The organism is Cellulomonas humilata (genome assembly GCF_013359775.1).
GTDB classification, from domain to species: Bacteria; Actinomycetota; Actinomycetes; order Actinomycetales; family Cellulomonadaceae; genus Cellulomonas; species Cellulomonas humilata.
In genome coordinates this window covers 56,383-169,618 of record NZ_JABMCI010000060.1, presented here as the reverse complement: position 1 = coordinate 169,618, position 113,236 = coordinate 56,383, and the positions used below count along the sequence as shown (strand labels likewise).

Here is a 113,236-nt window from a genome sequence, read left to right as displayed (position 1 = left end):
CAGGGTCCACCAGCCGGACGTCCGGATCTCCGAGCGCGGCCGGAAGGACGTGATCAGCAGGCCGAACGTGGGCACCGTCCAGACGATCGCGATGAGGATGGCGATCAGCGACGTCCACGGGGAGCTGAGCTTGCCCTTGACGGCGGCGGCGCGCGCGTCGGCGCGGGACATCTTCGTGGACTTGCGGGTGGTGTCCACCTCCTCCGGCTCGACCAGCGAGGCGGGAGGCAGCGGGGCGGAGGCGGCGGTCATCGGATCTCCTCCGAGAGGCGGAGCTGCCGGACGTTGTAGACGATGATCGGGATCACCAGCACGAAGAGGATGACCGCGAGCGCGGCGCCCAGTCCGGCCTGCTGCGCGCGGAAGCTCTGCGTGTAGAACTCGTAGGCCACGACCGAGGTGTTGAAGTTGCCGCCGGTCATGGTCCGGACGATGTCGAAGACCTTGAGCGTGCCCATGGCGATCGTCGTGATCACGACCACCAGCGCGGGACGGATGCTCGGCACGGTGATGAACCGGAACATGCCGACCCCGTGCAGCCCGTCGAGCCGGGCCGCCTCGGTGATGTCGTCGGGGATCGCCTTGATGGCGGCCGACAGGACCGTCATCGCAAAGCCGGCCTGGATCCAGATCATCACCGCGATGAGGAAGAACGTGTTCCACGGTTGGTTGAGCAGGAACTGGTACGGCTCCAGCCCCAGCCACACCAGGATCTGGTTGGCCAGGCCGATCTGCTGGATGTTGCCCTGGTTCGGCTTGTACTCGTAGACGAACTTCCAGATGATGCTGGCGCCCACGAGCGAGATCGACATGGGCAGGAAGATCAGGGTCTTGGCCAGCGACTCGTAGCGCGTGCGGTCCACGAGCACGGCGTAGATCAGCCCGATCGCCGTCGCGAGGATCGGCACCAGGACCACCCACAGCATCGTGTTGCGGAGCACGGTCTGGAACTGGTCCTGCGTGAACGCGGTGACGTAGTTGTCGAGGCCGACGAAGTTCTTGCTCTTCGCGTCGTACAGCGACAGCTTGATCGTGTTGAGCCCGGGGTACACCAGGCCGAAGACCACGAAGATCAGGGTGGGGCCGAGGAAACCGGCGACGACCACCCAGATCGGGACCCTCTTGAGCTTGTCGATCCCGAAGAGGATCGCACCCATGATTCCGACGAACAGCAGGATCGCGACGAACATCAACGCGAACTTGTGTCCCACGGAGTCCGCTTCGATGAACCAGTCCATTCCTCACCCTTTCCCTCATCGTCGAGGTGGCGCCTTCCGGGACGATACGCCCAGAACGCCGAGGTGGGAGCCGCCGAGCCGACGACTCCCACCCCGTTCCGTCAGCCGGTCAGGACGAAGCCGGCCAGGCCGCCTCGATGTTGTCGAGGGTCTCGGCGTCGGACTGGTCCTCCGCGATCCACGCGGTCATCTGCTTCCAGAACGCGTCGGCGCCGACGGCACCGGGCATCTGGTCGGAGCCGTCGAACCGGAAGGTGTAGCTGTCGTCGGTCAGCAGGTCGAACGACAGCTTGTCGATCGGCGACTGGAGCAGCTCCGGGTCGAGGCCGCTGTTGGCGCTCAGCCAGCCCTGGCCGGTGGCCGCGGCCTTGGCGTTGGCCCACTCCGGGCTGGACAGGTACGCCTGGAACGCCTGGACCTCGGGACGGTCCGCGAAGGCCGTCACGAACTCGCCACCGCCGAGCAGCGGCTTGTCGTCGGCCGACTCACCGGGCAGGTAGAACGCGTAGACGTCGCCGTCCTCGGCGACCGTGAGGCCCTCGTCCCAGTTGGCCTGGTAGAAGTTGGCCGCGCGGTGCAGGAAGCACGTCTGGTCCGGGATGCCGTTCGCCGACTCGTTCCACGGGGCCGTGGCGATGGACTGGACGTCGCCCAGGCCGCCGTTCACGTAGTCCGCGTTCTTCAGGATGCCGCCGACGGCCTCGAGGGCGGTCAGGACCTGCGGGTCGTTGAAGGGGATCTCGTGGGTGACCCACTGGTCGTAGACCTCGGGGCCGGCCGTGCGCAGCAGCACGTCCTCTAGCCAGTCGGTGGCCGGCCAGCCGGTGGCGTCACCGGACTCGATGCCCGCGCACCACGGCTTGGCGTCGGGGAAGTCCGCCGCGATCGTGTCGGTGAGGGCGAGGAGGTCGTCCCACGTGGTGGGGATCTCGTAGCCGTTCTCCTCGAACGCGGCCGGCGAGTACCAGACGAACGACTTCACGTTGGCGCCCAGCGGCGTCGCGTAGAGCGTGCCGTCGACCGTGCCGTAGTTGACCCAGCCCTCGGTGTAGTACTCGTTGGCGTTGTCGATGACGGCCTGCGGGGCCGCGACGACGACGTCGGGGTAGTCGGCGACGATCGACGCGAGGAAGCCGGGCTGCGGGATGTACGCGATGTCCGGCGGGTTGCCGGCCTGCAGACGGACGGGCAGCTGCGCCTCGAACTCGCGCGACCCCTCGTACTCGATGGTCGCGCCCGTGCACTCCTCGAAGGGGATGTACGAGTCGGTCTGCTGGACCGACTCCGGGTCGACGATCGACGTGTACACGCTGATCGACTTGCCCTCGAGGTCGCCGTACTGCTCGAACGCCGCACAGTCGGTCGAGCTCGAGGCGTCGTCGCCCCCACCGCCGCCGTCGTCGTCGCTCGAGCACGCCGTGAGAACCAGCGCGAGACTTGCCCCCGCCGCTGCCGCTGCCACGTAGCTGCGGCGCCTGCGTGTGCCGTTCATGAGACCTCCACGTCGTCATGCTCCGGTGTGGTGCCGGCGGTTCCCCGGCACCCTTGCAAGCGATGCAAGCCTTTACGCAAAGCAGACGCAACCGTTGGGACCGGGCAATACGGTCACGATTGAGTCACAGGTCGACCTCGACGCAGGTGGACAACGGAAATCGTGGGGAAACACCCTCGGAGCGCACGAGATCGTCAGCAGCGTGGACGGTCCACGGCGACGTCAGACGAGCAGGCTGCGCAGGACGGCGAGCGCGCCGTCGTCGTCGATGGTGCCCGTGACCTCGTCGGCCGCGGCCCGGACCGCCTCGGGCGCGTGGCCCATGGCGACCCCGCGCGCAGCCCACCGGAGCATCTGCACGTCGTTGCCGCCGTCACCGATCGCGACGGTGGCGTGCGGCTGCACCCCGAGGTGCTGGCGGACCTCCTCGAGCGCGCTCGCCTTCGACACGCCGCCGGGCGTCAGGTCCAGCCACGCGGACCAGCCCACGGCGTACTCGACCTCGTGCAGGCCCACGCGCTCGACCAGCTCGTGGAACTCCTGCGGCGTGCTCTGCGGGCTGCGGATGACCACGCGGGTGGCCGGCGTCGCGGTCAGCTCCTCGAACGAGACCACCTCGAGGTCCCCCGACAGCTCGCCGTCGGGGAAGTCGGCGGACACGCGGAAGCCCAGGCCGAGGTCCTCGACCGCGTACAGGGCGTCGGGGAGCTCCAGCACGATCGTGCGCAGCGCGGGGCCGGGGTCGAACGTGACCACCCGGACGATCTCGTAGCCGTTCTCGGCCTCGGGGTCGAGGCGCGCGGTGACGGCCCCGTTCGAGCAGACGACCCAGCCCTCCGTCAGCCCGAGCTCCCGGGCCACGGGCGCCGCGGAGTGCACGCCGCGGCCGGTCGCCAGCACCACCTGCAGGCCGGCGTCGCGCACCTGGAGGACCGCCTCGCGCACGGCGTCGGAGATCGTGCCGTCGTAGGACATGAGCGTCCCGTCGACGTCGAGGGCCACGAGGCGGCAGCGGGTCATCGCACCGGCTCCAGCACCTCGAGGCCGCCCAGGTACGGACGCAGCCCCTCCGGGACGCGCACCGAGCCGTCGGCCTGCTGGTGGTTCTCCAGGAGCGCGACGATCCACCGGGTGGTCGCCAGGGTGCCGTTGAGCGTGGCCACCGGGCGCATCGAGCCGTCCGCCGTGCGCTCGCGGATGCCGAGGCGGCGGGCCTGGAACGTGGTGCAGTTCGACGTGGACGTGAGCTCGAGGTACCGCTGCTGGCTGGGCAGCCAGGCCTCGCAGTCGAACTTGCGGGAGGCGCTGGAGCCCAGGTCCCCGGCGGCCGTGTCGATCACGCGGTACGGCAGCTCGGCGAGGGCCAGCATCTCCTCCTCCCAGCCGAGGATGCGGCGGTGCTCGTCGGCGGCGTCCTCGACGGTCGTGTACGTGAACGCCTCGACCTTGTGGAACTGGTGGACGCGGATGATCCCGCGGGTGTCCTTGCCGTACGAGCCGGCCTCGCGCCGGTAGCACGCCGACCAGCCGGCGTACCGCTTGGGGCCGGCCGACAGGTCGAGGATCTCGCCCATGTGGTAGCCCGCGAGCGCGACCTCGCTGGTGCCCACCAGGTACAGGTCGTCGGCCGGCAGGTGGTAGATCTCGTCCGCGTGCGCGCCGAGGAAACCCGTGCCGGCCATGACCTCGGGCTTGACGAGCGTCGGCGTGATGACAGGCGTGAACCCCGCGCTCAGGGCCTTGTCCACGGCCGCGTTGAGCAGGGCCAGCTCCAGGCGCGCACCGATGCCGGTGAGGTAGTAGAAGCGCGCGCCGGACACCTTGGCGCCGCGCTCGGTGTCGATGGCCGCGAGGCCCTCGCCCAGCTCGAGATGGTCCTTGACGGGGAAGTCGAAGTCGCGCGTCTCCCCGACGTACTTGAGCACCACGTAGTCGTCCTCGCCGCCCGCGGGCACGCCCTCCTCGACGACGTTCGAGATCCGGCGGCTCAGCTCGGTGGCGCGCGTCTCGGCGGCGTCGGCGTCGGACTGCAGCCCCTTGACCTGCTCGGCCAGGTGCTTGGCGCGGGCCAGCAGGGCGTGCTTCTCCTCGCCCTGCGCCTGCGCCACCAGCTTGCCCAGGGACTTCTGCTCGGCCCGGAGCGTCTCGAACTCGGTCAGTGCGGAGCGCCGGCGCGCGTCGGCGTCGAGCACCTCGTCGACCAGGTGGGGGTCGTCGCCGCGCGCCACCTGGCTGGCGCGGACTAGGTCGGGATCCTCCCGCAGGAGCCGCAGATCGATCACCCAAGAACCCTACAGACCCGCACCGGACACCTCGCACCGGCTCCGCGCCGCGGCATCGCAGCCCCGAGTTCGTGAGTTGGCTCCGACTTCGTGAGCTGTATCTACCGAACTCGACGGGAACTCACGAACTCGGCGGCCAGCGGGGCTCGGGGGTCCCGGGTCGCGAGCCCCGTAGATTCTGCCCATGACGTGGGAGGCGTGGGTGGCCGTGTGTGCGGCCGTGGCCGCGGTCGCCGCGCTCCTGCTGGTCCTCGTCCTGTGGCTGCGGCAGCGCGAGCTGCGGCGGCGGATCGAGTCGCCGCGGTCCGGGACGAGCGAGCGGGCGCTCCGGCTGGCGCGGGACGTCGACGAGACGGGGCAGCAGGTCGCGTTCGTCGCCAACCCCTCCAAGCAGGACGTCCCGGCGCTGCGGGCAGCGGTGCTGCGGGCGTGCGCCGAGCAGGGGCTGCCCGTGCCGCTCTGGTTCGAGACGACGATCGCGGACCCCGGGGTCGGCCAGACCCGCAAGGCCGTCGCGGAGGGTGCGGACGTCGTGGTCGCGATGGGCGGGGACGGCACGGTGCGGGCGGTGGCCGAGGGCCTGGTGGGCACCGGGGTGCCCATGGGACTCATGCCGCTGGGCACCGGGAACCTGCTGGCCCGGAACCTGGACCTGCCCCTGAGCGACCCGCTCGCGGCCATGCTGGTCGCCCTCGAGGGCCGCGACCGCACGATCGACGTCGGCTGGCTGCGGGTGCACCGGTGGGAGGGGGAGGACGAGGATGCCGACGATCCCGCGGAGGACGTCGACCTCCCGCGGGACCACATCTTCCTGGTGATCGCGGGCCTCGGGTTCGACGCCGCGATGGTGGCCGACACCGACGAGCACCTCAAGGCGCGGGTCGGCTGGATCGCCTACTTCGTCTCGGGCATGCGGCACCTGCACGGCCGACGCACACGCGTGCACGTCCGGCTCGACGACCAGCCGATGACGTCCACCCGGCTGCGCAGCCTGCTCATCGGCAACTGCGGCAAGCTGCCCGGCGGGATCACGCTGCTGCCCGACGCGCTGGTGGACGACGGGTGGCTGGACGTCGCGGCGATCGACACGCGGGGCGGGATCGCCGGCTGGGCGCAGCTGTTCGGTGAGGTGGTGCTCCAGGGCGCGGGCGTGCGCAACGACCTGCCTGCCAAGATCGGCCGCATCGACCACACCCGCGCGCAGGAAGTCCGCGTGGTGGTGCAGGGCGGCGAGCACGTGCAGGTGGACGGCGACATCGTGGGCCGGGTGACCGAGCTGTCCGCGCGGGTGGACCACGCCGCCCTGGTGGTGCGGGTGGCCGCGACCTGAACGTCAGGTCGCGGTACCGCCCCTGACCTGCTGCAACCACGCGCGCGCGCCGACGAAGTCGGTGTCCGCGGTGCCCACGTGCACGGTCGGCTCGACGGCGTCGGCCCGCGGGTAGGAGCCGAGGAACCGCACGAACGGGCAGCGGCGGTGCAGGCCCATGACGGCCTCACCGACGCGCTCGTCGGTGATGTGCCCCTCGGCGTCGAGGGAGAACGAGTAGCGGCCGAGCGCGTCGCCGATGGGCCGCGACTCGATCCGGGACAGGTTCACGCCCCGGACCGCGAACTGCTCCAGCATGGCGAGCAGCGCGCCCGCCTCGTTGTCGGGCAGGTGCACGACGAGCGTCGTCTTGTCGGCGCCGGTGGCCGGCGGGACGTCGCCGGGGTGGCCCACCACCACGAACCGGGTCTGCGCGGAGACGTTGTCGGCGACGTTCTCGGCCAGCGGGACCAGGCCGTAGGACTCCACGGCGGCGGGCGGGACGAGGGCGGCGTCGAAGCCGAGCGCTGCGTCGGTGCCGGACCGTCCGGCGGCGATGAGCGCCGCAGGGGCCGTGTTCGACGTCGCCGGCACGTGCACCACGGACGGCAGGTGGTGGGCGAGCCAGCGCCGGCACTGCACCCACGCGTGCGGGTGGGCGGAGATGCGTCGCACGTCCTGGAGCCGCACCCCGGGCGCGGCGGCCAGCGTGAACTGCACCGGCACGAGCATCTCGCGCAGGATCACCAGGGGGTCGCCCGCGGCCAGGCTGTCCAGCGTGGCGGTGACCCCACCCTCGACCGTGCTCTCGATGGCCACCACGGCGAAGTCGGCGTCGCCCGTGCGGACGGCGTCGATGGCGGAGGCCACGTCGGCCACGGGGAGGTCGACGCACTCCCCGACGGCAGCGACCTGGCGGAGCGCGGCCTCGGTGAACGTGCCGGCCGGACCCAGGTAGGCGTACCGCGGTAGGCCCTCGGACATGGCGTCCCTCCCGTGCAGATGATGTGCACGCTGCACGGATACCCCGCAGCGCCGCCGGGGTCGAGGGTAGTGCGCCCGTACCCTGGAACGGTGCTGACCCCTGCCCACCCGCGCGCGTCCCGGCTCCGCGGCGTGGTGCTCGTCCTGCTGCTCGGCGTGGCGGGGATGCTGCTGGCGACGCCGGCGCAGGCGGCGGACGACCCCGCTCCCCCGCCGCCGGTGCTTCTCGTCGGCGTCACCGGGGTGCGCTGGGACGACGTCACCACGCTCACCACTCCCGCGCTGTGGAGCCTGTCCCGCGAGGGTGCGATCGGCCTGGTCGCCGCCCGGAGCGTCGCGTCCCGGTCCTGCCCCGCCGACGGCTGGCTGGCGGTCTCCACCGGCACCCGCGCCGCGGACGTGCGGGCCGACGACGGCACGTGCCGCACCCTGCGCGACCCGGGCGAGAGCGGCCAGGTGCCCGGCTGGGACGACTACGTGGCCGCGGCCGACGCCGAGTCGTACGGGGCCACCCCCGGGCTGTTCGGCGACATGCTGGCCGACGCCGGCTCCGCGGTCACCGGCATCGGACCGGGGGCGTCGATCGCGCTGGCCGACACGGACGGGATCCCCGTCGGCGCCCACCAGGTCCTCCCGACGAGCACCCTCGGGATCACCCGGGCGGTGCGCGACGCCCTCGACGCCTCGCAGCTGGTGGTCGTCGACGCCGGCTCGCTGCGCGACCCCGGGTACGCGACGACCGCGCGACCCAGCACGCCGCAGCCCACCGAGACCGCGCCCGGGGACGTGCTCGAGGAGCCGTCGCCCCCCGAGGTCTCGACGCCCGACGCGATCCTCGAGCCCTCGCGGGCGCTCCAGGCGCAGGCCATCGACGCCCGGATCGGCGCCGCGATCGCCGGCGCCCAGCGCTCCGGCGCGACCGTGCTGGTGGTGTCGCTCGCGGACTCCGGACGCACCGCGCTCCAGCTGGCCGCCGCCACCGGGCTCGCGCCGAACGGCGAGCAGTACGCCGACAGCCTGCTGACCTCCGGCTCCACCCGGCAGGCGGGCGTGATCCAGACCGTCGACGTGACACCGACCCTGCTGGACGGGATCGGGCTGGACAACAGCGCCGCGGCCCTGAGCGGCGCCGAGATCCTGCCCGGCCCGCCGACCTCCGCCGCGACCGCCCGCGTCGCGCACCTCCTCGACGTGCAGCGCCACGCCACCATGGTCACGCGGGTCAGCGGGGCGTACTCGACACGTCTGGTGCTCATCCAGGCCGTCCTGTTCATCGCCGCCGCGATCATCCTCACCCGCACCGGCCGCTCCGACCGCGCACCGCTGCGTCCCGCCCTGCGCGTGCTGAAGGTGGGCGCGCTGGCCCTCGCCGCCGCGCCGGTCGCGTCGTTCCTCACCAACACGGTCCCCTGGTGGCGCTCGGACATGCCGGTCACCACGTTCTGGTGGGTGCTGCTGGGCTGGATCGCGGTCATCACCGTCGTCGCACTGGTGGGTCCGTGGCGGCGCAACCTGCTCGGTCCGGCGGGGCTGGTGGCGGGGGTGACGGTCGCGGTGCTCGTCGTGGACGCCTGCACGGGCTCGACGCTCGTGATCGACTCCCCGATGGGCGCCCACCGGGTCCTGGCCGCGCGGTTCTACGGGATGAGCAACCAGGCGTTCGCCCTGCTGACGGCCGCCGGCCTGCTGCTCGCCGTCGCGATCGCGGACCCTCTCCTGCGGCGCGGACGACGCGCGCTCGCGACCGCGGTGGTCGCCGCTCTCGGTCTGATCCTCGTGGTCGTCGACGGCGCCCCGGGCCTGGGCAGCGACTTCGGTGGCCCGCCCGCCCTGATCCTCGCGTTCGCGATGCTGACCATCGTGGTGAGCGGGCGCAAGGTCAGCTGGAAGTGGATCGGGCTGATCGCGCTGGTCGGCGTCGTGGTGGTCGGTGGGTTCGCGGTCCTCGACTGGATGCGGCCGGCGGCCGACCGCACGCACCTCGGCCGGTTCTTCGCCACCGTGCTCGACGGCGGCCTGTGGGACGTCGTCGGCCGCAAGATCGCCGTGAACCTGCGGGTGCTGACGTCCTGGCGCTACCTGGTGACCGCCATCGGCGGAGTCGCGCTCACCTGGCTCGTCGTCGTCGGCGGCCGGCCGCGGCGCGGCGAGCTGATGGGCACCGGCAGCCCCCTGGCCGGCCTGACCCGCGCGGTCCCCCTGCTCCGGCCGGCGTTCGCGGCGATCGCGGCGGCCCTGACGGTCGGGTTCCTCATGAACGACTCCGGCATCGTCGTCCCCGCCACGGGGATCGCGGTCGCCGTGCCGTGCCTGGTCGCCGCGGCCGCGCAGTGGCGGCTGGGGGAACCGGACGGGGAGCTGTCCCCCGCCGAGCCGGCGAAGGAACCTGCGCGCGCGGACTAGCGGTGCGTCTGCGGCGGCTTCTGCGCGGGGGTCACGGTGCGCTTCACGGCCCCGGCGGCGCGACGCACTCGGCGCGCGTTGACCGCCAGCTGCACGTCGCGGTACTGCGCGGCACGGTGGAGCTGGCCCCGCAGGTCGGTGCCGGACGGCCGGTGCCGCAGGTCGCAGGGGACCTCGACGACGCGGAACCCGCGGCGCAGCAGGTCGATGGTCATGCCGGTCTCCACCCCCCACCCGTGGGCCAGCGGGGTGGCCGCCTCGAACGCGGCGCGGGTCAGGCAGCGCATGCCCGACAGCGGCTGGGTCGGGGTCCAGCCCGTCATCGACACGATCGCGCGGCGGGCCGCACCGACGACGATCCCGCGGCCACCGGCACCCGGCTGCGGCGGGATCAGCGCGATGGACAGGTCCGCGTGCCCCTCGAACACCGGAGGCACCAGCGGGGCGGTGTTGACCGCGGTCTCGCCCAGGTCGCCGTCGATGAACAGCAGGATGCGGGGCTGGCGGTCCGGGGCGTCGCGCATGGCGACGACGGCGGCTCCGGTCTCCATGGCCGCGGCCTTGCCGCGGTTGTGCGAGTGCCGGACCACCACCGCACCGGCCTCGCGGGCCACGTGCTGGGTGTCGTCCTCCGAGCCGTCGTCGACCACGAGCACCAGGTCGACGTGCGGGATCGCGCGCGCCGAGCGCACGGTGGCCGCGATGCGCCGGGACTCGTCCTTGGCGGGGATGATCACGGCCACGCGCTGGCGGGCCTTGTGCGCGGCCGCCTTCCGCTCGTCGACGGCCGCCTTGCGCGCTGCCGCAGGTGAGGTCGGGGGCGAGACCGTCGTCGCGTCGACCACCCCGTCGACGGCTGGGGTCGCAGGAGCCGTCGTCGCCTGGTCGTCGGCGGCCTTGCCGCCCGTGCGCGTCACGTCCGCCACCCTATCTATCCGAGCGGCCCGCGCTCGTCAGCGCAGGGTGACCTGACGGGCCACCAGCCCGGCGCGCGCGCGGCGCTCGTTGGCGTCCAGCGGCGAGGTGTCCGCGAGCGCTGCCTCGAACGCGGGACGGAACGCGGCCAGCGGCTTCTCGATGTCGTCGGCCTCCGAGCCCTTGGCCAGCTCCCACACGGGGACGACCAGCCCGGCGGAGCGGAAGTAGCCGACGAACTTGGCACCCTCGAAGCCGGACGCGCGCTTGGCGTGCAGACGGGCCAGGGCGTCGAGCACCACCTGCTCCTCGTGCGGCTGGGCCCAGCGCAGGAACTCGCGGGCGCCCATCCGGCACCAGTACGCGGCGTCGGCCCCGGGCAGCTTGATCGTGTCGATGATGCCGGCGTCGGCCTCCTCGATCGCCGCCTGGAGGTCCGCGGTCCGCTCGGTGTCGGGAGCCAGCCAGTAGGCGAACGAGTCCTGCACCGTGACCTCGAACGGCACGCTCAGGTCCAGCACGTCCTGGAGGCGCGGTCCCGGCTCGGGCAGCCCGATGGTCTCGACGGCGGTGCCGGCCTCGACCTCGATGGCCTCGAGCAGCGCGTGCGCCAGGTCGCGGCTGACGTCGTTGGAGCTGCTGGTGGTCTGGAGCGCCAGCAGGATCACGCCGTCCGAGCGGTGCAGCGCCGGCCAGCTGGTCGGGAGCACCGTGGTGACCAGCACGTCGTGGGAGCCGTGCTCCTCGGTGGTGCGCGCGGTCGCGGTCGCCGCCGGGACGAGCTCCTTGAGCGCCACCCAGTCGGGCTCACCGGGGAGCCCCTCGAACGGGCGCAGCACGAAGTCGGACGAGTTCTTGGCCATGGCGCAAAGGTTACCGGTCGGGGCAGGCCGGGGTGTGCGGGACCCGTGGGCGTAGGGGAGGATCAGGGCCATGGACCCGCGCGCCGGAACACCTGCCCAGCCGTCCGACCTCGTCGACCTCGACGCCCTCGCGGGTGCGTACTACGACCGCGAGCCCGACCTCGACGATCCCGCGCAGAGGGTGGTGTTCGGCACCAGCGGGCACCGGGGCTCCGCCCTCGACACGGCGTTCAACGAGGCGCACATCGTCGCGATCACGGCGGCGATCGTCGAGTACCGGCGCGACCAGGGCACCGACGGCCCGCTGTTCATCGGCCGCGACACGCACGCCCTGTCCGACCCCGCCTGGCGGTCCGCGCTCGAGGTCCTCGGTGCGGCCGGCGTCGAGGTCCACGTCGACGCCCGCGACTCGTGGACGCCCACCCCGGGCGTCTCGCACGCGATCCTGCGGCACAACGGCGCCGGCACGTCCGAGGGCGTCCGCACGGTCGGACCCGGCCTGGCCGACGGCATCGTCGTGACCCCGTCGCACAACCCGCCGCGCGACGGCGGCTTCAAGTACAACCCGCCGCACGGCGGGCCCGCGGGGTCGGACGCCACCGGGTGGATCGCCGACCGCGCCAACGCCATCCTGGCGTCCGGCTGGAAGTCGGTCCCGCGCATCAGCGCCGAGGCGGCCCTGGCGGCGGACACGACGCTCAAGCACGACTACCTGTCCTCCTACGTGGCGGACCTGGCCAACGTGATCGACATCGAGGCCATCCGCGCGGCCGGCGTCCGGATCGGCGCGGACCCCCTGGGCGGCGCCTCCGTGGAGTACTGGGGCGAGATCGGCGAGTACTACGGACTCGACCTCACGGTGGTGAACCCGTCGGTCGACCCGCAGTTCGGCTTCATGACGCTCGACTGGGACGGCAAGATCCGGATGGACTGCTCGTCGCCGTACGCGATGGCGTCGCTGGTCGGCCGCATGTCGGGCGACCCGGCCCCGTTCGACATCGCCACCGGGAACGACACCGACTCCGACCGGCACGGCATCGTCACGTCCGACGGGCTGATGAACCCGAACCACTACCTCGCGGTCGCCATCTCCTACCTCTACGGCGGTGCTCGCCAGGGCTGGGGGGACGGCACGGCCATCGGCAAGACCCTCGTGTCGTCGAGCCTGATCGACCGGGTCGCGGCCAAGCTCGGTCGGCGGCTGCTCGAGGTGCCGGTCGGGTTCAAGTGGTTCGTGCCCGGGCTGGTGGACGGGTCGGTCGGGTTCGGCGGCGAGGAGTCCGCGGGGGCGTCGTTCCTGCGCAAGGACGGCACCGTGTGGACCACCGACAAGGACGGCATCCTGCCGGCGCTGCTGGCCTCGGAGATCCTGGCGACCACCGGGAAGTCACCGTCGGTGCACCACCAGGAGCTCGTCGCGGAGTTCGGCGAGTCCTGGTACGCCCGGGTCGACGCCGCCGCCACCCGCGACGAGAAGGCGACACTGTCGAAGCTCACCCCCGACCAGGTCACCGCGACCACGCTGGCCGGCGAGGCGATCACCGCGCGGCTGACCAACGCACCCGGCAACGACGCGGCGATCGGCGGGCTCAAGGTGACGACCCAGAACGCGTGGTTCGCCGCCCGGCCGTCCGGCACGGAGGACGTCTACAAGATCTACGCCGAGTCGTTCGTGTCCGCCGAGCACCTGGCGCAGGTGCAGGCGGAGGCGAAGGACGTGGTGTCGGCGGCGCTCGGGGCGTAGCGCGTCAGCCCTGGGGCGCGCGCACGAGGTCCTGGTAGTCGGGGTGCCGGCCGAGCCACGCCTTCACGTACGGGCAGAACGCGACGACGTCCCGCCCGCTGGCGCGGACCGAGTCGAGGGCGGCCTGCACGAGCGTGGACGCGATGCCCTGACCCTCGAACGCCGGGTCCACCTCGGTGTGCGTGAACACCACGGTGGTCCCGATGGTGTCGTACACCGAGAACCCGAGCAGCTCGCCGTCGGGGTTGCGCGCCTCGAACCGGTGGTTGTCGGGGGCGTCGCTGACCTGCACGTCCGTCATGCCATGAATGGTGGGGCACGGCGCGCTCAGGCGGTAGCCCTGATGACACACTGACTGCATGCTCCAGCCGTACCGCGACGTGCTGACGCGTCCCGGGGCCCTCGCGTTCTCCGGTGCCGGTGTGCTCGCCCGGCTGCCCATGTCGATGGTCGGCATCGGCATCGTGCTCATGGTGTCCACCATCTACGGCTCCTACGGCCTGGCAGGTCGCGTCTCCGCGGTCTACGTCATCGCCCAGGCGATCTGCTCGCCGCAGCTGGCCCGGCTGGTGGACCGGCACGGGCAGTCCCGGGTCATGCGTCCCGCCGTGGCCCTCGCGGCGGTCGGGCTGGTCGGCGTCGTCGTCGCCGCGTCGCAGGAGGCGCACGAGGCGTGGCTGTACGCCGCCGCGGTGGTCACCGGCGCGGGGATCGGCTCGTTCGGGTCGCTGGTCCGGGCGCGCTGGGCCCGCGTGCTCGGGGCGGACCCGCACCGGATGCACACCGCCTACTCGCTGGAGTCGGCGCTCGACGAGCTCGTCTTCATCGTCGGGCCCGTGCTGGCCACCGTGCTCGCCACCAGCGTCGCCCCGTCGGCCGGGCTGGTCGTCCCCCTGGTCGCCATGCTGGTGGGCGGCTACTGGTTCCTCTCCCTGCGCAGCACCGAGCCGCCGCCCGCGCCGGTCGGCAGCCCGCGCCCCAAGGGGTCCGTGCTGCGCAGGCCGGGCATGGTCGTGCTGGCGATCGTGTTCGTCGCGATGGGCTCGATCTTCGGCGCCACCGACGTGGCCACGGTCGCGTTCGCGGAGGAGTCCGGCTCCAAGGGGGCCGCGGGGGTCATCCTGGCGATCTTCGCGCTCGGGTCGCTCATCTCCGGGCTGCTCTACGGCACGCGGGTGTGGAAGCGACCCCTGTACCTGCGGTTCGCCACCGGGATGGTCGCGCTGGCGATCGGCGTCTGCTTCTTCTTCCTCGTGCAGTCGCTCGTGGCGCTCGCCGCCGTCATGTTCGTCACCGGGTTCGCGATCGCGCCGACGCTCATCAACGGCAACGGTCTGGTGCAGGACCTGGTGCCCCGGGAGCGCCTGACGGAGGGGCTGACCTGGGTGGGCACGTCGCTCGGCGTCGGGGTGTCCATCGGGTCGTCGGTGGCCGGGGCACAGATCGACGTCAACGGGTCGCACGCCGGGTTCCTCGTCGTCGTCGTCTCCGCCGGGGCGGCCGTCGTCGCGACGCTCGCCGCGCTGCGGACCCTGCGCGGCGACGCCGGCGAGCACGTGCACGACTCGGTGGAGGCCGGGTCGCCGTCCGCGACCGGCGGCGCGGCCGTGGCGGCGTGCGAGGTCGCGGAGTCCGTCGAGCCGTCGCGCTCGGTCGGTACCCTCGACGCGTGATCGACGCCCTGACCTCGCTCGTCGCCCCGATCGGCCGGCTCGCCGACGCCGAGCTGCTCACGGGCGGGCAGTTCGCGACGACGTACCGGGTGACCCTGGCCGACGGCGAGCGCGTGGTGGTGAAGACCGCGCCCGTCGGCACGGACGGTCTGCTCACCTACGAGCACGACCTGCTGCGCGCCGAGGCGCTCGTCTACGGTCTCGCCGCGCAGCGGCCCGCGCTGCTCATGCCGCAGGTGCTGCACACCGACTTCTCCCGGACGCTGCTGCCGAGCGACGCGCTCGTGGTCAGCCACCTGCCGGGCGTGCCGTGGGTCGACGCGGGCTTCGGGCCGGCGTCGTCGGACCCCCGGACCGTGCGCGCGGAGCGGGAGACCGGAGCCGTGCTGGCGGCGCTGCACGCGATCGACGGACCGGCCTACGGCTACCCGTGCGGCCGGCAGGAGTCGTCGTGGGCGTCGTCGTTCGGCGCGATGATCGACGAGCTCCTCGACGACGCCGCGCGGTGGTCGGTGCCCGTGCCCGCCGACGAGGTCCGCGCGGCGCTCGAGACGCACCGGCACGTGCTCGACGACGTCGCCCGTCCCTCGCTGGTGCACACCGACCTCTGGGCCGGGAACGTGTTCGTCGACCCCGTCACCGGTGAGGTCGTCGGGATCATCGACCCGGAGCGCGCGTTCTGGGGCGACCCGCTGGCCGACCTCGTCGGCATCGACCCGATGGGCCGCGAGCCCGGGACGCCCGCAGTCCTCGAGGGCTACGGCCCGCTCGACGTCGACAGCCCGTCCGCCCGGGCCCGCCTGGAGCTGTACCGGATGCGGCTCTGCCTGGTGATGATGATCGAGATCACGCCCCGGAAGTTCGACGGCGACTGGGTGGAGCCGCACCGCGCGGCGGTGACGGCGAACCTGCACGCGGCGCTCGCGTCCCTCCACGGACGAGACGACGTGGGCGCGCCCGCAGGTAGGTGAGGATGGGCGGATGCATCCCGCCCGCCTTGCCGCCGCAGCCCTCGCGATCGTCGTCCTCGCCGGGTGCTCCGCGGACGGCGGCAGCGACCCGGCAGGGTCAGCGTCGGCCACCTCGACCCCGACGCGCGCGCCTCTGACATTCGAGGAGGCGACGGCCGCGCTCACCGGGACGCTCCTGCCCACCGCAGCCGTCACGCACTGCGACGAGTACGAGCCGGGCTCCCCCGAGGCGCAGGAGTACCTCGACAAGCTCGCCGAGGAGACCGCCGCCAGCCCGACCCTGCCCCAGTGCGGCAACCCCGCGCTCGGCGACCTGCGGGCCGCATCCCTGGCGGGCCACGCCTTCGCCCTGGGTGACCCGGTTGCGCTGCCCTTCGCCGGCGGCGCGAGCCGGGCGATCGAGGTCTACGAGCTGCGCGACGCGGACTCGGCGCAGACCGCCGTCGCGACGGAGGCCGCCGACCTCGAGGGCTGGGCCGCCGACAAGGAGACGCCCCGGGTGGACAACGCCGACGGCTCCTACATGCCGCGGACCGTCGTCTCCGAGGCCGGCGTGGCGGAGGTCGACCTGCCTGGCTGGACGGCGTGGGTGCTCTCGCGCGACGAGGCGTCGTTCCAGGACGACGGCAGCGTCGCCGCGGACCCCTACTCCACGGCGCTCCTCTGGGCCGCGCGCGACAGCCTCGTCATCCGCGTGCAGGTGGTCGGCGACACCCCCGGCCAGGCTGTCGCGACGGCCCTCGACACCGCCACCCGGTACGTCACGGCCCTCGACTGACACCACGCCCGGCCGTGCGAGGTCGGCGGCTCGGGCTGACCATGGGAGACCGCCCACCACCTCCGGAGGTCCCCGTGGCACGACGTCGCTCCATCGCCGACCTGCTCGTCGCCCAGCTGGTCGCCGCCGGTGCGCGGCACATCTACGGGATCGTCGGCGACAGCCTGAACCCGGTGGTCGACGCCGTCCGGCGGGCGCGCGAGGACGGCGTCGACATCGCGTGGGTGCACGTGCGGCACGAGGAGGCCGGGGCGTTCGCGGCCGCCGCGGAGGCCGAGCTCACGGGTCGGCTGGCCGTGTGCGCCGGCTCGTGCGGGCCGGGCAACCTGCACCTGATCAACGGGCTGTACGACGCCAACCGGTCCCGCGTCCCGGTCCTGGCCATCGCGTCGCACATCCCCAGCGCGCAGATCGGCACCCAGTTCTTCCAGGAGACCCACCCGGACCGGCTGTTCCTCGAGTGCTCGGTGTACTCCGAGATGATCTCGACGGCCGCCCAGGCGCCGCGGGTGATCCGCTCCGCCATCCACCACGCCTACGGCGCCCCCGGCGTCGCGGTGCTGACCCTGCCCGGTGACGTCGCGGACCTCGACGCGCCCGAGGCCGGCATCGACGTCCTCACTCCCCCACCGGCCCCGCGGGTGGTGCCCGACGAGGGCGCGGTGCGCGCGCTCGCCGACGCCATCGACGCCGCGGGGAAGGTGACGATCTTCGCCGGGGCAGGCGTGCGCGGCTCGCGCACCGAGGTGCTGGCCCTGGCGCGGGCGCTGAACGCGCCGGTCGGTCACAGCCTGCGCGGCAAGGAGGTCATCCAGGTCGACAACCCGTTCGACGTCGGCATGTCCGGGCTGCTCGGGTACGGCGCGTGCCAGTCGGCCATGGAGGGCGCCGACCTGCTGCTCCTGCTGGGCACCGACTTCCCGTACGACCAGTTCCTCCCGTCCGGCGTCCGCACCGCGCAGGTGGACATCGAGCCGACGCGACTCGGCCGGCGGACACGCAACGACGTGGTCGTCCTCGGCGACGTCGGCGAGACCGCCACCGCGCTGCTCGCCCTCGTGAAGCCGAAGAGGAGCCACCGGTTCCTCGACCAGATGCTCAAGAAGCACCACCGGGCCATGAGCGGCGTGATCGGCGCGTACACCAAGGACGTCGAGCACACCCAGCCGATCCACCCGGAGTTCGCCGCCGTGGTGCTGGACGAGGAGGCGCCCGAGGACGCCGTGTTCACGGTCGACACCGGCATGTGCAACGTGTGGGCCGCCCGGTACATCACGCCCAACGGTCGCCGGCGCGTGATCGGGTCGTTCCTGCACGGGTCGATGGCGAACGCCGTCCCGCACGCGATCGGCGCGGCCCTGTCCGGTGGCGGCAGGCACGTGGTCGCGATGGCCGGGGACGGCGGCCTGTCGATGCTCCTGGGCGAGCTCATCACCGTGAAGGCTCTGGACCTGCCCGTGAAGATCGTCCTGTTCGACAACGCGACGCTCGGCATGGTCCGGCTCGAGATGCTCGTCGACGGGCTGCCCTCCTACGCCACCGACAGCCCCCCGATCGACTACGCGGCGATCGGGTCGGCGATCGGCATCCCGTCGGTCCGCGTCGAGCAGCCCACGCAGATCCGGGCCGCGCTGCGCGAGGCGTTCTCGCACGACGGTCCCGCGCTGATCGACCTGGTCACCGACCCGCGCGCCCTGTCGCTGCCGCCGAAGATCACGCGCGCGCAGGTGTCGGGGTTCACCGCGGCCATGAGCAAGGAGGTGCTCGGCGGCGGGCTGGGCGAGGTCATGGCGATGGCCCGCTCGAACCTCCGCAACGTGCCGCGGCCCTGAACGCGGCACTCTGCGCCGGGCGCGGCAGTTCCGACTGCCGCGCTCGGGCGAACTGCCGCAGTCGCGGTCTCGTCAGGGCACCGGGTGCCGCGCGTCGTAGTCCCAGAACGAACGTTGCGTCCGCACCAGCACCCACAGGAGCACCACGCAGAGCAGCCCGCCGACCACCGCGGCCCAGCCCTCGCCGACCTTCGACGCCGCCCCGCCGAGCAGCGCCTCGCCCAGCCGGGGTCCGCCCGCGACGACGACGATGAACACGCCCTGGAGCCGCCCGCGCATGTCGTCGGGCGTCGCGGTCTGCAGGATGGTCTGCCGGAACACCGAGCTGATCGCGTCGGCCGCCCCAGCGACCACGAGCATGAACACCGCGATCGCGAGCGCCAGCCAGAGCACCTGGTCCGGGTGCGCCCGGCCGGCGAGGACGAGGACCAGCCCGAACCCGGCGATCGCGAGGCCCCAGACCGTGATGGCGACCGCGATGATCCGGCCCTGCCAGCGGATCCGGGTCAGCCCGCCGGAGAACAGCCCCGCCAGCCCGACGCCGACCGCCGCCGACGCGGCCATGACGCCGGTGGTCGTCGCGCCCCCACCCAGGTAGACCAGCCCGACCGCCGGGAACAGCACGCGCGGCGACGAGGTGATCATGGCGACCAGGTCCACCGCGAACGTCATCCGCACGTTCTTCTGCGTGCCCAGGTACCGGAACCCGTCGATGACCGACGCCAGCCCCGCGTGCTGGCGTCGCGTGTCCGAGGGCTCCGGCGGCTGGGCCGGCAGGCGGAAGAGCGCGACCAGCGCGGCGGTGAACAGCAGGGCGTCGAGCGTGTAGGCGACGCCGTAGTCGAACGCGGCCACCAGGAACGCACCCAGCAGCGGGCCGACGGTGAACGCGACACTGAACCCGAGCGTCTGGAGGGCGTTCGCGGCGGGCAGCAGCGTCGGGTCGAGCAGCCGCGGGATGATCGCCGACCGCGCCGGCTGGTTCACCGCGAACGCCCCCGACTGCACGGCGACCAGTGCGAACAGCACCCACACCTGCGAGTTGCCGAGCCACGCCTGCACGGCCAGCCCGATGGTCGCGGCCCACGCCACGACCGACGCGATCAGGGCGACCTTGCGGCGGTCGTAGTGGTCCGAGATCGCCCCGCCGTACAGCCCGAAGAACACCAGCGGCACCAGCGCGCACAGCCCGAGGATGCCGACCGACGCGGTCGACCCGGTGAGCGCGTACACCTGGAGCCCGACCGCGACGACCGTCAGCTGCGCCCCGAGGTTGGAGATCGACAGCCCCCACCACAGCCGCCGGAACGCCGGGCTGACACGCAGGGGTGTCGTGTCGACGACGAACGAGGGCATCGGGCGAGTTTAGTTGCCCGAGGAGACGCGCTCGTCCGTGGGAGGCTGTCGACCGTGACCAGCCAGCCCGAGCACCTTGTCGTCATGGGGGTGTCCGGTACCGGGAAGTCGACGACGGCGCTCCTGCTGGCCGAGCGCCTCGGGATCCCGCTGATCGAGGGCGACGACCTGCATCCCCCGGCCAACGTCGAGTCCATGCGGGCGGGCCGGGCGCTCACCGACGACGACCGCGGTCCGTGGCTGCGCGCCATCCGGGACGCGATGACGGCGGCCGGTGGATCCACCGTCGTGACGTGCTCGTCGCTGCGCCGGTCCTACCGCGACGTCCTGCGCACGGCCCAGGGCCGCGTGCGGTTCGTGCACCTGGTCGTCCCACCGGACGAGCTCGCCCGCCGCCTCGCGGAGCGCACCGGCCACTTCATGCCGGCGACCCTCCTGGCCAGCCAGCTGGCGGCGCTCGAGCCGCTGACTGCCGACGAGGACGGGGTGGACGTCCCGGTCACCGGCCCTCCGGCCGCGATCGCTGACGAGGCCCTCCGCCTGCTCGGCCGCCCGGCGAGTTCGTGAGTTTCCGTCGAGTTCGGCTGCTCTAGCAACCGAAGTCGGCGGGAACTCACGAACTCGCGGCCCCGGGCGCGACGACGGGCCGGCCGCCTGAGCGACCGGCCCGTGCGACAGCCCTCAGGCCTCCAGCGACGTGCCCGTCTCCAGGAGCGTCTTGAGGTCCGACAGGATCTGCGGCCAGCCGCCGCCGAACTGCGGCAGGTCGCCCGAGATGAGTGCCGCAGTGCGCGGAGCGTCGGTGACGTCGTGGACCAGGGTCAGCTGCGTGACGCCCTCGCCGCGGGGCTCGAGCTCGTAGGTGAGCCGCGTGAACCCCTCCGCACGGGCCTCGTCGTCCCACAGCGTGCGCCAGGTGAGCACGAGGCGGGAGTTCTCCACGACCTCGACCACCTCGCCGTCGAGGATCGGCTGGTCGGCGGGGGTGCCGTAGGCGACCATGTCTGCCGACGGGAGCGTGGTGAACGCGCCGCCGGGCGTGAGGTCGAACGTGGACGGGCTCTTGTAGCCGTAGCGGGCGTTCCACTCCGGCGAGGTGATGGCCTTCCACACGGTGGCGGCGTCGGCCTTGATCCAGATGCGGTTGACGAGAACGGTCGTGGTGGCCGTGTCGGTCTGGGTGGACATGGTGGTCTCCAGGGCTGTCTTGAGGTCGGTCAGCGCGTGCAGGCGCTCGGCGCCGAGCACGTCGTACTTGTCGATCCACCGCTCGTGGATCAGCTGGATCGGGACGGCGTTGAGGAAGTGGAGCTTCTCCCGCCCCGATCGGCGCGTGACGACGAGGCCCGCCTCCTCGAGCACCTTGAGGTGCTTCATGACCCCGAACCGGGTCATCTCGAGGTCCTGCTCCAGCTCCGTCAGCGTGCGGCCGTCACGCGTGTAGAGCTGGTCGAGCAGGTGGCGACGGGTGGCGTCCGCAAGTGCCTTGAACACCAGGTCCTCGTCCATGCCGACGACGATAGGTGACCAATTAGTCACATGTCAACGACTACCAGCCGAGCGTTCCCGGCGTTCCCTTGAACGGGCCGACGACCCGTGAGGTGATCCAGCCGCCGTAGAACCCGCCGGGCTGCGGCTCCACCACCTCGCCGTCGACCGTGCAGGACAGGTCGGTGGCGTAGAGCGCGACCCGGTCGGAAAGCACCTCGTACCCCGGCAGCGGCGCCGGGTAGGTCCAGCCGACGCGCGACAGGGTCCGCCCCCCGACGCGCACGGAGACGTACGACGCGACGCCCTTGAACTCGCACACCGACGAGCCCGCGGCGGGCTCCAGCACGCCCGGCTCGAAGGCGTCGAGCGGCAGGTAGTACACGGGCGGGTGGCTGGTCTCGAGCACCCGCACGGCCGAGGTGGTCGACGCGACCGGCACGCCACCGAGCGTCACGACAACCAGCTCGGACGTCGGCTCGACCGCGGGCGGCCGCGGGTAGTCCCAGACCGACTCCTGACCGGGAGCGGCCGGAAGCGGGGTGGGGGTCACCGCTGCCCGGGGTTGGCGTCGTCCGCGTCCAGCAACGGCTCGACGACCGTCGGGGACGAGTCGTCCGTCGGGTACTTGGTGGTCGACGACGACACGGCGCCCTTGGCGGTGTCGACGGCCTTCTCCCACACCGCGGCACCCTGCTTCTTGGCGAACGCGGTCGCCTGCGCCTCGTACTCCTGGACGTACCCCTGCACGCGCGGGTCCCGCCAGACGTCCCCGGCCCAGACCTTGATCTTCTCCAGCTGCCGACGCCCGGACGGGGTGCCCAACAGGTACCCCGCAGAGACACCGGCGACGAACACGGTTCGCTTGATCATGCGTAGTCCTCCCGAACTCGGCTGAGTGTCCGAGCGTAGGCAAGGTTCCCCGTCGACGCGCGCCGGGGAGCCCCGCGCAGAAGACTGGTTGTGGGAGGCGACGATGAGCGACCAGGCAGTCACGACGACACCCTTGAAGCGGACCATCGGGCGCAGGGTGCTCCTGCTGTTCGTGGTCGGCGACATCCTCGGTGCCGGCATCTACGCGTTGACGGGCAAGGTCGCCGCCGAGGTGGGCGGCGCCATCTGGCTCCCGTTCCTGTGCGCGTTCGTGCTGGCCGGGCTGACCGCGGCGTCCTACGCGGAGCTGGTGGGACGGTTCCCGCAGGCGGCCGGCGCCGCGCTCTACGCCAACCGTGCGTTCAGGCGCCCGTTCCTCACGTTCATGGTCGCGTTCGCCGTGATGATGTCCGGCATCACCAGCGCGTCCGCGGCGGCCCGGGCGTTCGGTGGCGACTACCTGGCGGAGTTCGTCACGGTCCCGACACTGGCCGCCGCGTGGTTCTTCCTGCTCGCGATCACGGCGGTCAACCTGATCGGCATCTCGGAGTCGGTGCGGGTGAACGTGGTGCTCACCCTCGTCGAGGCGACCGGCCTGCTGGTCATCCTCGCGATCGGCGCCTGGGCCCTGATCAGCGGCGACGGCCAGCCGGGCCGCACGATGGAGCTGGAGACCGACGGGACGCCGTGGATCGCGGTCCTCGGCGCGACCGCGTTGGCCTTCTACGCGCTGCTCGGCTTCGAGGACTCGGTCAACCTGGCGGAGGAGACGAAGAAGCCGCGCCGCGACTTCCCCCGCGCCCTGTTCGGCGGCCTCGCGATCGCCGGGCTCATCTACCTCGGGGTCGCGCTCACGACGTCGATGCTCGTGGACACCGAGACGCTCGCCGGGTCCACCGGCCCGTTGCTCGAGGTGGTCAAGGTGGCGGGCCTGACGTTCCCGCCCGGGCTGTTCGCGGTCATCGCGCTGCTGGCGGTCACCAACACCGCGCTCATCAACATGATCATGGCGTCGCGCCTGGTCTACGGGATGTCCAGCGAGGGCATCGTGCCCCGGGTCCTCGGCCGGGTGCACGAGAAGCGCCAGACGCCGTACGTGGCCATCGCGTTCACCGTGCTCATCGCGCTCACGCTGGTGAGCACCGGCGACCTGGCCGGCCTCGCCGACACCACCGTCCTGCTCCTGCTGCTGGTGTTCGTCGTGGTGAACATCTCCGTGCTGGTGCTGCGCAAGGAGCCGGACGACGAGCCCGCCGAGGGCGACGACGGCCCCTCGTTCCGCGCCCCCACGTGGATCCCCGTGCTCGGCGCCCTGGTGTCCCTGCTGCTCGCGTCACCGCTGACGGGCCGGGACGCGGACGTCTACCTGCGCGCCGGCCTCCTGCTGGCCATCGGCGTGGTGCTCTACGTGGTCAACCGGCTGGTGGTCGGCCGGACGGGTGACAGGACCCCGACAGGCACCTGACCACCCGTACGCTCTCCCCCGATCCGAGGGGGAACGTGTGCGCAGCTCGACCATCGGCCTCATCGTCACCGGCACGCTCGTCGTCGCCAGCGGCGCCACGGTGATCGCTCTCCTGGCCCGCGACGACCCGGGCACGAACCCGGCCCGGTGGAAGACCGAGACCCTGACCGCCGACGGGGCCTCCGCGCTGCCGAACCCGCTGCACGTGGCACTCGCGGACTGCCCCGGCTTCTCGCTCTCCTCCCCGGTCCCGCAGGACAGCCGAAACGCGCCCGGCGCGGGCACGTACATGGTCAGGCTCGCGCCCGAGCACACGGCGTTGTGGGTGTGCACCGGCACGGTCGAGGAGACGGGCGGAGCGCGCGCCGCCGTCGCGGTCCAGCTGGCTGACCGGGAGAGCATGACGAGCATGAACCCCGCCCTGGTGACCACACCGTTCGGCGAGGTGGTCCGCGTGGACCGCGCGTTCGGCCCGGATGCCGTACCCCGGCTCACGGACTGGCTGGTCGACCACGGCGGCTACACCTACGCGTTCGGCTACCTCCACCCGACGCAGGACGCGCGCTACTACGAGGACATGGAGGCCATGATCGCGTCGATCGTGTGGGACGAGTAGCCGGTCAACGGGTGCGCAGGCGCCGGGCCTCGTCCTCCAGGTCGAACGAGCCGGCGATGGCGGACTCCACCCGGCCGTCGTCCCACACCACGTCGGGATCCGGCTCGAGGTAGGACAGGACGGTGGCGACGACCGCGTACGACTCGGTGGTCCACAGCGACTCGGTGGTCGAGCCGAGCGCCCGCATGAGCCGCGGGGGTCGTGGCGGGACGATGGCGGCGCGGGCGACGAGACCACTCATGAGCGCACCGGTCGCCTCGGCCATGAGCGTGAACCCCGTGTCGGGGTCGAGCCAGGGGACCAGCCGGTAGCCCACGACGGCGGGCAGCCGGGCGTAGACGCGTGCGCGGCGGTCGGTGAAGGCCCGCTCGGAGCTGGCGAGCTCGGCGGCGACGGCATCCCGCAGGTCGCCGGGCGGCAGGCTCGAGCAGGTGGCTCGGAGCGCCAGGTGGTCGCGCCACGCGGTCGAGCCGGCGATGCGGCCGAAGTCGCTCTCGGTGGCCACCCGCAGGCTCTCGACCACGAGCGTCCGCCTGCCCTCGGGCGTGGCCAGGACGCCGCGGTGCTCGACGACGAGGTCGCGGACCGCCGCGATGTCCGCGTCGGACTCGGGTTCCAGCTCCGCGTTGCGGACCACGCGCAGGAGGACCTGCCGGAGGAAGTCGGCCTTCGTCGGCCAGTGCCGGTAGGCGGTCGCCCGCGACACGCCCGACGCCGCGATGGCCTCCTCGAGGCTGATGTGGTCGAGCCCGACGGTCAGCCCGCGCTGCCGGATCAGCTCGACCGCGGCGTCGATGACGCGGGAGCCCGCACTACCCGTCCGTTGACTCTGCTGAGACATGATGTCTATTCTGCATGAGACATCGTGTCTCATCGCGTCGGGAGCCCTCCGTGCCTGCTCATGCCGTCCTCGGCCTGCTCGCCCTGCTGCTGTCCGTGCTGGCCGCGCTGACCGCCCTCGTCTACGTCGGAGTCCCCCGCACCCGGCGCGCGCTGCGCTGGCCGGTCGTCGTGCTGGGCGTCCTGGCCATGACGACGATCGTGTTCGCCGGCGAGGCGGGCAAGACGCTGCTGACCGCCGTCGAGTCCCTGGGCTCGAGCGAGGAGGTGCTGGCCGCACAGGCGCACGGCCACGGCTCCGACGCCGTGACCACCTCGGTGTTCTTCCTGCTCGCCTCGACGCTGGCCACGGTGTGGGGACCGCTGCGCCCGACGCGGCCCGCCGGAGGCACCGCGGCACGCTGGTGGGCCGCGGTCGTCGGCGTGCTCGCCGTGACGACGCTGGTCTCGGCGGTGGTCGTGCTCGGGCACGCGCTGGAGGCCGTCACCGCCGGCAACCCGGCATGGCAGGTGGGCTGACGTGCGCGTCCTGGTGGTCGTCGAGTCCCTGTTCGGGAACACCCATGCCATCGCCCGCGCCGTCGCCGAGCGGCTGCGGGAGGACGGCGCCGAGGTGGAGGTGGTCGACGCGGCATCGGCCGGCCCGCGCCTCGACGGGGCCGACCTGGTCCTGGCGGGGGCGCCGACGCACAACCTCGGCCTGCCGACCGACAGGTCGCGCGCGTCGGCCGTCGACCGCGGGGCGCAGCCCGTGAGCTCCGGCCTGCGCGAGTGGATCGGGGCCCTGGAGGCGTCGAGCACGCCGGTCGTCACGTTCGCGACCAAGGTCGAGGGTCGGTTCTCGGGCTCCGCCAGCAAGGCGGCCGCCAAGCTGCTGCGGCGCCGCGGGCTCAGCGCGCAGCAGGGCACCGACTTCGTCGTCGCCGGCACCGCCGGGCCGCTGACCGAGGGCGAGACCGACCGCGCCCGCGAGTGGGCCACCACCCTGCACACCTGACGAGACCAGGACCTTGTGCCCTGCACGACGTGGGGCTGTGCGCGCTTGGATGGAGCCTGAATCGATTCACGGCGTCATCGACGACGCCACGAAGGAGGCTGCACGATGTCGCACCGCATGATCTGGAACCAGACGGCGTACTTCGGCCCGGGCTCGATCGAGGTCGTCCCCGACGAGCTCACCCGGCGCGGGTTCACCAAGGCGTTCGTCGTGTCCGACGCGGTCCTCGTCGCGACGGGCGTGACCGCGCGCGTCACCGACCTGCTCGACACCGCCGGCTTCCCGTACGAGGTCTACAGCGAGGTCCAGGCCAACCCCACGATCGAGAACGTGCAGGCGGGCGTGGCGGCCTTCGCCGCCGCGGGCGCGGACGTGCTCGTCGCGATCGGTGGCGGCTCGCCCCAGGACACGTGCAAGGCGGTCGGCATCATCGCGGCCAACCCCGAGTACGCCGACGTCCGCTCGCTCGAGGGCGTGGCGCCGACGAAGCACCCGTCCGTCCCGATCATCGCGATCCCCACGACGGCCGGCACCGCGTCCGAGACGACCATCAACTACGTCATCACCGACGTCGAGCGGCAGCGCAAGTTCGTCTGCGTCGACCCGCACGACATCCCGGTGCTCGCGGTCGTCGACCCGCAGATGATGGCCACCGCCCCCCGCTCGCTCAAGGTGGCCACCGGCCTGGACGCCCTCACGCACGCGATCGAGGGCTACATCACGCAGGGCGCGTGGGAGCTGTCGGACCTGTTCCACCTCAAGGCCATCCAGGTCATCGCCACGTCGCTCGCGGCTGCGGCGGACGGCGACGAGGCCGCGGCCGAGCGCATGGCCCTGGCCCAGTACGTCGCCGGGATGGGCTACTCGAACGTCGGCCTCGGCCTGGTGCACGCCATGGCGCACCCGCTCGGCGCGTTCTACTCCGCACCGCACGGCGTGGCCAACGGGATCCTGCTCGCGCCGGTCATGGCGTTCAACGCGTCGGCCAGCGGGGAGAAGTACCGCGACATCGCCGCGGCGTTCGGGGTCGCCGACGCCCGGACGATGCCCCTCGACGACGCCCGCTCCGCCGCGGTCGCTGCCGTCGCCGCCCTCACCCGGCAGCTGGGCAACCCGACCGCTCTGCGCGAGGTCGGCGCCACCGAGGCCGATGTCGCGGCACTGGCCAAGGCGGCCTTCGAGGACGTCTGCGCCGGGGGCAACCCGCGCGAGGCGTCGGTCGCCGACATCGAGGACCTCTACCGCTCGCTGCTGTGACGGGAGCGGCTGGCGGTCGTCGGGCCGTCAGCCGCAGTCGTCGCAGATGCCGGTCGCGGGGAGCACCATCGCGCACGTCGGGCAGATCGCGGCCACCCGCTCGGGGGCTGCGGTGGCGCGCCGGGTGGCCGGTGCGCGCCGCACCGGGGCGACGGGCGCGCGGCGGACGGACGGCGGCTCGGTCACGTCGAACCCGCGCTTGCGCAGGACCGCCGACCCGCCCGTGCCGACCTCGTCCGCGCTCGCGAGCCTGCCGGTCGCGTACCGGTGCGCGACCCCGAGGATCGCGGTCGAGTCGTAGCTGCGCCCCTCGTGCAGGAGCGGGTACCCGCCCGGGGCGAAGCCGTAGACGCCGAGGAAGTCGTCGCCGCCGCGCGAGTCGTACTCGGCGATGGCCTGGAGGATGTGCTGCCGGGTGACGGCGGAGAACGTGGCCACGAGAACGAGGGTACGTCAGCCCTCCGCGGTCAGCGGGAGGCGCCGGACGCTGCGGAACCGTCGCGGGGTGCCGTCGACCGGGTCGGTGAACGCGATCTCCCCGGCGAGCAGCTGGAGCGGACGGCTGAAGTCGTCGACCTCGACCTCCTGCACCACCGGGTACAGCGGGTCGTCGACGATCGGGACGCCGAGCCCGTGCAGGTGCACGCGGAGCTGGTGGGTGCGGCCCGTGCGCGGCGCGAGGCGGTAGACCCCGCGACCGTCCACCTCCGACTCGAGCTCGACCAGCGTCTCCGCGTTCACCGGGGCGCCCGGAACGACCTCTGCCTGCCAGGCGCCGCGCTCCTTGCGGAGGTGGTTGCGGACGACGACCGGGAGGACCAGGTCCTCGCGCAGCGGCGCCAACGCCCAGTACGTCTTGTCCACCGCCTTGTGCTCGAACAGGGACTGGTACGGCCCGCGCCACCGGGGTTCGGTCGCCAGCATCAGCAGGCCCGACGTCACCCGGTCCAGCCGGTGCAGCGGGGACAGGTCCGGCAGGTCCAGCTCGGCGCGCAACCGGACGACGACGCTCTGCATCACGTGCCGGCCGCGCGGGATCGAGGACAGGAACGGCGGCTTGTCGACGACCACCAGGCGCTCGTCGCGGTGGACCACGTGGATCGGCGCGGTCACCTCCGGCTCGTCGCGCAGGTCGCGGTGGAACCACACGAACCGGTGCGGGGCGTAGGGGTCGGTGGCGAGCACCGGGCGGCCGTCCTCGTCGACGAAGCGCTGCGCCTCCAGCATCTCCGCGACGTCGACGTACTCGGGCAGCCGGTGCCGTAGCCAGTCGCCCATGGTCGCCCACTCGTCCGCGCGGGAGCGGTCGCGATCGGGGGTCCGCAGCCAGGCGGCGCTGAGGCCGTGACGTGCCGGCAGCGGCGATCTGGGGGGCACCTGCCGATGCTACGGGCAGCCCGTCACTCGTTCGCCGCGCCGCTGGGTCCGCATCCGCCCTCATCCCCCAGCCGTCGCGCACCGATCAGAGAGGCGGGGGCGCGTCTCGCCGCGCGGCTACGGCGACCTCGACCGAACGGATCCGACCATGCACCACCTCGCGCACTGCTCCCTCTCCGCCGAGGGGCGCGTGCTCGACGGCTTCGTCATCTCGTGCGCCGACGGGACGCTGATGATGCGCACCGAGCCCGGAGCCGCGGGCGGGGCCTTCCGTGCCGGTGACGACGTCCAGGTCCTGGTCCTCGACGACGTGCGCGGCGAGGTCAGGTACACCGGCTGGGTGGCGAAGGTCCGCGCCACGTCGATGCAGATCGCGGACCTCGAGCTCACGTCCACCCTGCAGAAGCGGAAGGTCGCCCGGGTCAGGATCGCGCAGACCTGCACCGGCGTCGTGACCTCGCCCGAGGGCGACACCCGGTCCCTCACCTTCGTCGTGCTCGACATCAGTGCGCACGGCATGCGCGTCTCCACGACGGCGGAGCTCGCGGAACGCGATCGGATCGCGTTCCGGTTCCCGGCCCGCGACCGCGTCGTGGCACTCGACGCGGAAGTGCTGCGGTCACACCGGACCAACGGCCGGTCGACTCAGTGCGGCTGCCGCTTCGTCGGTCTCGTCGAGCGAGACCTGGACACCCTGTTCCGGTACGTGCTGCAGACGCAGGGCACGCAACGGCGCACCCGTCTGCGCGCCTGAGGTCGCGAGCGTCTCAGCTGGACTCGGAGCGCCCCGCGCGCCAGTACCCCATGAACGCCACGGCCTTGCGGTCCACGCCGCACTCGGCGACCAGGTGCCGGCGCAGGGTCTTGATGACGGCGGCCTCGCCCGCGAGCCAGGCGTACAGCGCGGCGTCGGCCCGCAGGGGCTGGCCCTGGGCGTCGACCGGGACCTCCCACAGGAGCCCCTCGTCGATGTCGACATCCTCCAGCTCGACGTCCGGCGCGGGCGCCTGGCCGGGCAGGAGTCGTGCGCACGCGGCCTGCACCGCGGGGATGAGCAGCTCGCCGTGGGCGCGGCCGTCGCGGCCGTACCAGCGGACCGTCACCCCGTCCGGCGCAGCGAGGTCGAGGCGGTCGCCGGACAGGGGCATCTCGATCAAGGCCTCGCCGCGGGCGTCGGCGGGCAGGCGCTCGAGGATCCCCGCGATGGCGGGCAGCGCGGTCTCGTCCCCGGCGATGAGCAGGCGGTCGGTGTGCGGCGGGGGCACGAAGTCGACGCCGCCGTGCGGGCCGTCGGCCTCGGCGTTGGGGCCGAGGATCACCAGGTCGTCGCCGGGGGCCGCGTTCAGGGCCCAGCGCGACGCCGGTCCCAGGTCGCCGTGCAGGACGATGTCGACGTCGACCTCCCTGCGGTCCTGGCGGACGCCGCGGGCGGTGTACGTGCGGATCGGGTGGCGCTTGTCGTCGGGCATCGCGCGCCAGCGGCCGTACCAGTCGGCGCTCGACTCGAGGCTGAGCAGCTCGTCGTACGGCGCGTTCTCGAGCGGGAGGAAGAACTTGATCCGCTGGTCGAACCCGTTGTCGGCGAAGCGGTCCAGGTCCTCGCCCGTGAACGTCACGCGCAGGACGCTCGGGCACATGGTCTGCACGGCAGCGACCTGCACGGCGAACATGCGGAAGGGCAGCGCGGGGGCTTCGACCGAGACGGGCACGTCGCCCAGGGTAGAGGAAGGTGAGGCTGTCCTCACTACCGGGTTCGTCACAGTCACAGTGCACTCCTTCGGGTCCGCCACAGCAGGGAGATGAAGTAGGGGGTGCCGATCATGGCCGTGAGCAGTCCGGCCGGGATCTGCGCCGGGGCGATGACCGTGCGGCCCAGCGTGTCGGCGACGCTCACCAGCAGAGCGCCGAGCAGCGCCGCGACGGGGAGCACCCGGGAGTGCGACGAGCCGACGAGCGAGCGGGCCAGGTGCGGCGCCAGGAGGCCGACGAACCCGACGACCCCGATCGCCGACACCGCGGCCGCGGTGAGCAACGCGGTGACGACCAGCAGGCCGAGCCGGGTGCGTTCCAGCGGGACGCCGAGCACGCGGGCCACGTCGTCGTCGACCGCCAGCACGTCGAGGTCCCGACGCCAGCGGACCACCATTGGGACGATGACCAGCAGCGCGACCGCGACCGGCCACACCTGCTCCGCCGTGCGCCCGTAGGTCGAGCCGGACAGCCACGTGAGCGCCATCGTCGTGTTCCACGGGTTGGTCAGGACCACGATCAGGGTGATCAGCGACGTGGCGACGGCCGAGACCCCGATGCCGACGAGCACGAGCCGGTCGGAGCTGAGCCCGCGCCGGTTGGCCAGCGTGTAGACGAGCGCGAACGTGGCCAGCGCCCCGACGCAGGCTGCGGCGGAGACGACCCAGAAGCTTCCGCCCGGGAACAGGACGATCGCGAGCACGGCACCGACGCCGGCACCGCCGGTGATGCCGAGCAGCGACGGCTCGGCGAGCGGGTTGCGCGCGACGGCCTGCACCGTGGTACCTGCGAGGCCCAGTGCGGCGCCGGCGAGCAGGGCGGCGAGCACGCGCGGGGTGCGCTGGTCGAGCACGAAGCTGACCTGCCGACCGCTGACGCCCGCGAACCAGTTGGCGACGTCGCCCATCAGCAGCAGGCGGTCGCCGAGCAGGAACCCGGCGACGAGCGCGGCGACGACGGCCAGCGCGAGCACGCCGACCACGAGCGCCACCCGGCCGCGTGTCGCGGGGTGGGCGCCGACCGACGCGGTGCTGCGGGCCGGACCGGAGTCGCGCAGGCGGCGGGCCAGCCAGACCATCACCGAGGCGCCGAACAGGGTGGTGACGATGCCGGTGGGGATGGCCACGCCGGCGACCCCGGGGACGGCCAGGCGCAGCAGGACGTCGGCGCCGAGCACGACGACGCACCCGGCCAGCGCGGCCAGCGGCAGGAGGAGCCGGTGCCGGGCGAGCCCCGGGACGCGTCCGGCGACGAGTCGCGCGATGACCGGCGCGGTCAGACCGACGAAACCGATGGGACCGGCGACGGTGACCGCGAGCGCGGCGAGCAGGACGGCCAGCAGGACGGTGACCACGCGGGTGCGCCGGACGTCGAGGCCGAGCACGGCGGCGGTGTCGTCGCCGAGCGCCAGCACGTCGAGGCGGCGCGCCCAGGCCACGAGGACGATCCCCGCGACGAGCACGACCGGCGCCGCCTGGGCCACCTTGGACGTGCCGGACTGGACGATCGAGCCCTCGCCCCACGCGAACATCCCGGCCGTCTCCTGCTCGAACAGGAGCATGAGCAGGATGGTCAGCGACGAGAGCGCCAGCATCGTGGCCGATCCCGCCAGCACCAGCCGGGTGGGTCCCTCCGCACCGCCGCGGGCGATGGCCAGCACCAGCGCGGCCGCCCCGAGGCCACCGACGAACGCGAGGGCGCCGTTCACCGCGAACGGCAGCGTGAGCCCGGTGACCGCGGCGAGCACCACGGTGAAGTAGGCGCCGGCGTTGACCGCCAGCGTGTCGGGCGAGGCCAGCGGGTTGCGCGCCACGGACTGCAGCGCGCTGCCGGACAGGCCCAGGGCGGCGCCGACGATCAGGGCCGCGAGCACGCGGGGGGCGCGCGACGCGACGAGCACCGCGAGGGCCTCGTCGTCACCCGAGCCCGAGAGCAGGCCCAGCAGGTCTCCCACGCCGATGCGAGAGGTGCCGAGCGTCAGGTCGACGAGCGCCAGGAGCACCACCGCGACCACCGCGGCGGCGAACACGGCGACGATCCGCCCCGGCTGCGCGCCGCGCGTGCGCGCGGGCACGGCGGCAGGATCCGCCACGCCCAGCGCGGCGGATCCTGCCTCCCTCGGTGCGTCGACGGTCACGGGTCTGGTGTCAGGCCGCGGTCAGGGCCGCGACGGCAGCGTCGATGAACGCCGACGCCGACTGCGGGCCGCCGAACATCCAGATGCCGTCGGGCAGACGGGCCGTGTTCCCGGCGACGACGAACGGCAGCTGCTCCCAGATCGCGTTCCCGGCGAGCCCGTCCTTGAACGCGTCGCCGCCGTCGGTGTCGTTGCCGACGTACAGGAAGTGGACGTCACCGAGGCCGGTCAGGCCCTCGACGTCGGTCTGCGCGAGGCCGTAGTCGGGGTCGCCCTCGCCGGTCCAGGCGTTGGTCAGGCCCAGCTCCGTCGCGACGCCGCCCAGGAACGACCCGGGCGTGTACATGCGGATGGAGACCGCCCCGTCGGACACCCAGCCGTCGGCCATGGTGAACTCGGCTCCGGCCAGGCCGGCGTCGTCGAGCTGCGTCTTGGCGTCCTCGACCTTGGCGTCGAAGTCCGCGAGCGCGGCCTCGGCCTCGTCGGACGTGCCGGTGGCCTCGCCCAGGATCTCCAGGGTGCTGCGCATCTTGCCGATCGGGTCGGACGCGTCCGAGCCACGCAGCGCGATCACCGGGTACTCGGCCTCGATCTGCTCGATGACCTCGGCCGGCAGGTCGGTGGTGGTGACCACCAGGTCCGGCTCCAGGGCGGCGATGGCGTCCAGCGACGGCTCGCCGCGGAAGCCGACGTCCGGCGTCGACCCGTCGAGCGGCACGACGGTGGCCCACGTGTTGTAGCCCGTCACGTCCGCCGCGCCGACCGGCGTGACGCCGAGCGTGAGCAGGTTCTCCGTCAGCCCCCACTCGAGCGAGACGACCTTGGTGGCGGGGCTGTCGAGCTCGACGGTGCCGCGGTCGTCCGTGATCGTGATCGGCCCACCGGCCGCGGACTCGGAGGCCGAGGCCTCCGGTGCGTCCGCTGCGTCCTCGGTGGTGCCGCAGGCGGCCAGGAGCAGGGCTGCTCCGGCGAGCAGGGCGGGAAAGGCTGTCTTGCGCACAGGGGTGTCCTCAGAGGTAGGCGAAACAGGGGGACTAGACGGTGGTCAGGTGCTGGCGGTGCGTGTGCTTGCCGACCGGCCGGGTGTGCACGCGGCCGGTGTGCTCGTCGCGCACCACGTCGATGCGGATGCCGTAGGTCTCGGTGAGCGCGTCGGCGGTGAGCACCTCGTGGGGCCGGCCGGAGCCGACGACCACGCCCTGGCGCAGGAGCACCACGTGGTCGGCCACGGCCGCGGCCTGGTCGAGGTCGTGCAGGACGACGCCGACCGCGACGCCGTGGTCGTCGGCCAGGTCCCGCACCAGGTCGAGGATCTCCACCTGGTAGCGCAGGTCGAGGTACGTGGTGGGCTCGTCGAGCAGCAGGACGCGCGTGTCCTGGGCCAGGCAGGTGGCCAGCCACACGCGCTGCAGCTCGCCGCCGGAGAGCTCGTCGACACCGCGGTCGGCCATCGGGCCGACGCCCGTGACCTCCATCGCCCAGGCGATCGCGCGGGGGCCGTCGGCGTCGTTCTGGCGCCAGCGGCCGCGGTACGGGTGCCGGCCGTAGCCGACGACGTCGCGGACGCTGACCCCCGAGGGCGTCGGCCGCGACTGCGACAGCAGCGTGACCCGGCGCGCGAAGTCCTTGGCGGACAGGGCGTGGGCGTCGGGGGCGTCCGGCAGGCTGACCGTGCCCTGCTGCGGGGCGTGCAGCCGGGCGAGCGCGCGCAGCAGCGTGGACTTGCCGGAGCCGTTGGGCCCGATGAGCGCGGTCACCTGACCGGGCTGGAGGCACAGGTCCGCGGCGGTCACCACGACGGTGCCGTGGTAGGCGAGGGTGAGGTGGTCGCCGCGGAGGGCGTCCTGCTCAGACGGGGTCACGAGGTGAGGTTAGCCTGCACTAAGTAAGGATGACCAAACCTTGCTCACATGATGGGCGTCACACCGTCGCGCCGAACGCCAGCCCGAGCAGGTAGGTCGCCGCTGCGGCGCCGTAGCCGATGGCCAGCTGACGGAGCGCTCGCTTGATCGGCGACGCACCCGAGAGCACCCCGACGGTCGCGCCCGTGGTCAGCAGCGCGAGCCCCACGAGCACCGACGCCCACACCACCGCGGTGAGGCCCTCGGCACCCAGCAGGTACGGCAGGACCGGGATCGCCGCGCCCGACGCGAAGAAGCAAAAGCTGGCCGCCGACGCGCCGAACGCGGTGCCGACGGCCTCGTGCTCGTCGACCTCCTCGGTGCCCGCCGGGGCGGTCGACGCCGGATCCCCCAGGGTCCGCAGCCGCTCGTCGGCCCGGGCCTGCGCCTGCACCGGATCCATGCCGCGGGCGCGGTAGACCAGGGCGAGCTCGTTGGCGTCGACGTCGAGGTACGGCAGCGCCGCGCGGGCCGCCTGCCCGGGTCGGGAGGCCTCGAGCAGCTCGCGCTGCGAACGCACCGACACGTACTCCCCCGCGGCCATCGACAGCGCGCCGGCCAGCAGACCCGCCAGGCCGGTCAGCAGCACGATCGACGTGGCCGCCCCGCTGGCCCCGATGCCGAGCACCAGGGCGAGGTTGCTCACCAGACCGTCGTTGGCACCGAACACGGCCGCGCGGAACGTGCCCGAGATCCGGTTGCGCCCCCGGGTGGCCAGGCCGCGGACGACCTCCTCGTGGATCGCCTCGTCGGCCGCCATGGTCGGTGTCGCGTCGGCGTCGCCGTCGTATCCCCCGCGCGCCTCCGCCCGCTGCGCCAGGGCGAGGACGAACACCGAACCGAACCGGCGGGCGAGCAGCCCGAGCACGCGGGTCCGGTAGTCCCCCCGGCGCGGCTTGCCGACGTCGTCACCGAGCAGGTCCAGCCAGTGCTGCTCGTGGCGGCCCTCGGCCTCGGCCAGCGCCAGCAGGATCTCCCGCTCCTCGCCCGTACGCCGCGACGCGATGTCCCGGTAGACCGCCGCCTCCGCGCGCTCGTCGGCCAGGTACTGCCGCCACCGCCGGATCTGGGAGCTCGAGGGCGCCTGACGTGCGGGAACGTCCGCGCCGGACGGGGTCGAAGAGGTCTGCACCCGCCCATCGTCCCAGCCGCGGGGGCGAGAAACCGGCGCGGGAGCGGTGTTCAGGTTGCCGAATCATCAGTTGTGCACAACCGTGGCCAGCACCGACGGGGGGCCGATGCGGCCCTTCCCCCACTCCCCGGGAGGCTCCCGATGTACGCCGAGACGGCCGTGTCGCCTTCGCTCTCCGCGATCGCGCCCGCACGTCACTGGGCACGGGACCGCCTGTCCGAGGCCGGCGTCGACGACGGGCGGCTCGAGCTGCTCGTCCTGCTGGTCAGCGAGCTGGTCACCAACGCCGTCGCGCACGCCGACCCGCCCGTGACCCTGCGCGTGCACGTCGACGACGAGCGCACGCGCGTCGAGGTCACCGACGGCGTCCGCGAGGTGCCGGTGGTGCGCAACCCGCCGCCGACCGCGTTCGGGGGCCGGGGCGTCATGTTCGTCGACCGGCTGTCGAGCAGCTGGGGGACGGTCGAGGAGGACGGCGACGCCGCGAAGGCGGTCTGGTTCGAGCTCCGCCACGACGACGTCAGCGAGCTCGGCGGGTTCTCTACCGAGCGCTGACGCTCTCGGGCCTGGCCCGCGACGACACCTCGGTCCAGACCGGCCCGAACACCAGCCACGCGACCAGGACGAGCGACGCACGCCCCGCCCAGCCCGCCAGCACCTCGCGCTGGTCGGGCGCGGTGGCGACGAGCATCAGCACCCCCAGGACTCCGCACGACACCAGCCATGCGACGACCACGCGGCCCCACATCCGCCACTCGTGGCTGCGCACCGCCGCACCCTCGCGCGGCCGGGGCACGGGCGGTGGACCTCCGGCGAACCGGTAGGCCACCCACGCGTCGACCGTGTGCACGGTCAGCGTGCCGAACCCGACGGTGAAGCCCAGGTAGAGGGCCGCGAGCCCGTGCGTCCAGGTGGGCTCGGCGCCGCGCAGCAGATCACCGACCGTGGCGACGAGGAGGACCACCTCCAGCAGCGGCTCGCACAGCAGCAGGACCGTGGACGTGCGGCGCCAGTGCAGGGCGTAGCGCGCGACGACGGCGGCGGCGAGGAACACCCAGAACGCGATCTCGCAGGCGACGACGAGGGCGGCGACCGGGTTCGCGGTGATGACGTCGATCATGCGCCCACGGTGTCCCCGGTCCCGGTGCGTCCGCGTCGGGCGTTGGCCGCACGTCCGCGTACATCCTTCGGACGACCTCCGCGGGGCGACGGTGTGCTGGGATGACCGGATGGGACGGGTCCTGCGCGCCAGGGTGCAGGACGACCGCGTGGTCGCGGCCGGCCTCGTCCTGCTCGGCGTCGTGCTGGCGATGCTCGGTCTGGCCGGACGCCCTCCCGACGCGCTCGACGGCACCGTGCTCGAGCGGTATGCCGTGTGGTGGCACCTGCTGATCCTCACGTGCGCGGCCGCCACGCTGCTGGCCAAGCGGCGGCACCCGGTGCTGACGCTCGTCGTGGTCGCTGCGCTCGCGGCGCTCGACGGCTACCTCGGCGGGGGCATCGCGATCTTCGTGGTGCTCTTCGACGCGATCTACACCGCGGCGCTGCTCACACCGCCGCGGGTGCGGCGCCGGATCGTCTGGTGCGTCGTCGTCGTGAGCGTCGCCGGCCCCGTCGCGATGCTCGCGACCGGCAGCACCCCGCGGGAGGCGGTGGTCGTGCTGCTCCAGGCGGTCGCGATCTACGGCACCCCGCTGTGGTGGGCGTCCGACGTGCGGCAGCGCACCGAGCTCGCGGAGCTGGAGAGCCGGCGGGCCGACCTGGAGCGTGAGCGCGCGGACCTTGCCCGGGAGGTCGCGGCCGACGCGCTCCGGATCGCGGACCTCGACCGCGAGTCGGCCGTGCGCGAGGAGCGGGCACGGATGGCCCGGGACCTGCACGACGTCGTCGCGGGTCACCTCTCGGCGGTCGCGATCCACACGGCGGCCACGCTGTCCGCACCGCCCGACGCCGAGCGCGACCGGGCGACGCTGCGGACCGTGCGCGCCGGTGCGCTCGACGCGCTGGCCGAGATGCGGTCGATGATCCTGGTCCTGCGCGGCCGGCCGGACCCCGTCGCCGCCCCGGCGGGCCTGGCCCGGCTCGACGCGCTCGTCGCGGCCGCACGGTCGACCGGGCAGGAGGTCGTCGTCGTCGGCGAGGCGCCCTCCCCGCTCCCTGCGGCGACCGACCAGGCGGCGTTCCGGATCGTGCAGGAGTCGCTGACCAACGCCGCCCGGCACGCGCCCGGATCGCCCGTCGAGGTCGCGGTCAGCGGACGGGACCCGGTGGAGGTCGTCGTGACGAACCCGCTGGGGCGCGCAGCCGCGCCTCCGCTCAGCACCGCCACCGGCCTGCTCACCATGCGGGAGCGTGCGGAGGCGCTGGGCGGCACGCTCGACGCCGGTCCGTCGGACGACCGGTGGGTCGTGCGCGCATCGCTGCCCAGGCGCGCGTCATGACCGACGTGCGCGTGCTGCTGGCCGACGACCACGGGGCGATCCGTGCGGGTCTGCGGCTCATGCTCGAGAACGCCGACGGCATCACGGTCGTGGGCGAGGCCGCCGACGGAGCCGCCGCCGTGGCGAACGCCCGCGCGCTGCGGCCCGACGTGGTGCTGATGGACATCCGGATGCCCGGGACGGACGGCATCGAGGCCACCCGCACGATCGTCTCCGAGGGCCTCGCGGACGTCCTCGCGCTCACCACGTTCGACCTCGACGAGTACGTCCGCGGGGTGCTCGCCGCGGGCGCGGTCGGCTTCCTGCTCAAGACCGTGGGCGCCGCCGAGCTGGTCGACGCCGTCCGCCGGGTCGCGGCCGGGGACGGGGTGCTCGCACCGGAGGTCACCCGACGCCTGCTTGCCGACCTGGTCGCCGCGCAGACTCCGCCGCCCGCCCCCGCGCGGGGTGTCGACGAGCTCACCCCCCGCGAGCGCGACGTGCTCGCGTGCCTCGGAGCGGGGATGTCGAACGCCGAGATAGGCCGCGCGCTCGACGTCACGGAGGCCACGACCAAGACGCACGTCACGCGAGTGCTGGCCAAGCTCGGGTGCACGTCCCGACTGCAGGCCGCGCTCGTGGCGGTGGAGGCCGGAGTCGTGTGGAGGTGAGTGCGCCGAACCCGACCGTCGGCCCGGTTTGGCCGACGGTCGGGCACCGGATCAGCAGGTGGAGTTCGTCTGCGTCAGCAGGCCGAGACGCCACGGCAGCGTGTTGTAGTCACCCGAGGCGTTGGGGTCGATCCCCTGGTACAGGTACCGGAGGTTGCACGGGCTGATCTCCATGCCCTGGTCGGTGCCGGCGCGCACCATCTCCCCGTGGCTGATGTCCCTGGTCCACGCGCCGGCCGGGAACGTCACGTTGGAGGCCCGGGCGAACGGGTTCGACTCCGTGTCCGCCAGCGCTGTCCACGAGCCCGTGATCGACGGAGCCGTCCACGACCGGAAGTACCGCCGGCCGTCGGTCCCGATGGCCTCGTGGACCATGAGCCAGCTGTTCTGACCGGCGATCTTGTAGATGTTCGCCGCCTCGAACAGCCGGTAGCGGTCGGAGTCCTGCATCGCGATCACCGTGTTGGTGAACCCGTTGGGGAAGCTGCCGAGGGAGGTCTCCGACCGGTACAGGTGGCCGTTGTCGTCGGAGGAGAACAGGTAGCACCTCGCCGTGTCGCACACGGTCCAGAAGTCGACCCAGTAGCCGTTGCCGATGTTGTCCCGGATGATCTGCGGCTGCGAGGAGTAGAAGTTCTTCGGCGCCGACCAGGACGACGGGTTCGAGATGTCGGACGTCGTCGAGTACGAGCCGCCCGCGCCGGTCTGGTAGACGAGGTACCAGAGGTTCTGCGGCGCGAAGAAGAACACCTGCGGAGCCGCCCGGTAGCCCGTGCCGATGCCGGACCGGTCCAGGTAGAACTGCGTCGCGGACGAGGCCTGGGACCAGTCGGAGAAGCTCGTGTAGACCATGGTGTAGCCGCCGTTCGCGAAGATCGACGCGAAGACGTGCCACTTTCCGTCGGCGTACACGACGCTCGGGTCCTTGACCGAGGCGGGGTTGTGCGTGCTGTCCGGCTTCGGGCCGATGATCGCCCCGGTGGAGGACCACCGGAAGGTCGACGGGAGGGTGCCCGTCGGGGTCGTGGCGGTCGGGGTCGGCGTCGGGGTCGGGTTGGTGGTCGGCGTGGGCGTGGGCGTCGGGCCGACGCTCCCGTTGCACAGGGTGCCGTTGAGCCGGAAGCTCGTCGGGGCCGGGTTGCTGCCGCTGTACGAGCCGTTGAACCCGAACTCGACGGTGGCGCCGGAGGCGATCTGCGCGTTGTAGTCGACGTTGCGGGCGGTCACCTGGGTGCCGCTCTGCGTGACGGCGGCGCTCCACGCCTGCGTCACGGTCTGGTTGCCGGGGAACGCCCAGGTCAGGGTCCAGCCGTTGAGCGCCGGGCCGAGGTTGGTGATGCGGACGCCGGCCGTGAAGCCGCTGCCCCACTGGCTCGGTGCGGCGTACGCGATCGAGCAGCCGGTGCCCGGTCCCGAGGTCGGTGTCGGCGTCGGAGTCGACGTGGTCGGTGTCGGGTTCGGCGTCGTCGGGTTCTGCGTCGGCGTCGCCGCGTTGAGGGCGTTCAGGACGGAGGTGTAGGCGACCTTCTTGTTGCCCGACGAGTCGAAGAGCAGCGGGTTGGCCCCGGTGCGCCAGGAGTCGTTGTCGCGCACGCCCCACACCGTGATGCCGGTGCAGCGGGCCACGGCCAGACACGCCCGGGTCACGGTCTGGTAGATGTTCGCCTGGTTGCCGCCCTGCTCGACGTCGAGCTCGGTGATCTGCACGTCCACGCCGAGGTCGGCGAACCGCTGGATGTTGGCCTGGTAGTCGCTCGGGATGGTGGTGCCGAGGTGGCTCTGGAGACCCACGCAGTCGATCGGGACGCCGCGGGACTTGAAGTCGCGGACCATGGCGTAGATGCCGGTCGACTTCGCGTTGATGCCGTCGGTGTTGTAGTCGTTGTAGCAGAGCTTGGCGTTGGGGTCTGCGGCGCGGGCGGCGCGGAAGGCCGCCTCGATCCAGTCGTTCCCCGTGCGCTGGAGGCTCGAGTCGCGCCGACCGCCCGACCCTCCGTCGGCGAACGCCTCGTTCACCACGTCCCAGGTGTGGATCTTGCCCCGGTAGTAGGTGGCGACCTTGGTGACGTGGTTGATCGCCGCGGTGCGCAGGGCGGTGCCCGACAGGTTCTGCGCCCATCCCGGCATCTGGGCGTGCCACAGGAGCGCGTGCCCGCGCACCTGCTTGCCGTTGTTCCGGGCCCACGTGGCGATCTGGTCGCCGCGCCCGTAGCTGAACGAGTTCTGCGACGGCTCCGTCGCGTCCCACTTCATCTCGTTCTCGGCCGTGATCATGGTGAACTCGCGGTTCGCGATCGTCGCGTAGGTGGAGTCGCTCAGCTTGTTGGCCGCGATCGCGGTGCCGAAGTAGCGACCGCTCTGGGCTGCTGCGGCACCGAGCGTGCTGGCCGCGGCCTGCGCGGGGAGGGCTGCAGACAGGGCGGCCAGAGCCGTGGCGACCGACAGCGTCGCGGCGACGAGTGCTCGTCGCGCTCGTCGGGGTGTGGTGGTCATGCGAGACCTCTCCTCGGGTGCGGGCGTGTGAGCGTTCACACTGGTCGCCCCGTGAGTCCGACAGCGAGACTGCGAATCGTTTTACACCGGTGTAAACGGCGAGCACGACCCAGCGTTCGCGGGCTCCGGTAGGTTGCGACCGCCCGCGTCGTGGAGGGCCCACGCTGCGGCGCGCAGGGTGAAGGAGGGGCTGTGGCGACGATGGCCGACGTCGCACGGCACGCCGACGTGTCCGTGAAGACGGTGTCGAACGTGCTCAGCGGACACCCCCACGTCCGGGACGCGACCCGGGACCGCGTGCTCGCCGCCGTCGCCGCTCTCGGCTACGAGATCAACGTGACGGCGAGGATCTTCCGCTCCGGCCGCAGCGGCGTGGTCGGCCTGGCGGTCCCCGAGCTCGGGCAGCCCTACTTCGGCGAGCTCGCCGACGAGATCCTCTCGGCAGCCCGCAGCCACGGCCTGCAGGTGCTCATCGAGCCGACGGGCTTCACGCGTGAGGGCGAGCTCGCCGCGCTGCGGGTGCCCCGCCGTGGCCTCGTCGACGGTCTGATCTTCAGCCCCGCGGCGCTCGTCCAGAGCGACTCCCACCTCCTCGACTCGCTCGACTACCCGCTCGTCCTGCTCGGCGAGCAGATGTTCTCGCCGAGCGTCGACCACGTCACCATGCGCAACATCGACGGAGCCAGGGCGGCGACCGACCTCCTCCTCGACGCCGGCCGCCGCCACATCGCGGTCATCGGCATGCTCCACGCGGAGACCGCCGGATCCGCCTCCCTGCGCTACACGGGGTACCAGCAGGCGCTCGAGGCGCGCGGGATCGAGGTCGACACCCGTCTGCTCGGCTGGTCGGACGAGGCCTGGCACCGGGCCAACGGCGCACGTGCGATGGCCGACGTGCTCGACTCCGGCGTCCCGGTCGACGGCGTGGTCGCGTTCAACGACGCGCTGGCCATCGGCGCGATGTACGAGCTGCAGTCGCGCGGCCTGGCGATCCCGCAGGACGTCGGCGTGGTCGGCTTCGACGACATCGAGGACTCGCGCTACTCCGTGCCGACCCTTACGACCGTCGACCCGGGCAGGCGGGAGATCGCGCACGTCGCCGTCGACATCCTCCGTCGCAGGATGCAGGAACGGCTCGACCCGGGCGCGACGGACCGCGCACCGGTTCTCTACCTCGCCGGCATGCGCATCGTGGAGCGAGAGAGCACGCCGCGCCGCACCGGCTGACCCTCGAGCACGCCCGATAGTTGCGCGCGCCGTCCAACTCGCGCGATCGAACAGCCGAGGAACTCATCCCTCATGGATCTCCATTCGGTGAGGTTTCCATCGGTGCAATTCACCCGTAAGAGTTAAGAAACGTTTCGTCGGAGTTATCGCAAGTACCGGAGCGCTCCCATCTCTTGACCGTGCGTCAGCGACCCCCGGAAGGTGAGGCGCCGGCGATCAGCCGACGAGCGCACCACCGAGGAGGATCAATGACGACCCCACGACAAGGACGCCTGACCGCGGCCATCGGCGGCCTCGCCGTCGCCGGACTGTCCGTGGCGCTGGCCCTGCCGGCGGCGGCAGCGGGCAGCACCCTGCAGGCGGCGGCCAGCGAGAGCGGGCGCTACTTCGGTACCGCCATCGCGGCGAACCGGCTGAGCGACTCGACGTACGCGACCATCGCGAACCGCGAGTTCACCATGATCACGGCCGAGAACGAGATGAAGATGGACGCGACGGAGCCGTCGCAGAACCAGTTCAGCTACGGCAACGCCGACCGGATCGTGAACTGGGCCCGCAGCAACGGCAAGCAGGTGCGCGGCCACGCGCTCGCGTGGCACTCCCAGCAGCCGGGCTGGATGCAGAACATGTCCGGCACCTCGCTGCGCAACGCGATGCTCAACCACGTCACGCAGGTGGCGACCTACTACCGCGGGAAGATCCACACCTGGGACGTCGTCAACGAGGCGTTCGCTGACGGCTCCTCGGGCGGGCGTCGCGACTCCAACCTGCAGCGCACCGGGAACGACTGGATCGAGGCCGCGTTCCGCGCCGCCCGCGCCGCGGACCCGGGCGCCAAGCTCTGCTACAACGACTACAACACCGACAACTGGTCGCACGCCAAGACCCAGGGCGTCTACTCCATGGTCCGCGACTTCAAGTCGCGCGGGGTGCCGATCGACTGCGTCGGCTTCCAGGCGCACTTCAACTCGGGCAACCCGGTGCCGTCCAACTACGACACCACCCTGCGCAACTTCGCCGCACTGGGCGTCGACGTGCAGATCACCGAGCTCGACATCGAGGGCTCGGGGAGCTCGCAGGCGCAGCAGTACCAGGGCGTCGTCCAGGCCTGCCTCTCGGTCGCGCGCTGCACCGGCATCACGGTGTGGGGCGTGCGGGACTCCGACTCGTGGCGCGCCTCGGGCACCCCGCTGCTCTTCGACGGGTCCGGCAACAAGAAGGCCGCCTACACGAGCGTGCTGAACCAGCTCAACGCGGGCGGGACCACCACCCCGAACCCGACGCCCACCACGCCGACGCCGACCCCGACGACCACCACTCCCCCGCCGACGGGCGGCGGCAGCTGCACGGCGACGTACTCGGAGGGGCAGAAGTGGAGTGATCGCTTCAACGGCACGGTGACCATCCGCGCGAACACGAACATCAGCAGCTGGCAGTCGACCGTCACGGTCAGGAACCCGCAGCGGATCATCGCCACGTGGAACGGGTCGCCGACGTGGGACTCCTCGGGGAACGTGATGACCATGCGTCCGAGCGGCAGCGGCGCGCTCTCCGCGGGTCAGACGACCTCGTTCGGGTTCACCGTCCAGCACGGCGGCAACTGGACGTGGCCGAGCCTCACGTGCACCGCCTTCTGACGATCTGAGGACGGTTCGCCGCGAGACGGGCGCGGCACCACCGGTGTCGCGCCCGTCTCTGTCGGCTCAGTCGTCCCAGGGCGGCGTCTCGTCGAGCTTCCTGTAGTACTTCGCCAGGTGGCTCTTGATGCGGTCGCGGTCCTTGTCCGGGACGTCGACACCGCCGCGCGAGCCCTGCATGACGGCCGCGGCCGCGAACACGCCCCGCGGCACGGCCCTCAGGCGTCCGTCGATCACGTCGGCGATCAACAGCTTGTACGCGGTGAAGTTCTCCTTGTTCTCCGCGTCGTACCAGACGTGCGCGTCCCGGTACTTCTCGTTCGGCTCGTCCTGCGCCTTGGCCCAGGCGCGGACGCGCTTCTCGGCGGCGTCGCCGTCCCAGGACCGGTCGCGGTCGGCCAGCGGGAGGTCGCCGAATGCGGTGACGGCCATGTGCGGACTCCTCTCAGTCGCTCTCGACTCACGACCGTGGCACTGCCGTCACCCGCTCGCATCCGCTAGGCGTCCGCCCAGGCCTCCCGGGCGGTCCGGACGGTCTCGCCGGTGCGCGCCGCCTCCTCGATGGCCAGACCGAGCAGGTGGTCCTGGCAGCCGTCGGCCAGCGGGTAGGGCGCCGGGCCGTCGCCGCGCACCCACGCGCCGGTCGCGTCCAGCAGCGCGGCCACGGCGATGTCGTCGTCGGCCAGGCGGGCCCCCTGGAACGCGTTCCGGTACAGGACCCGACCATCCAGGCTCAGGTGCTCCAGGTCGAACCCGTCGAGGTTCTGCTCCAGGCCGGTGACCCGCCGGACGATCGGCGCCGTGATGACCGTGCGCTCGTCGACCCACCGCGTGACCGCGTCGTCGACGATCTCCCCGTGCGAGCCGCGGACGACGATCCGGTTGGTGCGCAGCGGGTTGTGCCACTGGTTGTCGGTGAAGTCGTACAGGGCGCTGCGGCCGTCGCCGAAGTCCAGCGTGGCCAGGATGTTCCACGCGTCGGCCGGCTCCGTGGTGCCGGTCCAGCCGTCGCGGCCCAGCGGTCCGAGGAGGGGAGCGGTGAACGTCGAGGCGTGCACGGCGACCTCCCCGCGTCCGGCGTCGAGCAGGCGCCGGATCAGTCCGACCGCGTGGTACAGATGCGTGGAGCTGATCTGTACGCTCGTCGGCCGGCCGATTGTCCCTGCGTCGACCACCGCGATGCGGGCCGCGTGCGACGGCATCGACGGGCTGTGCTCGGCCACCTGGACGAGTCCCGACGAGCCGACCTCGGCCCAGAGCTCGCGCAGCCCGTCGGCGTCGGGCGCGGGCGGTGTCTCGGCGAGCACCGGGATGCCCAGCGACACGAGCTCCGCGGTCGCCGCCGGGGTCACGGGCCACGGGACCGAGACGACGACGAACTCCGGCCGGTCGGTCGTCGGTCCGACGGCGGTCACCAGCTCCTCGATGGTGCGCACCGTCGGCACACCCCACTCGCGCTCGACCTGCGCGCCGCGCTCCGCCGAGCGCGTCACCACGCCCACGCACTGGAACCGCCCGGGCATCACGCGCGCCATCCGGACGAAGAACTCCGCCCGCCAGCCGCTGCCGACCACGCCGAACTGGATGGGTGCCATCGAGTGAACCGTCCTCGTCGTCGGTCGCGCTGAACTCGGTGAGCGTATCCGCGTGACGACCTTGGTGCGCTCACCGGAACGAACTCTTCACGCGAGGGTTAGTCCGCGGTCACCTCGGTGACCTGGCCGTCCTCCACGTGCCAGCGGCGGGTCAGCCGGACCGTCTCCAGCATCCGCCGGTCGTGCGTGACCAGCAGGATCGTCCCCTCGAAGCTGTCGAGCGCCTGCTCCAGCTGCTCGATCGCGGGCAGGTCCAGGTGGTTGGTCGGCTCGTCGAGCACCAGCAGGTTCACGCCGCGGGCCTGCAGGAGCGCGAGCGCGGCGCGGGTGCGCTCCCCCGGTGACTGCGACGACGCGGGTCGGTGGATGTGGTGGCCGCCCAGGCCGAACTTGGCCAGCAGCGTGCGGACGTCGGCGGTCGGCCAGTCCGGCACCTCGCGGGAGAACGCGTCGACCACGGGCTCGTCGCCCTCGAACGCACGTCGCGCCTGGTCGACCTCGCCGACCAGCACGCCCGACCCGAGGTCGACCGCACCCGACGTCGGCTCCAGCCGGCCGAGCAGGAGGGCCAGGAGCGTCGACTTGCCCGCACCGTTCGGGCCTGTCACCGCGACGCGGTCCTTCCAGTCGAGCTGGAGGTCGACCGGCCCGAGCGTGAACGCCCCCCGGGTCAGCACGGCGTGCCGCGCGACCGCCACGACGGCCCCGGAGCGCCCGGCCGTCGCGATGCTCATCTGGAGCTGCCACTCCTTGCGCGGCTCCTCGATGACGTCGAGCCGGGCGATCATCTTGTCGGTCTGCCGGGCCTTCGCGGCCTGCTTCTCCGACGTCTCGCCGCGGTGGTGCTTGATGTGCTTGTCGTTGTCGGTCGCCTTCCGGCGCGCGTTGCGGACGCCCTTCTCCATCCACGCGCGCTGCATCCGGGCGCGGGCGTTGAGGGCGTCGAGCCGGGACGAGTACCCCTCGTACGCCTCGCGTGCGCGGCGGCGGGCGATCGAACGCTCGTCGAGGTAGGAGTCGTAGCTGCCGCCGTAGGTGGTGACGCGCTGCAGGCTGCGGTCGATCTCGACGACGGCCGTCACCGTGCGGCTGAGGAACTCGCGGTCGTGGCTGACGACGACGATCGCCGCCTCCGACCGGTCGACGAACTCCTCCAGCAGGTCTAGGCCGGCGGCGTCGAGGTCGTTGGTCGGCTCGTCGAGCAGGTAGAGGTCGTACCGCGAGAGCAGCAGCGCCGCGAGGCCGACCCGCGCGGCCTGGCCCCCGGACAGCGCGGTCATCGGGTGGTCGAGGTCGACGGTCAGGCCGAGGTCGTCGGCCACCGTGCCCAGCCGTGCCTCGAGGTCGGCACCGCCGAGGGCGAGCCAGCGCTCGAGGGCCTCGGCGTAGACGTCGTCGGCACCGTCCTGGCCGGCGCCGAACGCGTCCGCGGCATCGTCCAGGGCACGCTGCGCGTCCGCGACGCCCGTCCGCCGCTCCAGGTGGGCGCGCACGGACTCCCCGTCGAGTCGCTCGATCTCCTGCGCCAGGTAGCCCAGCTGCGCGTGCGACGGCGACACCGCGACGCTGCCGGATTCGGGCTGCCGACGACCGCCCAGGATCTGCAGGAGCGTGGACTTGCCGGCGCCGTTGGGGCCGACGAGGCCGACGACGTCACCCGGCGCGACGACGAGGTCGACCCCGGAGAAGAGCTCACGATCGCCGAAGCCGGCCCCGACACCCTTGGCCTGCACTGTTGCGGTCATGCGGTCATTCTCCTTCGCCCGAGCCCCGCCGACGGACGGCGGGACTCGGAGAAGGTACGCGGAGGTCCGACGGTCGTGCGCCCTGTTTAGGAGCTGAGCGCCGCGCGCAGCCCGTCGACGAGAGGCGTAGTCGGGCGACCGATGAGCGTGCGCAGGTCCGATGTCGCGTCGGCCAGGTCGCCGCGGCGGATGTCGGCGTCGAGCGTCGCCACGAAGTCCGCGGTGCCCTCGTCCAGACCGGCGTCGAGCAGGATCGCGCGGTGCTCGTCGAACGAGACCTGCTTGGCGACGACCGGGACGTCGAGCACCGTCGACGCCGCCTCCGCGAGGTCGTCGAAGGTCCAGGCGACGTCGCCGGAGAGCTCGTAGACGCGGCCGTCGTGGTCGACGCCCAGCAGGACCGCGGCCGCGCCGGCGGCGTAGTCGTCGCGCGTCGCACTGGCGACGCGGCCGTCGCCTGCGCCGGTCAGGATGACCCCGGTGGCGCGGGCCTGGTCGAGCGTGCCGACGTAGTTCTCCGTGTACCAGTTGTTGCGCAGGATGGTCCACGCAAGCCCGGACGCGCGCAGCAGCTCCTCGGTGGCCTTGTGCTCGGGCGCGAGGACGAGCTCGGTCGTGTCGGCGTGCGGCGCGCTCGTGTAGACGACGCGGCGGACCCCGGCGGCCTTCGCGGCGTCGATGACGCGGCCGTGCTGGGCGACCCGCTGGCCGACCTCGCTGCCCGAGACGAGCAGGACGGTCTCGGCGCCGGCGAACGCGGCCTCCAGCGAGGCGGCGTCGCCGTAGTCGACAGCGGCGGTGCGGACGCCCAGGTCCGCGAGCAGCTCGGGGCGGCGGGCGCCCGCGACGATCTGGTCGGCGGCGAGCCCACCGGCGAGGAGGTGCTGGACGACGAGCGGGCCGAGGTGGCCGGTGGCACCGGTGACGACGACGGACATGACGGAGTTCCTCTCGGTGGAGCGACTGGGTGTCGTCCGCCGCAACCGGCCGCATACCCGGAACCTTCCAGATGGCGGGTACCCACTTTGGAGTAAGGTACGCACGTGACGGTGAGCAACGAGGTCAGCGCCCTGGACCGCCTGATGACCGACGGAGTTCTCGCGGCTGCGTGCCCGTCACGGGTGGTGCTCGACCACGTGACCAGCAAGTGGGGCGTCCTGCTCCTGGTCGCCCTGTCCGAGCGCACGATGCGGTGGGGTGAGCTCCGCAGGATCGTCGAGGGCATCAGCGAGAAGATGCTGGCGCAGACCCTGCGCACCCTCGAGGCCGACGGGATCGTGCACCGCGAGGTGACCGCCAGCATCCCGCCGCGCGTCGACTACTCCCTCACCGAGCGCGGGTCCGAGCTCGTGGCCCGGCTGCTGCCCCTGATGGAGTGGATCGTGGACAACGCCGAGGAGATCGTCGCCGGCTGAGCGGCACCCGGCGTTCGGCATCGACAGGCTCTGCCCGCGCGACTTCTGATGGGTTCCGTCGGACGAGTGACCGTCCGAGACTGAACTCCGGGCCCCCGGATGCCGACTACTAGGCGTGGGCTCCGCGATCCGGGGCCCGCCTCGCAGATCGACGTCTTGGAGGGGGGCAGGCCGTGTCCACGCCGAACGACGCGCTGCACGCCGCCCTCATCGCGCGACCGCAGCAGTCCGCGCGGGAGCTGGCGCTGGGCCTCGCGGTCGCCGGGCACACCGGTCTGACGGAGGCGGAGGTCGAGCGGGTGCTGGAGCGCGACCCGCGACTCCGGTCCGACGGCAGCACGCCGCCGCGCTGGCGGGCGCTCGGAACCGGCCACCCGGCGACACAGCTGCACCTCCCCACCCCGCACCACCCCGCTCCGCACGTGCTCGCACCTGCCACCTCCTTCGGCCCGCGGGCCGTGCCCGGCGCCTCCGAGCAGCCCGTCACGCCCGGCGGGATCCTGCCCGCGGCCGCGTTCGGGCGCCGACCGTCGGTCCTGCTCCGACAGGACACCGAGCCCGCCCAGACGGTCACCGGGGCCCCTCCCGCGGCCGACGCACCGACGGTCCCCGTCCGGGTCCCCGTGATCGCCCGCCTGGCGGCCATCAACCCGCCGGCGGTCGCCCTGCCGGTCCCGCGACCTGCGGCGGCGCCGATGTCGCCGCTGCCGAGCCGCCCGACGGTCGAGGTCAGCGCCGCGATCACCGCACCGGATGCGCCGACCACTCGCCCGGTCGCGCAGGTCACCGCCCCGCCCGCGCCCCCCGCCGCGGCCGTCGCGCCGGTCGCGGCCATCGCACCCGTCGCACCGGTCGAGACCGCATCCATCGAGACCGCCGCGCCCATCGAGGCGCCGGTGCCCGCCGAGGTCCTCGCACCCGTCACCCCGCCTCGCACGCCGTCGGTCAGCGCGCTCTTCCAGAGCCACGCCGCGCCCGCGACCGCGGACCGGAGCCCCCTGCCGCCCGGCGGCGACGTCCGGTACGTCGGACCCCAGCTGCGTCGGTGGCAGAAGGACGTGCTCGACGCGTGGCTCGCCGCGGGCCGTCGCGGGATCGTCGAGGCGGTGAGCGCGCAGGGCCGAGGTGTCGTCGGGGTCCTGGCCACCTGGGACGCGCTGACCCGCGGCGAGAAGGTGCTCGTCCTGGTGCCGACGACCGACCTCCTCGAGCAGTGGCTGACCACGCTGACGGTCCAGCTGCCGGGCCTGTCGGTCGGCCGTCGCGACCTGACGACCGCCCACACGTTCGACGACTGCGACGTGCTGGTGTCGCTGGTCAGCAGTGCGTTCGGGCACGACCTCCTGGAAGGCCGGGCGGGTCTGCTCGTCGCGGACGAGGTGCACCGGTACGGCTCGGCGCGCCCCGCGGAGACGCTCCGCGACGGGTTCGGGGCACGCCTCGGGCTGACGTCGTCGATCGAGCGCCAGGACGCCGGGGTCGACGAGATCCTGCGGCCGTACTTCGGCACGGTGCTCGACGGGTGCGACCTGCGCCGCGGCCGCGCGGAGGGCGTGCTGGCACGGTTCCGGCTCGCGGTCGTGCCGGTGGACCTCGGCCCCGCCGAGCAGGCGGAGCACGACGCGCTCACCGCGCAGATCACGGAGCTCCAGGACCGCCTCGCCACGCACGGCTGCGCTCCGGCCACGTTCCTCGAGGACGCGATCCGGCTCCAGGGCGGGTGGCGCGAGAACGCGCGCGCCGCGGCCGACGCCAGCGGCTGGCTGCGCGCGGTGAGCACCCGGCGCGACCTGCTGGCGACCTCCGCGGCGAAGGTCGAGGCGGTCGCGCTGCTCGGTCCGACGCTGGCTCGGTCGGCCCGCGGGCTGGTCTTCACGCACGCGAAGGACGACGCGGACACCGCCGCGACGCATCTGCGGGCGGCGGGCGTCGCCACCTCGTGGTTCCACAACGGCCAGGAGCCGGAGGTCCGTCGGAACACCCTGCGCGACCTGCGACGCGGCCGCGTCACCGTCCTGTCCGCACCGAAGGCGCTCGACGAGGGCCTCGACCTGCCGACGATCGACGCGGTGGTGATCCTCTCCAGCAGCCGGTCGCGCCGTCAGCTGGTGCAGCGCGTGAGCCCGGTCCTTCGTCCGAGTCAGGCGGACCGGTTGCCCCTGGTGGTCGTCGTCCATGCCCGCGGGACGGTCGACGCGGACGACGGGTTCCTCGCGGACCTCGTCGAGGTCGCCACCGAGGTCCGCACCTTCGACGGGGACGCAGCCGAGATCACCGACTGGTTCGTCGGCGCCTAGCGCGGCTGCCGGAGGTCGGCCCGCGCCAGGCGCCTGCGCAGACCCTCGCCGCCGATCCGTTCGATCTCGCCGCGAGGTCCGGCTACCACCAGCAGCACCCGCGCGCGCGAGAGTCCGGTGTAGAGCAGGGTGCGGGCGCGCTGCGCCTCACGGAACCCGTTCACGGCCAGGATCACGACCGTCCGCTCCAGCCCCTTGAACCCGAGCACGTGGCCGTAGAACACCTCGTCCCCCGCGAAGAACCCGTCCCAGTAGCCGGCGTGCCCGGCGCCGCTGACCAGCTCGACCTGGAGCGGGTGCCGCGAGCCGGTGGCGAGCAGTGCCACCTGGCCGGGCAGCCAGCCCTCCTCGAGCAGCGCGTCCACCGTGTCGTCGGCCACCTCGATCGCCCGCTCGTACGGGACGTCCAGCAGCCGCACCGGCGCGCCGTCCATGCCGCGCGGGCGGGTCACGTCGTCCCGGAGCGAGCCGCACAGCTGCGCGATCTGCTTGGTGGAGCGCAGGTTCTCGTCGAGCCGGACGGGCGGGGTGGCGATGGGCGCGACGCCGTCCCGGCCGAACACGCGCTGGGCCTCGTCGAGGAACACGAACAGCCCACCGTTGTCGGGGTCCCGCAGGCACCGGACCAGCGACGGCCACCACTGCTCGCCGAAGTCCTGCGCCTCGTCGACGACGACGGTGTCGAACAGCTCGGTCCTCGGCCGGCTGTCCGCCAGCTCGCCGAGCCGGGCCGGGAGGATGCGCTCGAAGAAGTTCACGTCGTCGTCGGCCCCCTGCTGCGCGCCCCAGGCGATGGGCAGGTCGTGGAACAGCCCGACGAACGCCGGTCGCTCCTTCGCCTTCCACGTCTGCGTGATCCGCTGGAGGTACCGCCCGAGGCCGCGGGAGTAGCAGAGCAGCGCGACCCGCTCGCCGGACGCGGCCCGTCGCCGGGCCTGTTCCAGCGCGAGCCAGGTCTTGCCGGTTCCCGCGCCGCCCACCACCTGGAGCCGGTTGAACCAGGTGAAGTGGTCGAGCATCCGGGCCTGGTCGCGCGTGAGGTGGTCCAGGTGGTCCTCGAACTGCGCGGCGTGGGCGAGAACCTCCACCTGGGACGGAAAGCTGCCGGCCAGGTACTCGACGAGCTCCTCCAGAGCCGGCTCGTCGAGCGGCAGGTGCCCGGCGCCGTGCCCGTCGATCGCGTGCTTCACCAGACCCGCCGCGCTCGCCACGTCGTTGCGGTCCATGAGCATGGTCCGGGGCAGCTCGGGGGCCGACCAGTCCTGGGCCACGTAGACGTGCGGGAGCGCGACGACGTGGGCGGCGCGCGCCCGGGCCGCGCCGAGGCCGTACCGCGACAGCAGCTCGTGCAGCACGTGCCGTGCGTCCTGCACCTGGTGCACGGGGTCGATCGGGTGCCGCCGCTCGCCCGAGCCCTGCCACCACGTCCCGCCCTCGCGCGTGACGTGCCCGCCCTTGACCTCGATGACCGCCAGCCCGACCCCCGGCCACGCGACGAGCAGGTCGATCTCGCGCTCCGTGGCCCCGTCCTGGAGGCCGACCCCCGCGAACAGCGCGACGTCGTCGGGCAGCTGGTCGCGCAGCGCCTCCCACACGGTGCGCTCGGCACCGACGTCGTCCCGGAACACCGGGTCCTCGGGATAGAGGCGGGGCATGGGACGTGTCTAGCGCACCCGGGACGACCCTGTCGGAGGCGCGGCCCGGTCAGGCACCCAGCGAGCAGGCGCGGCGGACCGACGTGGTCGAGGCGACGACTCCCTCGGTGACGGTCACCGAGCTGAGCGCCCCCGCGAACGGTGCTGCCCCCCCGAACCCCTGACCGAGCCGGAACGGTCCCGGCGACGGCGGCACCGCGGCCACCGTGACTGGCCCGGCGGTCACGGGGATCAGGTTCCCGGGTGCGTCGGCGGTGCCGATCTCGCAGACGTAGAGGGCGATCGTGCCCCCGGCCGCGTCGTAGGTCCCCGTGAGGTGGACCCACGAGCCGAGGTTCGCAGCCCCGGCCGACCGCGTGACCGACGTGTCGTCGCCGCTCGTCGCGAACGTCCAGCAGGCCGGCACGCCCTCCGCGCACCCGGTGGTGTCGTAGCCGAGCGTGAACCCGCTGGCGGCCGACCCGTCCTGGCTCACCGCGGCGCCGCTGCTGCCGAGCGCATCGAGGCGCACGAACGCCGAGACGGTGAAGGGCTGCGTCGTGTCGACGGCCGGGCCTGCGGCTGCGGCGCCGTCGGCGGGGCCGTCGAAGAGCAGTGCGCGATCCGTGGGGCGACCGGCGAGCTCGGCCAGCGGGCCGGCCGTCCAGGTCGTGGTCGGGGTGAGCGTCAGAGGCGCGCCGGTGCCGGTGGCGACGTCGCCGGCACCCTCGTCGAGCAGCCACTTGCCGCCGCCGGTCACGACCGCGGCGACGGTGAAGCGGTAGAGCCGGGTCGGGCTCACGTTGCCCGCCCGGTCGACGGCATGCACCTGCAGCGTCTGCGGTCCGGACGTCGTCGGCGTGTAGGAGATCGTCGGGGCTGTGGCAGGGACCTCACCGGACGCACTGCCGCTGAACACGTACTGGTAGGACACCACGTCGGTCGACTCGTCGCTCAGCATGAACGAGCCGCGCTGGCTGACGCCGCCGGACGCCACGTCCTCCGCGTAGACGGCCGGCTCGCCGACCACGGGCGTGATGGTCGGGAGGGCAGGGGGTGCGGTGTCGACCGTGAGCTGGCAGAGCTTCGGCAGCCCCCAGCGACCGCCGTCGTCCCGCCCGGTGACCAGCCAGGTGTACGTGCCGCCGTCCGTGAGCTTGCCCTCGGGAACCGTCACGGCGTGCTCCAGGCCCGATGCCTGCTGGCCGGTCGCGGGAGGCGCCCAGACCACGCGGCCGCGCGAGTCGACCACCAGGAACGTCGCGCGGACCGCCTGCCCGTCGGGGTCGGTCAGCGTCGCGCGCAGCGTCGGGGTGGTGCTCCGGACCCAGGGCCGTGCGGAACCGGCGGCGCACGCGGACTGCGGGTCCGAGATGCCCGCCGACGACACCACCGGGGCGCTGCCGCGCGAGGGCTTCGCCGCCGAGGCGCCGGCGGCCGGGAGGACGACGGCCAACGCCGACACCACGGCGACGGCACAGAGACGGACACGCGCTGCACGCACAGAAGCCCCCTAGAACGGTGCCCAGGACGGGTACCCCAGGCTGCGCTCGTAACGTAGTGGCACACCGGCCGGCGGCGTGGGCGTTTCGGGACACTCCTCGTCGGGGCCGCTCTGTCCGGGGCGCGCTCTACCCTCGGGCCATGTTCCTTCTCGACGACGGTGGCCTCGTGCTCAGCCCGAGCGACCTGGCCAACGCCGCAGCCTGCGAGTTCGCCGTGCTGAGGAATCTCGACGGCCGGCTCGGGCTGGTGGAGCCCGCCCCGATCGCTGCGGACGCGATGCTCGCGCGCGTCTCCGCGCTGGGCACCGCGCACGAGAACCGGGTGCTGCAGGAGTACCTGGCGTCGCGCGAGGTCGTCACGATCGCCCGCCCCCGGTACGACGAGGCCGGCGAGCGGGCCGCCCTGGAGCGCGTGCACGCGGCGACGCTGGCCGCCCTGGGCTCCGACGCCGGCGTGATCTACCAGGCGGGGTTCTTCGACGGCCGGTTCACGGGGTGGGCCGACTTCGTGGTGCGCGAGGAGGGCGGTTGGGCCGTGCTCGACACCAAGCTGGCCCGGAGCGTGAAGGTCACCGCCCTGCTCCAGCTGGCGGCCTACGCGGACCAGCTGATCGGTGCGGGCATCCCGGTCACCGACGAGGTGCACCTGATCCTCGGCGACCGGACGCGGTCGAGCCACCGCCTGGCGGACCTGTTGCCGCTGTACCGCGAGCGCCGCGCTCGGCTGGAGGACGTGCTCGACGAGCACCGCGCCGCGCTGACCCCGGTCACCTGGAACGACCCCCGCTACCGGGCGTGCGGCCGGTGCGACGTGTGCGCCGCGCAGATCGCCGCGCACCGCGACGTCCTCCTGGTCGCGGGGCTGCGGTCGACGCAGCGCGCGCGGCTGGCGGCGGTCGGGATCGGCACCGTCGACCAGCTCGCCGCGAGCACGGACGCGGTCCCGGGGATCGGCGGCGCGACGCTCACCAACCTGCGCCGGCAGGCGGCGCTCCAGGTGCGGCAGGAGACGTCCACCGAGCCGCTCGTCTTCGAGGTCATCGACCCGGGTGCGGTGCAGGACCTGCCCGCACCCGACCCCGGCGACATCTTCTTCGACTTCGAGGGCGACCCGCTGTGGACCGACGACACGGTCCCCGCCGACGCACCCGCCGACTGGGGGCTGGAGTACCTGTTCGGCGTGGTCGAGGCCGACAGGACGTTCCGGCCGTTCTGGGCGCACGACCGCGCGCAGGAGAAGGGGGCGTTCGTCGACTTCCTCGCGTACGTGGCCGAGCGCCGCGCCGCGCACCCCGGCATGCACGTCTACCACTACGCCCCCTACGAGCGGACGGCCCTGCTGCGGCTGGCGGGGCGCCACGGCGTGCGCGAAGACGTCGTGGACCAGCTGCTGCGCGACGGCGTGCTCGTCGACCTGTACGCGACCGTGCGCCGCGGTCTGCGGGTGGGCAGCAGCTCATACTCGCTGAAGAAGCTGGAACCCCTCTACATGGGCGACGAGACGCGCGAGAGCGAGGTGACGACGGCCACCGACTCGATCACCGAGTACGCCGAGGCGTGCCACCTGCGCGACGCGGGGAACGCAACCGGGTGGCAGGCGAAGCTCGACGAGATCGCCGAGTACAACCGGTACGACTGCGTCTCCACGCTCCGGCTGCGCGACTGGCTGCTGGCGCACGGCCCGGCCCCGACGGGATCCGCGGCGGGCGAGCTGACGGAACCCGCCGACGAGGACCCGCTGGTGGCGAACGTCTTGGCCACGTCGGAGGTGCTGGACGACCCGCGCGACCAGCAGGCGGTCCGGATGCTCGCCGCGGCGGTCGGATACCACTCACGCGAGACGAAGCCGTTCTGGTGGGCGCACTACGACCGGTTGCAGTCCGACCCCGCCGAGTGGCTGGATCCCCGCGGCACCCTGCTCGTCGACGGGACCCCGGAGGTCGTCGAGGGCTGGAGCATCGGACCAGGCAAGCGCACGTTCGCCCGGACGCTGCGGCTGACCGGGCAGCTGGAGCCGGGCAGCGACCTGCGCGCGGGCGGCACCGCGTTCGCGCTCTACGACCCCCCGCCGGCCTACGCGCAGACGTCGAGCACCGGTCACCGCGGCTGGACCGCGGGCGTCGAGATCCTGGAGGTGACGGTCCGGGGCGCGACCGACTCGGCCTCGGGCACGCGCGACGTCCTGCTGGTCAGCGACCGACTGCCCACCGGCGCGACCCCGGGACCGGACCTGCCCATGGCGCTGGCCCCGGCCGCCGGCCCGGGCGTGAAGTCCATCGTCGAGGCCATCCGCGCGCTGGTCGGGCGCGTGGCCGACGGGCTCCCCGACCTCCCGCCGCTGCCCGCGGTCGACCTCCTGCGCCGCCTCCCGCCGCGCACCCGGACCCTGCCGCTCCCCCGGCCCGACGACGTCAGCGGGACCACCGAGGCGATCATCGACGCCGTCCTCGACCTCGACGGCTCCTACCTGGCCGTGCAGGGGCCGCCCGGCACGGGCAAGACGTACACCGGTGGCCACGTCGTGGCGGCGCTCGCGGCCCAGGGCTGGAGGGTGGGGGTCGTCGCGCAGTCCCACGCCGTCGTCGAGAACATGCTGCACGCGGTCAACGCCGCCGGGCTGCCGGCGGAGCAGATCGGCAAGAAGGCGCAGGACCAGCACCCCGCCGGTGCGGTCTGGCAGTCGCTGCCGAAGGGCAAGGACGCCGCCGCGTTCCACGCCCGGCAGCCGGGCGGCTTCGTCATCGGCGGCACCAAGTGGGACTTCACCAGCCGGGACCGGGTCCCCGACGGCGGCTTCGACCTGCTGGTGATCGACGAGGCCGGTCAGTTCTCCCTGGCCGACACGATCGCGGTGTCCACCGCGGCCCGGAACCTGCTGCTGCTCGGCGACCCGCAGCAGCTCCCCCAGGTGACCCAGGGCCGGCACCCGGAGCCGGTGGACCGGTCGGCGCTCGGGTGGCTGGTCGACGGTCACGACACCCTGCCCGACGAGCTCGGGTACTTCCTGGCGCGCACGTGGCGGATGCACCCGGCGCTCTGCGCGGCCGTCTCGCGCCTCTCCTACGAGGACCGCCTGACCGCGGTCCCGCACACCGCCGACCGCTCGCTCGAGGGCGTCGCGCCTGGGCTGCGGACGGTCGTGGTGGACCACGTCGGCAACGCGGTGTCCTCGCCCGAGGAGGCTGCGGCCGTCGTGCACCAGGTCCGGGACCTGCTCGGCCGTACCTGGACCGACGGGACCAGCAGACCGCTGACCGGGCACGACATCCTCGTCGTCGCGCCCTACAACGCCCAGGTGTGGACCGTCGCCCGCGCCCTGAAGGACGCCGGGATCGCCGACGTCCGCGTGGGCACCGTCGACAAGTTCCAGGGCCAGGAGGCCGCCGTGGTGCTGGTCACCACCTGTGCGTCCTCGGCCGACGACGTGCCGCGCGGGATGGAGTTCCTGCTCAATCGCAACCGGCTCAGCGTCGCGGTATCCCGCGCGCAGTGGTGCGCGATCATCGTCCGCTCCCGCCGCCTGACCGACTACCTCCCCGCACGCCCGGAGCAGCTGGCGGAGCTGGGCGCGTTCATCGGCCTCTGCGCGACGACAACAACCTGAGTGGCGTTCTGACCGTCCGGAAGATCACTCAGGTTGTTGTCGCTCGCCGCGCACATCCCGGACGAACCGGGTAGAACCGATCCCCATGACGGTCGTCGGATTCCACAACTCGCACGAGCAGGTGCACCCCGCCGCGCTCCTGGCAGCCACCCAGCGCGCCGAGGAGGCCGGGTTCGACGCCGCCATGTGCTCGGACCACTGGGCGCCCTGGTCGGTCCGGCAGGGGCACTCGGGGTTCGCCTGGACGTGGCTCGGCGCCGCGCTGGCGACGACCGGGCTTCCGCTCGGGGTCGTGAACGCCCCCGGACAGCGGTACCACCCGGCGATCATCGCGCAGGCGGCCGCGACGCTCGCCGCGATGTTCCCGGGCCGGTTCTGGGTAGCGCTGGGCTCCGGCGAGAACGTCAACGAGCACATCACCGGCGGGCGCTGGCCGGCCAAGGCGGAGCGGGACGCGCGCCTCCGCGAGTGCGTCGCGATCATCCGGGCGCTGCTGGACGGCGAGGAGGTGACGCACGAGGGGCTGGTCACGGTGGACCGCGCGAAGCTCTGGACGCTCCCCGACGAGAAGCCGCTGCTCATCGGCCCGGCGGTCACCCCGGCCACGGCCCGCGCGCACGCCGCCTGGGCGGACGGCCTGGTCACGGTGAACCAGTCGCCGGAGATCCTCAAGCAGGTCGTGCAGGAGTACCGCGACGCCGGTGGGCGCGGCTCCCTGAACCTGCAGGTGCACGTGTCGTGGGCGCCGTCCGCGGAGACCGCACTGGCCGTGGCCCGGGACCAGATGGCCGGCCAGGTGTTCGGGCCGCCGGTGGCGTGGGACCTGGACACACCCGAGGCGTTCGACTCCCTCGGCACCCACGTCGGCGACGAGGCCCTGCGTCGCAGCGTCCTGGTGGACCACGACCCGGCGCGGCTGGCCGATCGCGTCAGCGAGCTCGTGGCCATCGGCTTCGACGCCGTCTACCTGCACCAGGTGGCGACGGACCCCGCACCGAGCGACGAGAAGCACGACGACGCCGCCGCCACGAGCACTCCGCGCAGCGCCACCCTGGACGCGTTCGTCGACATGGCCGCCGAGCACCTCCTCCCCCAGCTGAAGCAGGTGACCGCATGAGGATCCACGACACCGGCGACCTCTGGTGGAAGAACGCCGTCATCTACTGCCTGGACGTCGAGACGTTCATGGACTGGAACGACGACGGCGTCGGCGACCTGCCCGGTCTGGTCCAGCGCCTCGACCACCTGGCCGACCTGGGCGTCACGTGCCTGTGGCTCATGCCCTTCTACCCGACCGCCGACTACGACGACGGCTACGACATCGCCGACTTCTACGGCGTCGACCCCCGGCTCGGGCACGCCGGCGACCTGGTCGAGGTGATCCGCACCGCCAAGGACCGCGGGATCCGGGTGATCGTCGACCTCGTGGTGAACCACACCTCCGAGAAGCACCCCTGGTTCCAGAGCGCCAGGAAGAGCAAGGACAGCCCGTACCGCGACTTCTACGTGTGGCGCTCGGACAAGCCGCCGTCCACCAAGGACAAGGTCGTCTTCCCCGACAAGGAGACGGGCATCTGGACCAAGGACGACGCCACCGGCGAGTGGTACCGGCACACGTTCTACCACCAGCAGCCGGACCTGAACACGGCGAACCCGCAGGTCAGGGACGCGATCGCCAAGGTCATCGGCTACTGGGCGGAGCTCGGGCTCAGCGGGTTCCGCGTGGACGCCGTGCCCTTCTTCCTGGCCGACGCCGCCAAGACCCCGGGCGACACGGTGGAGGACAAGCACGACTTCCTCAAGGAGCTGCGCTCGTTCCTCACGCGCCGGGTGGGCGACGCGATCCTCATGGGCGAGGTGAACCTCCCGTACGCCGAGCAGAAGCAGTACTTCGGCGGGGACGGGGCCGACAGCGACCAGCTGACCCTGCAGTTCGACTTCATCGGCATGCAGAACCTGTACCTGGCGCTCGCCCGGCAGGACGCGCGGCCCATCGCCAAGGCGCTCGACGACCGGCCGGAGATCCCGCACGACGCCCAGTGGGCCACCTTCGTGCGCAACCACGACGAGCTCACCCTGGACAAGCTGTCGAAGGACGAGAAGCAGGAGGTGTTCGACGCCTTCGGCCCGGACCCGGACATGCAGCTCTACGACCGGGGACTGCGGCGGCGCCTCCCGACGATGCTCGGCGGCGACCCGCGCCGCATCCGGATGGTCTACTCCCTGCTCTTCTCCCTGCCCGGCACCCCGGTGCTGTTCTACGGCGAGGAGATCGGCATGGGCGAGAACCTGGCCGCCGAGGGCCGGATGGCGGTCCGCACACCGATGCAGTGGACGTCGGGCGAGAACGGCGGCTTCTCGCGCGCCCCGAAGCGCAAGCTGGCCGGGCCGGTGACCGAGGGTGGGTTCTCTCCCGAGCACGTCAACGTCGCCGACCAGCGCCGCGACCCCGACTCGCTGCTGAGCTTCGTCCAGCTGCTCATCCGGCGCTACCGCGAGTGCCCCGAGCTCGGCTGGACGACGCGTGCGGAGATCCTCGACCAGCCGCACCCGGCCGTGCTCGCGCACCGCAGCACCTGGGACGACGGGTCGCTGGTCGCGCTGCACAACCTGGGCGCGGAGCCGGCGATGGTCCCGCTGCGGTTCCCCGACTACGACGACACGGTCGCCCTGGTCGACCTGCTCCAGGACGGCTCGTGCACGATCGACGCCCGCGGGGCCACCGAGGTCGAGCTCGACGGCTACGGCTACCGCTGGCTGCGCGTGGTCCGCGAGGGCGACCGTCGCCTGATCTGAAGCGATTCGCGCCGCCCAGCCACCGGCCCGCTCAGCGGGCTCCCAGCAATCTCGCGTACCGTGCCGAGGTCCGCCGCCTCCCCGGGCGGGACCCGAACCGACGGAGGACCCTCGTGCGCCGCACGACCACCGCGCGCCGCGGCCTTGCCGCCGCAGCTCTTGCTCTGACCCTCGGCCTCTCGCTGGCCGCCTGCTCCGGCGACCCGGCTGACGACCCGTCGCCCTCCGCGACCTCGACGTCGGCCGGCGACCCCGCCGACGTCGCCGCGCTGGCCAAGGTCGAGGTCGAGGGCGAGCCCGGCAGCAAGCCGACCATCACGCTCCCGAGCACGCCGTTCGAGGTCACCGCCCTGGTGGCGCGCGTGGTCGACGAGGGCACCGGCGCCGAGATCCTCGACGGCCAGACGCTGTCGATCCACACGGCCGCCGTCGCCGGCGCCGACGGCAGCGACCTCGGTGACTCGTACGCGGGCGACCCGGAGAAGATCGCCGCCGACGACCAGATGCCCCCCGAGCTCCACGACGCCCTGGTCGGCCAGAAGGTCGGCGTCCGCATCCTGTTCGCCGCGCTGGCCCAGGACGGCACGACGAACGTCGTCGTCGGCGAGGTCGTCGACGCCCAGGACACCGTGCCCCCGCTGGAGCGCGCCGAGGGCGAGGCCGTGACGCCCCCCGCCGGTCTGCCCACCGTGACGCTCGACGCCGACGGCAAGCCGTCGATCACGCCGATCGCCGACCCGCCCCCGACGACGCTCGTCGTGCAGCCGCTGATCAAGGGCACCGGCGACGTGGTGACCGCGGACCAGACGCTGACCGTGAACTACACGGGCTGGCTCTGGGACGGCACCCAGTTCGACTCCTCCTGGGACTCGGGCGATCCCGCGTCCTTCGCGCTCAGCGGGGTCATCGCCGGCTGGACGCAGGGACTGGCCGGCCAGACGGTCGGCAGCCAGGTGCTCCTGATCATCCCGCCGGACCTCGGTTACGGCGACCAGGCCAGCGAGACGATCCCCGCCGGATCGACGCTGATCTTCGTCGTCGACATCCTCGGGGCCGTCTGAGCGACCGAACGGAGGACGAGCCCGGGACGCACCTCGCGTCCCGGGCTCGTCCCGTCCTAGGGTGGCTCAGGAGCAACCTCGAACCAGGAGTGAGCCATGGACCAGGCAATGACGCCGAGGATCCGGACGGTGGCGCTCGTGGGCGCCGCCGGGTCCGGCAAGACGACTCTCACGGAGTCGCTGCTGCACCGGGCCGGAGTGCTCACCCGAGCGGGCCGCGTCGAGGACGGCTCGACGGTGACCGACCACGAGCCGGAGGAGATCGCCCGCGGCATCTCCCTGGGCCTCGGCGTCGCCCCCTTTCCGTGGACCGCGACCGACGGCAACGCCTACGACGTGACCCTGCTCGACACGCCCGGTTCCGCGGACTTCGCGGGTGCGGTCGACGCCGCGCTGACCGCCGCCGACCTCGCCCTGGTCGTGGTCAGCGCGGTCGACGGGGTGCAGGCGGGCACCCACGCGGCGTGGCGGCTGGCGGCCGAGGCCGGGGTGCCGCGGATGGTCGTCGTGACCAAGGAGGACAAGGCGCGCGCCGACTTCCGGCACGTGCTTGCGGACCTGCGCGCGGCGTTCGGCGACGGGCTCGTCCCGCTCGAGCTACCGCTGGGTGAGGAGACGTCGTTCACCGGCGTCGCCGACGTGCTCAGCGAGCAGGGTCTGGCCTACGACCGGGAGGGCCGGCACCGCACGGAGGCCCTGCCGGCCGGGATCGCCGACGAGGAGCACCGCCTGCACGACGAGGTGACCGAGGAGATCGTCGCGCACGACGACGACCAGCTGGAGCGCTACCTGTCCGGCGAGGTGCCGACCCCGGCCGAGCTGGAGAGCACGCTGGCGCAGGAGGTCCGGACGGGCGAGGCGTTCCCGGTGCTGCTGGCGTCCGGCGTGACCGGGGTGGGCGTCGACCGGCTGGCGGACCTGCTGTGCGAGCTCGGGCCGTCGCCGACCGACCGGACCGCACGCGTGCAGGCGGGCAAGACCGTCGTCGAGGTCGCCGCCGACCCCGCCGGGCCCACCCTGCTGTACGCGTTCCGCACGCTCGCAGACCCGTTCGTCGGCCAGGTGACCATGTTCAAGGTGCTGTCCGGCACCGTGCGCAACGGCGACCGCCTGCTCAACACCGCCACCCGGACGGAGGAGCGCATCCCCGGGCTGTTCCGGCTGCGCGGCAAGGAGCACCTGCCGGTCGACGCCGTCCCGGCGGGGCAGATCGGTGCCGTCGCCAAGCTCACCGGGACCCCGTCGGGGAGCCTGCTGGCGGAACGCACCGGGCCGGGCGCGTCGATGACCGCCCGGCCTCCGCGCGTCCGGGACACCGTCTACGCGCTGGCGCTCGAGCCGGTGACGCAGTCCGACGACGACCGGCTCTCGGCCGCGCTGGCCCGCCTGACCGCCGAGGACCCGACCCTGAGCATCGACCGCACCGGCGAGAGCACCGTGCTGCGCGGGCTCGGTGACACGCACCTGGCGGTCGCCCTCGAACGACTGGCGCGCGTGTTCGGGGTGCACGTGAGCACGTCGCCGGTGCCGGTCGGGTACCGGGAGACGATCCGTCGGCCGGTCGAGGCCGAGGGCAAGGTGAAGAAGCAGTCGGGCGGGCACGGCCAGTTCGCGGTGGTGCAGCTGCGTGTGTCGCCGCTGCCGCACGGCTCCGGGTTCGAGTTCGTCGACGCCATCGTCGGCGGCGCGATCCCGCGCACCTACGTCCAGGCGGTGCACAAGGGCGTCATCGAGGCGATGGCCTCGGGCGGACCGCACGGATACCCCGTGGTGGACCTGCGCGTCGAGGTCTACGACGGCAAGTCGCACTCGGTGGACTCCTCGGACATGGCGTTCCGGACCGCCGCGGGCAACGGGGTGCGCGAGGCCCTGCACTCCGCCGGGACCACCGTGCTGGAGCCCATCAGCCGCGTGTCCGTCACGGTGCCGATCTCCGCGCAGGGCGACGTGATGAGCGACCTGTCCGCACGCCGGGGGCACATCAACGCGACCACGTCGCTCGACGACGGCCTGGTGCAGATCGACGCGTCGGTGCCGGAGGCCGAGCTGGGCCGGTACGTGCTGGACCTGCGCTCGCTCACGGGCGGCCGCGCCGAGCTGACCATGGCACCCGGCACGTTCGAGGTGTGCCCCGACCACCTGGTCCCCGCGTGACGGCTGAGCGGGAGCTGGGCGAGCTGACACGCTTGGTCCGGGAGTTCAGCACCGAGCGCGACTGGCAGCAGTTCCACGATCCGAAGTCGGTGATCCTCGCGCTCGTCGGGGAGGTCGGGGAGCTGGCGGAGCTGTTCCAGTGGGTGCCCGCCGAGCAGGCCGTCGCGCAGTTCTCGGACCCGGCGCGCCAGGCCCGCGCCGCGGAGGAGATGGCCGACGTCCTCGTCTACCTGGTGTGCCTGGCGGACGTGCTCGGCGTAGACCTCGGCGAGGCGGCGCGCGCCAAGCTGGCGGCCTCGCACGTGCGATTCGCCGCCGACCAGGTCCGCGGCGTCGCCCCCCACAAGCCGTAGCCTCGACACCATGGCCCGGTACTTCGACGTCCACCCCGAGAACCCCCAGCCGCGGTCGATCGCGCAGGTGGTGGACCTGCTGCGCAACGACGCGGTGATCGCCTACCCCACCGACTCCTGCTACGCGCTGGGCTCCCGGATCGACAACCACGACGGCGCCGACCGCATCCGCAAGATCCGGCACCTCGACGACCGGCACCACTTCACGCTGGTCTGCGCCGACTTCGCGCAGCTGGGCCAGCTGGTGCACCTGGACAACAGCGCGTTCCGCGCCATCAAGGCGGCGACCCCCGGCCCGTACACGTTCATCCTGCTGGCCACCCCCGAGGTGCCCCGGCGGCTGGCGCACGCGAAGAAGCGGTCCGTCGGCGTGCGCATCCCGAACCACCCGGTGGCCCAGGCGATCCTGCGCGAGCTCGGCGAGCCCCTCCTGTCCAGCACCCTGCTGATGCCCGGCCACGAGTGGCCGATGGTCGAGGGCTGGCAGATCAAGGAGGAGCTCGACCTGGTGCTGGACGCGGTGGTCGACGCCGGCGACTGCGGCACGGAGCCGACCACGGTGGTCGACTGGACGGAGGGCGCCCCGGAGGTGGTCCGGGTGGGCGCAGGCGACCCGGACCGGTTCTGACCTGCTCGCACGCCGAGTTCGGCAGTCTCCGTCGAGTTCGGCAGCTGCAACCACCGAAGTCGACGGGAACTCACGAACTCGAGGGGCGGTGCGATGGCGTACGTGGGGGTGGTGGGGCCGTCCGACGCGTCCCATGACGAGCTCGGTGCCGCCCGGGAGCTCGGGGTCGGGCTCGGTCGGCGCGGGCACGTCGTCGTGTGCGGCGGGCTCGGCGGGGTGATGGCTGCGGTCTCGCGCGGGGCCGCAGCCGCCGGCGGAACCGTCGTCGGCCTGCTGCCCGGGACCGACCGAGCCGACGCCAACCCCGACGTCACCGTCGCGATCCCCACCGGGCTCGGGGAGCTGCGCAACGCGCTGCTGGTCCGGTCCAGCAACGTCGTCGTGAGCGTCGGCGGGTCGTGGGGCACCCTCAGCGAGGTCGCGCTGGCGGTGCGCACCGGGGTGCCGGTGATCGCGATCGGCGGCTGGCGGATGACGACGGCCGACGGCCGCACCCCCGCCGACGAGCCCCATCGGGTGGCGACCGCCGACGCCGCGCTGGTCGTGCTGGACCGGCTGCTCGGGTGACCGGCGTACCGACCACACCGGACGACGTCGCGCGCGCCGCGGCGGCTGCCCCTGACCTGGCGGCGCTCGACGCGGTGGTCCCCACGTGCCGGGCGTGCCCGCGGCTGGTCGCGTGGCGGGAGCTGGTCGGCGTCGAGAAGCGGGCGGCCTTCCGCGACGAGGAGTACTGGGCGCGGCCGGTCCCGGGGTTCGGCGACCCGTCCGCCGGGGTGCTCGTCGTCGGCCTGGCTCCCGCGGCGCACGGCGCCAACCGCACCGGGCGCATGTTCACCGGCGACCGGTCGGGCGACTTCCTGTTCGCCGCGATGCACCGCACGGGGTTCGCCAGCCAGGCCACCTCGACCGCGCGCGACGACGGCCTCACCCTGACGGACGTCCGCGTGACCGCCCCGGTCCGGTGCGCCCCGCCCGCCAACGCCCCCACCCCGCAGGAGCGCCGGACGTGCGGCCCGTACCTCTCGCGCGAGCTGGAGCTGGTGCGGCCGCGGGTGGTCGTCGTGCTCGGGGCGTTCGGGTGGCAGGCGCTGCTCAGCACGCTCGCCGAGCAGAGCTGGGTGGTCCCCCGTCCGCGGCCACGGTTCGGGCACGGCGTCGAGGTCGCGCTCGCCGGACCGGGCGGCGCCTCCGTGGTGCTCCTCGGCTGCTTCCACGTCAGCCAGCAGAACACCTTCACCGGCCGGCTGACCCCGGACATGCTCGACGCAGTGCTCCTGCGCGCCCGAGCCCTGCTCTCCGGCGATCAGGCCAGCGACGAGTCGAGGGCAAGGCAGAGGTAGAACCCGGTGCCGTCGGCCAGGTTCAGGACCGAGTCGGTCTGCGCAGGGCAGTCCGTCCCCGCGCTGTCCAGCGTCACGAGCGTGCCGATGTACTCGTGAGCGGTCGAGCACCGCACCTGGAGCACCTGGAGGACGTCGCCCGTGGTCCCGCCGGTCCAGCACGAGCCGGCGACCGCGGGACCGAGCGGGGGCAGTGACGACGCGCGTGCGACCTGCACGACGCCGACGACGCCCAGCAGCGCGGCCAGCCCCGCCGAACCGATCACGAACGCCTTGGCTGGGGTGCTCCACGGGGTGCCGCCCTGGTCGACCATGGAGCGGTAGGACTTCCCGGCGCGCACGAACGCGACCGTGCCGCTGATCAGCCCGCCGGTCGCGATGTAGTGGCCGCCGCTGCTCGAGACCCCGAGCTCCATGGCGCGTGCCCGGAGGATCGCGATCACCCCTCCGACCACCAGGGCGAACATCCCGCCCAGCAGCGCCCAGGTCATCGTGCGACGGGCCGAGCGCACGGCTGCCTCGTCGACCAGGCGACCGACCGGGAGGACCGTCCCGTAGGGCGCGCCCGACTGGAGCGGCGCGGCGAACCCCGTCCCGTAGGGCGCTGCCGCCTGACGCGCGGAGGTGAAGCCCGCGCCGAACGTCGACATCGCCGGGGCCACGCTCCCGAAGCCGACGGGCTGGCCGTAGGCCGCATCCTGCCCGTACGGGTTCACCGCGGCCGGCATCGCCACGACGGGCGGGGGAGCGAGCGGACGCGTGGTCTCGCTCCAGCCGACGCCGTCGAACCACCGCTGCACGCCCGGCGTCACGCCGTCGTCGTACCAACCCGCTGGATGTCCGCTTCCTCCGGTCACGTCACACCTTCGGCAGATCGGGCGGAGAACTTGATGGGACTCTTTGTTCACTCGTCGAAGAAAGTGGCTAGGCTGCCGTCGTGATCACCGGAGATGACATCGGGTACGTGGCGGGCATGACCTGGGGCTGGACCGGGGTGCGGGGCACGTGGGGCGGCCCCGAGGCCGAGCGGTCCATGGACCTGATGGTCGAGCGCCTCGGCGTGACGTGGACGGCCATCACGCTCAGCGCCCTCCAGGACACCCCGCAGTCGACGCAGATCCAGTTCCGCGACCGGCCGACCGTCACCGACGACGAGGTCCGGTGGGCCATCCGGGCGGCCAAGGAGCGAGGGCTCAAGGTCTGCCTGAAGCCCGTCGTGAACGTCCGGAACGGGACGTGGCGCGCGCACATCAACTTCTTCGACATCGACGTCCCGCCGGAGCCGACGTGGTCGCAGTGGTTCGCCAGCTACACCGAGTTCATCGTCCACCACGCGCGGATCGCGGCCGAGGAGGGCGCCGAGATGTTCTGCGTCGGCTGCGAGATGGTGCAGTCGGACCGCCGCGAGGCGCAGTGGCGCGCCCTGGTCGCCGACGTCCGCGCGGTCTACCCCGGCCTGGTCACCTACAACTGCGACAAGTACCAGGAGGACCACGTCGGCTGGTGGGACGCGGTCGACGTGATCTCCTCGTCGGGCTACTACCCGGTGGACGACTGGGAGAACCAGCTGGACCGCATCGAGAAGGTGGTCGCCGCGCACGGCACGCCGTTCTTCTTCATGGAGGCCGGCTGCCCCAGCCGGGTCGGCTCCCCCGCGCTGCCCAACGACTGGGCCCTGCACGGGGCTCCGTCCGAGCAGGCGCAGGTCGACTGGTACCGGGCGGCCTTCTCGGCGTGCGCGCGCCGCGACTGGGTGCGCGGCTTCATGCTCTGGGACTGGCCGGCGCGGCTGTACGACGAGGCCGACGCGGCGACGGACGGCGACTACTGCATGTTCGGCAAGGCCGCCGAGGCCGTCGTCCACGCCGAGTACACCCGCGCGAGGTAGGTCAGCGGACGACGACCGACTTGGTCAGCTTGTCCGAGAACGTCTGCCGCTGCGTGTCCCACAGCGGCCACAGGTACCCGAGGTAGAGCACCAGGCCGTCGACGTAGTGGGCGACGTCGCGCACGAACGCCATCCAGACGCCCAGCGGCGCGCCGGTCCCATCCTTCTGCAGCGTGATCCCCAGAGCCTTCTTGCCCCACGACTGTCCCGTCCGACCGCCACGGACCCACCGGTTCCACACCCACAGGCCGAGCGTCACGGCCGCGCCGACGGCGAACGTGACCAGACCGGTCGCCGTGGGCTGGTCCGCGGACGCTCCGTACGCGTCGTAGCCCGACTCGGAGGTCACCGTCATGACCATCAGACCCAGCAGGTACGGCACCCAGGCGAGCGAGTCGAGCAGGTAGGCACCCACACGCTGGAGCCACGACGCATAGCTGGGCGTGTAGCCGAAGCCGCCCGCCGGGTAGCCGTACCCGTAGGCGGGGGCACCGAACGCGGGGGTCGCACCGTAGGCGGGCACCGCACCGAAGGCGGGAGCGCCGTACGCGGGCGCGGGGTACGCGGGCCCGGGGTACGCGGGCGCGCCGTAGACAGGCGGAGGCGTGCCATACGTCGGCTCGCCGTACGGCTGGGCGGGCTGGCCGTACGGGGACGGGGCCGCGTACGGGTCGGGGACGGGCTGACCGTAGGTCGGTGCGGGCGGGTTCCACCCGGTGCTCGGGGGCTGGAACGGGTCCTGGGTGCTCACGTCTCTCCTGTTCGATGCGACGACGACGCTGCTCCCCCATCGACACGCGGGCCGCACCGGTTGAGCACCGGGCGCGGTGACCTGCGCGGACTCCTGGTCAGTCGAGGGAGATCCGCAGGCCGACGCCCGCGGCCGACGTGGCGATCGTGACGTCGAACAGGAGGGCGGGGTCGGCGGCGACGCGGTGCAGGTGGCCGAACAGCTCGGTGGAGATGGCGCCGACCAGCGACGTGAACAGCGTCGGGGAACGGGTGGCCACCCGGGCCACCTCGACGGGCACGGTGGCGGGGTCGGCCCAGCCGGCGAACGCGTAGACCTCGGGCGTCATGCGTCCCGTGGGGTCGAACGCGGGGCCCGTCGGGTCGAGGACGCCCTCCTGGAACGCCTCAAGGAGCAGGCCGACGATGACGCCCCACAGCCTCAGCGCCGCGGGCACGGTGTCCTGCGGGGCCTGGTAGCCGCGCACCGGTGTGCCGTAGATCAGCTCGAACGAGTACGGCTGGTCCAGCGCCCACCGGCGCACGGCTCGGGCGACGGCCAGCCAGGTCTGCGCGGGGCCGCTGTGACGGGCGTCGGCGGCCGCGTCCTCGGCGACCTGCCCGACGGCGTCGTACGCCTCGATGATCAGCAGCGTCAGCAGGGCGTCGCGGGACGGCACGTACCGGTAGACCGCCGACGACGCCATGCCGAGGTCCCGCGCGACGGCCCGCAGGCTCAGCGCCGCGGAGCCCTCGCTCTCCAGATGGGCACGTGCGGCGGCGAGCAGCTCCGACATGAGCTCGGCCCGCGCACGGTCGCGTGCGCGCAAGGGGGCGGTCGTCGGCTCGGTCACCCCGTCAGTGTGCCAGAACTGCGAGCACTGCTCTTGTTCTCGCCGAGACATTGTGCGAGCATTGCTCACAACGCAGAGCACTGCTCTCATCTCGACCGAGGAGACCTCGCCATGAGCCGCCACGTCATCGTCGGCAAGGGTGCCGTGGGCACCACGCTGGCCCACCTGCTCGCCGACCAGGGGGCCGACGTCCTCGTGCTCAGCCGGTCCGGCGGTACCCCCTCCGGCCGGATCACGCACGCGACCGTCGACGCCACCGACGCCGACGCCCTCGCCGCGGCGGTGCGGGGAGCGGACGTCCTCTACAACTGCGCCTCGCCGGCCTATCACCGCTGGCCCACCGACTGGCCCCCGCTGTGGGCCTCCCTGCTCGACGCGGCGTCGCGCACCGGGGCGGTGCTCGTGACTGCCGGCAACCTGTACGGCTACGCCACCCACGGCGCCGTGATGACCGAGGACTCGCCGCTCGACAGCACCGACACCAAGGGAGCGGTGCGGGCGCAGATGTGGCGTGACGCCGAGGCCCGCCACCGCGCCGGCGACGTGCGGGTCACCGAGGTGCGCGGGGCGGACTACGTCGGTCCGCTCGCGGACTCCCAGGCGCTCGCCGGCCCGCGGTTCCTCGATCCCCTCCTGGCCGGCAAGGTGGTGCGCCCGGTCGTCGCCGTCGACCAGCCGCACAGCTGGAGCTACCTGCCCGACTTCGCCCGCGCGCTCGTCGCAGCCGGCGCGACCCCCGCCGCCTGGGGGCACGGGTGGCACGTCCCCACCGCGGAGCCGTTGACGCTCCGCGAGCTCGGAGAACGGTTCGCGGTCGGCGGCCCGGCACCGCGGATCCGCCCGATCCCGGCGGCCGTGGTGCGCGCCCTGGGCCTGGTGTCGCCGCTCCTGCGGGAGGTCGCCGCCGTCTCCGACCACTTCACGCAGCCTTACGTCATGGACACCGCGGCGTCGTCACGCATGCTGGGCTTCGTCGCGACGCCGTGGGACGACGCCATCGCCGAGACGCTCGGCCGGACCGTTGTCGGAGGTCGGGCGTAGCGTCGGGTGCCATGAAGTTCGGTGTCACCGCCACGTGCGGAACTGCTGCCCAGAACATCGAGATGGCGGTCGCCGCCGAGGACGCCGGCTGGGACGGCTTCTTCGCGTGGGACGGCATCGCCATCGGCCCCATGGACACGTTCGACCCGTGGACCCTGCTCGGCGCGGCCGCGGTGCGCACCAGTCGCGTCACGCTCGGCGCCATGGTCTTCTCGCTGCCGCGCCGCAAGCCGTGGGAGGTGGCCCGGCAGGCGCTCACCGTCGACCAGCTCTCCGGCGGCCGCCTCGTCCTCCCGGTCGGCCTCGGCGCCATCGACGACGCCGCGTACAGCCGGGTGTCCGGCGAGCACGTGGACGTCAAGGAGCGGGCGGCGCTGCTCGACGAGTCCCTGGCGATCCTGGACCAGGCCTGGACCGGCGAGAAGTTCAGCCACGAGGGCGCCTACTACCAGTTCACCGACTTCCAGTTCCAGCCGCGGCCGGTGCGCGGGACCATCCCCGTCTGGGTGATCGGCGCGTGGTTCGCCCCGAGGTCGATGCGCCGGGCGGCCGGTCGGGACGGGGTGATGCCGGTCCGCCGGGAGAACTCCTTCGACCCGCTGGTCCCCGACCAGCTCCGGGAGATCTCGGCCTGGGTGACCGAGCAGCGCGGCGGCGAGCCGTTCGAGCTGGTGGTCGAGGGCGTGCTGCCGACCGACCCCACCGAGGCGAACGACAAGATCGCCGCGCTGGAGGACGCCGGGGTCACCTGGTGGATCGACTCCAACTGGGACTTCGACAACGTCACCCCGGACGGCTTGCTCGAGCGGATCCGACGAGGCCCTGTGTGACGGCGACCATCGCCGACTGCGAGCGCGTCCAGCTCAGCTGGTTCCAGCTGCGCGCCCAGGTGCTCGGCGCCGAGACGTGGGAGGACGACGGACTCACCTGGGTGGACGCGAACCTCATGTTCCCGCAGGTCATCGACCCCGCCGCGCTCGCTCGCGGCATCGAACGCGCACGCGCACTGCATCGACGGACCGTAGGCGCGTGGCTCGGAAAGGATGTCGACCCCGCTCCGCTGGCCGCCGCCGGGTTCGAGGAGGGCTGGGAGCCGTGGTGGATGGCGGGTCCGGCGGACCTCGGCGGGATCCCGGCGGACGCCCGGGTGGAGCTCCAGGAGACGACCAGCGACTACCGCGGGATGCACGCCGGCTACGCGGCCGAGCTGGCGATGGCGCGCCTGCGGCCCGCGCGGGCCTGGTACGCCGCCGCCTACGACGAGGGCCGGTTCGCCGGCCGGGCGTGGTCGCACCAGGTCGATGACCTCGCGGGGGTGTTCGACGTCGACGTTTGGCAGCCGTTCCAGCGGCGCGGCCTGGGCTCCGGGCTGATGCAGGCGGTGTGCTCCGCGGCGGCCCGTTCCGGGGCGCGGACGGTGGTGCTCAACTCCACGCCGGCAGGGGTACGGCTCTACGAGAAGTGCGGTCTGGAACGCATCGGGACGGGCATCACGTGGTGGTTGCACCTGCCGATCGGCGCCGGAGGTCCGCTGGGTGCGTCACACTCTCTATAGAGACGAAGGAGCACCATGCTGACATGCCCGGTCTGTACGTCCGGAGAGCTCGAACTCGTCGAACGGTTGGCGGACGATCGCCGCATCATCCGATGCACCGCGTGCGCGCACCAGTGGACCCGTGGGGAGTCGAAGGCGCAGGCCGCCTTGCCGGCCTCGTCGGCCGACCTCCAGGCCCGTTTCCCGGACCGCTCGGCGGTGGACCCGGCCCGGCTGGAGCAGGTGGCGGCGCTCGCCAAGGCTGCCGCACCCACCGAGCCCGGGTTCGACTGGTCGCACTACCAGCAGGTCTTCAGCCGCGACGAGGTGGCCGACGCCGAGCCGCGCGACCTCCTGTCGTTCGTGAACGAGACCCCCGGCGCCACCAACGCGACGACCGCGTCGTTCAACCGGGCGTGGAAGACGATGGGCGAGCGTGAGGCGTCGGCCCGCACCCGCAACACCATCCGCTACCTGCTCTACGGGCCCGCGACGGTGCCGCTCCCCGACCGGCTCACGCGGCTGATCCTCGGCCAGGGCGGGCTCGGGATGACCGGCTTCAAGGAGCCGGCGCTGACCAGGCTGCTCGTCGCCATGTCGCCCGACGCCTACCTGCCGATCTCCACGTACGGCGGCGCGCGCGGCGGCAAGCGGGAGATCGCGCAGCGCGTCTACGGGCTGACGCTCCCCGAGGTGGCCAAGGAGCAGTTCACCCTCGGGCGGCTGATCCTGTGGAGCAACGACCTGCTGGTGGACCTGGTCGAGGACGAGTTCGACGACCTCACGCAGGCGGCCGCGTTCCTCACCAGCGTGAAGGTGCCCGTCCCCGCCTGATCACTCGTCGTGCGGCCGCGCCAGCTCGTCGCGCAGCTGCGCGACGACGTCCGGCCCCAGCTCGAACCCCTGCGAGCTGCCCGGGTTGATCACGATGCCGACGTCCGCAGGCATGCGCAGCAGCACCTCGCGGACCGGCATCGCCACGGCGTCACCACCGAGGCGGCCCTCGTCGCGGAACCGCTGCTCGGACGAGAACGCCACCAGGTGGTGCGCGCCGTCGCGGTGCACAATCGCCGGGATGAACCCCTCCAGGTGCTCCCCGACCGGTCCCCCGCTCGGCACGGCCAGCTTCTCGTAGGCGAACCGGGTCAGCAGCTTGGCGCCGTCGATCGTGCCGGGCGCCGCGGTGCGCAGGGCCTGGTCGAAGTCCTTCATCGTGGTGCTCCCTCGTCGTTGCGGGCGAGGGTCACGCTACCTGCGGATCAGCCGGTTGCGAGCCGGAACAGGCTGGGTGTGACCACCTCGAGGCGCAGCACCTCGAACCCCGTGTGGTGTCGCCGGCCGACGACGTGCCGCGCCCACGCGTGCTCCCGGCAGAGCTCCGGCGTCGACCAGACCTGCCCGTTCGGCCAGCCCGGCGTGTCCAGCCGCACCCCCATCACCTCGCCCATCACCAGCACCCAGCGGGTATCCGGGCCGTCCGGCGCCTCCCCGATCGGGTGCGCCACCGCCCACACGGTGCTGCCGGTCTCCGGCTGGTGGTCGTCGGTCGCGGAGTAGAGGCGGGGCACGTCCAGCGCGATGGCCATGGCACCCAGTGCACTCCGGCGACGTGGCCGCCAGGTGGCGTCCCGTCGACGGTTCGGCGACGACTCACTCCGCGGGCGGCGGCCCGCCGTGCGCGTCGACCTTGCGGGGAAGCACGAACACCAGCGCGAAGGCGACGACGGCCAGCGCGGCGCTCACCGCCATGGCGTGCGCGGCGCTGTCGGTGAACGCCTGCGCGATCTGCGCGGGGTCGTTGCTGGTGATGACGAGCGTGCCGAACAGGACGCTGCCGATGACGGCGATGCCGATGGCCGACCCGACGCGCTGCATCACCCCGATCACCCCGCTGGCCGCACCGGCCTCCGAGCGGTCGACGGTGGCGACGATGAACTGCGCGTTCGGCGCGATGAACAGCCCGCTGCCGATGCCCCCGATGAGCAGGGGCACCAGGAGCTGCCAGTGGGTGAGGTCGGCGGCGGTCACCTGGCGGAAGACCAGCCACACCCAGACCAGTCCGACCGCGACCATGGCGGTGCCGACGACGAGCACGGTGCGGCCCATCCGCTGCGACAGCCGGTTGCTCTGCGACGCCCCGATGATCGACCCGATCGCGAACGGCACGGCCACGAGCCCGGACTCCAGCGCGGTGTGCCCCAGCCCGGCCTGCCAGAGCAGCGAGATGGTGAAGAAGATCGACGTGAACGCCGCGAAGTAGACCAGCGCCAGGATCGTCCCGCCGGTGAACGCCGGGTGCGAGAACAGGTGCGGCGGCACCATCGGGTTGTCGTCCTCGATGTGCTTCTCCCAGAGCGCGAACGCCACGATCAGCAGCACGCCCACGGCCAGCGTCACGAACGTCCAGGTCGGCCAGCCCTTGTCCTGCCCTTCGATCAGCGGCACCAGCAGTGCGATCAGTCCCGCGGTGACCAGCGCCAGACCGACGAAGTCGTACCCCGGCTTCTGCTTGCCCTCCGCACCCGCCGGCAGGATCTTCGCGGCGGCGATCAGGGCGATGACACCGATCGGCAGGTTGACCCAGAACACGAGCCGCCAGCCGTTCTCGTCGCCGAACGCCTCGATGATCAACCCACCGAGGATCGGCCCCAACGCCGTCGACACCCCGATGACCGACCCCATGATCGCGAACGCCTTGCCGCGCACCTGCGGGGGGAACAGCAGCTGGATCATCGCCGTGACACCCGGCACGAAGATGCCCCCGGCGAGCCCCTGCACCGCCCGCGCGACGATCAGCTGAAGGCTGTCCTGCGCCAGCCCGCAGAACGCGCTCGCCACCGTGAAGAGCAGCAGCCCCGTGAAGAACACCCACTTGTGCCCGACCCGGTCACCGATCCGCCCCGCCGGGATCAGCGCGATGCCGAACGCGAGCGCGTAGCCGCTGATGATCCAGCTGAGCGTGGCCTCCGACGCATCCAGGCTGAGCCGGATGGTGGGGAGCGCCACGTTGACGATCGTCGTGTCCAGCAGGGCCATGAACATGCCGGCCATGAGGACGATGAGCGCGTTCCACGCGGAGCGCGGGACGGCAGGGGGCTGGTAGGCACGGGTGGTCGCCGCGTCGGTCATGGTCGGGTCCTCCGGTGGTGACGACGCGGCCCGTGCTCACGCCATCGCCCACCGTGCCCCGGCCGACTCATCCCCGCAAACTCAGCGGGCCGACGGGTGCATGGCGCTGCCGAGTGTCACCCGGAAGCTCAAGGTGCTTCCGGCAACTGTCGATGGCCCCGTCTGGAGGCGATCGTGGGCGAAGCTGGGTTCGGGGCCGAGGAACAGGCCGGAAGGCGCGCGCGACGCGTTGCCCAGCTGCGCGCCGAGCAGTCGAGGGGCGCGGCCGTCGACGCTGAAGTCCAGGCCAAGCTCGCACGAGCCCAACGTGATCAGCGTGCGTGGGCTGCGGGCGCCGAGGGCGAGCGACAGGTAGCCGCGGCGATCGAGTCCGTCGGCCGGTATGGCTGGACGTCTCTGCACGACCTCCATTGGCCGGGGCGTCCTCAGGCGAATCTCGACCACGTGGCTCTCGGGCCGGGCGGCGTCATCCTCGTCGACGCGAAGAACTGGTCGGGGAACGTCGTCGTGAGCGATGGCCGGCTGCGACAGAACGGGTACGACCGCACCAGCCAGGTCGAGTCGGTTGCACGCGCAACAGCGGATCTGGTGGCCGAGCTCGCTCCGCAGCACAGGTCGGCCGTTCGTGGCGTCGTGTGCCTGGCAGGTCAGGACGTCGAGCCCACTGAGCTCCCATGGGGCGTCGTGGTGGTTGGCCGAGCGCAGCTACCCGCCTACCTGGTGTCTCTCGCACCGAGACTCTCGCCCTACGACGTCGCGGACGCGGGGAGATTCCTGCTCTCGCACCTCGGAGGACCGGTCAGTCCCGGGGTCGTCCGGTCCGCACCTCGTCCTCGGCTCCAGAAGCGGGTGACCACGAAGCAGCGGTCCTCCGCGCCACGGTCACGGACGAGGCAGCGAGCAGCGTCGCGACGACATCCGTCGAAGAGATCGATCCTCGGCGAGGCGGCCCTGAAGCTGCTCCTCCTCGGCGGCGCGCTCATGATGCTCGTCAACATCCTGCCTCGCCTGATGGGCGGCTGAGCTCCGCGCGAGCCCGTCACGAAACCCCCCCGCAACACTCCGCACGTACGGTCCCCCCAGGACCAGGCATGGACGCAGGCGTCTCCCGCACGCGACCCTGTCGTCACCGGACGAGCGCGAGGAGCGGGAGATGTTCGAACGCGTCGACCCCTTCATCGGCACCGAGGCCACGGCCCTTCCGCCGCAGCAGGGCATCGCGGCGAGCTGGTGGTGGCCCAAGCCGCAGGTCGGCAACACGCACCCGGGCGCCACCTACCCGCTCGGCATGGTCAGCGCGTGCGCGTACAGCGGGGCGTACCCGACGGGCTACGGCCGCTACGACCTCGGCACCGAGGGCCTCCCCACGGAGATGCACGAGCGCCAGGTGGCCAGCGGGTTCACGCACTTCCAGCAGTCCGGCACGGGCGCCATCCGCAAGTACTACAACTACTTCCGCGTCACGCCGATGCTCCAGCCGCTGGACGACCTGGGTGACGTGTGGGAGATCGTCGACGAGGCCGCGGAGCCGGGCTACTACGCGGCGACGCTCGAGTCGGGCATCCGTGCGGAGATCACCGTCGGCCCCAAGTCGGCCGTGCACCGGTACACGTTCCCCGCGCACCGCGACGCGCGGCTGGTCATCGACTTCTCGCTCGGCGGCCTGACCATCCCGTACGGGCGGACCGTGCCGCTGCGGGCGCACCTGCACTCGATCAGCCCGGGCATCGCGCAGGGCGAGATCGTCGTCGAGGGTGCTCCGCTGGCCATCCACGTGGAGTGCGACGACCCGCGCTGGCGGCAGATGCTCTGGTACGACCGTCGGCTGATGCCGGGCGGCACGCGGCTCGACTTCGACCGGATCAGGCCCACGACCCTGCGGCCGTTCGGGCTCATGTGGGCGGGGCCGTCGGAGCCGGGTCAGGTGGTGGAGCTGCGGTTCGGGTTCTCGCTGCGGGGTGTCGACCAGGCCCGCGAGAATCTCGAGCGGGAGTGCGGCCCGGGTCCGTCCAGCTTTGCAACGAGGCGAGCGGCGACCGCGGCGGTGTGGCAGGAGGGCCTCAACAAGATCCGCGTGGACACCCCGTCGAAGGACAAGCAGACCGTTTTCTCGACGGCTCTCTACCACTCGCTGATCAAGCCCTGCCTGGCGCCCGACGAGTCCCCGTTCTGGCCGGCCGACGGCCCGTTCGCGTTCGACCTCGCGACCATGTGGGACATCTACCGGACGCAGCTGCCGCTGCTGACCACCCTGATGCCGGAGCGTGCTGTCGAGCTGGCGAACGCGCTGCTGTACATCTCCGAGGAGGAGGGGAACCTCCCGATCGGGTACCGGATGGCGCGTGGTGCCGACCAGTTCAGCCGCCAGGCGAGCGCGCTCGCGCACACGTTCCTGTCCGACCTGTGCCAGCTGGGCCTGCCGGGCATGGACTGGGACTGGGCGCTGGTGCACATGCACAACGACCTGCGCCGGACGTACGGCGAGGACTTCCTGCTGCGCGGCAAGGTGCACCCGATCAGCCACACGCTGGACCTGGCGTTCGGGTACTGGTGCACGTCGCAGATCGCGGCGCACGTGGGCGACCCGATGCTCGTCGAGCAGTTCACCCCGCTGGCCGCGCGCTGGGTCAACGCGTTCGACGAGGAGACCGGCCTGCTCCAGGACTCCACGTACTACGAGGGCGGCCGGTGGAACTACTCGTTCCGGCTGCTGCACGACATGGCGGCGCGCATCAAGCTCTCGGGTGGCGACGACGCCTTCGTCGCGCAGCTCGACCACTTCTTCGGGTTCGACGCCCCACCCGTGGTGCAGCCGGGACTTCGGCCTGATCTGGCGGAGATGGCCGCGGGGTACGCGCTCAACCGGTTCGAGGGCCTGAACAACGAGCCCGACATGGAGGCGCCCTGGTCCTACCACTACGCCGGCCGGCCCGACCGGACCGCGGAGGTGGTGCAGGCCATCGTGCAGAACCAGTTCGGCACCGGCCGCGGCGGGCTGCCCGGGAACGACGACTCCGGCGGCCTGAGCTCGTGGTTCGTCTGGGCGTCGCTGGGGCTCTTCCCGGTGGCCGGCCAGAACCTGTTCCTCATCAGCGCGCCCGCCTGGCGGGAGTCGAGCATCGAGGTCGGCGACCGCTTCCTCACCATCGAGACCTCAGGATTCACCGAACCGACACCCGGCGGCCCTGTCCAGTATGTACAGTCCGTGCACCTCGACGGTGAGCGGCTCGACCGCACCTGGCTGACCGGCACCGAGGTCCATCGAGGCGGCCGCCTCCATCTGGAGCTCGGTCCGACGCCCAGCGCCTGGGGCACCACGGTCCGGCCCCCGTCAGTCAGCACCACCCCACCGACCACCGCGCTGCGGCGCTGACCTTAGGAGCCGACGTGAACCCGAACCGCCGTCTCGTCATCGTCGTCCGCGCCGACCCGGTCATCTGCGGGCACTCGGGCGAGGCCCGCAACCTCGCGGAGGCCGCCCTCCAGCGGGGTTTCGACGACGTCCGCATCGTCACGTGGCCCATCGACCGGCTCCAGGCGACCGGCCTGCCGCTGAAGCCGCTCGACGGGGTGCTGCCGTACTCGCCGGGCATCACGGTCGAGCGCCCGGAGCCCGTCGGCGACTACAAGGTGCCCGACGGCCGCTGGCTCGCGGGAATCGTCGGCCGCCTGGTGGAGCTGTTCACCGACGGCGTCCCGACGGTCGCCATGTCCCTGTACCTGAGCCCGCACTCGCTCGCGGTGGCCGACGCCGTGCACGTCGCCCGCCGCACCGGCCTGCCCGTGAACGTCACGACCGTGGCCGAGGCGGTCGGGTCCGACGTCACCAACGTGGTGCGCGCCTGCGTCGAGAACGACCAGTTCGGTGCCGCCGCGCACGTGCTGTCCAGCTACCTCGAGCACGACGTCTGCCTGGCGGTCAGCGACTACACGCGCGAGCTGATCATCGCCGAGGCCGCCGCGATCGACGCCAAGCACGGCACCACGTTCGCAGCCCAGTGCCGCGAGCGCGTGACGGTCTCCTACCCGGCCATCGACGTGGGCTCGTACCTGGACCTGGACCCGGCGGAGACCTCGCGCGTGCTCGACGCCCGTGGCCTGACAGCCGACGGCTACGTCCTGTTCCTGTCCCGGCTCGCGCACGCCAAGGGGGTAGACGACCTCATCGCCGGCTTCGCGGCCAGCCGCGCTGCCGACTCGCTCCGGCTGGTCATCGCGGGGAGCGGCCCCGACGCCGACCGGCTCCAGGAGCTCGCCGCGGCATCGAGCGCCGCCGACCGCATCGTGTTCTTCGACGACGTCGACGACGACGAGAAGGCCCACCTCATGGCCGCGTCCGCGTCGTACGTCCTGCCGAGCAAGCCACGCCCGGAGTTCGTCGAGACGTTCGGCATCGCCCTCGCCGAGAAGATGCTCGCCGGCGGCGGACCCGTCATCACCACGGACACCGGGGGCATCGGCGAGGCCGTCGGCGACACCGCGATCATCGTGCCGGTGGAGTCGCCGTCGTCCATCGCCTCCGCGCTGGACCGGGTCCTGACCATGTCCCCCGACGAGCGCGCCGGCTGGGAGACCCGAGCCCGCCTGCACGCGATGCAGTTCGACCGCGGTGCGGTGCTGGACGCGATCCTCGACCGCGTGGCCCGGGTGGAGCGCGTGGCGGCGGCGGTCGGCTAGTCCGCCGCGCGCTCGTCGGCAAGCGAACGTACGGTCGAGGCTCCGCCTGTCTCCGTCGTGAGGACCCCGCCCGATGGCGCCCACCGAGCCCCTGATCGTCGTCCTGCACGGTGCCCGCGGGGACCTCGCGAAGCGCATGGTGCTGCCCGCCCTGGCCACCCTCCAGCGCCGCGGTCTGCTGCCCGAGCGGTGGGCGCTGCTCGGCACCGGGCGGACGGCGATCACCTCAAAGGAGTTCGATGAGCTGCTGACGGGCGCGGTCGCGGAGTTCGGCGACGACGAGGCCGCCGAGGGAGTTCCGGAGCTCACCAGGCACACCGCGTACTGCGGGGACGTGAGCGAGGACGGCAACGCCGGGGAGCTGCCGGGTGAGCTGGAACGCCTGCGCGGGGTGCTCGGCGGCGACCCCACGCTCATCCACTACCTCGCGGTCCCGCCCTCGTCGTTCGCGCCGATCACGCGGGCGCTGGCCAAGGCCGGCCTCACCGACGGGGTCCGCGTGGTGTACGAGAAGCCGTACGGCACGTCGCTGGAGACGTTCCGGGACCTCGACGCCACCGTGCACGCGGCGTTCGACGAGGAGCAGGTGTTCCGGATCGACCACTTCCTGGGCAAGGAGGCGACGCAGAACCTGCACGTCCTGCGGTTCGCCAACGAGCTGTTCGGCGGCGTGTGGAACCGGCGGCACGTGGAGCAGGTGCAGATCGACGTGCCCGAGACGCTGGATGTCGCGCAGCGCGCGGAGTTCTACGACGCCACCGGCGCCGCGCTCGACATGCTGGTCACCCACCTGTTCCAGGTGGCCGCGGAGGTCGCGATGGAGCCGCCGCGTCGGCTCGACGCCGCCAACCTGGCCAAGGCGCGCGAGGACGTCATCGCGCACTTCCGCCCGCTGGACCCCGTGCACGACGTGGTGCTCGGGCAGTTCGAGGGCTACCGCGACATCGAGGGCGTGCCCGACGACTCCGCCACCGACACGTTCGTCGCCGCGCGCCTCTGGGTGGACACCGACCGGTGGAAGGACGTGCCGTTCCTGCTGCGGACCGGCAAGCGGATGGGCGGCTCGGCGCAGCAGGTGACGCTCGTGCTGCGGACGCCGGACGAGCTGTTCGGTTCCCCCGTCGGCCCCAACCGCGTGGTCGTCTCGCTGGCCGGCTCGGGTGAGCTGAAGGTGACGACGACCGTCAAGAAGCCCGGCGCGTTCCTCGAGCTCGGGACCGGGACGGCCAACCTGGAGCTGGCCGACGTCGAGCCCGGTTCGTCGTTGCCGCCGTACGCGGGGCTGCTGGAGGACGTGCTGGTCGGCGACCGCACCCTGTTCACGACTCCCGGCGGCCTGGAGTCGGCGTGGGTCGCGTTCGCTCCCCTGCTGGGCGCCGACCGTCCGACGCCCGAGCCGTACGCGATCGGGTCGTGGGGACCGGAGTCCGCCGACCGGTTGGCCGAGCCGCACGGCTGGGTGCTCGGCGACTGAGACGTGGGATGCAGCAGGCGTCCGCGTCCTCACGGGCCTCGTACGATGCGCGCGTGACCGCCCCCCGCCTGGAGCTCAGCTTCCTCACGTTCGTCCCGTACGACGACCCCGCCGACGCCGGGCAGTCCCTGCGCGACGCGATCGACCTGTTCCAGTACGCCGAGGAGCTCGGCTACGACATCGGCTGGGTCCGGGTCCGTCACCTGGAGCAGTTCCTCTCCTCGCCGTTCCCGCTGTTCGCGGCCATCGGCCAGGCGACCACGCGCATCCGGTTCGGCACCGCCGTCCTGCCGATGCGGTACGCCGACCCGATCGCGGTCGCGGAAGACGCCGCCACGGTCGACCTGCTGTCCGGCGGTCGGCTCGAGCTGGGGGTCGCCGGCGGGATCAAGCCGTCGGCCGCGCTGCTCGACGGTGTCTACGGAACCAGTGAGCTCTCGTTCGACGACGAGTCCCAGCACCGGATCGCCCGCCTGCGCGCGGCCCTGGCCGGGGAGCCCGTCGCAATCGCTCCGGAGGGTGGCTTCCCGATCGCGCCCCCCGGCACCCCGCTGACCGTCACGCCGCACAGCCCTGGCCTGGCCGATCGCGTCTGGTACGGCCCGGGATCGAAGGCGACCGCCGTGCGGACCGCCGAGCAGGGGATGGACCTGCTGGTCTCGACGCTCAACGGGGAGGACGACGGCCGGTCCTTCGAGGAGACGCAGCGCGACCAGATCCGCGCGTACAAGGAGACGTTCGACGTCCCCGGCCGCACCCCGCGCGCGGTCGCCGGCCGGATCGTCCTGCCGAGCGTCACGCCCGAGGACGACGAGCTGTTCGCCGAGTACATCGCCTGGTACGCCGGCCGCTTCGACGCCACGGGCCGCCCGCCCGCCGGAACCGGGTTCGGGGTGTTCAGCCCGACGCACCACGGGTCACCCGACCAGGTCGTCGCCAGCCTGCAGGCGGACGTCGCGCTCCAGGAGGCCACCGGGCTCGACATCGTCCTCCCGGCGAATGCCACGCACGCCATGAGCCGCCGCATCCTGGAGAACGTGGCGACGAGCATCGCGCCGCGGCTGGGGTGGACGCCGGCCTGACCCGTCCGCGCAGGTCAGAAGGGTGGGTCGCCCCAGCCGCGTGGTGGTGGTGGGAGTGCGGCGTGGTCAGCGGCGGTCGGCGTGCTGTGGACCCGGACGGGGTGGCGGGCGTAGGTCAGGCCGTGGCGGTCGGTCCAGGTGGAGATCCCGGTGGTGGCGTCGTGGGTGACCTGCCACCAGCTCTTGGTCTTGGCCTGGTGGTGGTGCTTGCACAGGGCGTGCAGGTTCGCCTCGCAGGTCTGCGGGTTCAGGACGGAGCCTGGTGAGCGGGCGTGGTCGTACGGGACGCGGTGGTCGATCTCGCACCGGTCGGCGGGCTTTCGACAGCCGGGGAACGTACACGTCACGTCCCGTGCGATGACTGTGCGCGTGAGGTCGGCACCGGGCCGGTAGGTGTCGGTGCCGACGGCGCAGACCTGCCCGGTCGGGTCGGTCAGGATGCGCCGCCAGGTGGCGTCCTGGGCGAGCTCGCGGGCGACCTGAGCCGGGATGGGCCCGTACGACTCGAGCACCGCAGGGTGCTCGTCCAGGCCCGCCAGGGTGCTGGCCGCGACGGTGACCTGCAGGGCGACCCGGCGCCCGTGCCGGGTGGGTAGCGGGGTCCCGTCGGGAGTGGTCCGCCGGTCCAGGATGCCCGTGAACACATCCGCGAACGCGTCGGCGCGGCGCTGGTCGATGCTGCGGTCGTCGCCGTCGACGCTGGCGTGCCCGGCCAAGGCATCGATCGCGGTGAACGCCGCCGTCGCGTCCGCCGCGGGCAGGTAGGCGATGAGCCGGGCCATCGCGTCCGGGGCCAGCTCCAGGAACACTCCACGCCGTTCCCGCTCCACCAGTCGGCGCTGCTCAGCGACCGCGGGGTTGGCAGCGAGCAAGGCGGCCCGCACGTGCCGGGTCAGCTGCGGCCCGGTCAGCTCCGCGGCGCGGTCCACCGCATCGCACACCACCGCGTCGACCTCGCACGCGGACAGAGCCGTCCCGGCCCGGTGGACCTCGGCCAAGATCACGTCGATCTTGCGGGCGTCCATCGCACCGGCCGCCCACGCATCGCCCAGCGCCGGGTGCTGGGCCGTGCCCCACGCCCGCAGAAGCAGGTCCTGCGCGGAGCGCCTGGTGCACACCAGCGCGCACGCGAGCTCATCGGGCACACGCGCGAGCGCGTCGACGGTCCGGGCTTCGATCTCGCGGATCACGGCCGCCTGAGCGGCCTGGGCCATGTTGACCACCTGCTGCCACGCGCTCACCGCGTTGACGAGCGTCACGTCCGCGGCGTCCGCGACCGACACCGCCTCGAGCCGACCGGCGAGCTCAGCAAGCGTCACACCGGAGATCGGGTAGGCGTTGAGCTCTGGCAGCATGTCCCAGGCCGGAGCGACACCAGGCGGGGCGTCGACAAGCGCCGTCATCTCCACCTCCAGTCGATCGCGTCGATTCGAACAAGTGTACGATCGACCACCGACACTCGGCGCGCCATGCTGGCCCACATGGCCCTCCTCACCAGCGCGATCACCTCGCTCGACGGCTACGTCGCCGACGCGGACGGGAGGTTCGACTGGGCCATGCCCCCGGCGGACCTGCACGAGTACATGAACGAGCTGAACCGCGACATCAGCACGCACCTGCTCGGCCGCCGCATGTACGAGGTGATGCAGTACTGGGAGACGGCGGGCCAGGACGCCGACGACTCGCCGATCGAGCGCGACTACGCGGAGGTGTGGCGGGCCGCCGAGAAGGTCGTGTACTCGCGCACCCTCGACGCGGTGACCACGCGCCGCACGCGGCTCGAGCGGTCGTTCGAGCCCGAGGCGGTGCGCGCGCTGGTGGCCGACGCCGACCGGGACGTCTCGGTGAGCGGTCCCGGTCTGGCGTCGGCGGCGTTCCGCGCAGGACTCGTCGACGAGGTCCTGCTCTTCGTGCACCCCGTGCTGGTCGGCAGTGGGACGCGGGCGCTGCCCAACGGCGTGCGCCTCGAGCTCGAGCTCGTCGACCAGCGGCAGTTCTCGGGCGGCGTGCAGCACACCCGGTACCGCGTCAGGCGCTGATCACATCACCGGTGCGGCCGTCACCTGGTCGGCCGGCGGGGCCTCGATCGTCACGGGACCGCCCCAGTTGCTGAGCGTCATCTCCATGTGCGAGCCCATCATGTCCATCACGAGCTTGCGGGGCAGCTTGTCGGCCCCGACCCAGTACGTGTAGGTGAGCTCCTTCGGCACCTCGACCCCCGCGGCGGCGGCGGACGCGAACTGCTCGGCCGAGACTCCGGCCATCTTGCTCGTGTCGACCACCACGTCGTACGGCTGCGCGCTGACGCCGTCGATCTGCTCGGGTGCGCCGGACTTCGTGACGCTGACCAGGGCCGGGAGGATCTCCGCGAAGCTGTCGGTCGCGGTGGCGCCGGTGGTCTGCGAGAGCGACGCCGCCAGGGGGTTGCTGGTGTCCGTCGGGTCCAGCTGCCAGAACAGCCCGCCGGTCAGCTCGCCCATGTTGATGTACATCTGACCGCCGACGATGCGCATCTCCATGGGTGCGGCCATCTGCGCGCTGCTCATGGTCATGGTCAGCTCGTTGCCGGCGTCGGTGACGCGCGCCTGGCCCTGGGCGGTCATGGAGGCGCCGCCGACGTCGGTGACCATCGTGGTGTCGTACGTCTTCGCAGCCAGCATCGCGGTGGCGATGTCGCCCAGGTTCTCCGTGGTGAGCTCGAAACCGGCGGGCTCGGCGACGGTCTCCTCCTGCTCGACCGACGCGCTCTCGGACGTGGTCGGTGCGGCCGCCGGGGCGGAACCTCCGCACGCGGCCAGCGACCAGGCGAGGACGGCGGCGGCCGGGACGGCGAGCAGATGACGGGACACGCGCACGGGGGAACTCCCAGGGTGGGGGGTGGTGGGGGAACGAGGGGAAACCCTTCCATATCGGCCGCGGACGTTCGGCCGGTCGCCGGGTGATCTGTGCACGATGCACGCCTGCGCCTCAGGCCCCGCACAGCAACGGCACAGGCGCGCTCGGCTGAATGGAACCCGTCCCACTAGGAGGGTTCCCATGACTCAGTACGCGCTCCTCGCGCTCGATCTCGTCGCCATCAGCGTCCTCGCGTTCGGCGTCTACTTCCCCCGGCACCGTCGGCGTGACCTCGTCGTCGCGTACCTCGGCGTCAACGTCGGCGTGCTGGCGGTGGCGGCCGCCCTGGCGAGCAGCGCGGTCGGTGCGGGCCTCGGGCTCGGGCTGTTCGGCGTGCTGTCGATCATCCGGCTGCGGTCCACGGAGCTGACCCAGCACGAGGTCGCCTACTACTTCTCCGCACTGGCGCTCGGTCTGCTCGGCGGGCTGGCGGTCACGCCGTCGGTGCTCAACGCCGCCCTCATGGTCCTGGTCGTCGTCGTGATGGCCGTGGTGGACCACCCGCGGATGCTCCGGCAGTACCGGCAGCAGACGATGATCCTGGACTCGGCGATCACCGACGAGACCGCGCTGGTCGCGCACCTGGAACGCCTGCTCGGCGCCACGGTGCACACGGCCATCGTGCAGCGCGTCGACCTCGTGAACGACACCACCTGCGTCGACGTCCGGTACGAGCTGAGCCCCGCGCGGACGCTGGTGTCGGCATGATCCTCGACACCCTGGACCCCATCGACCTCGTCGAGCTCACCGAGCGGGCGAGCCTCCAGACCCGGATGGACCGCAAGTACGTGGTCCCGGCCGACGCGGTCCCCGTGCTCCTGCGCGGCATCGAGCCCGGCGCACGCATCCTCCAGATCGGCGACGAGCGCGACTTCGCCTACGAGTCCGTGTACTTCGACACCCCCGACCTGACCAGCTACCTGGGCGCGGCGCACCGACGTCGGCGGCGGTTCAAGATCCGCACCCGCACGTACGTGGACTCCGAGCTCTGCTGGGTCGAGGTGAAGACCCGCGGTCCGCGCGGCAGCACCGTCAAGACGCGTCTGCCGTACGACCCCGACGACCGCGACACGCTGACCGACGAGGGTCGCCGGTTCGCCGACGACGTCCTCGACAGCGACGCGGCCTTCCAGAAGACCCTGGTCAGCACCTACCGGCGCACCACCCTCTACCTCCCCCGGACGGACAGCCGCACGACGATCGACACCGGCCTGGTGTGGACGTCGGCGCTCACGGGGGCGAGCCGCCGCCTGGACGACCGCGTGGTGATCGAGACCAAGACGGGCTCGACGCCCTCCTCCACCGACCGCCTCCTGTGGCGGCACGGCCACCGCCCTGTGCGCATCTCCAAGTACGGCACCGGCATGGCCGCCCTGCACACCGACCTCCCCCACCACCCGTGGCGCCGCGTCCTCGACCGGCACGTCACCCGTTAGGAGCACACCCTCATGCGACGCCTCACCCCGAAGTTCCTCGCCCCCGCCGCGCTGGTCGCGGTCCTCCTGGCCGGCTGCACGGCGACCGCCGACGCCGCGTCCACCACGGACGACACCGCGACCGTCACGACGACGACGGACGCGAACGTCACCGTCGAGCAGGCGATGGCCGCCAACACCGCGCCCGACGACGTCGACCTGGAGGCCTCGTCGGACGAGGTCGCGATCGATCTCGACACCCCGACCGCGACCGACGCCGTGACCGTCGACGGCAGCAGCATCACGATCACCGCGGCCGGCACGTACCGGCTGAGCGGCACCCTGGCCGACGGCTCGGTGGTCGTGAACACCACCGACGACGGCGTCGTCCACCTGATCCTCGACGACGCCTCCCTGACCAGCTCGACGACCTCGCCGCTCCAGGTGCTCGACGCCGACCAGGTGGTCGTCCACCTGGAGGGCGACAGCACCCTGTCCGACACCACCGCGTACGCGGACACCGACGAGGCCAGCGCGGCCCTGTACAGCAGCGCGGACCTCACGATCACCGGTGACGGCTCGCTGACCGTGGCCGGCAACGCGAACGACGGGATCGCCGCCAAGGACGGCCTCGTCATCGCGGGCGGCACGATCACGGTCGACGCGGTCGACGACGGCATCCGTGGCAAGGACTACCTCGTGGTCTCCGGCGGCACGCTGGACGTCACGGCGGGCGGCGACGGCCTGAAGTCCGACAACGACGAGGACGAGACCCTCGGCTACGTGGAGATCACCGGCGGCGACGTGACGGTCGCGGCGGGTGACGACGGCATCGCTGCGCAGACCGACGCGATCGTCGCGGACGGCACGCTGGCGATCGTCTCCGGCGGCGGCAGCGGGACCGCGGTCGTGGAGGACGCCTCCCCCAAGGGGATCTCCGGCACCGTATCCGTGGTGGTCGGCGGCGGGCAGCTGCTGATCGACGCGGCCGACGACGGCATCGGCTCCGACGGCGTCGTCAGCATCGCGGGCGGCTCGGTGACCATCGACGCGGGTGACGACGGCGTGCACGGCGACCAGGCGCTCCAGATCAGCGACGGCGCCGTCGACATCACGGGGTCGAACGAGGGCCTCGAGGCCGGCCTCATCACGATCGCCGGCGGCGACATCAGCGTCGTGGCCAGCGACGACGGCGTGAACGCCTCCGACCCGAGCGCCACGGGCGAGCAGGCCGCGGGCGGGACCGCCAGCGCCGACGTCGGCCTGACGATCACGGGCGGCACCATCGTCGTCGACTCCGACGGCGACGGCCTCGACGCCAACGGGTTCTTCACCATGACCGGCGGGACGGCCGTCGTCAGCGGACCGACGAACGACGGCAACGGCGCACTGGACGTGGACGGCACGTTCGACGTCTCCGGCGGCACGATCCTCGCGGCCGGCGCGTCGGGCATGGCCATGACCCCGGCAGCGACGAGCGCCCAGTCGTTCGTGGCCTTCACGTTCTCCTCGACGCAGGCCGCCGGCACGGTGGTCCACCTCCTCGACGCCGACGGGACCGAGATCGCCGCGTTCGAGTCGTCGAAGGACTTCTCGTCGCTGGTCTACGCGTCCGCGGACGTCGTCTCCGGCGAGACCTACTCGGCGGCGACCGGCGGCTCGGTCACGGGCGAGACCGTCGGCGGGCTGGCGGAGGCCGGCGACAGCAGCGGCTCGACCGTCGCCGCCACCGGCACGGCCGGCGAGGCGATCGCGGGGATGGGCGGCGGCATGGGCGGTGGCGGCGGCCAGGGCGGCCCGCCGGCCGACGGTCAGGGTCGGCCCGCACGCCCCTGACCTGGTCCTCTGAATCGGCCACCGGACGTCGCGTCCGCCCGTACCCTGGGCGGGCGCGACGACCCGCGCCGACGAGAGGGCCCACGTGCACCCCAGGGTTGACGACCATCGCCACCCACCCCGACCGCCCACCACCCGGCTCCGCACCCGGTCGGCCAACCGACCGGACGCCGGAGCCGGCACCCTCGAGTACATCGGCATCGTGGCGGCGGCCGCGCTCCTGGTCGTGGCGCTCGTCCTCGGACTCACCCGCTTCTCCCTCGGCGACAAGGTCACGGCGGCTCTGTGCGAGCTCACCTCGGGCCTCGGCCAGGGCGGCGAGTGCACGAGCGGGCCGGCGCGCGCCGCTGACGACTACGTCCCCCCGCCGCCCTGCGTCGTCTCGGGCAACGGCGGGGCGTGGCAGGGGTCGGCGGCGTTCGGTGTCCAGCTCGAGGGCGGCAAGACGTGGTTCGTCGAGTCGCTGGGCGACGGCCGGTACCGCCTCACGCGCACCGGGTCCCTCGGTGCGGGCGTCGAGGGCGGCCTCGGCTTCGACGCCTCGGCGGTCGTCAACGACAACCGGTACGGCGTGGCGATCGGGATCGGCGGCTCGGTGACCGACCAGCTCAAGTTCGGCGACGTCTACTACGCGTCGAGCGACGGCGAGGCGTGGGACATCCTGCACGCAGCCGACAGCGACGACGTGAAGGACGGCATGGTCGGCGACGACTGGTTCGGCCGCGACTTCGCGGACTGGGTCACGGGCGCGTCCGACCTGGAACAGCTCGATGCCGAGTCCACGTTCGTCAAGGTCGGCGTCAGCGCGTCCGGGGAGGCGTTCGCCACGCTCATCGACTGGGACGCCAGCGGCGTCGTCGAGGCGGGGACCTACGAGGGCCAGACGCAGTACAGCGACGGCCGCACGACCGACGTGTTCACGGCCAGCTCCAGCGGCGTCACGCGCGCGTCGGGGACCGTCGGCGACGAGTGGACCGAGTTCGCGGCCGCGGTCGCGTCGTACGGCGGCGCGGTCACCGTCGAGGTCGACCGTGACGCGGACGGCGTCGCGACGGCCATGCGCCTCGTCACCCTCGGCTCGGCCTACGCCGACACGTCGTCGACGAACGCCGGGGCGAACGACCCGCTGGACTACGTGGACTACAGCCAGACCACCTGGCAGGTCCCGCTCGGCACGACGGACCAGCGCGTCACCGCCGCGAAGCTCGCGCTCGGGCTGGGGATCGAGGTGCCCGGCGTCACGCAGGAGGTCGGCGCTCTGGACTTCAGCACCCTGAACTACGGCGAGACGTGGTCCGACTTCCAGGAGACCGCGAAGACCGACGGGTACACGTGGGTGCAGGACTACGCGATCGACGCCTCGACCAACGGCGGGAACCTCGACGTCGAGGCGCTGATCAAGGTCGGCATCTCCGGCGACTACACGTCGACCACCCGGCACGCCACGGGATACTCCTACTGGGATGGCGCCGACTTCGTCGAGCGCGCCGGCTGCCTGGAGCAGTGACACCGCACGAGAGAGGCAACACATGTTCTCCACCCGATGGGGTGCGCTCGTGGCCGCCGCCGCCGCGCTCGGCCTGAGCGCGTGCTCGGCCGACGCACCGGCAGCTGCACCGAGCATCGACCCGTCGTGGCAGCCGGTCGCGGTCGGTCCGGCGACCCTGCACGTCCCGGAGCAGTGGGAGCAGGCGGCCGGCGCCGACCTGTACCCGGGGTCGGACACGGACGAGACCGTGGCGCTCACGGCACCCGAGAACGACGAGCGTGTGCGCGCCGGGGTCCTGGTGACCGTGCAGACCGCGCCGACCCGCGACGCGACGGCGGAAGCCGCCGCGCTGGTGCTCGGCGAGAAGGCGACCACCGGCGCCGACGAGGTGGAGACCGGCGAGGGTGAGCTCGCCGGGGCGTCCTCCGTCGCCACCGTGACGTTCGTGAGCGACGTCCGGCGCAGCGACGGCACCACGGCCGAGCTCCGGTCGCGGTGGCTCGTGGCGGACCTCGAGTCCGGCGAGCAGATCGTCGTCAAGGCCATCGGCCCGCGCGACACGTTCGACGACACCCCGCTGGACGCGATCCTGTCGTCCGTCGAGATCACGTCGTGAGCGAGCTCGGCACCCTCGTCCGCGGGGTGGCCCGCGCGTCCGGGTTCCTCGCCCTGTTCGGCGTCGTGCTCTTCGCAGTCGTCGGACTGGTCATGCTCCGCAGCGCGAGCGCTCCCCCGAGCCCCACCCTGACCGCACCCGTCGTGGCCGGCGCGGCCGGACAGGCGGGCGAGCGGACCCTAGCGGTCTGGGGTGCGGACGTCACCGACCCCGACGCGGTCACCTGCACCTGGCTCACGCCCGAGCAGGTCCCCGCGACGCTCGACCTGGCGGACGAGCACCTCACGGCCGACGACTCCACGCTCGGGGTCGTGACGCTGGTCGGGACGATCTACGCGCCGACCACCCGGGACGTCACGTGCACCGGCGGCGGGATGACGTCGTTCGCGTTCGCCAACCACCAGAGCGGTCCCCCGTCGAGCGCCGTCGGCGTCGGGTTCCTCGTCGGTGCAGGGGTCGCGGCCCTGTGGGCCACGCTCATGCTCACGGTGACCCGTCCGCGCCGCGACGGGCACCTCGTCACGTGAGCGGTCGGCGCCCCTCGATCCACGCCTGCACGACCGTCGAGTCCTCGTCGCCCCACCCGGCAGCGGTCAGCTCGGAGAAGGTGTCGTGCAGCCGGTCCGCCAGGACGGTGCGCGTCCCCGTGATCTCGGCCTCCTCGCGATAGGCGGCGAGGTCCTTGATCCAGAACTTCGCCGCGCCGGAGACCGCGTAGTCCTTTCGCGCGTACCGGTCAGCCTTGTCCGCCAGGATCGTGGACGCCGCGTAGCCGCCCTGAAGCAGGTCGAGGAGCTGCGCGACGTCGAGCCCCGCCCGCTCGGCGACGACCGCGGCCTCGAGCGGACCCAGGTGCACCGGGCGCCCGGCCGCGGAGAGCACGGACACCGGCCGGTCGACCAGCTCGGGTGGGCCGCCGACCATGATCGACAGGGTCCCCGCGACCGCGCCCTGCTGGCCGCCGGAGACGGGCGCGTCGACCACCCGCACCGCGCCCGCACTGGCCGCCGAGAGCTCCGCGTCCAGGTCACGCACGTCCTGCGGGGAGACCGTCGAGCAGACCACGACGGTCAACCGCCCGACGGCCCCGGCGAGCAGCCCCTGCGCCACCTCACGCACCTGGGGCATGTCCCGCACCATGACGACCACGACGTCGCAGCGCGCCGCGACCTCGCCCGCACCGTCGGCCCACACGGCGCCGCGCTCCACCAGTCCCTGCGCCTTCGCGGCGGTCGTGGAGCAGACGACCAGCGCCGACCCCGAGCCCTGGAGCCCGTCCAGGATGTGTCCCGCCATCGGCAGGCCCATGATCCCCAGCCCGATGAACCCGACGTCCGGCATCTCCCGCACCTCTCCGTCGCGACCACCCTGGCTAACCCTGTTCATCAGAGTGCACCACATTGCGACGCTGTTCGCTCCTTTGAACTTCGGTCAGCCGGTTGATACGCTCGTGCCACCACCCGGCGACGCGGCTACGGCGCACGCCACAGCGACCCACGACTGGAGACCCGTCGATGAGCAGTTCCTTCTCCGACCTCCAGGTGCGCTGATGCGCCTGGCACGCATCGCGACGGACGCCGGTCCCGTGCCCGCGGTCGCCGACGGTGACGACTGGGCCGTCGTCGTCGACCTCTTCGCCCGGCCGCTCGTGCGGACCGGCGTGCGCGTCCCGCAGGACGGCGCCCGGCTGCTCGCGCCCGTCGAGCCGGCCGTCGTGCTGGGCATGGCGCACAACTCGGGACCCGCCGACCGCGGGGTGCCCCCGCAGGCCTTCATGAAGTCGGCACGCACCGTCGTCGGTCCGGGCGACCCGATCTGGCTCGACGAGCGAGCGGGCGCGGTCAAGGCGGAGGGCGAGCTGACCCTCGTCGTCCGCACCACCTGCCGTCACGTCACACCGGACCAGTTCGCCGACGTGGTGCTCGGCTGGACCATCGGCAACGACGTCACGGCCGTGGACCAGGTGCCCCTGGACTCGCTGTTCACGCAGGCGAAGAACGGCGACGGGTTCACGCCCGTCGGACCGTGGATCGAGACCGACCTGTCGACCCTCACCGACGTCCGCATCGAGGTGGACGTCGACGGCGCGCGGGTCGCCACGTCGTCGACCGCCGGGCTCGCCTGGGACCCGGTCGAGGCGTTCTGCTACGTGACCGCGCACGTCACCCTCGGGCCGGGCGACCTGCTCCTGACCGGGGCGCCCGCCACGTCGGCCATCGTCGTGGCCGGGTCGACGACCGCCATCACCCTCGACGGGCTCGGCACCCTGCGCAACGTCGTCGTGGCCGCCGACCGCACCGGGAAGGGAGCTCCATGAGCACCCCCTCGCATCGCCTCCGGGTGGTCGTCGCCACCCCGCTGACCGACGAGCACTGCGCGCTGCTCAGCCGGCTCGAGCCGCGGATCGACGTCGTGTGCGAGCAGGGGCTGCTCCCGCCCATGCGCTGGCCCGGCGACCACGAGGGCGACCCTGCCTTCCGTCGCTCCGCCGACGACCAGGCCCGGTTCGACGCCCTCGTCGACACGGCGGACGCGCTGTACGGGCTGCCGGACACCGACCCGGAGTCTCTGGCGCGGACCATCCGCGCCAACCCGGGGCTGCGCTGGGTGCACACCATGGCCGCCGGGGGTGGCGGTCAGGTCAAGGCCGCCGATCTCACGGCCGACGAGCTGGCACGCATCGCGTTCTCCACCTCCGCAGGTCCCCACAGCACCCCGCTCGCCGAGTTCGCCCTGTTCGTCGTGCTCGCTGGCGCCAAGTCGCTCCCGCGACTGCGGGCTCAGCAGGCCGCGCGCGAGTGGAGCGAACGGTGGGCCATGCAGCAGGTCAGCGAGATGACCGTGCTGGTCGTCGGCATGGGCAACATCGGGCGAGGCGTCGCCACCCTGTTCGCCGCCCTCGGCGCGCGGGTCATCGGGGTCAACCGCACCCCTCTCGAGCTCGGCCCGGCGGCGCAGGTCGTCCCGCCCGAGGAGCTGCTCGCCGTGGTCGGTCAGGCGGACGCGATCGTCAACACGCTGCCGGGCACCGCGAGCACCCACCACATGATCGGGCGGGACGTCTTCGCCGCGGTCAAGCCCGGGGTGATCGTGGCCAGCGTCGGCCGGGGCAACGTCATCGACCAGGGCGCGCTCGTCGAGGCGCTCCAGGACGGCCGGGTCGGGTTCGCCGGGCTCGACGTGTTCAGCACCGAGCCGCTGCCGCACGACGACCCGCTCTGGGCGATGGACAACGTGCTGGTCTCCCCGCACACCGCGGCGCTGAACGAGAACGAGGACCGGTTGATCGCCGAGCTGTTCGCCGCGAACGCCACCCGCCTGCTCGACGCCCAGCCGCTGGTCAACCGCGTGGACACCGTCCACTTCTACTGACCGGCCGCGCCCGCCGAGCCTACGATGACCGCAGCCCCGATCCCCTCGACCCACTCTCCAGGACGTGCACCGGTGCCACCGATCGAGGACGACGACAAGAGCCCAGCCCCTGCCGTCACCCGCGCGGCCGCGATCCTCACCCTGCTCGCCGAGCAGGGTCGACCGCTCGGGCTGACGGACATCGCGAGGACCCTCGGACTGGCGAAGTCCTCGACGCTCAACCTCTGCATCGCCCTCGAGCAGGCGCACCTGGTCTCCAAGAACGAGCTCGGGTACGCCCTCGGCCGCAAGACCGTGGAGCTCGGCGGCGCCTACGTGCGCGGCTTCGACCTGATCCGCGAGTTCTACCGCGTGTGCGCCGAGTCGGTCGTCCTGCAGCACGAGCTGCTCCAGATCGCGATGCTCGACGGCACGTCGGTGCTCTACCTCGCGCGCCACGAGGGTCGCGCGCCGCTGCGGCTGTCGGCGACGGTGGGTGACCGCTTCCCCGCGACCGTCACCGCGGTCGGCTCCGTGCTGCTCGCGGAGCTGGACCCGGCCGCCGTGCGCGACCGGTTCCAGGCGGCCGGGTCGCTGCCCGCGTGGACCGAGAACTCGGTGACGACGGTCGACGGCCTGCTGGCCAAGCTCGAGGCCACCCGCGAGCGCGGCTACGCCGTCGACGACGGGGAGACGAACGCCGGCGTGTACGGCCTGGCCGTCCTGCTCCCCCCGAAGCGTCCGGGGTCGGAACCGCTCGCGCTCGGCGCCTCGCTCATGAAGGCGTCGCTGAGCCCGGGACGCGAGGAGCTCATCGTCTCCGAGCTCCTCGCCGCCCGCGACCACCTGTCCAGCCCGGGCCTCATCCGTCCGTGAGCACGGCGCCCAGCACCACCGGCGTGCGCAGCGCCTCGGCCGGCACCTGACCCGGCTGGCCGACGCCGGTGGTGATCCGGCGCTTGAGGCTGACGTTGATGTACCAGCTCCACGCGTCGTGGCAGATCTCGTAGCACTCGTGCGCCGGCACCAGCCCGACGTGCGTGAACGTGAGGCGGGTACCGGAGTCGGTCGGGGTGATGTCGAACCGGATCCGCGTGCCCACCCACTCGGCCGTGTCCTCGACGAAGTTCAGCTCCGCCTCGAGGACCAGCCACTCGACGCGCTCCCCCGGCACCACCGCGGTCAGCCGCTGGACGGACCGGTGGATGGGCTCGTTGTGGAAGGTGAACTCGTCGCCCAGCTCGGCTGTCCCGCCCTCGATCGCGTCGACCCACCAGCCGCGCACGTCGGTGACGGCCGCGAACACCTCGGCGGGTGTCTGGTCGACCGTGTAGGTCGTCGTGAAGTCCTGGCTCATGGTCTGCTCCTCGCATCTGCAATGGTTTGGTTGCAGATCGACGATAAGCGCGGTCGCGTCGAATAGCAACCATCTGATTGCACATTGGTCCGACGAGCGCGATCGGGTGCGCGCGGCCACGATCGACACATGGCCGACGAGCGCGACGACGCCCACCGCGAGCCTCCGGGCACCCCGGAGGAGGTCGTCGACGCGGTCGGCGCCCTGACCGCCGCGTTCGAGGTGGTCGAGCACGCCCGCGGCATGCTCTACGCGTTCCACCGGCTCACGGGCCGCGCGGACAACGAGCTGGCCGAGGCCCTGGACCAGCTGGCGGACGCGGGGCACCAAGAGCTGGCCGACGAGCTCCGCGCCGAGCTCGTCGGCCGCAACGTGCTGCCGGGCCGGTGGACGTTCCAGGTGGTCGAGGAGTACGACGAGCAGTACTACCGGGTGTTCGAGGCGGCGGAGAAGCGCGTCCGCGACGAGCTCATGGCCGGTCGTCGGCACGTGTACGAGGCGCGGCTCAAGGAGGAGAACCGCACCCACGGCCGCCCGGGCCACGAGGCACGTCCGGACGCCTAGCGCCCCGTGACGTGCGCCTTGCCCGCCGCGAGGTCGAACAGCCGCGGCAGGATCGTGTCGCCGGCCACGCGGAGCCCGTCGTGCAGGTGCTCGTTGGTGATCCAGACGTCCAGGTGGCCGACGTCCGTGGCCAGCGCGAGGTCCAGGTCCACGTACGGGTCGTCGTAGTACTGCACGGACGCCACCGGCACCTCGTTCGACGCCAGCCGGTCCAGGTCGTAGAGCGCCGGCCACGACGTGCGCGCAGCGAGCTCGTCGGCGGCACCGCGGAACGGCCGCAGCACGGCGTGCTGGTCGTACATCCAGGGGAAGATCACCTCGCCCGTGAGCAGCAGCGGGCGGGCGTCGGCCGCGAACGGCGGGCACCGGTCGTGCTCGGCCTGCGCGGCCCAGCCCGGCTCGCGGTCGCCCTGGTGGTAGATGACCTCCTGGAGCACCGCGTACAGCGGGTTCGCGTCGAACCCGGTCCGGTCGGCGACCGCCGCGAGGAACCCGTGGGAGGGCGACCCGTCGGAGCCCAGCGCGGTGTCCAGCAGCCAGTGCACCTCGTCGACCCCGGTGCTCATGCCGAGCGGCATGCCCAGCTGCTGGAGGCGTTCCGGCGTGAACGGGTCGCCGTTGGGCAGGGCCACCCCGTCCAGACGGTCCGCGATCCGTCCCAGCAGCGGCACGTCCGCCGGGTGCAGCCGGGCGAGCTCGCGGTTGCGCGCCGCCTGACGTCGGTACGTGTGCGCGTACACCTCCTCGGCCGTGGCCGTCGCCGGCGGCAGCCCGCCGGTGACGAAGCACCGGGTCAGCGCGCCGGGGTGCCGCGACAGGTAGGTGAGCGTGACGAACCCGCCGTACGACTGCCCCAGGGTTGCCCACTGCCGACCCCCGTACACGGTCCGCCGCAGGTGCTCGGCGTCCTCGACGATCGCGTCCGCGCGGAAGCACGCGAGGTAGTCGGCGGCCCGAGCGGCGTCGTCGAACCCGCTGATCACGCGACCGTCCACGGGCGACGAGCGCCCGGTCCCCCGCTGGTCCAGCAGGATCACGCGGTACGTCTCCAGGGCCTTCGCGATCCAGCCGCCGCCCAACGGTCGCGGACCCTGACCGCCCGGTCCACCCTGGAGGAAGAGCAGCAGGGGCAGGTCGTCGGACGCCTGCTCGGGGTCCACCAGCTCGCGCGCGAACACCTCGAGGGACCCGAACCGATCCGGCGCGGACCAGTCGACGGGCACCTCCACCCGGTGCTCGCGCACGGTGAACCCCGTCATCGCATACTCGTGCGTCACACCGCCAGCCTAGGGTCGAGCACGATCCACCACCGGAGGAGATCCCCCTGAGCAGCACCGGCGTCGGATTCCGTTCCGACCGCGGCCCGATCCTGGTCGCCATCATGGTCACCACCGGCCTGGTCGCCATCGACGCCACCATCCTGGCCACCGCGGTGCCCACGATCGTCGCGGACCTCGGCGGCTTCACCAGCTTCCCGTGGCTGTTCTCCGTCTACCTGCTCACCCAGGCGGTGAGCGTCCCGATCTACTCCAAGCTGGCGGACACCATCGGCCGCAAGCCGGTCGTGCTCCTCGGCATCGGCCTGTTCCTGCTCGGCTCGATCCTCTGCGGGTTCGCGTGGAGCATGCCCGCGCTCATCGCCTTCCGCGCGATCCAGGGCCTCGGCGCCGGCGCCGTGCAGCCGATGGCCATCACCATCGCGGGGGACATCTACACGGTCGCCGAGCGCGCCAAGGCGCAGGGGTACATCGCGAGCGTCTGGGGCGTCTCGTCGGTGGTCGGGCCCACCCTCGGCGGGCTGTTCTCCGAGTTCCTCTCCTGGAACTGGATCTTCTTCGTCAACATCCCGCTGTGCCTGGCCGCGGCCTGGCTGCTGGTCCGCTACCTCCACGAGACCGTCGAACGCACCAGCCACCGGATCGACTGGGCCGGCGGTGTGCTGCTCACCACCGGGATGAGCCTGCTGATCCTGGCGCTGCTCGAGGGCGGGAACGCGTGGGAGTGGCTCTCCGTGCCGAGCGTCGGGGCGTTCGTCGTCGGCAGCGTGCTGCTGGTCGCGTTCGTCCGCGTGGAGCTGCGCGCCGAGGAGCCCGTGCTGCCCTTGTGGGTGTTCTCGCGGCGGCTGCTGCGGGCGTCGGCGTTGGTGGGCGTGGGTGTCGGGATCATCCTCATCGGACTCACGTCGTACGTGCCGACGTTCCTGGAGGCGCTGCTCGACGTCTCGCCGCTGACGTCCGGCCTCACGCTCGCGGCGCTCACCATCGGCTGGCCGATCGCCGCGTCGCAGTCGGGGCGCCTGTTCCTGCGACTGGGCTTCCGCACCACCATGCTCATCGGTTCCGGCGTCGTGGTGCTGGGTACCGCCGGGCTCGCGGTCGCCTCGACCCACCCGTCGATCTGGGCCGTCGGCCTCGCGTGCTTCGTCTCGGGCATCGGGCTCGGGCTCGTCGCGTCCCCGAGCCTCATCGCCGCCCAGTCGAGCGTCGGCTGGGGCGACCGCGGGGTGGTCACGGGCGCCAACCTGTTCGCGCGGTCCATGGGCAGCGCGGTCGGCGTCGCGGCGCTCGGCGCCCTGGTCAACGCGCTCATGGGCGGCCAGACCCCCACGCAGAACCCGGAGCAGTTCGGCGACGCCGTCACCCTCGCGTTCGGCGCCGTGACCCTGGTCGCGCTGGCCACCGTCGCCGCCGCTGCCTCCATGCCCCGCACCACGGTCGAGCACGGCTCGGTGGGCGAGCCCGCGGCGGCGGGGTCAGACTGAGGCGTCTCCGAGAGAAGGGCACGTCCCATGGGTATCGAGGATCTGGTCGGCAAGGCGAAGGACGCCCTGAGCGGGCACGAGGAGCAGGCGAAGGACGCGCTCGACAAGGCCGGCGAGGCCGTCAAGTCGCGGACCAACGACACCCAGGACAGCCAGGTCGACAGCGTCGTCGAGAAGGCCAAGGAGTACCTGGACGAGCAGAAGAAGTAGCGGCGACGGCCCGGCGGGGAATGCTCGCCGGGCCTCCCCCGTTCCGACCGACATGCCCCTGACTGGTGAGTACCTCCCGAGCACGTCCGACTGGGCCCGCAAGCAGGCCGAGACCTTCGAGCGCACCGACGGCCAGCAGGCCAACACGTTGCAGGGCAAGCCCGTCATCGTGCTCACCTCGGTGGGCGCCGCCAGCGGCAAGCTGCGCAAGACCGCCCTCATGCGCGTGGAGCACGACGGCCGCTACGCGGTGGTCGCCTCGAAGGGCGGGACCCCCGAGAACCCCGCCTGGTACCGCAACCTGGTCGAGCACCCGCACGTCGAGCTCCAGGACGGCGCGGTGAAGAAGGACTACCTCGCGCGGGAGACCAGCGGCACCGAGCGCGACGAGTGGTGGGTGCGCGCCACCGCGGTCTGGCCCGCGTACGACAGCTACCAGGCGAAGACGGACCGGCTCATCCCGCTGTTCGTGCTGGAGCCGATCGCGTCCTAGAGCCTCGCGCCCGTGCGCGAGTCGAAGTGCGGGTTCGCAGCGATCGAGTGCCGGTACGAGTACGCGAAGTAGATGACGACGCCGGCCACCAACCAGGCGAGGAACCGCAACCAGGTCAGGGTGGTCAGGTTGACCATCAGCCACAGGCACGCCACCCCGGCGATGATCGGCAGCGCCGGCGACCAGGGCACCCGGAACCCGCGCTGGAGGTCCGGCCGCCGCTTGCGCAGGATCGGGATGCCGAAGCTGACCAGCACGAACGCGGAGAGCGTCCCGATGTTGATCATCTCCTCCAGCAGCTCCACCTCGGACAGCCCCGCGATGATCGCGACGACGATGCCGACCCCGATCTGCAGGCGGACCGGCGTGCCGTACTTGGCGGAGGTCCGCGAGGCCCCGCGGGGCAGCAGCCCGTCGCGGCTCATGGCGAACACGATCCGCGTGAGCCCCAGCAGGAGCACCATGAGCACCGACGTGAGGCCCACGAGGACCCCGACGGAGATGACGCGGCCCGCCCAGTCAGCACCGACCAGGACGAACGCCGTGGTCAGCGATGGGGTGTCCTCCGCCGCCAGCTCGGTGTAGGACACCATCCCCGTGACCACCACCGTCACCAGGATGTAGAGCACGGTGACGATCGCCAGGCCGCCGAGGATGCCGCGCGGGACCGTCCGCTGCGGGTCCTTGGTCTCCTCTGCGGTGGTCGCGACGACGTCGAACCCGATGAACGCGAAGAACACCAGCGCCGCCCCGGCCAGGATGCCGATCACGCCGTACGACGTGGGCTCGAGACCGAACAGGAACGCGAACACCGGCTGCTCGAGCGAGGTGCGCTCCGGGGCCGGCTGAGACGGCGGCACGAACGGCGAGTAGTTGGCCTTGTCCACGTAGAAGAAGCCGACGACGATGACGAAGATCGTGATCGCGACCTTGATGACGGTGAAGATGCTGTTCACGCGCGTGCTGAGCTTGGTGCCGAGGACCAGCAGCGTGGTGAAGACCCCGACGATGACCACCGGACCCCAGTCCACGTCGACCGGTCCGATCGCGATCGTCGTCGGCACCTCGAAGCCGAACAGCCCGAGGGCGTCCGCCAGGTACACGCCCCAGAACTTCGCGATGACGGCCGACCCCAGCAGCATCTCGAGGATGAGGTCCCACCCGATGATCCAGGCGACGAACTCGCCCATCGTCGCGTAGGAGAACGTGTAGGCGGAGCCGGCGACCGGCAGCGTCGAGGCGAACTCGGCGTAGCACATGATCGCCAGGCCGCACACGATCGAGGCGATGATGAAGGACACGATGACGGCCGGTCCGGCGTAGTTCGCCGCCGCGGTGGCGCCCACGGAGAAGATGCCCGCGCCGACGGCGACCGCGACACCCAGGACGATGAGGTCCCAGGTGGTCAGCGTCCGGCGCAGCGCCCGCTCGGGATCGAGCGACTCCTCCATGGAGTCCTCGGCCGACTTGCGTCGGAAGATGCTGGTGTCTGCGGCCATGTCCGATCACCCCCGGGGTTGAGCATGCCGGTTGGCACGCGGTTTCGTCTTGCTGGACGTCAACCGAGCAGCAGGTACCAGCCGCCGACGCCGATGAGGCCGCCCAGCAGCGGGGCCGCCACGGGCACCCAGGAGTACCCCCAGTCCGACGAGCCCTTGTGCTTCAGCGGCAGGAACGCGTGCACGAGGCGCGGCCCGAGGTCACGCGCGGGGTTGAGGGCCGGACCGGTCGGACCGCCGAGGCCGGCGACGAGTCCCCACACCAGGAACCCGAGCGCGAGGTGCGCGACGGCGGGCTCGGTCACGGTCAGCGGCGAGTTCACGATCGCCAGCGCGCAGGAGAAGAGCACCACGGAGCCGAGCAGCTCGGACAGGAACCCGTTCAGCCGCGAGTGGGCCGCGTTGACGGTCGAGAAGGTGGCGAGGATGTCGTCCGGGTCGGTCGTCAGGTCGTAGTACGGCTTGTGCGTCACGACGATGGCGATCTGGCCGGCCATCGCGCCCAGCAGCTGCGCCACGATGTACGGCGCCACCTCGCTCCACGGGAACAGCCCCCACGCCGCGAGGCCCAGCGTGAACGCGGGGTTGATGTGGTTGCCGCTGATCCCGCCGAACATGAGCGCCGGGATCATCACGCCGAACCCGTAGCCCATCGCGATCAGCGACCACCCGCCGCGGTATCCCTTGGAGCCCTTGAGGTGCACGTTCGCGACCGTGCCGTTGCCCAGGATGATGAGGATCGCGGTGCCGATGAACTCGCAGGCCAGCCGGACGGCCAGGCTGTACGACGGATCCATCGGCGCTCCACTGTTCGATCCGGCTCAGGCTGGGTCAGCCTGGCACAGCCGACCGCCGCCGCACGAACGCCGCGAGCGCGGCGCCCACCGCGTACGCGACGAGGTCGAGCGCGGCGAACGTCGTCCCCAGCACGTACCGCGCGGCAGGCACCGCGTCGACGACCGCGGCGGGGATCCCGGTGAGCTGCGCGAGCTCCACCAGCGCGCACCACCCGAACGCGACGGCAGCCACCGTCCACGGGCGGGCGCGCGGAGCGACCACGACGAGCAGGGCGTAGACGAGCGCCGCGTACAGGACGTCACCGGCCTTGTCGGCGAGCAGCCCGTCCGAGCGGGAGATCGCGAGCCCGACGACGACGAGCCCGACGGCCGCGAGCGCGGCGAGCATGCGCTGCCGCGGCCCCTCCTCGCGTGAAGGGTTCGTTCCCCTGAACGGTACGAAGTCTTCACGCGAGCGGTGGTCGGGCACGTGAGCGACCGTACGTGCCGGATCGCGGAGGTCCTGTCAGGCGTTCGTGCAGGTCCTGCGCTCGTACAGGTCGATCTTGAGCTCGATCGCGTCCAGGTGCGTGGCCACCTCGGGCAGCTGCTGCCGGACGCGGTCGCGGTGCGCCACCAGCAGCTGGAGCCGCTCGGCCTCGTTGCCGTCGCCGGCCCGGACCAGGTCGGCGTACTGGCGGACCTCCCGGATGGGCATGCCGGTCGAGCGCAGGCGCGTGACCATGCGGATCCAGCCGAGGTCGTCCTCGGAGTAGCGGCGGTGGCCCGAGGACGCCCGGTCGACCGCGTCGAGCAGCAGCCCGTCGCGCTCGTAGTAGCGCAGGGCGTGGGTGGTCAGGCCGGTGGCCTCGGCCGCCTCGGCGATGCTCAGGGTCACCCGGTCCGTCACGACGCTCATGGTTGATGGTGCGCCTTCGAGCGCACTCGAAGTCAACCGGGCCGCCCACAGCCCCGCGCGATCCCCAGGGGAGCGCACACGTGCCGCGTGCCACCTCGACCCTGGACGGGTGACCTCCTGGCAGCGCCCCGGCCCGTGGCTGGTCGGCCTCGTCGCGTGCGTCGCGATCGGTGCGGGAGCACCCGCCTGGTCCCAGGCCCGCGTCGCCGCCCGGTACGCGGTGACGGCCGACGACCTCGCGGCCGGACGCGTCGCGCTCGACGCGCTGCCGGTCCGCGGCCGGGCGCCGAGCACCGGGTACGCGCGCGAGCGGTTCGGGCAGGCGTGGGCCGACGTGGACCGCAACGGCTGCGACACCCGGAACGACATCCTCCGGCGCGACCTCACCGACACGGTCGTCGAGAACTGCGCGGTGCTCAGCGGCACGCTCGACGACCCCTACACGGGCGTGCCGGTCCCATTCGCGCGCGGACCCGACTCGGCCGCCGTCCAGATCGATCACGTCGTCGCGCTCTCCCACGCTTGGCAGACCGGTGCGCAGCAGTGGTCCGCGGTGGAGCGCGAGGCGTTCGCCAACGACCCCGCCAACCTGCTCGCCGTCGACGGCCCCGCCAACCAGGAGAAGGGTGCAGGCGACGCGGCCACCTGGCTGCCGCCCAACCGCGGGTACCGCTGCGTCTACGCGCTGCGGCAGGTGCGCGTGAAGGCGGCGTACGGGTTGTGGGTCACCGCGCCGGAGCGCGACGCGCTGGACCGGGAGCTGGGTCGGTGCGTCGTCGGCACCACGATCCATCGGGATTGACGATGGATTGCCTCCGGAGCACCGTGGCTGTCATGACCGCATCGAGCCCCGCCGACGACCCCGAGGCCTTCGCGCGCGCGTTCGAGGCGGCGTTCCAGCAGGCCTACCTGCGGTTCCACCGCCGCGACGGCAAGCGGTCGCAGATGTCCGGAGCGTCGCGGGCCGTGCTGCTGCACCTCGCGCACACGGGCCCGTTGACCGTCGGCGAGGCCGCCAAGCACCTCGACCGCGCGCAGTCCGTGGTCAGCGACATCGTCACCCAGCTCGAGGCCAAGGACCTGCTGGCACGCGAGCCCGATCCCGACGACCGGCGCCGCACGCTCGTCTGGCTGACGCCGGCCGGGTTCGACGCCCTGGACCGCGAGCGCCAGGTCCTGTCCACCGAGCTGGTCGCGCGCGCGGCAGCCACCCTGTCCGCCGAGGACCGTGCGGCCCTCGTCGGCACCCTGGAAGCACTCAACCAAGGAGCACGACCGTGACGACCCACGACCTGCACTGCGACAGCTGCGGCATGCCGATCGAGTCGGGGCAGTACTGCGCGTACTGCACCGACGCGGACGGGAACCTGCAGGCGTTCGACGAGCGCTTCGACCGGATGGTCAGCTGGCAGTCACGCCAGCACCCGTCGGCGCCGCGCGAGCAGCTGGAGAGCGAGACGCTGGCCTACATGGCGACGATGCCCGCGTGGAGGGACCACCCTCGCGTCGCCGGCCGCACGGCGTGACTCTCAGCCGGTGCCGGCGACCGGCGGGTGAGATCCGGTGACCGAGGCACGGACAGTGCGCGGATTGACGACCACTGCGGCTCGGGGCAGCGTCGGGGCCGTGACCGTCGTCGCGCCCCTCACCCCCGACCTGTGGCCGGCGCTCGAGGAGCTGCTGGACCACGGCGGTCCCGCCGCGCGGTGCTGGTGCATGGCGTGGCGCATCGGCCCCGAGTACCGGCGCCGGCCCGCCGAGCAGAACCGCGCCGACCTGCACGAGGTCGTGACCGCCGGCCCCCCGCCGGGCGTGCTGGCGTTCCGGGACGGCGTGGCGGTCGGCTGGTGCCAGATCACCCCGCGCGAGGCCGTCCCGGCGATCGACCGGCAGTGGCGGCTGCGCCGGGTCGACGAGGTGCCCGTCTGGGCGGTCACGTGCTTCTACGTCCGCAAGGGTCAGCGACGCGCCGGGGTGATGGCTGAGCTGGTCGCCGGGGCGGTCGACCTCGCGCGTACGGCCGGCGCACCCGCGGTCGAGGCCTACCCGCTCGACGGCGCGGTCTCCCCCAGCGCGACGAGCACCGGCTACGCGACGACGTTCGCCGCCGCGGGGTTCGTCGAGGTGGCGCGCCGCTCCCCCGAGCGCCCGGTCATGCGGCTCCTGTTCTAGAGCTGCAGCCCGATCAGCCAGACGGCACCGAGCGCCAGGGCGGCGAGGCACACGAGCAGCAGGATGCCCACCCAGAGCGCACCGGGCGTGTGCGTCAGCCGCCCCAGCATGCCCGCGTCCGAGGTGTCAGGCACCCCGCGCCGGCGCCCCCGTCGACGCTCCGACTGCATCTCCAGGACTGCGCGCGGCGCACCGAGCAGCAGGAACCAGGTCATCGCGTAGGCGGCGATGCTCTGCACGGTCGCCGACCCCCACACGGTGACCCCGACCAGCAGCGCACCGGTGACCAGCACCGCCCACAGGCCGTACCAGTTGCGGATCTGCACCAGCACGAGGACCAGCACCACCAGCAGGATCCAGAGCAGCGCGACCGCGTACCCGCGGGACAGGAGCCACGCCGCGCCGACGCCCAGCACGGCGGGGCCGAGGTACCCCGCGGCCACCGTGGCCACCATGCCCGGACCCCGCGGCTTGCCCACGGAGACGGTCAGGCCCGAGGTGTCGGAGTGCACCCGGATGCCGGACAGCCGTCGGCCGACGAGGACAGCGACGCCGGCGTGCGCGGCCTCGTGCACGATCGTCAGTCCGTGCCGGGCGACGTGCCACGCGGTCGGCAGGAGCAGGACGAGCAGCACCCCCGCCGCGGTGAGGAGCACCACGGTGCTCGGCGGCACGGGTTGAGGGGTCGTGATGTCCTGCCACGCGTCGCCGAGCCAGTCCACAGGGGTCCTTCGTCCGTCGTCGACCACCCGGGCGGGCAGGCAGGACGGACCCTACCGAGCGGGGGGCGCCTCGGCGGGCAGGACGACGTCCGTGCCGGTCGCGGTGACGCGGACACCGTCGGCGACCACCGTCGCGTCGGAGAGCACCAGGCCCTCGGGCAGCCCACTCACGGGGATCTCGATGTCGGTCAGGCGGGCGCCGATGGCGCGCGGCAGGTCGGCGACCGAGACCGTCAGCCCGGCGAACTGGACGTTGTCCACCGTCGCCAGCAACCGACCGTCCTCGACCCGGGGCACCAGGTCCGCCGCCAGCTCCAGGCCGAGCACCGTGCCCGTGGCGGTCAGGGTGCCGCCGTCGACCGCGACCGTGATGTCCAGCTGCGACCGGTCCGCGACGATCTGGTCGATCGACGCCGTCGGCAGCGTCGCGGAGATCGTCACCGTGCCCAGCGTGTACGGCTCGGACGTGCTCACGTCCTGCGCGTCGATCGTCACGTCCGTCGCGTCGATGCCCTCGAGCGTGACCCCGTCGACCGCGCCCGTGACGTCGTCCACCGAGCCGGCCAGCAGCTGCGTGAGGAACGGGAACCCGCCGATCTCGACCGTGGGGGTGCCGACGACCTCGAGGTTCTGCTCGATCGCCTCCGCCACCCGGCGCTCCGCGGTCGAGTGGGTCACCCGGTCGGCCACCAGCACCCCGCCGGCAAGCACGACGACCACCACGATCGCCCCGACCACACCGCGTCCGCTCACGCGCTCACGGTAGGGGCACGTGCGACCGCGCGCCCGGTCAGGACGGGAGCTGCTCGTCCGGGCACGTCGACAGCACGCGGACCATCGCGTCCTGCTCCGCCTGCGTCACCCACAGCCGGTACGCCTGCTTCACGCCGACCTGCCGCGCCACGTACGCGCACCGGAACGCCGTGTTCGGCGGCAACCAGGTCGCCGTGTCCCCGTCGCCCTTCTGCTGGTTCAGCGGACCGTCCACCGCCAACAGGTTCAGCGGGTCGTTGGCGAAGGCCTCGCGCGTGGCGGTGTCCCACTGCTGGGCGCCCTTCTGCCACGAGTCCGACAGGGCGACCACGTGATCGATCTGCACCGCAGCGGACGTCCCCTGCCCGCGCACGAACAGGATCGTCTCGCCCGAGTACGGGTCCTGGAGCGTGCCCGACGCGACGACGCACCCGTGGGTTGCGTCCTTGAGCACCTGGGCGTCGAGGTCACGGCGCAGGATGTCGTTGCGGGTGTCGCAGCCGTTGCGGTCGACGTCCTTCCACCTCTGGCCGTACAGCTCCCGGTCGTAGCCGGTCCTGGGTGCGCGACCCTTGACCGGCAGCAGGACCGCGGCCGCGAGGGCCGACCGCGCCTCCGGCGTGCGCGCGGACGTGGGCGTCGGAGCGGCCGCGGACGGCGACGGGTCCGTCGCGGTCGGGGCGCCATCCGGGCCCTGGCCCGCGAACAGCACGGCGAGCACCAGCGCGACCAGCAGCGTCGCGCTCGCACGGGTTCTCACCGCCGAAGTATCGGCGTCGCACGGCCCCGCCTCGACGCGACCCTCCGGAACCGATCCCACAGGGTGGACAGGCCGGGAAGATGATTGCGCCCCGCAACCTTGGGTCTGTCATGGCCCGGATCCCCGCGACGCGCATCAGTGTCGGCTTCGTCCTTCTGCTGTCGGCGCTCACCGCCATCGGCCCCCTCACCTTCGACACGTACCTCGCCGCGTTCCCCCAGATCGCCGACGACCTCGACGCGACCGCTGCGGCCGTCCAGCTGACGATCGCCGCCTCGCTGGCCGGCCTCGCCCTCGGGCAGCTGCTGTTCGGGTCTATCTCGGACGCGTTCGGTCGCCGCCGGCCCCTGCTCGGCGCGCTCGTGGTCTACGTGCTGACGTCCGTCGGCCTCGCCCTCGTGGAGAACATCACCGCGTTCACCGCGCTGCGGTTCGTGCAGGGGTTCACCGCCGCCGCCGGCATGGTCCTGTCGCTCGCGATCGTCCGCGACCGGTACGAGGGGCTCGCGGTGTCGAAGGTCATGGCGCGTCTCATGCTCGTCGTCGGCGTCGCCCCGATCCTGGCCCCCACCATCGGCGCCCAGCTGCTGCTGTTCGGGTCGTGGCGGCTGATCTTCGTGTTCCTCGCGTCCGCGGGCGCGCTCCTGCTGGTCACGGCGTGGTTCACGCTCCGCGAGTCGCTGCCGGCCGAGCTGCGCCGCACCGGGGGCACGGGGGCGGCGCTGCGCACGTACCGCGACCTGCTCACCGACCTGCCGTTCCTCGGGCTGGCGCTCATGTCCGCGTTCTACCTGTCGGCCATGTTCACCTACGTCGCGTCGTCGACGTTCGTGTTCCAGCAGGGCTACGGCCTCTCGCCGCAGGAGTTCGGCTGGGTGTTCGCCGCCGGTGCGGTCGCGATCACCGCCGGGTCGCAGATCAACGGTGCGCTCGTCGGCCGGTTCCGTCCGGAGCAGATCCTGTCCGGGGCCGTGGCCGCCGGCGTGGTGCTCAGCCTCTCGCTCTTCGCGACGACCCTCCTCGGTGCACCCTTCTGGCCGGTGACCGTCCTGCTCGTGCTCACCCTCGGCACCGCCGGCTTCGTCCTGCCGTCCGCGCCGGCCATCGCGCTCGCGTCGAACCCGCACCGCGCCGGGTCGGCAGCGGCGCTGCTCGGTGCCCTCCAGTTCGGGCTCGGCGCGCTCATCGCCCCGGTCACGAGCTTCGGCGGGGAGCCGACCGCGGTGACGATGGGCGCCGTGATGGCGGGCGTCATCCTCGTCGCGGCCGTCCTGCTGGTCGCCGTGCGCCGCTCCTGGTCCCGCGGGCCGGTCGCGGAGGCCGAGGACGTCGTGGCGTCCGCGGAGACCGCGGAGACCGCCGACGAGCTGGTCTCCGTCGCCAGCGCCGAGCGCGACCACGTGCCCGCGACGACGGCCCGCGCGTTCGCCGCCGCGCGGCCCCGCACCCCCGCGGACGAGCCCGATGTGGTGCCCTGCCCGGGCTGAGCCGTCGGCGTCACCGGATCGCAACCTCGCTCCGGCGCAAAGGTGTGGCGTAGGTCACAGTGACGACCTAGCCTGGCGGTACGCGCTCGATGAAGGACGCACGATGAGCTGGGTACTGCTGGCCGCGGTCTTCTTCCTTCCGGCGCTCGTCTTCGGGGCCATCTGGCAGCTGTTCCCGTCGCCCGACGAGCCGCCGCGATGGCGCACGTTCCTGGCCACCCGGCTGGAGCGGCTCGCCGCCCGGCTGCGTCCCCCGCGACCGCCCGTGTACGACCCGTTCATGACGCTGCGCGTGCAGGAGCGGCTCGGCGTCGTCGCGGACCACGTGCGCTCGCTCGAGCTGGATCCCCACACCTTCGCCCGCGCCGAGCGGATCATCGCGTCCCAGCTGGCCTACGACCAGCTGCTGCTGGAGGCGTGCCAGCTGGCGGGCGTCGAGGTCCAGCCGGCGGCCAAGGGCGACCCCGCCGAGCGGTTCCGCGAGGAGGTCGAGCTCGCGTCCCGCGGTTGGGCCTGGTGAGCTGCAGGTATCAGCCTGCGCGCACCATGAGCGTGCTCGGTCCCGCCGCGGTGGGTCGAATCTCGATGCGGTCGGCGATCGACTGCTTCAGCGCCTCGACGTGCGACACGACCCCGACCACCCGGCCCCCGGCGCGCAGGCGTCCGAGCTCGGCGAGCACCGTGTCGAGCGTGTGCGGGTCGAGCGAGCCGAAGCCCTCGTCGACGAACAGGGTGCCCAGGTCGATCCCACCGGCCTCCGCCGTGACGACGTCCGCCATGCCGAGCGCGAGGCACAGCGACACGTAGAACGTCTCGCCGCCGGACAGGGTGCGTGGGTCGCGGGGCTGCCCGGTGACGTGGTCCACGACGCGCATGGCCAGCCCGGTGTTCCGCGCGCGGACGTCCTCCTTCTCGTCGCTGCGGACCAGCTCGTACCGCCCGTCGGACATGAGCAGGAGCCGCTCGTTCGCGGCGGCGACCACGTCCTCGAACCGGCGCACGAGCACGAAGGTCGCCAGCGAGAGGCTGCGGGCGTTGTCGCCACCGCCACCGCCCGTCAGGTCGGCCAGCCGGGCCACCGGACCGGCAGCCTCGACCGCCCCTGCCAGCGCCACGGCGGCGGCGAGCACCTCGTCCGCGGCGGCGGTCGCGGCCGCGGCGCGCTCGGTGGCGACCCGGGCCTCACCCGCGGCCTCCTCGGCGCGCGTCCGGGCCAGCGTCTCGGCGGACCGCGTGCCGTCGAGGTCGACCGCCAGGTCCTCCGCCAGCTCCGCGACCGCCGGCTCGGCCAGTCCCACGGCCACCCGGTCCAGCGCGGACGCGTACGCGGTGACGATCCGGTCCAGCTCGGCGAGCACCTCGGCGTCGACCGTCGCGGAACGGGCGGCTCCGGCGGAGTCGAACCCGTGGTCGGCGAGCCCCTGCGTCAGCTCGTCGCGACGACGCTGCCACTCGTCCTGCGCCGCCTCCTCCTCCGCCAGGGCCTCGAGGACCTCGGCGGCCGCGGCCGACCGTCCCAGCAGCTCCGCGTGCCGCGCCGCGACGGTCGGGTGCTCTCCGCGACCGGCGACGACGCCCGCCTCGGACGCGTCGAGGTCCAGCACGGTCACCTCGAGCACCGACCGGTCCCCCGTCAGGCGCGCGACCGTCGCGGAGCGTTCGGTCTCCCGATCGTGTGTCTGCGCGTCGAACCCGTCGAGCGCCGGCGCGAGGCGGGCCACCGCGGCCTCGGCCGCCCTGGCCTCGTCGAGTGCGCCGCGCGCGACCGCCGTCCGCTGCCCGGCGTCGTCAGCCGTGACCTGCCCGACGCGGGAGCGCAGGGCGTCCACGCGCTCGGTGAGTCCGCTGCACCGCTCGGCCGCCTCGCGCAGACCGGCCTCGGCCCTCGCGCGGTCCGCCTCCGCGCGGTCGACCCGCTCGGCGGACACGTGGTCCGCATCGAGCACGGCCTTCGCGGGGTGCACCGCGGACCCGCACACGGGGCACGGGTCTCCGTCGTCGAGCCCCGCGGCGATCTCGCCCGCCAGGCCCGCGATGCGCGCGGCCCGCAGGTCGCGCTCACGGTCCAGCGCCGCCGTCGCGACCGTCGCGGCTGCCGCTCGCGCCTCGACCGCAGCCGCCAGGGAGGTCTCCGTCGCCACCAGCTCCCGGTGTGCGGCGACCAGCTCGGAGGCCGACGCGAGTGCCGCCTCGTGGTCCGCCCGCCGAGCCGCACGCGTGCGGGCCGCCTCCAGCTCGGTCAGCAGGGTGGTGCGCGCGGCCGGCCGCGCCCCGAGCCACACGTCGTCCGCGGTGATCGCCGCAACCAGGTCGTCGATCGCGTGGCGCGCGTCCCGGACCGTCCGGCGCCGAGCCTCCAGCCCCGCCTCGACGTCCACCAGCCGCGCGAGGGCGGCCGCCTCCTCGACGGCCACCCGGCCCGTGGCCTGCACGTGCGCGCGCAGCGCGGTGCCCGCGGGTGGGACCGCGATGTCCTCGGGTGCGGCGTCGAGCGCGGCCCGGAGCGCCTTGCGTGCTCCGTCCAGCGCGGTCTCCGCACGCTCGAGGCCGACCAGCAGCGGTCGCACGGCCTGTGCCGCGCGGGCGGCCGTCAGCCGCAGGACCGCCTCGGCGTTCGTGTCCGCGGCGGCGTCGAGAGCCGCGCGCTCTGTCCGCAGAGCGGAGCGGCGCGTCAGCAGCGCGTCCGTGGCCGTCACCTGGTCGAGCAGCGCCCGGGCGTGCCTGCGTGCCTCCTCGGCGGTGGTCGCCGCCGCGCGGGCGGTCTCCGCCAGCCTCAGCAGCCCGTCGGTCCGAGCGGCCACGACCGTCTGCACGCCGGCGACCAGACCCTCGGAGCGCAGCACCGCCGCGTCGATCGCGGCGCGGACCTCGGCCGCGTCCTCACTGGTCAGCCGGGCGGCGCCGACGAGCTGCGACGACGCGGAGGCGAGCTCCGCCCGGGCGGTCACGCAGGCCCGGTCGCCCTCCCGGCGCATCTCGGCCAGTCGCTGGGCCAGGCGGTCGTACACCTCGGTGCCGAAGATCTCCTGCAGCAGACCGCGCCGCTCCTCCGGCTTGGCCCGCAGGAAGTGCGCGAACTCGCCCTGCGGCAGCACGATCGTCTGCACGAACTGGGTACGGTCCAGACCGACCGCCTTCTGGATCTCGGTGCCGATCTCGTCGAGCCGGTTGCCCAGCGGGACCCCGAGGGTGTCGAGGGTGGACGGGTCGAGCTCGACCCCGGCCGGCAGCCGCCACGCCTTGACCGTCGCGTTGGCCGTCGTGGTGCCCGAGCCGCGTCGCTTGGCCCGCTGGTATGCCGGTGTGCGCCGCACGCGGTAGACCCCCGCGGGCACCTCGAACACCAGGTCGACCACGCTCTCGACGTCGTCGGCGGCGTAGGCCGAGCGGAGCCGCTCCTCCGACGCCTCGCTGGACGCGACCTTCCCGTAGAGGGCGAACACGATCGCGTCGATGAGCGTCGACTTGCCGGAGCCGGTCGGCCCCTCGAGCAGGAACAGGCCCGACTGCCCGAGCGCGTCGAAGTCGACGGTGTGCCGGCCGGCGAACGGGCCGATCGCCTGGACAGTGAGGGAGCGCAGGTGCATCAGGCGCTCCGCTCCATGGCGGCGACGTCCTCGTACGCGCGACGCAGCACCGCGGCCTCGGCCGGCGTCGGGCCACGACCGGTGACGTGGGTGAGGAAGTCGGCGGCCACGTCGAGCGGGTCGTGCGCCGCGGTGATGACGGCCGCACGTCCGGCCCCGACGGCCTCCGCCGCGCGGTGCTGCACGACGAGGGCGTGCGGGAACCGCTGCTTGACGCGTCGGTAGAGGTCGTCCGGCCGGTGCGCGTCCGTGACGGTCACCCGCGTCCAGGCGTCCGTGTGCGGCTCGCCCGCGGCGCCGAGCAGGTCCTCGAGCGTGCCGGTCACGTCCGCCAGCCGGCGAGGCACCGGCGCGTCGACCAGCGACGTGCGAACGGATCCTCCCGACAGGTCCACCAGCACGGACGACTTGGCGTGGTGCTGCTCCGAGAACGAGTAGGCCAGGGGCGAGCCGCTGTAGCGCAGGACGGTCCCGTCCACCCCCGACACCACCTGCGGCCCGTGCAGGTGGCCCAGGGCGACGTAGTCCGCACCGGCGAACACCCCGGCCGGCACCTGGTCCACGCCGCCGACGCGGATGTCCCGCTCGGACTCCGTCGGCGCCCCGCCGATCACGAACGCGTGCGCGGCCACCACGGACCGCGGCCGGGCAGGCCCGGAGCGCGTCGACAGATCGGCCCGGACCCTCCGCATCGCCGCCGACGCCACCGCCTCGTGCGACCGGGCCAGCGGCTCGGGGCCTTCGGCCAGCTCGACGCGTGCGAAGTCGGGGTCCAGGTACGGGATGCCGTAGACCAGCACGTCGCCGTCGTCGTCGGGAAGCACCACCGGCTCCGCCAGCCCGGCGACCCGGGTGCGCAGCCGGACGCGGTCCCGCATCAGCGCGGAGCCGAAGCCCAGCCGCGTGGCCGAGTCGT

General features: G+C 72.8%; 110 protein-coding genes (2 of these 110 running past the window's edge). 60 read left to right on the top strand and 50 right to left on the bottom strand.

What is annotated here, in order from left to right:
- The 5 genes from HP550_RS08390 to serS all read right to left on the bottom strand — a co-directional run.
- Positions 1–252: the start of a carbohydrate ABC transporter permease gene (locus HP550_RS08390; protein ID WP_175347184.1), read on the bottom strand. The gene continues 702 nt to the left of window position 1, outside the view; the window shows 252 of its 954 coding nt (coding positions 1–252); it begins with the start codon at positions 250–252; its stop codon lies off the left edge, out of view.
- Entirely contained in the window at positions 249–1,238 is a 990-nt protein-coding gene (locus HP550_RS08385) for a carbohydrate ABC transporter permease (protein WP_175347182.1), read from the bottom strand. Before HP550_RS08385 ends, HP550_RS08390 begins: the two co-directional genes overlap by 4 nt.
- 109 nt (positions 1,239–1,347) lie before the next feature.
- The gene (locus tag HP550_RS08380) at positions 1,348–2,730 is read right to left on the bottom strand and encodes an ABC transporter substrate-binding protein (protein ID WP_175347179.1); all 1,383 of its coding nucleotides are present in this window, start codon (positions 2,728–2,730) and stop codon (positions 1,348–1,350) included.
- Positions 2,731–2,952: 222 nt separating this feature from the next.
- Positions 2,953–3,750: an HAD family hydrolase gene (locus tag HP550_RS08375; protein WP_175347177.1), complete on the bottom strand. Its 798-nt coding sequence runs from the start codon at positions 3,748–3,750 to the stop codon at positions 2,953–2,955.
- Complete coding sequence (gene serS / locus HP550_RS08370) at positions 3,747–5,012, bottom strand: serine--tRNA ligase (RefSeq protein WP_175347175.1); 1,266 nt, start codon at positions 5,010–5,012, stop codon at positions 3,747–3,749. Before serS ends, HP550_RS08375 begins: the two co-directional genes overlap by 4 nt.
- Before the next feature lie 184 nt (positions 5,013–5,196).
- Here serS and HP550_RS08365 point away from each other — a divergent pair, with 184 nt between their 5' ends.
- On the top strand, positions 5,197–6,342 hold the full coding sequence (locus HP550_RS08365) for a diacylglycerol/lipid kinase family protein (RefSeq protein WP_175347173.1): 1,146 nt from the start codon (positions 5,197–5,199) through the stop codon (positions 6,340–6,342).
- A gap of 3 nt (positions 6,343–6,345) precedes the next feature.
- Here the strand turns inward: HP550_RS08365 and pheA are convergent, their stop codons facing one another.
- Entirely contained in the window at positions 6,346–7,305 is a 960-nt protein-coding gene (gene pheA / locus HP550_RS08360; protein WP_175347171.1) for a prephenate dehydratase, read from the bottom strand.
- A gap of 90 nt (positions 7,306–7,395) precedes the next feature.
- Between pheA and HP550_RS08355 the strand changes: the two genes are divergently transcribed.
- On the top strand, positions 7,396–9,708 hold the full coding sequence (locus tag HP550_RS08355) for a hypothetical protein (protein WP_343048054.1): 2,313 nt from the start codon (positions 7,396–7,398) through the stop codon (positions 9,706–9,708).
- On the opposite strand, the gene HP550_RS08350 is transcribed toward HP550_RS08355, so the two are convergent.
- Both HP550_RS08350 and HP550_RS08345 read right to left on the bottom strand, forming a co-directional pair.
- Positions 9,705–10,625, bottom strand: coding sequence for a glycosyltransferase family 2 protein (locus tag HP550_RS08350; RefSeq protein ID WP_425484431.1), 921 nt, complete (start codon positions 10,623–10,625; stop codon positions 9,705–9,707). The genes HP550_RS08355 and HP550_RS08350 overlap by 4 nt on opposite strands.
- Before the next feature lie 36 nt (positions 10,626–10,661).
- Positions 10,662–11,486, bottom strand: a complete 825-nt coding sequence (locus HP550_RS08345) for a DUF5926 family protein (protein ID WP_175347169.1) — start codon at positions 11,484–11,486, stop codon at positions 10,662–10,664.
- Positions 11,487–11,556: 70 nt separating this feature from the next.
- Here HP550_RS08345 and pgm point away from each other — a divergent pair, with 70 nt between their 5' ends.
- Positions 11,557–13,230: a phosphoglucomutase (alpha-D-glucose-1,6-bisphosphate-dependent) gene (gene pgm / locus HP550_RS08340; protein ID WP_175347167.1), complete on the top strand. Its 1,674-nt coding sequence runs from the start codon at positions 11,557–11,559 to the stop codon at positions 13,228–13,230.
- A gap of 4 nt (positions 13,231–13,234) precedes the next feature.
- Here the strand turns inward: pgm and HP550_RS08335 are convergent, their stop codons facing one another.
- Positions 13,235–13,531: a GNAT family N-acetyltransferase gene (locus HP550_RS08335; RefSeq protein WP_175347165.1), complete on the bottom strand. Its 297-nt coding sequence runs from the start codon at positions 13,529–13,531 to the stop codon at positions 13,235–13,237.
- A 58-nt stretch (positions 13,532–13,589) separates the two neighbouring features.
- Here HP550_RS08335 and HP550_RS08330 point away from each other — a divergent pair, with 58 nt between their 5' ends.
- The 4 genes from HP550_RS08330 (at position 13,590) to HP550_RS08315 (ending at position 18,484) form a co-directional block, all read left to right on the top strand.
- Positions 13,590–14,903, top strand: a complete 1,314-nt coding sequence (locus tag HP550_RS08330; protein WP_175347163.1) for an MFS transporter — start codon at positions 13,590–13,592, stop codon at positions 14,901–14,903.
- Positions 14,900–15,874, top strand: a complete 975-nt coding sequence (locus tag HP550_RS08325; RefSeq protein ID WP_343048053.1) for a phosphotransferase family protein — start codon at positions 14,900–14,902, stop codon at positions 15,872–15,874. Before HP550_RS08330 ends, HP550_RS08325 begins: the two co-directional genes overlap by 4 nt.
- A 10-nt stretch (positions 15,875–15,884) precedes the next feature.
- Positions 15,885–16,652: a hypothetical protein gene (locus HP550_RS08320; RefSeq protein WP_175347160.1), complete on the top strand. Its 768-nt coding sequence runs from the start codon at positions 15,885–15,887 to the stop codon at positions 16,650–16,652.
- 74 nt (positions 16,653–16,726) lie between these two features.
- Positions 16,727–18,484, top strand: coding sequence for a pyruvate dehydrogenase (locus HP550_RS08315; RefSeq protein WP_343048052.1), 1,758 nt, complete (start codon positions 16,727–16,729; stop codon positions 18,482–18,484).
- Positions 18,485–18,556: 72 nt separating this feature from the next.
- On the opposite strand, the gene HP550_RS08310 is transcribed toward HP550_RS08315, so the two are convergent.
- Positions 18,557–19,840, bottom strand: a complete 1,284-nt coding sequence (locus HP550_RS08310) for an MFS transporter (RefSeq protein WP_175347158.1) — start codon at positions 19,838–19,840, stop codon at positions 18,557–18,559.
- A gap of 54 nt (positions 19,841–19,894) precedes the next feature.
- Here HP550_RS08310 and HP550_RS08305 point away from each other — a divergent pair, with 54 nt between their 5' ends.
- Complete coding sequence (locus HP550_RS08305; protein ID WP_343048051.1) at positions 19,895–20,407, top strand: gluconokinase; 513 nt, start codon at positions 19,895–19,897, stop codon at positions 20,405–20,407.
- A 114-nt stretch (positions 20,408–20,521) separates the two neighbouring features.
- On the opposite strand, the gene HP550_RS08300 is transcribed toward HP550_RS08305, so the two are convergent.
- From HP550_RS08300 to HP550_RS08290, 3 genes are read right to left on the bottom strand one after another with little or no spacing between them, the layout of a single operon-like run.
- Complete coding sequence (locus tag HP550_RS08300) at positions 20,522–21,349, bottom strand: ArsR/SmtB family transcription factor (protein ID WP_175347156.1); 828 nt, start codon at positions 21,347–21,349, stop codon at positions 20,522–20,524.
- Between the two features lie 40 nt (positions 21,350–21,389).
- Positions 21,390–21,881 (bottom strand): DUF427 domain-containing protein, encoded by a 492-nt coding sequence (locus HP550_RS08295; RefSeq protein WP_175347154.1) that lies wholly within the window; start codon positions 21,879–21,881, stop codon positions 21,390–21,392.
- Positions 21,878–22,201, bottom strand: coding sequence for a YtxH domain-containing protein (locus HP550_RS08290; RefSeq protein WP_175347152.1), 324 nt, complete (start codon positions 22,199–22,201; stop codon positions 21,878–21,880). The genes HP550_RS08295 and HP550_RS08290 overlap by 4 nt, the downstream gene beginning before the upstream one ends.
- 103 nt (positions 22,202–22,304) lie before the next feature.
- Between HP550_RS08290 and HP550_RS08285 the strand changes: the two genes are divergently transcribed.
- The gene (locus HP550_RS08285; protein ID WP_175347150.1) at positions 22,305–23,666 is read left to right on the top strand and encodes an APC family permease; all 1,362 of its coding nucleotides are present in this window, start codon (positions 22,305–22,307) and stop codon (positions 23,664–23,666) included.
- A 37-nt stretch (positions 23,667–23,703) separates the two neighbouring features.
- A complete protein-coding gene (locus tag HP550_RS08280; protein ID WP_175347148.1) occupies positions 23,704–24,282 on the top strand; it encodes a hypothetical protein in 579 nt (192 codons plus the stop codon).
- Between the two features lie 4 nt (positions 24,283–24,286).
- Here HP550_RS08280 and HP550_RS08275 read toward each other — a convergent pair whose 3' ends face one another.
- A complete protein-coding gene (locus HP550_RS08275) occupies positions 24,287–25,123 on the bottom strand; it encodes a TetR/AcrR family transcriptional regulator (RefSeq protein WP_175347147.1) in 837 nt (278 codons plus the stop codon).
- A 50-nt stretch (positions 25,124–25,173) separates the two neighbouring features.
- Here HP550_RS08275 and HP550_RS08270 point away from each other — a divergent pair, with 50 nt between their 5' ends.
- The 3 genes from HP550_RS08270 to fucO all read left to right on the top strand — a co-directional run bounded on the left by HP550_RS08270 (position 25,174) and on the right by fucO (position 27,376).
- Entirely contained in the window at positions 25,174–25,641 is a 468-nt protein-coding gene (locus tag HP550_RS08270; protein ID WP_175347145.1) for a hypothetical protein, read from the top strand.
- Position 25,642: 1 nt separating this feature from the next.
- Positions 25,643–26,119, top strand: a complete 477-nt coding sequence (locus HP550_RS08265) for a flavodoxin domain-containing protein (RefSeq protein ID WP_175347143.1) — start codon at positions 25,643–25,645, stop codon at positions 26,117–26,119.
- 105 nt (positions 26,120–26,224) lie between these two features.
- Positions 26,225–27,376, top strand: a complete 1,152-nt coding sequence (gene fucO / locus HP550_RS08260; protein WP_175347142.1) for a lactaldehyde reductase — start codon at positions 26,225–26,227, stop codon at positions 27,374–27,376.
- 27 nt (positions 27,377–27,403) lie between these two features.
- Here the strand turns inward: fucO and HP550_RS08255 are convergent, their stop codons facing one another.
- Together HP550_RS08255 and HP550_RS08250 are read right to left on the bottom strand one after the other, a co-directional pair.
- Positions 27,404–27,814, bottom strand: a complete 411-nt coding sequence (locus tag HP550_RS08255; protein ID WP_175347140.1) for a ScoMcrA-related endonuclease — start codon at positions 27,812–27,814, stop codon at positions 27,404–27,406.
- 15 nt (positions 27,815–27,829) lie between these two features.
- A complete protein-coding gene (locus tag HP550_RS08250; RefSeq protein WP_175347138.1) occupies positions 27,830–28,753 on the bottom strand; it encodes a pseudouridine synthase in 924 nt (307 codons plus the stop codon).
- A gap of 148 nt (positions 28,754–28,901) precedes the next feature.
- On the opposite strand from HP550_RS08250, the gene HP550_RS08245 reads away from it, so the two are divergent.
- Positions 28,902–29,507: a PilZ domain-containing protein gene (locus tag HP550_RS08245; protein ID WP_175347136.1), complete on the top strand. Its 606-nt coding sequence runs from the start codon at positions 28,902–28,904 to the stop codon at positions 29,505–29,507.
- 13 nt (positions 29,508–29,520) lie between these two features.
- Here HP550_RS08245 and HP550_RS08240 read toward each other — a convergent pair whose 3' ends face one another.
- The 5 genes from HP550_RS08240 to HP550_RS08220 all read right to left on the bottom strand — a co-directional run bounded on the left by HP550_RS08240 (position 29,521) and on the right by HP550_RS08220 (position 35,672).
- Positions 29,521–30,423, bottom strand: a complete 903-nt coding sequence (locus HP550_RS08240; protein ID WP_175347330.1) for a siderophore-interacting protein — start codon at positions 30,421–30,423, stop codon at positions 29,521–29,523.
- 92 nt (positions 30,424–30,515) lie between these two features.
- Positions 30,516–32,576: an iron ABC transporter permease gene (locus HP550_RS08235; RefSeq protein ID WP_425484429.1), complete on the bottom strand. Its 2,061-nt coding sequence runs from the start codon at positions 32,574–32,576 to the stop codon at positions 30,516–30,518.
- Between the two features lie 73 nt (positions 32,577–32,649).
- Positions 32,650–33,639: an ABC transporter substrate-binding protein gene (locus HP550_RS08230; RefSeq protein WP_175347133.1), complete on the bottom strand. Its 990-nt coding sequence runs from the start codon at positions 33,637–33,639 to the stop codon at positions 32,650–32,652.
- A gap of 34 nt (positions 33,640–33,673) precedes the next feature.
- Complete coding sequence (locus HP550_RS08225) at positions 33,674–34,501, bottom strand: ATP-binding cassette domain-containing protein (RefSeq protein WP_175347131.1); 828 nt, start codon at positions 34,499–34,501, stop codon at positions 33,674–33,676.
- A 58-nt stretch (positions 34,502–34,559) separates the two neighbouring features.
- The gene (locus tag HP550_RS08220) at positions 34,560–35,672 is read right to left on the bottom strand and encodes a VIT1/CCC1 transporter family protein (protein WP_175347129.1); all 1,113 of its coding nucleotides are present in this window, start codon (positions 35,670–35,672) and stop codon (positions 34,560–34,562) included.
- Between the two features lie 141 nt (positions 35,673–35,813).
- Between HP550_RS08220 and HP550_RS08215 the strand changes: the two genes are divergently transcribed.
- Complete coding sequence (locus tag HP550_RS08215) at positions 35,814–36,227, top strand: ATP-binding protein (RefSeq protein WP_175347127.1); 414 nt, start codon at positions 35,814–35,816, stop codon at positions 36,225–36,227.
- Here HP550_RS08215 and HP550_RS08210 read toward each other — a convergent pair.
- Positions 36,214–36,792: a hypothetical protein gene (locus HP550_RS08210; protein WP_175347126.1), complete on the bottom strand. Its 579-nt coding sequence runs from the start codon at positions 36,790–36,792 to the stop codon at positions 36,214–36,216. The genes HP550_RS08215 and HP550_RS08210 overlap by 14 nt on opposite strands.
- A gap of 109 nt (positions 36,793–36,901) precedes the next feature.
- Between HP550_RS08210 and HP550_RS08205 the strand changes: the two genes are divergently transcribed.
- Both HP550_RS08205 and HP550_RS08200 read left to right on the top strand, forming a co-directional pair.
- Positions 36,902–38,113 carry an ATP-binding protein gene (locus HP550_RS08205; protein WP_175347124.1) on the top strand — a complete coding sequence of 404 codons (1,212 nt, stop codon included), beginning with the start codon at positions 36,902–36,904 and terminating at the stop codon, positions 38,111–38,113.
- Positions 38,110–38,763 carry a response regulator gene (locus HP550_RS08200; protein ID WP_175347122.1) on the top strand — a complete coding sequence of 218 codons (654 nt, stop codon included), beginning with the start codon at positions 38,110–38,112 and terminating at the stop codon, positions 38,761–38,763. The genes HP550_RS08205 and HP550_RS08200 overlap by 4 nt, the downstream gene beginning before the upstream one ends.
- 51 nt (positions 38,764–38,814) lie before the next feature.
- On the opposite strand, the gene HP550_RS23020 is transcribed toward HP550_RS08200, so the two are convergent.
- Entirely contained in the window at positions 38,815–41,256 is a 2,442-nt protein-coding gene (locus HP550_RS23020; RefSeq protein WP_175347120.1) for a non-reducing end alpha-L-arabinofuranosidase family hydrolase, read from the bottom strand.
- 201 nt (positions 41,257–41,457) lie between these two features.
- On the opposite strand from HP550_RS23020, the gene HP550_RS08190 reads away from it, so the two are divergent.
- Together HP550_RS08190 and HP550_RS08185 are read left to right on the top strand one after the other, a co-directional pair.
- Positions 41,458–42,483 (top strand): LacI family DNA-binding transcriptional regulator, encoded by a 1,026-nt coding sequence (locus HP550_RS08190; RefSeq protein WP_175347118.1) that lies wholly within the window; start codon positions 41,458–41,460, stop codon positions 42,481–42,483.
- A 248-nt stretch (positions 42,484–42,731) separates the two neighbouring features.
- A complete protein-coding gene (locus tag HP550_RS08185) occupies positions 42,732–44,120 on the top strand; it encodes a glycoside hydrolase family 10 protein (protein ID WP_175347116.1) in 1,389 nt (462 codons plus the stop codon).
- A gap of 66 nt (positions 44,121–44,186) precedes the next feature.
- On the opposite strand, the gene HP550_RS08180 is transcribed toward HP550_RS08185, so the two are convergent.
- From HP550_RS08180 to HP550_RS08165, 4 genes are all read right to left on the bottom strand, one after another.
- Positions 44,187–44,552, bottom strand: coding sequence for a hypothetical protein (locus tag HP550_RS08180; RefSeq protein ID WP_175347114.1), 366 nt, complete (start codon positions 44,550–44,552; stop codon positions 44,187–44,189).
- Between the two features lie 65 nt (positions 44,553–44,617).
- Positions 44,618–45,715, bottom strand: a complete 1,098-nt coding sequence (locus tag HP550_RS08175) for a Gfo/Idh/MocA family protein (RefSeq protein ID WP_175347112.1) — start codon at positions 45,713–45,715, stop codon at positions 44,618–44,620.
- 98 nt (positions 45,716–45,813) lie between these two features.
- Entirely contained in the window at positions 45,814–47,460 is a 1,647-nt protein-coding gene (locus tag HP550_RS08170; protein WP_175347110.1) for an ABC-F family ATP-binding cassette domain-containing protein, read from the bottom strand.
- 86 nt (positions 47,461–47,546) lie between these two features.
- The gene (locus HP550_RS08165; protein ID WP_175347109.1) at positions 47,547–48,398 is read right to left on the bottom strand and encodes an SDR family oxidoreductase; all 852 of its coding nucleotides are present in this window, start codon (positions 48,396–48,398) and stop codon (positions 47,547–47,549) included.
- 105 nt (positions 48,399–48,503) lie between these two features.
- Here HP550_RS08165 and HP550_RS08160 point away from each other — a divergent pair, with 105 nt between their 5' ends.
- Positions 48,504–48,875: a winged helix-turn-helix transcriptional regulator gene (locus HP550_RS08160; RefSeq protein ID WP_425484428.1), complete on the top strand. Its 372-nt coding sequence runs from the start codon at positions 48,504–48,506 to the stop codon at positions 48,873–48,875.
- A gap of 173 nt (positions 48,876–49,048) precedes the next feature.
- Positions 49,049–51,172, top strand: a complete 2,124-nt coding sequence (locus HP550_RS22245) for a helicase-related protein (RefSeq protein ID WP_175347107.1) — start codon at positions 49,049–49,051, stop codon at positions 51,170–51,172.
- Here the strand turns inward: HP550_RS22245 and HP550_RS08150 are convergent.
- Both HP550_RS08150 and HP550_RS08145 read right to left on the bottom strand, forming a co-directional pair.
- The gene (locus HP550_RS08150; RefSeq protein WP_175347105.1) at positions 51,169–52,827 is read right to left on the bottom strand and encodes a nuclease-related domain-containing DEAD/DEAH box helicase; all 1,659 of its coding nucleotides are present in this window, start codon (positions 52,825–52,827) and stop codon (positions 51,169–51,171) included. The genes HP550_RS22245 and HP550_RS08150 overlap by 4 nt on opposite strands.
- Positions 52,828–52,876: 49 nt before the next feature.
- Positions 52,877–54,262, bottom strand: a complete 1,386-nt coding sequence (locus HP550_RS08145) for a LamG domain-containing protein (RefSeq protein ID WP_175347104.1) — start codon at positions 54,260–54,262, stop codon at positions 52,877–52,879.
- Positions 54,263–54,450: 188 nt separating this feature from the next.
- Here HP550_RS08145 and HP550_RS08140 point away from each other — a divergent pair, with 188 nt between their 5' ends.
- The 9 genes from HP550_RS08140 to HP550_RS08100 all read left to right on the top strand — a co-directional run bounded on the left by HP550_RS08140 (position 54,451) and on the right by HP550_RS08100 (position 66,250).
- Positions 54,451–57,915: a TM0106 family RecB-like putative nuclease gene (locus HP550_RS08140; RefSeq protein ID WP_175347102.1), complete on the top strand. Its 3,465-nt coding sequence runs from the start codon at positions 54,451–54,453 to the stop codon at positions 57,913–57,915.
- Positions 57,916–58,000: 85 nt separating this feature from the next.
- Positions 58,001–59,032: a TIGR03885 family FMN-dependent LLM class oxidoreductase gene (locus HP550_RS08135; protein ID WP_175347100.1), complete on the top strand. Its 1,032-nt coding sequence runs from the start codon at positions 58,001–58,003 to the stop codon at positions 59,030–59,032.
- Positions 59,029–60,711 (top strand): alpha-amylase family protein, encoded by a 1,683-nt coding sequence (locus tag HP550_RS08130; protein ID WP_175347098.1) that lies wholly within the window; start codon positions 59,029–59,031, stop codon positions 60,709–60,711. The genes HP550_RS08135 and HP550_RS08130 overlap by 4 nt, the downstream gene beginning before the upstream one ends.
- A 113-nt stretch (positions 60,712–60,824) precedes the next feature.
- Positions 60,825–61,772, top strand: coding sequence for an FKBP-type peptidyl-prolyl cis-trans isomerase (locus HP550_RS08125; RefSeq protein WP_175347096.1), 948 nt, complete (start codon positions 60,825–60,827; stop codon positions 61,770–61,772).
- A gap of 96 nt (positions 61,773–61,868) precedes the next feature.
- A complete protein-coding gene (locus HP550_RS08120; RefSeq protein ID WP_175347094.1) occupies positions 61,869–63,926 on the top strand; it encodes an elongation factor G in 2,058 nt (685 codons plus the stop codon).
- Positions 63,923–64,279, top strand: a complete 357-nt coding sequence (locus tag HP550_RS08115; RefSeq protein WP_343048049.1) for a nucleotide pyrophosphohydrolase — start codon at positions 63,923–63,925, stop codon at positions 64,277–64,279. The genes HP550_RS08120 and HP550_RS08115 overlap by 4 nt, the downstream gene beginning before the upstream one ends.
- A gap of 10 nt (positions 64,280–64,289) precedes the next feature.
- On the top strand, positions 64,290–64,907 hold the full coding sequence (locus HP550_RS08110; RefSeq protein WP_175347093.1) for an L-threonylcarbamoyladenylate synthase: 618 nt from the start codon (positions 64,290–64,292) through the stop codon (positions 64,905–64,907).
- A 93-nt stretch (positions 64,908–65,000) separates the two neighbouring features.
- Positions 65,001–65,474: a TIGR00725 family protein gene (locus HP550_RS08105; protein ID WP_175347091.1), complete on the top strand. Its 474-nt coding sequence runs from the start codon at positions 65,001–65,003 to the stop codon at positions 65,472–65,474.
- Positions 65,471–66,250 carry a uracil-DNA glycosylase family protein gene (locus tag HP550_RS08100; RefSeq protein ID WP_175347089.1) on the top strand — a complete coding sequence of 260 codons (780 nt, stop codon included), beginning with the start codon at positions 65,471–65,473 and terminating at the stop codon, positions 66,248–66,250. The genes HP550_RS08105 and HP550_RS08100 overlap by 4 nt, the downstream gene beginning before the upstream one ends.
- Here HP550_RS08100 and HP550_RS08095 read toward each other — a convergent pair.
- Complete coding sequence (locus tag HP550_RS08095) at positions 66,214–67,107, bottom strand: DUF2510 domain-containing protein (RefSeq protein ID WP_175347087.1); 894 nt, start codon at positions 67,105–67,107, stop codon at positions 66,214–66,216. The two genes, HP550_RS08100 and HP550_RS08095, sit on opposite strands and share 37 nt — an antisense overlap.
- An 80-nt stretch (positions 67,108–67,187) precedes the next feature.
- Between HP550_RS08095 and HP550_RS08090 the strand changes: the two genes are divergently transcribed.
- Positions 67,188–68,138 carry a glycoside hydrolase family 113 gene (locus HP550_RS08090; protein WP_425484427.1) on the top strand — a complete coding sequence of 317 codons (951 nt, stop codon included), beginning with the start codon at positions 67,188–67,190 and terminating at the stop codon, positions 68,136–68,138.
- Position 68,139: 1 nt separating this feature from the next.
- Here the strand turns inward: HP550_RS08090 and HP550_RS23015 are convergent, their stop codons facing one another.
- Positions 68,140–68,889 carry an RDD family protein gene (locus HP550_RS23015; protein ID WP_175347086.1) on the bottom strand — a complete coding sequence of 250 codons (750 nt, stop codon included), beginning with the start codon at positions 68,887–68,889 and terminating at the stop codon, positions 68,140–68,142.
- A gap of 97 nt (positions 68,890–68,986) precedes the next feature.
- Positions 68,987–69,721, bottom strand: a complete 735-nt coding sequence (locus HP550_RS08080) for a WHG domain-containing protein (protein ID WP_175347084.1) — start codon at positions 69,719–69,721, stop codon at positions 68,987–68,989.
- A 111-nt stretch (positions 69,722–69,832) separates the two neighbouring features.
- On the opposite strand from HP550_RS08080, the gene HP550_RS08075 reads away from it, so the two are divergent.
- From HP550_RS08075 to HP550_RS08060, 4 genes are all read left to right on the top strand, one after another.
- Positions 69,833–70,762, top strand: a complete 930-nt coding sequence (locus HP550_RS08075) for an NAD-dependent epimerase/dehydratase family protein (RefSeq protein ID WP_175347082.1) — start codon at positions 69,833–69,835, stop codon at positions 70,760–70,762.
- A gap of 11 nt (positions 70,763–70,773) precedes the next feature.
- Positions 70,774–71,592 carry an LLM class flavin-dependent oxidoreductase gene (locus tag HP550_RS08070; RefSeq protein ID WP_175347080.1) on the top strand — a complete coding sequence of 273 codons (819 nt, stop codon included), beginning with the start codon at positions 70,774–70,776 and terminating at the stop codon, positions 71,590–71,592.
- A complete protein-coding gene (locus HP550_RS23010) occupies positions 71,589–72,317 on the top strand; it encodes a GNAT family N-acetyltransferase (protein ID WP_210767811.1) in 729 nt (242 codons plus the stop codon). The genes HP550_RS08070 and HP550_RS23010 overlap by 4 nt, the downstream gene beginning before the upstream one ends.
- A gap of 147 nt (positions 72,318–72,464) precedes the next feature.
- Complete coding sequence (locus HP550_RS08060; RefSeq protein ID WP_175347079.1) at positions 72,465–73,130, top strand: hypothetical protein; 666 nt, start codon at positions 72,465–72,467, stop codon at positions 73,128–73,130.
- On the opposite strand, the gene HP550_RS08055 is transcribed toward HP550_RS08060, so the two are convergent.
- From HP550_RS08055 to HP550_RS22230, 4 genes are all read right to left on the bottom strand, one after another.
- Positions 73,131–73,508 carry an SseB family protein gene (locus HP550_RS08055; RefSeq protein WP_175347077.1) on the bottom strand — a complete coding sequence of 126 codons (378 nt, stop codon included), beginning with the start codon at positions 73,506–73,508 and terminating at the stop codon, positions 73,131–73,133.
- 47 nt (positions 73,509–73,555) lie between these two features.
- Positions 73,556–73,882, bottom strand: coding sequence for a hypothetical protein (locus tag HP550_RS08050; protein ID WP_175347075.1), 327 nt, complete (start codon positions 73,880–73,882; stop codon positions 73,556–73,558).
- 64 nt (positions 73,883–73,946) lie between these two features.
- Positions 73,947–75,425, bottom strand: a complete 1,479-nt coding sequence (locus HP550_RS08045) for a DHA2 family efflux MFS transporter permease subunit (protein WP_175347074.1) — start codon at positions 75,423–75,425, stop codon at positions 73,947–73,949.
- A gap of 81 nt (positions 75,426–75,506) precedes the next feature.
- Positions 75,507–75,836: a hypothetical protein gene (locus HP550_RS22230; protein WP_246280679.1), complete on the bottom strand. Its 330-nt coding sequence runs from the start codon at positions 75,834–75,836 to the stop codon at positions 75,507–75,509.
- Here HP550_RS22230 and HP550_RS23205 point away from each other — a divergent pair.
- The 5 genes from HP550_RS23205 (at position 75,789) to HP550_RS08020 (ending at position 82,658) form a co-directional block, all read left to right on the top strand.
- Complete coding sequence (locus tag HP550_RS23205; protein ID WP_425484433.1) at positions 75,789–76,448, top strand: nuclease-related domain-containing protein; 660 nt, start codon at positions 75,789–75,791, stop codon at positions 76,446–76,448. The genes HP550_RS22230 and HP550_RS23205 overlap by 48 nt on opposite strands.
- A gap of 130 nt (positions 76,449–76,578) precedes the next feature.
- Complete coding sequence (locus HP550_RS08035) at positions 76,579–78,798, top strand: glycoside hydrolase domain-containing protein (protein ID WP_175347070.1); 2,220 nt, start codon at positions 76,579–76,581, stop codon at positions 78,796–78,798.
- Between the two features lie 14 nt (positions 78,799–78,812).
- Positions 78,813–80,102: a glycosyltransferase gene (locus tag HP550_RS08030; RefSeq protein ID WP_175347068.1), complete on the top strand. Its 1,290-nt coding sequence runs from the start codon at positions 78,813–78,815 to the stop codon at positions 80,100–80,102.
- 73 nt (positions 80,103–80,175) lie between these two features.
- Positions 80,176–81,576, top strand: coding sequence for a glucose-6-phosphate dehydrogenase (locus tag HP550_RS08025; protein WP_175347066.1), 1,401 nt, complete (start codon positions 80,176–80,178; stop codon positions 81,574–81,576).
- Positions 81,577–81,629: 53 nt separating this feature from the next.
- A complete protein-coding gene (locus HP550_RS08020; protein WP_175347065.1) occupies positions 81,630–82,658 on the top strand; it encodes an LLM class flavin-dependent oxidoreductase in 1,029 nt (342 codons plus the stop codon).
- Positions 82,659–82,672: 14 nt separating this feature from the next.
- Here HP550_RS08020 and HP550_RS08015 read toward each other — a convergent pair whose 3' ends face one another.
- Positions 82,673–84,061: an HNH endonuclease signature motif containing protein gene (locus tag HP550_RS08015; protein ID WP_175347064.1), complete on the bottom strand. Its 1,389-nt coding sequence runs from the start codon at positions 84,059–84,061 to the stop codon at positions 82,673–82,675.
- A gap of 78 nt (positions 84,062–84,139) precedes the next feature.
- Between HP550_RS08015 and HP550_RS08010 the strand changes: the two genes are divergently transcribed.
- Complete coding sequence (locus HP550_RS08010; RefSeq protein WP_175347063.1) at positions 84,140–84,697, top strand: dihydrofolate reductase family protein; 558 nt, start codon at positions 84,140–84,142, stop codon at positions 84,695–84,697.
- Here HP550_RS08010 and HP550_RS08005 read toward each other — a convergent pair whose 3' ends face one another.
- Positions 84,698–85,513: an SCO4651 family lipoprotein gene (locus tag HP550_RS08005; protein ID WP_210767810.1), complete on the bottom strand. Its 816-nt coding sequence runs from the start codon at positions 85,511–85,513 to the stop codon at positions 84,698–84,700.
- Between the two features lie 181 nt (positions 85,514–85,694).
- Between HP550_RS08005 and HP550_RS08000 the strand changes: the two genes are divergently transcribed.
- The 6 genes from HP550_RS08000 (at position 85,695) to HP550_RS07975 (ending at position 91,436) form a co-directional block, all read left to right on the top strand.
- Complete coding sequence (locus tag HP550_RS08000; protein WP_175347061.1) at positions 85,695–86,261, top strand: DUF4956 domain-containing protein; 567 nt, start codon at positions 85,695–85,697, stop codon at positions 86,259–86,261.
- On the top strand, positions 86,258–86,989 hold the full coding sequence (locus HP550_RS07995) for a polyphosphate polymerase domain-containing protein (RefSeq protein ID WP_175347060.1): 732 nt from the start codon (positions 86,258–86,260) through the stop codon (positions 86,987–86,989). The genes HP550_RS08000 and HP550_RS07995 overlap by 4 nt, the downstream gene beginning before the upstream one ends.
- Positions 86,990–87,001: 12 nt before the next feature.
- Positions 87,002–88,804 carry a carbohydrate-binding domain-containing protein gene (locus tag HP550_RS07990; protein ID WP_175347059.1) on the top strand — a complete coding sequence of 601 codons (1,803 nt, stop codon included), beginning with the start codon at positions 87,002–87,004 and terminating at the stop codon, positions 88,802–88,804.
- 85 nt (positions 88,805–88,889) lie between these two features.
- A complete protein-coding gene (locus HP550_RS07985) occupies positions 88,890–90,311 on the top strand; it encodes a hypothetical protein (protein WP_175347058.1) in 1,422 nt (473 codons plus the stop codon).
- A 22-nt stretch (positions 90,312–90,333) separates the two neighbouring features.
- Positions 90,334–90,909, top strand: a complete 576-nt coding sequence (locus HP550_RS07980; protein ID WP_175347057.1) for a hypothetical protein — start codon at positions 90,334–90,336, stop codon at positions 90,907–90,909.
- On the top strand, positions 90,906–91,436 hold the full coding sequence (locus HP550_RS07975; RefSeq protein ID WP_175347056.1) for a hypothetical protein: 531 nt from the start codon (positions 90,906–90,908) through the stop codon (positions 91,434–91,436). The genes HP550_RS07980 and HP550_RS07975 overlap by 4 nt, the downstream gene beginning before the upstream one ends.
- Here HP550_RS07975 and HP550_RS07970 read toward each other — a convergent pair.
- The gene (locus HP550_RS07970) at positions 91,429–92,250 is read right to left on the bottom strand and encodes an NAD(P)-dependent oxidoreductase (protein WP_175347055.1); all 822 of its coding nucleotides are present in this window, start codon (positions 92,248–92,250) and stop codon (positions 91,429–91,431) included. The two genes, HP550_RS07975 and HP550_RS07970, sit on opposite strands and share 8 nt — an antisense overlap.
- A gap of 208 nt (positions 92,251–92,458) precedes the next feature.
- Here HP550_RS07970 and HP550_RS07965 point away from each other — a divergent pair, with 208 nt between their 5' ends.
- The 3 genes from HP550_RS07965 to HP550_RS07955 all read left to right on the top strand — a co-directional run bounded on the left by HP550_RS07965 (position 92,459) and on the right by HP550_RS07955 (position 95,136).
- Positions 92,459–93,226, top strand: a complete 768-nt coding sequence (locus tag HP550_RS07965) for a fumarylacetoacetate hydrolase family protein (protein WP_175347054.1) — start codon at positions 92,459–92,461, stop codon at positions 93,224–93,226.
- Complete coding sequence (locus HP550_RS07960; protein WP_175347053.1) at positions 93,223–94,281, top strand: D-2-hydroxyacid dehydrogenase; 1,059 nt, start codon at positions 93,223–93,225, stop codon at positions 94,279–94,281. The genes HP550_RS07965 and HP550_RS07960 overlap by 4 nt, the downstream gene beginning before the upstream one ends.
- A 72-nt stretch (positions 94,282–94,353) precedes the next feature.
- Positions 94,354–95,136, top strand: a complete 783-nt coding sequence (locus HP550_RS07955; RefSeq protein ID WP_210767809.1) for an IclR family transcriptional regulator — start codon at positions 94,354–94,356, stop codon at positions 95,134–95,136.
- On the opposite strand, the gene HP550_RS07950 is transcribed toward HP550_RS07955, so the two are convergent.
- Positions 95,123–95,617, bottom strand: coding sequence for an SRPBCC family protein (locus tag HP550_RS07950; protein WP_175347051.1), 495 nt, complete (start codon positions 95,615–95,617; stop codon positions 95,123–95,125). The genes HP550_RS07955 and HP550_RS07950 overlap by 14 nt on opposite strands.
- 129 nt (positions 95,618–95,746) lie before the next feature.
- Between HP550_RS07950 and HP550_RS07945 the strand changes: the two genes are divergently transcribed.
- Entirely contained in the window at positions 95,747–96,181 is a 435-nt protein-coding gene (locus tag HP550_RS07945) for a hypothetical protein (RefSeq protein ID WP_175347050.1), read from the top strand.
- Here the strand turns inward: HP550_RS07945 and HP550_RS07940 are convergent.
- Positions 96,178–97,458 (bottom strand): alpha/beta fold hydrolase, encoded by a 1,281-nt coding sequence (locus tag HP550_RS07940; RefSeq protein WP_343048048.1) that lies wholly within the window; start codon positions 97,456–97,458, stop codon positions 96,178–96,180. The two genes, HP550_RS07945 and HP550_RS07940, sit on opposite strands and share 4 nt — an antisense overlap.
- Before the next feature lie 104 nt (positions 97,459–97,562).
- Here HP550_RS07940 and HP550_RS07935 point away from each other — a divergent pair, with 104 nt between their 5' ends.
- Genes HP550_RS07935 through HP550_RS07925 form a run of 3 tightly spaced genes read left to right on the top strand, consistent with a single transcriptional unit; the run spans position 97,563 to position 99,645 of the window.
- The gene (locus HP550_RS07935) at positions 97,563–98,942 is read left to right on the top strand and encodes an MFS transporter (protein WP_175347049.1); all 1,380 of its coding nucleotides are present in this window, start codon (positions 97,563–97,565) and stop codon (positions 98,940–98,942) included.
- A gap of 27 nt (positions 98,943–98,969) precedes the next feature.
- Complete coding sequence (locus tag HP550_RS07930) at positions 98,970–99,152, top strand: antitoxin (protein ID WP_175347048.1); 183 nt, start codon at positions 98,970–98,972, stop codon at positions 99,150–99,152.
- Positions 99,153–99,204: 52 nt separating this feature from the next.
- Positions 99,205–99,645, top strand: a complete 441-nt coding sequence (locus HP550_RS07925; RefSeq protein ID WP_175347047.1) for a nitroreductase family deazaflavin-dependent oxidoreductase — start codon at positions 99,205–99,207, stop codon at positions 99,643–99,645.
- Here the strand turns inward: HP550_RS07925 and HP550_RS07920 are convergent.
- From HP550_RS07920 to HP550_RS07905, 4 genes are all read right to left on the bottom strand, one after another.
- The gene (locus HP550_RS07920) at positions 99,642–101,144 is read right to left on the bottom strand and encodes an amino acid permease (protein ID WP_175347046.1); all 1,503 of its coding nucleotides are present in this window, start codon (positions 101,142–101,144) and stop codon (positions 99,642–99,644) included. The genes HP550_RS07925 and HP550_RS07920 overlap by 4 nt on opposite strands.
- A gap of 59 nt (positions 101,145–101,203) precedes the next feature.
- The gene (locus HP550_RS07915) at positions 101,204–101,941 is read right to left on the bottom strand and encodes an MIP/aquaporin family protein (protein ID WP_175347045.1); all 738 of its coding nucleotides are present in this window, start codon (positions 101,939–101,941) and stop codon (positions 101,204–101,206) included.
- 34 nt (positions 101,942–101,975) lie between these two features.
- The gene (locus HP550_RS07910; protein WP_175347044.1) at positions 101,976–102,329 is read right to left on the bottom strand and encodes a ribosomal maturation YjgA family protein; all 354 of its coding nucleotides are present in this window, start codon (positions 102,327–102,329) and stop codon (positions 101,976–101,978) included.
- A gap of 117 nt (positions 102,330–102,446) precedes the next feature.
- Positions 102,447–102,839, bottom strand: coding sequence for a MerR family transcriptional regulator (locus tag HP550_RS07905; protein WP_175347043.1), 393 nt, complete (start codon positions 102,837–102,839; stop codon positions 102,447–102,449).
- Positions 102,840–102,948: 109 nt separating this feature from the next.
- On the opposite strand from HP550_RS07905, the gene HP550_RS07900 reads away from it, so the two are divergent.
- The 4 genes from HP550_RS07900 to HP550_RS07885 all read left to right on the top strand — a co-directional run bounded on the left by HP550_RS07900 (position 102,949) and on the right by HP550_RS07885 (position 105,011).
- A complete protein-coding gene (locus HP550_RS07900) occupies positions 102,949–103,641 on the top strand; it encodes an HNH endonuclease family protein (protein WP_343048047.1) in 693 nt (230 codons plus the stop codon).
- Between the two features lie 32 nt (positions 103,642–103,673).
- Positions 103,674–104,120: a MarR family winged helix-turn-helix transcriptional regulator gene (locus HP550_RS07895; RefSeq protein ID WP_175347041.1), complete on the top strand. Its 447-nt coding sequence runs from the start codon at positions 103,674–103,676 to the stop codon at positions 104,118–104,120.
- A complete protein-coding gene (locus HP550_RS07890; protein WP_175347040.1) occupies positions 104,117–104,365 on the top strand; it encodes a zinc ribbon domain-containing protein in 249 nt (82 codons plus the stop codon). Before HP550_RS07895 ends, HP550_RS07890 begins: the two co-directional genes overlap by 4 nt.
- A 100-nt stretch (positions 104,366–104,465) precedes the next feature.
- On the top strand, positions 104,466–105,011 hold the full coding sequence (locus HP550_RS07885) for a GNAT family N-acetyltransferase (RefSeq protein WP_210767808.1): 546 nt from the start codon (positions 104,466–104,468) through the stop codon (positions 105,009–105,011).
- Here the strand turns inward: HP550_RS07885 and HP550_RS07880 are convergent.
- The 3 genes from HP550_RS07880 to HP550_RS07870 are packed head-to-tail and all read right to left on the bottom strand — an operon-like array spanning position 105,008 to position 107,246.
- Positions 105,008–105,733, bottom strand: coding sequence for a M50 family metallopeptidase (locus tag HP550_RS07880; protein ID WP_175347039.1), 726 nt, complete (start codon positions 105,731–105,733; stop codon positions 105,008–105,010). The two genes, HP550_RS07885 and HP550_RS07880, sit on opposite strands and share 4 nt — an antisense overlap.
- 51 nt (positions 105,734–105,784) lie before the next feature.
- On the bottom strand, positions 105,785–106,486 hold the full coding sequence (locus tag HP550_RS07875; RefSeq protein WP_175347038.1) for an LmeA family phospholipid-binding protein: 702 nt from the start codon (positions 106,484–106,486) through the stop codon (positions 105,785–105,787).
- A 37-nt stretch (positions 106,487–106,523) separates the two neighbouring features.
- The gene (locus tag HP550_RS07870) at positions 106,524–107,246 is read right to left on the bottom strand and encodes an HNH endonuclease family protein (RefSeq protein WP_343048046.1); all 723 of its coding nucleotides are present in this window, start codon (positions 107,244–107,246) and stop codon (positions 106,524–106,526) included.
- A 110-nt stretch (positions 107,247–107,356) separates the two neighbouring features.
- On the opposite strand from HP550_RS07870, the gene HP550_RS07865 reads away from it, so the two are divergent.
- The gene (locus HP550_RS07865) at positions 107,357–108,733 is read left to right on the top strand and encodes a multidrug effflux MFS transporter (protein WP_175347036.1); all 1,377 of its coding nucleotides are present in this window, start codon (positions 107,357–107,359) and stop codon (positions 108,731–108,733) included.
- 103 nt (positions 108,734–108,836) lie between these two features.
- Positions 108,837–109,253, top strand: coding sequence for a hypothetical protein (locus HP550_RS07860; protein ID WP_175347035.1), 417 nt, complete (start codon positions 108,837–108,839; stop codon positions 109,251–109,253).
- Between the two features lie 10 nt (positions 109,254–109,263).
- Here HP550_RS07860 and HP550_RS07855 read toward each other — a convergent pair whose 3' ends face one another.
- A complete protein-coding gene (locus HP550_RS07855; RefSeq protein ID WP_175347034.1) occupies positions 109,264–112,320 on the bottom strand; it encodes an AAA family ATPase in 3,057 nt (1,018 codons plus the stop codon).
- Positions 112,320–113,236, bottom strand: the 3' portion of a protein-coding gene (locus tag HP550_RS07850) for an exonuclease SbcCD subunit D (protein ID WP_175347033.1). The gene runs 247 nt beyond the window's last position; 917 of the gene's 1,164 nt are visible here — the last part of the coding sequence; the start codon falls outside the window, past its right edge — the gene reads right to left on this strand; it ends in the stop codon at positions 112,320–112,322. Before HP550_RS07850 ends, HP550_RS07855 begins: the two co-directional genes overlap by 1 nt.

What these genes read in the sequence shown, in the direction of transcription:
- HP550_RS08385 (WP_175347182.1), bottom strand. Translation starts at nt 1,238, where the DNA reads ATGGACTGGTTCATCGAAGCGGACTCCGTGGGACACAAGTTCGCGTTG.
- HP550_RS08380 (WP_175347179.1), bottom strand. Translation starts at nt 2,730, where the DNA reads ATGAACGGCACACGCAGGCGCCGCAGCTACGTGGCAGCGGCAGCGGCG.
- HP550_RS08375 (WP_175347177.1), bottom strand. Translation starts at nt 3,750, where the DNA reads ATGACCCGCTGCCGCCTCGTGGCCCTCGACGTCGACGGGACGCTCATG.
- HP550_RS08365 (WP_175347173.1), top strand. Translation starts at nt 5,197, where the DNA reads ATGACGTGGGAGGCGTGGGTGGCCGTGTGTGCGGCCGTGGCCGCGGTC.
- pheA (WP_175347171.1), bottom strand. Translation starts at nt 7,305, where the DNA reads ATGTCCGAGGGCCTACCGCGGTACGCCTACCTGGGTCCGGCCGGCACG.
- HP550_RS08345 (WP_175347169.1), bottom strand. Translation starts at nt 11,486, where the DNA reads ATGGCCAAGAACTCGTCCGACTTCGTGCTGCGCCCGTTCGAGGGGCTC.
- pgm (WP_175347167.1), top strand. Translation starts at nt 11,557, where the DNA reads ATGGACCCGCGCGCCGGAACACCTGCCCAGCCGTCCGACCTCGTCGAC.
- HP550_RS08335 (WP_175347165.1), bottom strand. Translation starts at nt 13,531, where the DNA reads ATGACGGACGTGCAGGTCAGCGACGCCCCCGACAACCACCGGTTCGAG.
- HP550_RS08330 (WP_175347163.1), top strand. Translation starts at nt 13,590, where the DNA reads ATGCTCCAGCCGTACCGCGACGTGCTGACGCGTCCCGGGGCCCTCGCG.
- HP550_RS08320 (WP_175347160.1), top strand. Translation starts at nt 15,885, where the DNA reads ATGCATCCCGCCCGCCTTGCCGCCGCAGCCCTCGCGATCGTCGTCCTC.
- HP550_RS08310 (WP_175347158.1), bottom strand. Translation starts at nt 19,840, where the DNA reads ATGCCCTCGTTCGTCGTCGACACGACACCCCTGCGTGTCAGCCCGGCG.
- HP550_RS08300 (WP_175347156.1), bottom strand. Translation starts at nt 21,349, where the DNA reads ATGGACGAGGACCTGGTGTTCAAGGCACTTGCGGACGCCACCCGTCGC.
- HP550_RS08290 (WP_175347152.1), bottom strand. Translation starts at nt 22,201, where the DNA reads ATGATCAAGCGAACCGTGTTCGTCGCCGGTGTCTCTGCGGGGTACCTG.
- HP550_RS08285 (WP_175347150.1), top strand. Translation starts at nt 22,305, where the DNA reads ATGAGCGACCAGGCAGTCACGACGACACCCTTGAAGCGGACCATCGGG.
- HP550_RS08275 (WP_175347147.1), bottom strand. Translation starts at nt 25,123, where the DNA reads ATGTCTCAGCAGAGTCAACGGACGGGTAGTGCGGGCTCCCGCGTCATC.
- fucO (WP_175347142.1), top strand. Translation starts at nt 26,225, where the DNA reads ATGTCGCACCGCATGATCTGGAACCAGACGGCGTACTTCGGCCCGGGC.
- HP550_RS08245 (WP_175347136.1), top strand. Translation starts at nt 28,902, where the DNA reads ATGCACCACCTCGCGCACTGCTCCCTCTCCGCCGAGGGGCGCGTGCTC.
- HP550_RS08240 (WP_175347330.1), bottom strand. Translation starts at nt 30,423, where the DNA reads ATGTTCGCCGTGCAGGTCGCTGCCGTGCAGACCATGTGCCCGAGCGTC.
- HP550_RS08215 (WP_175347127.1), top strand. Translation starts at nt 35,814, where the DNA reads ATGTACGCCGAGACGGCCGTGTCGCCTTCGCTCTCCGCGATCGCGCCC.
- HP550_RS08210 (WP_175347126.1), bottom strand. Translation starts at nt 36,792, where the DNA reads ATGATCGACGTCATCACCGCGAACCCGGTCGCCGCCCTCGTCGTCGCC.
- HP550_RS08205 (WP_175347124.1), top strand. Translation starts at nt 36,902, where the DNA reads ATGGGACGGGTCCTGCGCGCCAGGGTGCAGGACGACCGCGTGGTCGCG.
- HP550_RS08200 (WP_175347122.1), top strand. Translation starts at nt 38,110, where the DNA reads ATGACCGACGTGCGCGTGCTGCTGGCCGACGACCACGGGGCGATCCGT.
- HP550_RS23020 (WP_175347120.1), bottom strand. Translation starts at nt 41,256, where the DNA reads ATGACCACCACACCCCGACGAGCGCGACGAGCACTCGTCGCCGCGACG.
- HP550_RS08190 (WP_175347118.1), top strand. Translation starts at nt 41,458, where the DNA reads ATGGCCGACGTCGCACGGCACGCCGACGTGTCCGTGAAGACGGTGTCG.
- HP550_RS08185 (WP_175347116.1), top strand. Translation starts at nt 42,732, where the DNA reads ATGACGACCCCACGACAAGGACGCCTGACCGCGGCCATCGGCGGCCTC.
- HP550_RS08180 (WP_175347114.1), bottom strand. Translation starts at nt 44,552, where the DNA reads ATGGCCGTCACCGCATTCGGCGACCTCCCGCTGGCCGACCGCGACCGG.
- HP550_RS08175 (WP_175347112.1), bottom strand. Translation starts at nt 45,715, where the DNA reads ATGGCACCCATCCAGTTCGGCGTGGTCGGCAGCGGCTGGCGGGCGGAG.
- HP550_RS08170 (WP_175347110.1), bottom strand. Translation starts at nt 47,460, where the DNA reads ATGACCGCAACAGTGCAGGCCAAGGGTGTCGGGGCCGGCTTCGGCGAT.
- HP550_RS08165 (WP_175347109.1), bottom strand. Translation starts at nt 48,398, where the DNA reads ATGTCCGTCGTCGTCACCGGTGCCACCGGCCACCTCGGCCCGCTCGTC.
- HP550_RS08150 (WP_175347105.1), bottom strand. Translation starts at nt 52,827, where the DNA reads ATGCCCCGCCTCTATCCCGAGGACCCGGTGTTCCGGGACGACGTCGGT.
- HP550_RS08140 (WP_175347102.1), top strand. Translation starts at nt 54,451, where the DNA reads ATGTTCCTTCTCGACGACGGTGGCCTCGTGCTCAGCCCGAGCGACCTG.
- HP550_RS08135 (WP_175347100.1), top strand. Translation starts at nt 58,001, where the DNA reads ATGACGGTCGTCGGATTCCACAACTCGCACGAGCAGGTGCACCCCGCC.
- HP550_RS08130 (WP_175347098.1), top strand. Translation starts at nt 59,029, where the DNA reads ATGAGGATCCACGACACCGGCGACCTCTGGTGGAAGAACGCCGTCATC.
- HP550_RS08120 (WP_175347094.1), top strand. Translation starts at nt 61,869, where the DNA reads ATGGACCAGGCAATGACGCCGAGGATCCGGACGGTGGCGCTCGTGGGC.
- HP550_RS08110 (WP_175347093.1), top strand. Translation starts at nt 64,290, where the DNA reads ATGGCCCGGTACTTCGACGTCCACCCCGAGAACCCCCAGCCGCGGTCG.
- HP550_RS08105 (WP_175347091.1), top strand. Translation starts at nt 65,001, where the DNA reads ATGGCGTACGTGGGGGTGGTGGGGCCGTCCGACGCGTCCCATGACGAG.
- HP550_RS08075 (WP_175347082.1), top strand. Translation starts at nt 69,833, where the DNA reads ATGAGCCGCCACGTCATCGTCGGCAAGGGTGCCGTGGGCACCACGCTG.
- HP550_RS08070 (WP_175347080.1), top strand. Translation starts at nt 70,774, where the DNA reads ATGAAGTTCGGTGTCACCGCCACGTGCGGAACTGCTGCCCAGAACATC.
- HP550_RS08055 (WP_175347077.1), bottom strand. Translation starts at nt 73,508, where the DNA reads ATGAAGGACTTCGACCAGGCCCTGCGCACCGCGGCGCCCGGCACGATC.
- HP550_RS08050 (WP_175347075.1), bottom strand. Translation starts at nt 73,882, where the DNA reads ATGGCCATCGCGCTGGACGTGCCCCGCCTCTACTCCGCGACCGACGAC.
- HP550_RS08045 (WP_175347074.1), bottom strand. Translation starts at nt 75,425, where the DNA reads ATGACCGACGCGGCGACCACCCGTGCCTACCAGCCCCCTGCCGTCCCG.
- HP550_RS22230 (WP_246280679.1), bottom strand. Translation starts at nt 75,836, where the DNA reads ATGGAGGTCGTGCAGAGACGTCCAGCCATACCGGCCGACGGACTCGAT.
- HP550_RS08035 (WP_175347070.1), top strand. Translation starts at nt 76,579, where the DNA reads ATGTTCGAACGCGTCGACCCCTTCATCGGCACCGAGGCCACGGCCCTT.
- HP550_RS08025 (WP_175347066.1), top strand. Translation starts at nt 80,176, where the DNA reads ATGGCGCCCACCGAGCCCCTGATCGTCGTCCTGCACGGTGCCCGCGGG.
- HP550_RS08015 (WP_175347064.1), bottom strand. Translation starts at nt 84,061, where the DNA reads ATGACGGCGCTTGTCGACGCCCCGCCTGGTGTCGCTCCGGCCTGGGAC.
- HP550_RS08010 (WP_175347063.1), top strand. Translation starts at nt 84,140, where the DNA reads ATGGCCCTCCTCACCAGCGCGATCACCTCGCTCGACGGCTACGTCGCC.
- HP550_RS08000 (WP_175347061.1), top strand. Translation starts at nt 85,695, where the DNA reads ATGACTCAGTACGCGCTCCTCGCGCTCGATCTCGTCGCCATCAGCGTC.
- HP550_RS07995 (WP_175347060.1), top strand. Translation starts at nt 86,258, where the DNA reads ATGATCCTCGACACCCTGGACCCCATCGACCTCGTCGAGCTCACCGAG.
- HP550_RS07990 (WP_175347059.1), top strand. Translation starts at nt 87,002, where the DNA reads ATGCGACGCCTCACCCCGAAGTTCCTCGCCCCCGCCGCGCTGGTCGCG.
- HP550_RS07980 (WP_175347057.1), top strand. Translation starts at nt 90,334, where the DNA reads ATGTTCTCCACCCGATGGGGTGCGCTCGTGGCCGCCGCCGCCGCGCTC.
- HP550_RS07970 (WP_175347055.1), bottom strand. Translation starts at nt 92,250, where the DNA reads ATGCCGGACGTCGGGTTCATCGGGCTGGGGATCATGGGCCTGCCGATG.
- HP550_RS07965 (WP_175347054.1), top strand. Translation starts at nt 92,459, where the DNA reads ATGCGCCTGGCACGCATCGCGACGGACGCCGGTCCCGTGCCCGCGGTC.
- HP550_RS07960 (WP_175347053.1), top strand. Translation starts at nt 93,223, where the DNA reads ATGAGCACCCCCTCGCATCGCCTCCGGGTGGTCGTCGCCACCCCGCTG.
- HP550_RS07950 (WP_175347051.1), bottom strand. Translation starts at nt 95,617, where the DNA reads ATGAGCCAGGACTTCACGACGACCTACACGGTCGACCAGACACCCGCC.
- HP550_RS07945 (WP_175347050.1), top strand. Translation starts at nt 95,747, where the DNA reads ATGGCCGACGAGCGCGACGACGCCCACCGCGAGCCTCCGGGCACCCCG.
- HP550_RS07935 (WP_175347049.1), top strand. Translation starts at nt 97,563, where the DNA reads ATGGTCACCACCGGCCTGGTCGCCATCGACGCCACCATCCTGGCCACC.
- HP550_RS07930 (WP_175347048.1), top strand. Translation starts at nt 98,970, where the DNA reads ATGGGTATCGAGGATCTGGTCGGCAAGGCGAAGGACGCCCTGAGCGGG.
- HP550_RS07925 (WP_175347047.1), top strand. Translation starts at nt 99,205, where the DNA reads ATGCCCCTGACTGGTGAGTACCTCCCGAGCACGTCCGACTGGGCCCGC.
- HP550_RS07920 (WP_175347046.1), bottom strand. Translation starts at nt 101,144, where the DNA reads ATGGCCGCAGACACCAGCATCTTCCGACGCAAGTCGGCCGAGGACTCC.
- HP550_RS07915 (WP_175347045.1), bottom strand. Translation starts at nt 101,941, where the DNA reads ATGGATCCGTCGTACAGCCTGGCCGTCCGGCTGGCCTGCGAGTTCATC.
- HP550_RS07910 (WP_175347044.1), bottom strand. Translation starts at nt 102,329, where the DNA reads ATGCTCGCCGCGCTCGCGGCCGTCGGGCTCGTCGTCGTCGGGCTCGCG.
- HP550_RS07905 (WP_175347043.1), bottom strand. Translation starts at nt 102,839, where the DNA reads ATGAGCGTCGTGACGGACCGGGTGACCCTGAGCATCGCCGAGGCGGCC.
- HP550_RS07895 (WP_175347041.1), top strand. Translation starts at nt 103,674, where the DNA reads ATGACCGCATCGAGCCCCGCCGACGACCCCGAGGCCTTCGCGCGCGCG.
- HP550_RS07865 (WP_175347036.1), top strand. Translation starts at nt 107,357, where the DNA reads ATGGCCCGGATCCCCGCGACGCGCATCAGTGTCGGCTTCGTCCTTCTG.
- HP550_RS07860 (WP_175347035.1), top strand. Translation starts at nt 108,837, where the DNA reads ATGAGCTGGGTACTGCTGGCCGCGGTCTTCTTCCTTCCGGCGCTCGTC.
- HP550_RS07855 (WP_175347034.1), bottom strand. Translation starts at nt 112,320, where the DNA reads ATGCACCTGCGCTCCCTCACTGTCCAGGCGATCGGCCCGTTCGCCGGC.